This window comes from Paenibacillus intestini (genome assembly GCF_030803945.1).
Taxonomy (GTDB): Bacteria; Bacillota; Bacilli; order Paenibacillales; family Paenibacillaceae; genus Paenibacillus; species Paenibacillus polysaccharolyticus.
Genome location: NZ_JAURUN010000007.1, coordinates 1 through 115,343, shown reverse-complemented (window position 1 = coordinate 115,343; position 115,343 = coordinate 1). Strand labels below are relative to the sequence as shown.

Sequence of the window (115,343 nt, the reverse complement as noted above, 5' to 3'; positions counted from 1 at the left end):
ACTGCCAAGAGTACATTGCCGAACAAGTAATTGCCCACAATCGCGGAGAATGCCCCGATCAGCACCAGTCCTTCCAAACCCACGTTAAACAGACCGACGCGCGAACATAAAGCCCCGCCAAGTGCTGCGAGCAGAATCGGCGTCATAATCCGCAAGGTTGAGCCAAACATGGCTGCATCAAACAGTTGTTGCATTGGACTTTTTCTCCTTTCTCCGCTTCAGGAAGGAATAACCGATCTGTGCCGAGACAAACAGTGTCAAGACAGCCTGAATTACGCTACCAACTTCCAGAGGGACATCTGTATTCCGCTCCATGCCCATCGCCCCTGTCTGTAATGCCGCGAGCAGAACAGCCGCTACAGCTGTTCCCAGTGGATGCGAGCGCGCCAGCAATGTAGCCATGATGCCGCTCCACGCATAACTTGCCGAGGATAACGAGCCATCCAGGAAACGATACTGCGTACCTAGCACTTCGCCAGCACCCGCAAGACCTGCAAGTCCACCACTAATGACCATGGACAGCATCATCATACGAATCCGGCGAACACCGCCATAAGCCGCAAAAGACGGATTGCTACCCAGCATACGAATTTCATAACCCGTCACCGTTTTATGCGTAAACCAGTAGATCACCATCGCCGCTATAATCGCTATAATGAAACCCGCGTGCAGTCCCATACCCTGAAATAGCTTCGGCAGCCAGACACTCTGATCAATCATCGGTGTCTGCGCCATCGCTGCTGATCCTGTCTTATCTTTGAATGGATACGAAACCATATATCCACCAAAATACGTCGCAATATAGTTAAGCAGTAGTGTGGTAATCAAAAGGTTCATGCCAAAGCGTGCATCCAGCCACCCTGCAAAAAGGGACCACACACCGCCGGCGATAATTCCCGCCAAGATGGCAGCAATACATACGAACCAGCCCGGCCCTGGCAGATAAAGCGCCGTGAGCGCCGCACTGAGTCCGCCCAGAATCATCTGGCCTTCCGCACCCATATTGAAAAATCCGGCGCGGAATGCCAGTGCAACACCCAGACCCGCCAAAATAATCGGCGTGGCACGTGCCAATGTATTGGTGAAGAAGTAGAAGTTACCGAAGGCACCCTTCCACATCTCGGCATACGTATCTATGACATTGCCGCCAACGACCAGAATGGCGATCGCACCGGCGAGCAAGCCGATCAATACGGCAAGTAGCGGCTGCACAAGTCCGCGAAGTGTTTCTTTTACCCGATTCATACCCGCTCTTTCCCTCCTGCCATCAGCAAGCTGATCTGTTCTTCTGTCGCTTCCGCTGCCGGAAGTTCTCCGGCAATCTCGCCTTCATACATCACGATAATGCGATCCGATAATTGCAAAATTTCCGACAGTTCGGATGAGATCAGCAGGATACCCGCTCCCTCATTCCGTTTGCGCAACAATTCCGCGTGAATAGTCTCCATTGCACCGATATCTACCCCACGTGTAGGCTCTGCTGCAATCAGGAACGGTGTATCCTGCGCAAATTCACGTGCAGCAATCAGCTTCTGCAAGTTACCGCCCGATAGAAATTGGGCTTTTGTTTCCGCCGAGCCTGTCTTGATGCTAAACTGTTTGATCCAGCTTTCCACCATTGCTTTGGCTGCTCTGGCCTTGATCATGCCCCGCTTCTGCAGACGGTGATGGTGTCCCATCAGTCCGTTCTCCTTCACGCTGGCGTCCTTCGCTGCCCCCCACATATAGCGGTCTTCCGGAATATGGGCGAGACCATGCTCACGAATCCGGCGTACCGGCCAATTGGTCGTGTCCTGTCCGGATAGAAGCACTCGGCCTCCATCGGGCTTCCGCAACCCGGCAATCACCTGAATCAATTCGGATTGACCGTTACCGGAGATGCCCGCAATCCCGACCACTTCACCTTTGCGAACCTTCATATGAATATTATTAAGTGCAGAGCGGTCTTTGGCTCCCGAGAGTTGAACGGCTTCCACCTGAAGCACAGCTTCACCCGGAACAGATGCGGGTTTGTCCATTCGCACCAGTTCACGCCCGACCATCAGACGTGACAACTCCTCTACATCGGTATCCTTCGCTTCTAATGTACCTGTGACTTGCCCGTCTCGAAGTACAGTGATTCGATCCGCAACATCCATGACCTCTTGCAGCTTGTGTGTGATAATGACAAAGGTTTTGCCCAGCTTCGCGAGCGATTTCATATTCGCCAGCAGTTCTTTCACTTCAAGCGGAGTAAGCACCGCCGAAGGTTCATCCAATATAATGATGTCTGCTCCCTGATGCAGCACTTTAAGAATTTCTACACGTTGTTGCATACCCAGGGGACATTCTCCAACTCTTTTCCACGGGTCGACCGGCATGCCGTATTGTCCGCCCAATTCATCGACCTGAGCTGCCGCTTTTTTTCGATCAAATACCCCTGCCGCCGCAGGTTCACGTCCAATGACAATATTCTCCGCTACCGTAAAGGATGGAAACAGCATGAAATGCTGGTGCACCATGCCAATCCCGCTCGCCATAGCCTGAGATGGTGTTGCAAAGCTTACCTCGCGCCCACGGACTTTAATCGTGCCTGTTGTCGGTTGCTCCATCCCGTACAGCATACGCATTAGCGTCGTTTTCCCTGCTCCATTCTCCCCGACGAGAGCATGAATCTCCCCCTCGCGCAGATTAAAATGGATATCCTTGTTCGCCGTGAAGCTACCGTATTTCTTCGTAATTTGCTCCATCTCCAACAGCATATCTTGCGTTCGCTCCTCTCGGTTAATATAAGTTCAACGTGAAATGGTTACACTGGGCACTCCGATGACAGAACAACCTTTCGATCGCTGTTATCCCCGGATTTTTTTGAACTCCCTTTTATAAAGGAGAAAATCCGGGGATAAAGGCGAAGCCTATGCTTCCGATGCAGCTTTCTTGCAGAAAGCTTTTAGCTCCGCTTCTCCAGGTTTCTTCTGTCCTCTCCGTTATTGTGTAAACGTTAAGTTCAACATATATGGTCACTGTAACAGTAGCAAAACCGGCTGCCTGGTTGGGCAGCCGGCTAACTAGATGGATTACACATTCGTCAATTCATTGCTCATTCTTCATATGAAATATTTCAGATCATATATAAGAAGTGATTTATATCTTTACTATTGTTGCAATGGATCTTTAACTACAATCTTACCGGATACGATGTCATCCTTGATCGCTTTAACTTTGTCGATAACCTCTTGACCAACAAATGCATTCAATGGAGACTCACTGTCACGCGTAACGTATGTCAGGCCTACACCGTCTTCTTTCAAGCCGTAGTTCACTGCGCCTGCTTTGAATGTACCTTCTGCAAAATCTTTCACGGTCTCATAAGCCACAGTATCCGTAGATTTCAACTGGGACAGTACGATATGCTCCGGATCTTCTACTGTACGGTCTGTATCTTGTCCAGAAGTGTAGAAGCCTTTTTCTTTTGCCGCTTCGAACACCCCAAGATCACCTACAGCAGATGCACCTGCGATGAAGTCAGCACCTTTGCCGAATTGCACCAGTGCCAATTCTTTCGCTTTAGCCGGGTCATTGAAACCACCAACATAGTTCACCAGGAATTCTGCTTTTGGATTAACCGACTCCAGACCTGCTTTGAAACCTTCTGTATATTTCTTAATCAAAGGAATGTCCATTGCAGCGACCATACCCACTTTATCCGTTTTCGTGGAAAGTCCGGCAGCAGCACCCAGCAGGTACGCTCCTTCATATTCACGGAAACCAACGCTACGAACGTTAGGCAGATCAATCGCTGTGTCTACAATCGCAAACGACTTGTTTGGATTCTCGGCAGCAACCTTTTTGAGTGCATCTTCTGCCTGGAACGTTGCTGTAATAATCAGATCATAATTCTCAGCAACAGCTGCACGCAGGTTTTGCTCGAATGCTGCAGGGTCTGTTGATTCAATCGTTTTGGTATCCACCTTGAACTCTTTACCTGCTTTTTTGAAGCCTTCATCCATTTGTACAAAGAAAGGGTTGACCCCTATTTTTTCAGGAAGTACCAGTGCCATTCGCAGGGATTTTTCAGAATCGCCGCCTTGAGCGGATTGTTCGTCTTTAGTAGCTGATTTCCCACAAGCGGCCAGCAAAATAGACAACATAACAATTGATAAGACGAACGATAAACCTCTTTTCATTTTGAAAATTCCCCTTTTCAATAATCTTTTTTATTATCCTAGCGGATAATGTCGATCCTTGTCAATAAAACTTTCAGCGTATACACTCATATGGAAGATCATCGTAACAACACTGGTTTCCATACTCTGGAAACCGCATTGCAACTGGCTTTTTTCCGTTGACATTTGGCGCGACTCCGTGCTAAAGTCAATCCAATCATTATATTCTGATAGGATTTGTCAGGATTATATTTCATTCACCTATCATTTCCAACCTATTTTAAGGAGGCTTTTCATTTGAAAAAGATCACCCAGATTACGCTGGCAGCCCTGCTCGCCGCTCCGGTAACCCTCGGCAGTCTCAGTCTGCCCGCTTCTGCTTCTGCAGCATCCGCAACGCCAGTTGCACCTAAAACGCTACAAGTGAACACCCCTGCAGCAACAGCACCAGCTGGCTACACAGAGAGTGCAGCAGATTTCGCTCAATTCCTGCAAGCCAAGTACGGTGTCCAATTGCCACAGCAATCATCCAAGGGTGATTTTATCAAAGCCATAGCAGCCATTACGGAAGCAAGTTCCGCCTCCACTACAAGTACGGATGCCACAAAGGCACCTGCCTTCAGCGATCTGAAATCGGGTGACGACGCCTACGAGGCAGCTGTTGCGCTGTTCAACAACGGTGTGTTATCAACAACGGAGGTACGTGCGAAAGATCAACTGAGCATTTACACAGCGGTATTCCTCGCCGTCAAGGCAGCTGGTTTCAAAGAACTCGCTTACACCTATCCTGCGGACAAAACAGCGAAGGCCCTTACCAAAGCAGGCATCAAGCCGAATCGCTTGCAAGGACAAGCTGGACAAGAACTGGCCGCGGCCATTGATACAGGACTTGTTCCGGAGAGTCTGTATCCCGCTCTGGTTAAGGGCGGCGCAGCAAGCAAGGATGCAGCGAACATTTTGCTTGGACGTGTGTTGATCAGCCAAGGTAAATATAAAAATGAAATCGGACGCTCCAATGATGCAGATATCTACTCCAAGCTCTATGCTGCATATCGCACGGCAGATCTGATTGAAGCTCCGGAACTGAGAAAGATTGTAGATCAGGCGCTACGTGAGGATCTCGTTACAGGTTACAACCTGAAAGACAGCCGATTTGACTCCAACTTTATCGATGAACTGACGTTAACTTATGGTCATGATAGCATCAATCATGCAGTACAGCTGATTGGCCTGCTTCGTAGCGAAGGCATCGATGCCGATGTACAATTCCAGCCGAAGACATCTGCTTTTATCTATTTGAAAGAGTGGGGCGAGCCGAAAGAAACACCAGATTACAAAGTTACGCAGATTGAGAATGGCAATTACATCGCTTATGCGAAGGAATATGACATTCAGTTTGAATTTAACAACACGGCGGACAAAGCCCGTTTCAACGACATCGTTCTGAAATTTGCTAAAAAGAACAGCAACAGCCAATCTCCACTGATCATCAACTCCTGGTGGCAGCCGCTGTATTACTCACCAACCGCACTGGCTAATTTCCCAGTGATTACAAACAACAAAATTACGCTTGGTCATTATTATGCCCAATCTTTCTCACTTAAAGAAAATGCCAAGGCTATTCAGGAAGGATTCCGCAAGCTGGCTCCTGAAGCAGACATCACCTCATACAACTTCTGGGTGGATCAGCCTTTCTTTAATTACTTGAATGGTGGTTCCGAGTAAATATCGCCCTAGATAAACACTTGACTGAAATGATCATTTTTTAGCAAAATATAAAGCCGTCTTCACCGATTCGGATTCAGGTTTCGACCTCTATTTTTCGGGAAGACGGCTTTTATATATGCATTTACAAAATTCTTCTTAAAAATCATTTTGACCATGCAGGAATTGCCAATATCAGGTCGAATTTCTTATGTACACAAACACGCAAGTATCGTTGCGCACGTCCGCAAGAACAGGGGTTAATCATGGTATACGACGGTATTCTGATCGGCTTGATTGTTGGTCTATTCAGGGGTGGGGTCCGCTATGGGCTCAACCAGTTTGCAACACTCCAGCTACGCGGCGGCTGGATCTTCCCTCTACTGTTACTCTTCCAGTTTGGCATTTTCTATATGCAGGAGCGGTTGAGCTGGGTAGCATCCATTAATGGTTATCTGTTTGCCGCTGTTTATATCACCGGCCTCATCTTTTTATGGCTCAACAGACATCATCGGGGGTTCACGCTGATCTGGATCGGGGTGTTTCTCAACTTCATCGTGATGGCTTTTAATGGTGGTCGCATGCCCGTCTCCGTTGAAGCTTCTGCTGTGCTTGGGCCTTATTATGTCGATCTGCTTCGGGAAGGCACCGCCGTATCCAAGCATTATATGATGGACGCATCAACCCATCTTGCCTTTCTCGGCGACATCATCCCGCTATCGAGTCCATACCCACGAACACAGGTCATCAGCATTGGTGATGTCGTGATGAATGTTGGCATATTCCTGTTTATCCAGTACATGATGGTGAATCGGGGCAAAGAAGATATATCGTCCGCAGAAACATATCAAGCCCAGTGAGAATTGGGTGAGCATCGGACCAGACTCCAAGGAAGGGAGGTCTTTTCCATGAAGAAATTCGAGGGTATTAAATATTCCCGCATTGTTATCAACGCCATCATCGTAGCGTCTGTCGTTGTAGCACTTACTTCGGGATACAAGCTTGGCGGTTAGGTTCTGCTGCCACACCAGACAAACAGGCTGCGAGCGGCCTGTTTTTTCTTGCTGGATTTTTGGAAGCGAACTTGTTATGTTAAAAAATATATAGTATATACCTATACAACAATAACCAATATAAATGCATCGAGCAGGAGTCTGTTATCTTTATAAGATGTCGTGATACTGCACCTTTCGTTTATACCTAACATCACGAGTTGACTAAATCCAAGCAGGAGATTTTCTATGAACTTTATTCGTAACCTTTTCCGCAAAGCAGATCGAAGCATGATGTATGTTGTTTTGCTTAGCTGCACCGGGGTTGGCGTTTTTATCTATATGAACCAGTGGTCTTATGTACATCTGACTACAACCGATTGGGTCATGGTTTATACCATGCTGGGAGCAGCGCTCATCCTCGACTATTTTACGTTCCAGATTCCCCCGAAGGGTAACCAGCAATCGATGGATTCCTCTGTGTATCTGGCCTGCATATTTATGTTTGGCGGGGCATTCAGCCTCTCGGTGTTGTTGCCGATTTCTATCATTTTATTAATTAAAGACCGCAAGCTTGCCTGGTGGAAACATGTTGTCAATTTCAGTATCTATAGTCTCATGATCACCGGAGCCGCCACTGTGTTCGAATGGACAGGTGGTCAGGTCGGAGCGATTGATAGTTACAACCTGATTCCATATGTTGCAGCGCTGGCTGCCTATTTTATTATTAATACCATTACGCTAGGATTGTTCTTTCATTTTTCAACCAAAGATGCATTACAGCAGATGAAACGGGCATTCGTAACCGAATCCCTCCTGGTCTACCTCTGTACACTTATTTTGGCGCTTGTGCTTACCATTTTGGTTGTACATAACGGTGTCCTTGGTCTATTTTTATATCTCAGCCTCAGCATCTTGTTATCTCATGCGTTCAAGCAACTGTTCATCATGTACCAGTCCATTGAAGAAAAGGCAAACTCGGATCAGCGGACAGGATTGTTCAACCATAGCTATTTCGAGAGCATGCTGGAAACGGAGCTAAACAAAGCTCGTACGCAAGGAACGCCCCTCTGTCTGGGATTGCTTGATATTGATGATTTCAAAAAATATAATGATCAGTTCGGTCACCTTCAAGGTGATAGCCTGCTGGCGTTGCTTGGGGATTTTCTCATTCGCAAGACCGAAGGCACATCCGTTACCGCTTTTCGATATGGTGGAGAAGAATTCACGTTGCTCATGCCAGGCATGGAACTCGATGAGTCTTACAGATTTATGAATAAGTTACGCAAACAACTGAATGATACCCCCTTTGAAGGGGTAGAGGTATTACCGCATGGCTGTCTCTCTTTCTCTGCCGGAATTGCTGCATACCAAGTGGATATGTATAACAAGTCTCAACTGGTGGATCAGGCGGACAAAGCGCTTTACTATGCCAAAAAGCAGGGCAAAAACAACGTACATCGCTATGGAAGCAATGACGGTATGGAGCACGAGATTGATCTGGTTCAAGACGTCCGCGACATCGAGCAGCAGCTGAACCTGTTTCAATACAAGGATATGGATACGTTCAAACATTCCAAACGGGTCTATAAATACGCGCTCGATATTAGCGAAGTGCTCAAACTAGACAATGCAGAAAAGCGGCGTTTCGTGCTTGGGGCGCTGATTCACGATATTGGCAAGCTGGAGATCCCCTGGTCTATATTGAACAAAAGAGAAAAGCTGACATGCGAGGAATGGGATACCATCAAGGGTCATGTGACTTGGGGCAAAAAAATGGTGATGACAAATGATCGCTTCGCCGATCTGATTCCGTATATTGAATTGCATCATGAGCGCTATGACGGCCATGGCTATCCTTACGGCCTGAAGGGTCATGAAATTCCTAAGCTGTGCCGGATGCTGACCGTGATCGATTCCTTTGATGCCATGACCACCGAGCGACCTTATCAGAAAACCAAAAATGTGGATGAGGCCATAGAGGAGTTGCGGGCATGTTCAGGTACGCAATTTGACCCGGAACTCGCGGAGTTGTTCATTCGGTATATCGAGAAACGAGCGGCTCATCAACTATTGCAGTAGTCTGATATATGCATAAACGCCAAAGCGCTATCCCATGAGGGATAGCGCCATTTTCATTTTTCATCGTGATGTGAAGTGTAATTTGATTCATCGAATGCATCAGGGGCCTGTTCAGTCTTGTGAAGACTCTTCGTTACTCATCGTATTCAGTTCATGCGAGGTCTGATGCAACTCTTTGATCATCTGTTGCAAAAACATGTTGTCTTGGCGACTGATCCCGTGCTGATTGTCTTGAACAAGCATCTGGTGAATGTTCTTCTTGAGCAATTCACTGCGACGTTCCAATACTTCTTGACTCATGTTGCTGCGTCACTCCTTAACATGTTTTGTAATGATTTTGCGTTCTATATAAGTATAGAGGACCTTCCCTCATAGCGAAAACGGGCAGAGCCCTCCTGAGCAGAGCACATCAACCCTCACCTAGCGTGACAGTATTTCACCCCTCTGTGTTCTTAGATATCCTTCTAAATACTCCATGATGCTCCCCCATTTCCTGTAAACAGCCCGGACTAGGGTCTTGGACAAGGTTGCGTTATAATGATCCCATTACCCTCATTGTGGAAAAGGTACAACCTGCTACAGTATGATGTATCCAGCCCTTAAAAGGAGTTATGTATATATGTCCTATAAACAGATCAAATGGATGATCCTGCTAATTCCCACCATCACCGTGGGACTGTGGGAATATATTCGCCATCAGTTTCTGATGCCGTATCTATCGATGGATGCCGGAAACTGGTTGACACCTGTAATTGTATATCTTGTCAGCGTGACACTGCTAAGCCGTTTGTTCCTGATGTTAGAAGGGGCCCGAGCTGCCCTCGAACAAGAGCGAGCATCCAAAACGGCGCTTGAGGCGCGTGACCAGCTTGCCCGGGAACTGCATGACGGCATTTCACAATCGCTATTCCTGCTCTCGGTAAAGACCGACAAAGCAGGACGCAGTCTTGCAGGCACCAGCCATGAGCAGGATCTGCGCGAGATTCAAAAAACCGTGCACGAAGTCAATACATATGTAAGGCAAGCTATTGCTCAGTTGCGTTATGTACCTTCACCTGTTGCTGATCCTGAAGCCGTTGCTTTGCAAGCTCAGGTCGAATCCATCGTGAGTGATACCGTTCCAGAAGCAGATGTAGAATGGAATCTGACCGAAGTTTCCTTCTCAGCCAAAGAGCAGGTAGAACTGCTTGCTTGTATTCGGGAAGCACTGCTTAACGTACGCAAACATGCCCATGCCACCAAAGTGGAAGTTTACACTAAAGGCAATGCCTCTAACTGGTCTGTTCATATCCGTGACAACGGTACTGGAATTCAAGGCGACCCGATGCTGTTCAAGGACCGGTACGGTTTACGAATCACAAAAGAACGAGCCGAGCAGATGGGATGGACATTCCAGCTTGATTCGACACCAGGTAATACACAAATGATCATTGGAAAGGGGCAGACTTGATGGAACTGGTACGTGTACTGGTTGTTGACGATCACGCACATGCGCGTGAGGCGATATGCACCATTTTATCCGAAGATAGCCTGTTTGAAGTCATTGGCACAGCCAAAAATGGGCAGGAAGCGATTGAGCTAACCGAACACTGGATGCCTGACCTGATTTTGATGGATGTGCAGATGCCCGATATGGATGGACTCGAAGCAACAAGGCAGATTAAACTGCGTTTCCCATACGTCATGATCGTAATGGTCACCGTATCGGATGATGTCACTTACCTCTTTGAAGCATTGAAACAAGGAGCCCAAGGTTATCTACGCAAAAATTTATCTCCTTCCACTTGGCTGGAATACCTTCGCGCCATTGTTAGTGACGATGCACCGCTGAGCAAGGAGCTAGCATACCGAATATTGCAGGAGTTTCCCGCTCCTCGCAGCGAGGATGTGCAAGAGAATCCGTTAACCGCTCGCGAATTGGAGATACTGCAATGGGTATCTGCCGGGTACACCAATCGTGAAATAGCCGAACAGCTCGGCATCTCGGATCAGACCGTCAAGAATCATCTGAAGAACATTCTGCAGAAGCTACAGCTGGAGAACCGGGTGCAGCTCACTCGCTACGCATTAGAGAGCGGGCTTGCCGGGCGCAAGCCTCGTAAATAGAACATGTTTCAGAGCGAATAGAATAGGGAAGTCTACCACAAAACGATTTACTTCTGATATGCGTTATGTAATAGCACCACTTATAAATGTGCATCATTTCAAGCATTTGTCACAAATATGCAGTAATCCATGATTTTTTATAGCCCTATGTAGTCATACGCCTTCATTTTGGACAAAGTTATAATGGTATAGATTATGTGTGAACGACGAATTATGGATAATTGTAAATCTATAACCCAAGGGTGATGATTTTTTGAGAGTAAGAAGCTTAACCCTGCATTGGAGCAAACGTCACTGGGCGCTGCTCACCAGTCTGTTACTGGTGTTCTGTCTGGTGATGCCGCAATGGGCATCTGCTCATGCTTATATCGTGAAGGCGTCTCCTGAAGAAAATGAACTGCTCGTTACTGCACCGCAGCGGCTGACGTTGGAGTTTAATGAATCATTGCAGACGGCCTTTTATGATATTAAAATTACCGGACCTGACGGAAATCAAGCGGACAATGGTGACGTACAGATTGACTCAGAACGCCCGCACATTCTGGAAACGGGTCTGAAGCCTGGCCTTGCTGACGGGACATATCTCGTCAATTGGAAGGCCGTATCCGCCGATGGTCATCCAATCTCTGGAGCGTATGTGTTCCATATCGGTGAGCCTACCGGAGCACCTGCCGGATTGAAGGATCTGGCATCCGGTTCGGGTGCCACCGGTGGCCCATTAAAATGGATCGTGTCATTCACGGACTGGATTCAATATCTCGGTCTGTCCGTCATTCTGGGTACGCTCGCCTTCCTGCTACTGCGAATTGCCCCAGCTTCCCTGCTACGGGAACCGATGGAGGCACCGGGTAGCTACAAATTGCTCTGGATCAGCTATGCTGCTGCTTCCTTTGCCGCACTAATAAGCCTTCCGCTGAACACACTCTATGAGTCAGGTGTCAATCTCGGCGAATTCAGTTGGGCCTTATTAGGCAGTGCGCTCAAACTGACCTCCTTCGGTCAGATCTGGATGTTACAGATGCTGATTGCCATGTTGCTTGCAGTCACACTACTGTCCGGTTATGATCTGGATCGATCCCTGCGCGTGCGAATCTGGTCCTCATACGGATCATTGGTGCTGGTTCTAGGCTGGCTGCTTACCCATGCTATGACGGGGCATCCTGCTGCCGCAGAGCAACGTGTGCTTGCTGTAGCCATGGACTTTGTACATCTTGCCGCTGCTGCATTCTGGATCGGGGCTCTCACCGCTATGGCAGTGTGTCTGCCTGCACTCACCAATCGATTGCCTGCAAAATTGCGAGGCGAAGTCTACTGGGCAGCGATAAGGAGATTTACCGTTTGGGGTATCGGTGCTGTAGCCGTTTTGATCGCTACGGGTATCTATGGCAGTCTGGTCATCCTGCCCGCACCGCTACTGAACTCTTTATTCACAACAGCATATGGCCTGGTTCTGATCGGTAAAATTCTGCTACTTATCGTGATGATCGGTTTCGCGCTGATACATGCCAATCGAGCAAGAGCCGCTACAGGTAAGCAGTTGTCTGGCAGTCTAAAGGCTGAACTGGTTACAGGTGCCATCATTCTTGCGCTCGCGGCTGTACTGACACATCTGTCTCCAGGTCAGCCAGCACCCGTCGGTCCTTATAAGGGCACACAAACGACAGATGATGGCTCCGTGATAACACTCCAGGTAAGCCCAAACGTAGTGGGAGAAAATCAGTTCGAAGTCAGCATAAAGCGAGCGGATGGCAGTATCGTCAAAGATCTCGAACAGGTGACGTTGTCTCTGATCCATCTGGATATGGATATGGGTATCTATGAGATCACCATTCCGAAGAACGATACGGGCGTATACAAGGCGGAGGACTACATCTCTATGCCGGGCAAGTGGAGTATCCAAGTCCACGCGTTAACTCGGTCACTTGATGCCCTCGATGCCGAGTTCAAGATTGAGGCAGCAAAGTAGTAAACAACGAAACCATTTTTAAAAGAGTGAAGTGTATTTAACAACGATTGCATAAGAAAGAATGAGAGGGGTTATCATTTTGAAAAAGACATCATGGGTATCCAAATTAACATCTGCTATGGCAACAGGTGCAGCAGCATTCCTGCTGTTCTCCGGTTTGGCCAGCGCTCACGTCACGGTAAATCCGTCCGTCGCACAAACGAGTGCATGGCAGACATATACGATTAAAATACCGTCTGAAAAAGAGTTGCCAACAACTAAAATCACACTCAAAATTCCAGAGGGTGTTGCATTTAAGCAATATCAGCCACTGTCTGGATGGAAGATCACAACTGAGAAAAATGATTCTAAAGAAGTAACCTCGATCACTTGGGAGATTGATGGAGATAACCAAGGGATTCTGGCTGGACAGTTCCAACAGTTTAACTTTGTTGCACAGAACCCAAAGACAGAAACAGAAGTGGCATGGGATGCCTTCCAATATTACAGTGATGGCAGCATTGTAGAGTGGACAGGCCAGCCGGGGGCAAACTCTCCTCACAGCATCACAACCATCAGCGAAGATCCGGCAGCTGCCGGTAATGCCGCAACAGGCGGCGACCACCATAGTGCAGGTGGAGCAAGTAATGGGCATGACAGTGCAGGTACTGCTGGCACCGCGACAGGTGACAAAGCTTCTGACACTGCGACTGATGGCAAAAAAGGAAATGATGACACCACTCTCGGCGATGCTCTCTCCGATACGGTAACAGGTCAACCGAACAACACAGATTCCGATGCAGGTACGTTGAAGCTACAACAAGCAACGTTAATCGTATCGATTCTGGCTCTGATCATGTCCTTCCTGGGCATCGCACTGGCTACTCGCCGCAAAAAACGTTAATCTGCAGTTCTCTTACCCGGGGTCACCCGAGGAGATCATTGTAAAAAGATGCAAAAAGGAGTTTGCAGCATATACGGGGTTATCCCGTTTGCTACAAACTCCTTTTTTGGTTAACTCATATCTAGAATCCTGATGACTTGCCGTGCACGCTACATGCGCCATCCGCAATATGGCACACCGTTGCATATTAACGTTGCTGATCCGTTTGAATCATAAATTCAATATACTGGATCAGACTTTTCTTCTGCATCTCGATGGATTGGATACGCTTGGCGAGACCTGCGAAAAATTCTTCAATCTGTTGCCTCGTATGATCCGCAGATTGTCCTTTCCAATCGTTCAGACGGCTGTACAGCGCCCTTGCCTCCTGCTCATCCGCTTGCATGCGAACCAGTAGCTGTGACAGCTCTTTTTCCGCAATCCGCAGGTCATTCAATTCCACCAGCAATTGTCCGCTCATCCGTGGTTCCCTCCCCCTCAGTGCACGTTCTCACCTTGAATACTCAATGCTATCTCTCCAGCCTGTCATTTATAACTAGTTAAAATGTACCGGACTCTCATCCGCTTGCCGGAAAGCCTCCGCCTTTTCCTCAATAAAGTTCAGGAACTGGCTCGTATGCTTCATATGCCATGTGCTCAGCTCCTGGATAGACGCATCCAAGTGAGTCACAATGGGCTCCAGTCTGCGGCTACGGCTTGTATGTAAATACTGAGCCATACGTGTCCGCACCTGATTCAACTCGGCATTGCACTGCTGGGCATTTTGTTTCCAGCGGGAAGCCACACTTTTCAGTTCCTCCGGGGTAACCTGGATTAGACCAGATCCCAGCGCCGCAGCCGCTCCTCTGCCGGCACCGCCTCTCAGCCCCATCGGACCTACCGCTTTGCTCAGCGGTCCCAGATTCTCCATAAGTCGTGGCGAATAACGAACCCGCTCACCCGTGATCGGATCATACAACTCGTTGGAAATGTAACCATTTTTGAAGTTATACTGATCCAGGCTGTGGTAGTTTTCTCCGCCAAATGTATTCTTGATTTTATCAATCAGACTTACACCATTATTGGCATCTGCGTAATTCGAATCAATATAATACGTAGAACCTACATGACGATCATATCCGCCTAACGTTCCGCTAGCGACCAGATCGCCCGGACTCGCATAGTTCGTTACTTGCCCATCCAACTCGCCGGCCTCAACCCGCCGACGCATCTCAGGAGTCAGGTTGCCCATTACTGAAGGTGCACTGAATGTAACCGCAGGAAGACCTGTATAAGCGGAAGCATACTGCGCATCCCCACCTCCGAGAGAATGTCCTGTCAGAGAGAAATTCAGATCGCCATACTTTTCTTTCATATGGTTCGCATAATCTTCCGACTGATACATCTGGTTAGCCCAGCCCGTAGGCGAATAGGTCTTTTCGATATCCTTTACGCGATCGCCCGTCCAGTTTTGTACATCTCTTACCCTGTCGCCAGCCCAGTTCTCCACTTTGGAAATACCTGTGGAATCTTTGATATTCTGAACGCCTCTATCGAGCCAATCCGGTGTCAGGTTGTCTACAAATTGTGCCGTGTCTTGTTGCCCTTTGCGGATCAACTCTCCGCCCCCGATGCGTGCATCCATCACGAAATCAGGCACCGAGCGGTCCAGAGAGGCACTCCCCTCAGTTCCCCGGTAGGCAATGACTGCCTCCTTGGTCTCCGGATTATAAAACGTTACGGCATCGAAGCCGGAAAATTTATTACTCTCTGTGCCCTCCAGTACTTGCCAGCCGGGAAGCTCCGTCAGACGGTCACCTGCCTTTTGATCCTGATAGGCTAACTCCGATAAGGTTTTGTACGTTTCATCATCAATGTTCCTGCCGTTACTCAATCACTGCACCTCCCCTTTTATTTGGCGTATGGATCATGTCCTTTAGCTTTAATGACTTCCTCGAGCTCGGGACTAATCACGAGATTTTTGGTGATTTTTTTCTTGTAATCGTACGATATGCCAAAGGTCTGATCGTCATGATCCTTCACATGCCCTTTCAGTCCGATCTGCGACATCGCCATCTCTGGCAGCAGTTCCTTGCTCGTAACGACCACATCCAGTTCAAACTTTACTTTGAAGTGCTGCACCACAACCTTCTCAGCTTCCTGGTACAACGCCTGTTTTTCACTCTCTGTCATCTTCTGACACCCTCCCAGCAATATAGTGAACACCATCATCAGTGCGAATAAACTTCTCATCCATTTTGTGCGCGGAATAGCAATTCCCCCTTTTGGCTCAAACCTGTGTAAGTAAAGAGCGCCCCCTTCACCTGTTACATGCATCATAGTACAAAATCAACATAAGACACATCCGCTCACAGGAGCGTTTTCCTGAAACTTTTCTCCTAGTTGATTCATGCCTATATTTGGGTGTATATTACCCGCTTCTAAGACTGCTGTACCATTTAGGCCCTAACTTTTTCCATATAAAAATAAAAAAAACTTTCTTCCGAACACCGGCTGGTGTCAAAAAGAAAGCTTGATTATAAATGACACAACTCTTATCCAGGCCCAGCGAAGCAGAGCCACCCTCATAAATAACATGCTCTATCCATATTGTCTGAGCTGGGCCTCATTCAGCTGCTCTCCTACGAGTCTCTGATACGCGTTACACCTTGTAACCAGCTCTTCATGTGTTCCCGCATCGACAAGTTCTCCCTGATCCAGCACATAGATCGTGTCGGCATTTCGAATTGTGCTCAGCCTGTGAGCAATAATAATTTGCGTACATTTCAACATGCTTAAGTTCCCGGCAATCGTAGATTCCGTTAACGTATCCAGTGCACTGGTTGCTTCATCCAAAAGCAGAATTTTGGGCCTGCTCACAAGCGCCCGCGCAAGAGCTACCCGTTGTTTCTGTCCCCCGGACAGATTAGAGCCTGCCTCCGAAATTAACGTGTTATATTTCATCGGCATGCGTTCGATATCTGCATGAATATCGGCAAGTTTTGCAGCAAACATCACCTCTTCTGCAGTTGCTTCTTCCGCATGCAGCTTGATGTTATCGTAAACGGTATTGTTAAACACGAAGTTATCCTGAAGAACGATGCTGACTTGATCACGAATATGTTGAGGATCTAATTCCTCCGCATGAATGCCATCGAAATAAATATTTCCTTGTGTAGGGGTGTACAACCCCACTAGCAATTTAGCGAGAGTACTTTTACCAGAGCCTGATCTGCCAACGAGAGCCACCTTCTGTCCTGCTTTAATGGTCATACTAATGTCATTAAGCACAGGACTACTGTACTCCGTATATTTGAAGCTCACATGGTCAATCGTAATATCACCCTGAAGCTCGGCAACATGCACCATCTCCGTTGGTTTCTTCTGAAAAGACCGACCCTTTTCTGCCAAAATCACATCATAAATCCGATCCAGCAACGCATCCGCCATTACGAACTCATTCAGCATCAAGGCAAGTGAATTAAGCGGCCCCAAAAAAAGTGCAGCCAGAGACTGGAATGAAACAAGCATACCTAACGTCATGTTGCCCTGCATAATCTGGTACAAACCCACAAGCAAAATGAGCATCGGTGTCATAAAATTCAAAGTATTAGTTATCGTGTTAACTCGAGTTTGAAAAATAGCCTTTTCCTTCACCGTGGCAAGCTGGCGTTTGAATAACTCCCGCCATTTTTCTTCCGTGCGCTGCTCGATACCAAGAGATTTAATTGTTGAAATCCCTTCTAACACTTCGGTCATAAAAGATCCTGCCAAGCTCTGAGCTACAATCTGAGTTTGCGTCAGTTTTTTGAACCTGCTGCGCGTGTATACAAAAATAAGGACCTGTGTTATTCCTATACCTAGCAACGTGAACGCAATGATGCGTGATTGAATGACAATGTAGGTAAACGTCACCACAATTAAAAATAAATTGATGAACGTGGAAATCATTTTTTGCGACAAAATTTCCCGGATGGTAACATTGCTGTTGACTCGCATCATCAGATCTCCGCGAGAGCGAATCTCAAAATATTGATACGGGAGCTTCAACATGTGGGACACAAAATTGGTGGTTAACTGCGAATCCAGCACTTCCTGAAGGCGCACGATACACATATCTTTCACATATCCAAAACCGATCTGAAACAAGGTTAATAAAGCCACACTGGTGAGCAACACGGGAAAAATGGAGTATCCCTCATTGCCCGTTACCGCATCAATCGAAACCTGCATCAGGAACGGAAAAAGCACCGATACAAGCTGTAATCCCAGGGCAAGCAATACGGCCCATACAAAATACTTTTTGTTGCTGCGAATCAAATCTTTGAAATACGCTACTTTACTCATCTTTTTTTCTGAAAAAGGGACAAACCCCTCATCCGGGTATACCAGCAGAAAAATACCTGAATATTTCTCTTCGAACTCCTGTTTAGTGATCGTCATTCTCCCCATGGCAGGATCAACAATGGTATATAACTTACCAGCCTTAATCTCCTCAAGCACAATAAAATGTCGTTGCTCCCAGAAACAGATGACCGGCAAGAAATCATTACTGAGTGAAGGCGCAGGTGCCTTTTTGGCTACACCTTTCAGATGGTAGGTTTCGGCTACCTCCTTCATTTTCAACATGGAGCTTCCGTCACGACCGCTCCCCAGCATGGCAAATCGTTCCTTCAGATCGGTAAAATCGGCTTCATAGCCGTAGTACGCAAGCAACATATGCAAACAGCTGGGTCCGCAGTCGTATTGATTCATTTGCAATTTAACAGGAATTTTTCGCTTTGCCTTGCCACGCAGACGGCTAAATACTGAACGTTTAGGCATAATGCTGTCCCGGTTCAGATGACGGCTCTGCCGTATACTCCTGCTGTCTGGTAAAAGCCATCTCCACTCTATCCTGCTGCGTGACCTGCTCTACATCCTTCAGTTCATGGCTTACCGGCCCTTCCATCATAAGTACAGAAGGCAGTGTCCGATTATACAGCCGCAGTAACTGGTATCCGATTCCGGCCAGACCCAGCATAAGTCCTGGTATTTGTTGACGACTCGGAATGCCGCATCTCCAGTGACCGTTATCCTCTCTAACCTTGGTCATGATATAATCAGCCATTTGATAAGCGTATGCTTCTAACGTTTCATCCTGCCAATAGTCGGCTGCGAGCAAGATCAGCTCCAAATTCCCCATATCTCCGTGACATAGTGAATAACTGACTTCTGTGAAACCATCTTCCATAGTCTTGGTCACCGCTCGGCGAATGTCTTTTTCCAGCACATCTATAGGCCCGCGGAAGCTTAACTCCTGTGCTGTTCCTACCCGGGCAATACCCAAACCGGGTGCGCCATTACACCAATACATGACATAATGTTCTTCCGACATATTGCCATCCGTGAACCGGAGATCCTTCCAGTTATTCACTTCGGAACTGTAGATCGATTCCTCATATTTAATTCCTTCCAAACAAGCTTCAAAATAAGGTTCGTGACCTGTAACACGGTACAGACGGGCAAGACTCAGACATATGCCTGCGTTTCCATGTGCAATGCCGCTAAGGGGCACTTTATTGATCGCCGATGTCACCCATGCCAAGCCTTGTTCCATCGGCCCAGCCAGCTTAAGCAGACGATCTGCGCATCTTGTAGCTATGTCCAGTGCCTTAGGCAGGTGGAACATCGTATACAAATCCACGCATGCCATTAATGTGCCTGCACAACCTGAGATGACATCCAGCCGCTCATCTTCCTCGATCATCTCATCCAGTATATCCAGCAGTTCGAGCAGTTCCGGGTGAACATCCTGCTGGGAGTATACCTTCGCTTTATGCACTAACAAATAGAGAAGTGATCCGTAACCTGTAAACAAAGAGATATTTCTGTCCATGTTTTTGCGAATCATCTCCCAGGCCGTCTGGATACAAAAATCGACCATCTCTGTATACTTCCCGTCACCTGTCTCTTGACCTAGATAAAGATAGAAATAAGCGATGCCCGTGACCCCATTGTATAGACCCAGTTCCGAGGATTTATAGATCAGTTTCTCGTCCGCATCCATGCCCATGCTGATCCAGGATACGGTGCTGCCCTCATCTCCCGTGATCGCGATATCCTTAATATAATCACCAATCCTTACCGCTTCACGTAAGTAATCAGCTCGGGTCGTGGAGATTGGATGCCCGTTCAACGCCTCTGGCCGTACACTCGCTGTACTCTTCTCCATAGCGAACGAGCGCTCCAGTACATACTTCGTTTGCAGTGTACGCTCCGTAAATTCCCACTGCATATCCATATCATCTTCATTCATGGCCCGAACCTTTGTCTCCGTCTGGGTCAAGATATCCGAGTCATAAACACCCTCAATGACTTGATTATCCGAATGATGAAACAGCACCTTCTCACCAATTAATGTTTTGAACATGGGCACATCTCCGTGCAACAGATCATGGCATTCATAGCTGACCAGTTTCTCACGGTTACGATCCTGCCGGACGATGGCCCACATCATGTCAAACAGCAGACTTTTGTCCAGCCCATTGCGTAAATATTTAGGATGAGAGCTGGCTTCGATTAATGTAAAATAGGTCACGGTTGGCCGAACAATCGTCCGCACAGCACACCCATGAAAATGGTGGCGTACTGCCATGATGAAACGGTCTTTTTGCTCCATGATGGAACGATAAGTGCGATAGAACCCTTCTTTTAAACGATGGATATGGCGTTCGGGTTGTATCGGCGTTTGATTGTAAGATGGCAGGTGACTGAACCGACTTACAGCAATCTTGCTTCGTTTGATCCTCATCATATCTGTGTTTTTATCGTGAACCTCATAGGTATTGAGAATCTGTTCCACATCTCCGGCAAGCCCGCTCAGATCACTATGATACAAGGCGTTGGAGTCCAGCGTAGGGAGCATGCTTGTTTTTAATACGGAATCATTCAATATCGAAAGGGTCTTCTCCAGTGCCGTATACTGCTCCTTCTCATCCATATACTTGAAGGGTTGATTGTGCAGCAAAGACTCCAGATCTACGAAGAACGGATGCTCTCCTTGGGAAACGATATTTTCCATGTGCATATCCGTTGCATTTAATGCATATAGAATCGCTAAATATTGTCCCTGTCTCTCAAAAAAGCGTTCTGCCTCTTCCTCCCGGGTCACTTCCTCGTAAGAAATATATTGCTGCCAGCCATACTCGGAACGGTCCAGCGTTTTGGTAATCCGGAAAGGCAATCCAATCTCCTGTTCATTAAACCACTGTAGTATACCAGCAAATGCAGTATCAATTGCCATGTCTCTTGGTTTGTACATGACATTAACGTCCCCGGTAAATTTCAATCGCAGCACGCTGGCTCCGCCATTATGGGAATCTCCCAGAAATACGATATCCTCCAGCCTGTCCAGTTTAAAATCAAACAAAGATTCCAGTTCATGACGGTCGGCCGTCAATCGCTCCAGAACCCGAATCATATTCTGATTGATCCGCAACGTCTGCTCGGCAATACTTCGGGCAAGAACCGGATATTCCAGTAACAGGTTGAGGATTTGTTCTCTGGTCTGAATTTTCTCGCTTACAAAATGTAAATATCTCTGCCGGGAATCTTCACCTATCAATTCCTCCTGGAGCCGAGCTTTATTTAGTTCATAGATGAGTGTCTTCGCAGACAAGTGAAACACTTTATCCGAGACGGTCTTCAGTACAAGCCCGATGACACGGCGCCGATCCAGCCACTCATATCCTTCTGAAAGACCCTCTGTCATGATCTGAATAGATCGTTGCAGAAAAGGTTGTGAAAACTCAAAAAAAGGGATTTCCTCTGTATTGCCCTCGATGAAATATGTAATATCCTCATGCTCATTCTCAAGAAACGTCTTCCGAAGCTCCTGATGCCAGCCCATATCTGTAAACGCGTACTGGAAATCTGGAGTTTGAAATAGACTATTCACCTTATTCATGTCCATAGATTCAGCCTGGAATCGATCCGCTAATTGCTCCTGATCCTGAAAGAACTGATCCAGCCACAACTTCATTCTTACATCGTTTGAGGATACTGCATCTCCATGAGCGGAAGGCTCGGCAGCAACTTCAAGTTCATACTGCTTGTATTTCTCTGTCAAATATAAAGCATCACCCCAGTGGGAGTTATTCAACTGTTCCTGTATGCTCATCGTTTTCTCTCCCTTTCTAAATCAATGGTTGTAAACAGGAAAACGCCATATAAATACTTCAAGCACATAACTGAGATCAGCTATGTGCTTGAAGAAAATCGAAGTCAGAATTAACAACAAGTCAACCAGGAAGAAGGTGAAACAGAATTATAATGGCACTCATGACTCACTGTACAAAATACACCGCCGCTTTTCTTATCCTCAATTGCGGCTAACGCCCCTGTAACCACCATCAGTTCATCATCACTGATGTCCTCGATTGCTGCTAATGCTTCGAGATTGAATTGTTTCATTGAAAAAACCTCCATTCAATTTTTTGTATATGTATAGCTTAAATAAGCTAAACACCGGAGTTCATTCAAACAAAACATATATTTACATTAAATATAAAATATGTAATCTATTTCTAGCTTCACTCTATCACACTTTGCTAGATTTTGTAAATCCTTATTTTCCCTTCTCTGGATTATCCAGAAAATCGACTAGATCATACTCCAAATTTTTAATTCTCTATATTACGTTGTTATACGCATGTGCTTGTAAAGAACCTGTCCTGAGACAGGCAACTCTCATACCGTTACAGGCAATTGTAATACTGCTTGAAGCCCTCCTTGATTGTTACGCTGGAGCAGGAGTTTCCCCCGATGGGCATGAGCAATCCGCGATACCATTGGAAGTCCTAGACCATGTCCATGACGTGGAGGTCTTATGCGACCTGCCGTATAAGGAAGAACCAGCACATCATGCAGATCTTCCTCGGGAATTCCCTTCCCATCATCGGAGACTATGAACTGTGCGTAACCACTTCGCACATCACGCTTGATCATCAATTCGATTGCACACCCCTCTGGATTATGTCTAATGCTGTTCTGCACCAGATTGGTTACCGCTCGGTATAACAATCGTTCATCCCCTTGCACATACAGACTTTCGTCTTGAACATTCAACGCTATCGGATAACGCTCGTCCAGCCCATTATTTAAAAAATCAGATGCAACTTGCCTTGCCAGAACAGACAACCGAATGGATCTCATCTGTAGGGGCTGCATTTCATACTCCAGCATGGATACCAGATTCAAATCACTGACGAGCGATCGCAGACGCTCCCCCTGACGCCGAATAATGGATGCCTGTTGCTTTTGCTCGGTTGTTAGATCCACTTGCTCCTCCAGTTCACTGGCATATCCCAAAATCATGGATAATGGCGTCCGTATATCATGCGATATCCCTGATATCCAGTTGGATCGTGCCTCATCCCTTGCCTTTAGCGCATCATTTTTCTCCTGTAACATATGGGAGGTCGAGTTGATGCTTTCAGACAAATCATTGAATATGCCCTTGGTTTCAACCTGCACCGACTCTCCTTTAGCAAGTGCATGAATGCCATCGATCAACGGGCGAATGCTTCGTATGACACGGGTTCCGATTAGCAATGAGATAAGTAGCGCAAGTGCCACATTGCATATCAATAACAGTACAATCCTGACCGGTAGAGACTTGAGCCAATCCGCCAAAAAATCGAACTGGTATTTTCCATACGTATTTTTGGGATACCCCAACACCAAAAGTCCATCTTCCCGTTCCCACACATATACCGGGTACTCTTTAAGATAGTATCGAGAAAATTTAGCAACATCGGTCACACTGTAAGTAAGAGGGATTTCTGCTGGAAGACGCTCACTCCACTGCACCCCACCCTCCTGATTCAAAAGCATCGCCCAGGCTTGATGTTCAGCGAGAATCTCCATCCCTTTACTTTGTAATGTGTACTCCCCCTGCTCGCTCTTGCTCAAACTGCCTGCGACCTGTTTGACAACAGCACTGGGGGAAGGTCCTTCGTGAATTTCCTTGAAGATCAATGAACCCAGCAATACGAGATTAAATAAAAGCAGTACAACAGATACAAGAATGGTAGAGCCGACAAATCTTCTTAGAATACGAACCAAACCATCCATTATCGAGTCTCCTGAGTCATCAGTTTATAACCAAGCCCACGGACGGTTAACAGAAACACTGGTTTAGACGGGTCCTCTTCGATTTTCTCCCGAATCCGCCGAACATGAACCATTAGGGTATTCTCATATCCGTAACTCTCATCTCCCCAAACGGCCTGACATAGTGCATCACTGGTTACAATCCGGTTCTGATTCTCATAAAGTTTGACCAGTATAGCGTGCTCCTTGGCTGTCAGTGGAAGTTCTGTTCCCTTCCCATGAACGACAGCGCTTTCCAAATCAATGGTTAATCCACCTAGACGAAATACAGGCAATCTTTCTATCGTATTGGAAGCGTATACCCTTTTCAAAATGCCCATGAGCCGAAGAATCAGCTCTCTTGGAAGAAAAGGTTTGACCATATAATCATCTGCTCCCAAACCTAAACCGAGTAAACGATCCTCATCCTCCCCTCGCGCTGACAAAAATAGCACAGGCATGTCCGAGAAGGAACGAATAGAAGACAACAAGGAGAATCCGTCTCCATCTGGCAACATGATATCCAGGATAGCTGCATCCGGCTTCTCTATTCTGCACATCGCCAGAGCATGGGCCACATTACCTGCGGTATAGACTCTGAAAAAGCCCTCCTTACGCAAAAAGCGTTCGATCATCTCACGGATTTCCGGTTCATCATCTACAATCAGTATTTTCTTGTTTTTCATTATGTCCATTCGTATCACCCTTTTCATTATACATCAGGACATGAATATAAGCCTATATTTTCCAATTCTATTTAAGGTAAATGTAAGGTTATCTTCAGCCAAGAGCAAGACGTCTGATCTATATTGAACTAACAGAGATCACCGTGAAATGGAGATGAAATCAATGATAAATACTTCCCCCATTGTCGAAACGCATAATCTGTCCAAATCATACGGCGGTATGAATCGTGTGCATCAAGTGAATTTGTCGGTTGAGAAGGGGCAGATTTTTGGATTTCTAGGCCCGAACGGAGCAGGAAAAACGACCACGTTAAAAATGTTGCTGGGGTTGATCAAACCTAGTGAAGGTACGGTCAAGGTCTTTGGGAAAGATTTGACCACACATCGACCCGCCATTCTGAGCCAAACCGGTTCATTGATTGAATCCCCTTCGTATTATGGTCACTTGACCGGTCTTGAAAATATGAAGGTGATGCAGCGGCTACGAAATGTACCAAGCAAAAATATCGATGAAGCCTTAAAAATTGTAAGACTGGAAAATCAGAAACATAAACAGGCCGATCAGTATTCACTCGGTATGAAACAACGGCTGGGCATTGCCATGGCTTTACTTGCTTTTCCCAACTTGCTTGTTCTGGATGAACCTACGAATGGACTTGACCCTGCCGGTATCGGTGAAATCAGAGAATTGATCAAGTCCCTGCCTGGTCAATACGGCATCACCGTGCTGCTCTCCAGCCATTTGTTATCCGAGATCGAACAGATCGCAACCTCCGTGGGCATTATCAGTGATGGCAAATTGTTGTTTCAAGGTACCATGCAAAGTCTGCAGGCTAATAATCAGGCCACGATCCGTTTCCAGACCCCCGAGCCGGCAAAAGCAGAAAAGCTTCTACTAACTCATGGCTACATGCCACAAGTTCATGGAAATCAGCTCATATTGAAGTATCTTCGCGACGAAGAAGTATCGAAGCTGAATAAAGCGCTTGTGGAACAGAGTATTCCGGTCACTCGCATTGAGGAGCACAAAAAGAGTCTGGAAGACATTTTCCTTGATCTGACTGGAAAGGAGAGAAGCCTGTAATGAAAGCTCTATCTCTGGAGTATTACAAAATCCGGCGCAAAAAGATTTGGATCATGATTACCCTGTTCCTTGCTGCAGAGATGATCTGGGCCGCCATGTCCATGAGCATATCGATCTCTCGAAGCGCGAGTAATGCCAGCTGGGAAGCACTCATTTTCAGCATCGCTTCCATGAATGGTCTGTTTCTGCCGATCATATCGGCGATCGTGGTGTCCCGCATCTGCGATATGGAGCATAAGGGGAACACTTGGAAGATGTTAATGACAACCAATACGGGACGGAATCATGTGTACACCGCCAAATATATCTGTGCAAATAGTCTGATCCTGTATGGCATCATAGCGCAGGCCATTTTTATCGTGGGCTTTGGTCTATCCAAAAATATTTCCGGTTCCATTCCACTCTCCCTGCTTGTGCAATTTGTTGTTGGGACGTTATTAACTACACTTGCCATTACAGCACTACAGCAATGGTTGTCGCTGACCGTCCGCAATCAGGCGTTTGCTTTGTGTCTGGGCATGCTGGGAGGATTCATTGGAACCACATCCGGTTTGTTCCCAGCCGCTATTCGTCACTTGTTTATCTGGTCTTATTATTTGGATTTGAACCCGGTCACTTACATTTACAGCGCCTCTTCAGGAACCTATGTATCTGGAATGTTGCCTGTCGGCCTATTGTTAGCGGCCCTGTGCATGACGATCATCTTCTATCTTGCTGGCAATTTTCATGCCTCGAGACAAGAAATCTAAGGAGGGAACTATATGCTGAGGAGTATCTCTGCCGAATGGCTTAAACTTCGGCGTTCCCGGATCGGTCTGGTACTGGCAATCCTGCCTATTATCAGCCTGCTTATCGGATGTTTTAACTTTTATTTTAACCAGGCCGCTTTACAAAATGGTTGGTTCAGCTTGTGGACACAGGTCAGCTTGTTTTACGGGGAATTCTTTCTGCCTATTCTAGTCGCCATCTGTTGTGCCTTTGTATGCCGTCTGGAGCATAGCAACCGCAACTGGAACATGGTTCTGGCTTCGCCGTTAAGTGTCACCAGTCTGTTTGTTGCCAAATTGGTCATTGTTGGCCTATTGATCTTTTTCGCCCAAGCCTTTTTCATGCTGATGTATTGGGCTGCGGGCAAGATGTTCAACATTCCGGGCGAGTTTCCAGCGGAAATTCTGGTCTGGAGCCTACGAGGGTGGTTTGCTTCTCTTTCCATCGCCTCACTTCAACTTGGGTTATCCATTCGGATACGCAGCTTTGCTACACCTATTGGTATCAGCCTGTGCGCAGTCTTTTTTGGATTGGGCATGTATGTATTGAAGATTGGCATGTTATTCCCGTTTTCCCTGCTCACGATCGGTATGGGTGTGCTTAGTCAGAAGGGACTGACTACCTCAGAGAATATGGTATTTCTATTTATGAACAGCTTGTTCATTCTTCTATTTGCCATCTGGTCGATTCGCTACCTGAAATATAAAGATATTGCAGCATCCTGAATTCCAACTGTAAAGGAGTGCACTATGATGAAAAAATCACTCGGTATTCTCGCATTAGTGCTTGTGATTCTGACTTGCCTGTGGCTTATATTCATGGACCCGGCTAAACTGACACCTGATAATCCAGCAGGCAAAACAACCTATTATACGGTTGTGAATCAGACTGAAGTAAACAAGGATGAAAATGGACGATACAGCTACAAACTAGTCGGTTATACGGATGAGGGAAAATCCAAAACATTAAACTTTTCTACAGGAAAATCACTTAAAAGTGGTGCATATTTGAAGCTCTATGTAGCCGCAATACGTGGTGTAACGCACTGGGAAGAAGTGACGGCAGATGAATTGCCCGCTCAAGCCAAGCAACTAACCTCCAAATAATCCACCTCTCATCCCAAGCTAGCAACAAGATAACAAACCACATCATTACGATGACACTAAAAAAGAGCCTGCTCTACACACGAGCGGCTCTTCTTGCTGGCCAGCCAGATCGGCCCGGCCTTCCCTTTTATTCAAGTACCATCCGTAGCGCGGTCAGTAAGACCCCGATAATAAATCCGGTCACCGCACCGTTGATCCGAATCCATTGCAGATCCTGACCTACTTTATCTTCAATCAGCGAGATGAGTGAAGCATTATCCATTTTATCTACGTTCTCGCGCACAAGATTCCCGATTTTGGAGTGATTTTTCTCCAGCAGTGTGGTGACACCTTCTACAATCTTGCCATTCATGCTTGTCATTAAGGCATCATCTGCACGCAGATCAGCCAAAACCTTCTCTATTGCAGGCAGTGCATACGTATCCACATAACGACCATCCTCCATCGCCACCAGTGCTTTATCCCGCATCTCGGTGAGCTTGTTCAGCACGGTTTCCTCAGCATTCCAGCCATCCAGCAGATTATTCTTCCACCCGTTAAGGCCATCCTGCACAGCTTCACTCACCGCAATACGCATGGCCTGTGTACGAAGCATATCCAGCACTTTGTAACGCAGCGCACTGCCTTCCCGTTTCATATCCTCTACCCGGTCAAAGAGATATCCTTGAATAATGCCGCCCAGACGGTCTTCATTCAAATAACCCATGAACGCATTCATCGCAAACTGCATGAGTCCATTCATCTGGATCCCACTAATAGCTTTCATGCCACTTTCACCCAGGAACAGAATCGTTTCCGGTTTGACCAGCCACTCCTCTGCCTGTTTCAACGCATAATCTAGAGCCTGAGCATCATACCCTCGCTCTGTTACCTGTACAGCGGCCCGTTCGAGAATCGGCCCCAAGTCAAACGCTCCGGCCTGTGACTTGATCTCTTTGGCTACCATCGGAGCGATCTGCTCTAGCGGAAGCCCGGCCAAAATACGTTTGCAGAGCGTATCAATCATGGTTTTGATCCCGTCACTATGCAGCTCCCGGCCCAATGTATCCAGCACAATCTCAGCTGCTTTGAAGCCAGCAATTTTCTCCGTAATGCTGTCCTTGTTGAGCAGATTATTCTCCACAGCGGAGACCAAACCTTCCGTCATCTTATCCCGGTTCTTCGGCAGTAACGCCGTATGGGGAATCGGAATACCTAGCGGATGACGGAATAACGCAGTTACTGCGAACCAGTCCGCAAGTCCACCCACGAGTCCTGCTTCAAACGAACCAACCAGCAGTTTACCTACCGGCACCCCCTGGAATGGCAATGATGCTGCGAAACCTGCTCCCATAATGACGAGAGACCAGGCTGCTGCCGTTTTGGTTTTTTTAGGTTTAGCCATGATTAATTTGCTCCTTTATCGTTAATCGCGCAGGCTCGACTTGTCATACGAGATCACTACGCTTGATTGATTGTGATTATGTAAAAGCATACGGACTCTACGTTTGAATCCATTTCTCTAAACGCTATCCTCTCAGGATTATAATGAAGGATCTATAAAATACAATTCGTTCTTTTTTCGTATACTTCATCTTATCACCCACAAGCGTCAAAACCAAACCTCTGCCTGGCGAAAAAGGATAAAACAGGGGCTTTTCGCGCGAAGCTTGCCTACCCATATTTAAAGAGAGGAAAACTTTAGTATAATAAGGAGTGACAACCTGTCAGCAATCGAAAAGAATCAGAGGAGGAATGACAGATCATGAAACACGTTCAGGACACAACCACACTCAATAATGGAGTTAAGATGCCATGGCTTGGCTTTGGCGTATTCAAAGTGAAAGACGGAGATGAGGTTGTAAGTGCCGTCAAAACAGCGATAGAAGCTGGATACCGCAGCATCGATACTGCCAAAGTATATAATAACGAATCCGGTGTCGCTCAAGGCATTCGTGAATCTGGCATTGCTCGTGAAGATTTGTTTATCACAACCAAAGTATGGAACAGTGACCAAGGCTACGAGAGCACACTTGCCGCTTTCGAAGAAAGCATGCAACGTCTGGAGCTTGAATATCTCGATCTCTACTTGATCCACTGGCCTGTCAAAGGCAAGTACAAAGATACATGGAGAGCACTGGAGAAACTCTATAAAGAAGGACGTGTTCGCGCCATCGGCGTGAGTAACTTTCAGACTCACCACTTGGAAGATCTCTTGATGGATGCCACCATCAAACCTGCGGTCAATCAGGTCGAGCTTCATCCGCTCCTGACTCAGAAGGAACTACGCGACTACTGCAGTACACATGAGATTCAGATTGAAGCCTGGTCTCCACTTGGACAAGGTAATCTGATGGAGCATCCTTTGCTCCAGGATATCGCTGCCAAATACGGCAAGTCTCCGGCACAAGTCATATTGCGCTGGGATCTGCAAAACGGAATCGTGACCATCCCGAAATCGGTAACACCTGAGCGCATTCACGCCAATACCGAGCTATATGATTTCGAGTTAACAGCTGAAGAGATTGAACAGATTAACGGTCTGAATGAGCATAAGCGTTTCGGTTCCGATCCGGACAATTTTAATTTCTGACATATTGAATTGAACTACACCCGCCTTCGTTTCTGGAAGAGCGGGTGTTTTGATATGGTTCTGTGTAGGTTATAGTCACAGACTTCGTTGTGAAAAATGAAGGTATGGCCCCTTTGTAATAGAGATTACATATTTTTTTTGCAAGCCTTAAAACTATTTTGCCTCCTTATCAGTCTAACGGGTATCAAACAACTCAAGCACTCTACACCAATCCGGGCCTGGAATACACGAGGACTTGAATATTATTTAGGTTTATCAGGGGGGAACAAGATTGATTAGACTGAACAGCAGAAAAACAAAGGAAGAACAGTTCAGCGAAAAAATAACAACGATCCAAAACAAATTATACAGACTGGCATACTGCTATGTGAAAAATGAACAAGAAGCATTGGACATCGTATCCGAAGCCACATACAAAGGTTATATTGCTTATGGCAAAATGGATTCCATGACCTATTTTGATTCCTGGATGTCACGGATTGTAATCAATACATCGATCGACCATATTCGTCGCAGCCAGCGCGTAACTTATATGGAGGATCATGTGCAAGAGTTCGCAGCTCCAGAGCGAGGAGCCTCCATAGAAGAAAAGATGGATCTGTACGATGCGCTCGATCGGCTCGTGCCTGAAGATAGAGCCTATATCATATTGAAGTTTTTCGATAATATGCGTTTTCGAGAAATCGCTGAAGTGCTCTCCCTATCTGAGAATACCGTCAAGTCAAAATTTTATCGGATCATCAAAAAATTAAAATTGGATTTAGTTGAAGGAGAGGTTGGAGATCTATGACAAGTAAAGAACGTTATGAAAACATTGAAATCCCGGCTCAACTTACAGAGGTTATTCGTCAAGCCCAGCGAAAAGCGGCTGCTCGCAAAAAATCATCTCGTATCATCCGCTATGCTTCTGCTCTGGCAGCATGTGCAGCTTTTCTGTTCATCGTCAACATTCCTACAGTTGCAAATGCTATGGTCAAAATACCTGTGGTCGGAACGATTGTTCAAGTATTACAATTCGGCGATGGCGGTAAGATTACCGATGGAGTAACCGTGGGTTCGGACGCAACGCAAAATACGCTTAAAATTCATTTTAGTACCGATGACCAGAATCAGACGAATGACGCACCTTATTATAATGTAGTACACAAGTCAGCACCCAATCGTATCCTCTTTACATTCAGCGGTGCACGTTACATGGATATGGAGAAAGTAAAAAACGACTTCATGACTCAACCTTTAGTAAAAGATGTCTATGGTTCCATGATTCTAGACGACTCCTCCGTCGGATTCGTTGTTGTTTTAAAAGAAGGCGTACAGTATTCCGTCACGGAATTCAAGAACCCTGGATATTTGGAAGTGAAGCTGACTTCTGACGGCAAACCAGTCACACCTCGAAAGGTGTTCTCACTCCGTACAGAATCAATGCCTTTTGGAGAGTCCATGGGTATATTAAAAGAATCTTATCCGGATGAGGATATCTCCTTCCTTAAAACGTCTACGGATGAGTTCACGGCTGTTATCGGTGAGTATTCTACCGCGGAAGAAGCTGAACTCAAGCTTAAGGAACTCGCTAAGCTACCGGAGTATAATGGAGAGTTTTATGTAGACAGCTGGATGAGTAATGAAAATCCGAAGTGAGCAGTATTCGCCATCGGACATGCAAAGCATTCACAATGAACATCAGGGAGATATGAGAAATGTAAGAGCAAGAAAGAAGAGCACTCAAAAAAAACCGATTCAGATGCTGAAGCATATCTGAATCGGTTTTTTAAATTTAAAGTTTTAAATATAAGCTTATCCTTTGGATACCAGCTTGAAGTCATCAAAGTGAAAACCTGGCGCTACGACGCAAGTGACCAGAACCGGCTCATCGCCCAATGGTCGTGCCGTCTGCCATACACCTGCAGGCACAAGTACCTGCGGAGATTGTCCTGCCTCGATATCCATGCCGAGAATCAGCACTTCCTCATTCTCCGGGTTTTCGCCGTTGCCACCCAATTTCAATTCAATTGGACTGCCGCTGTGCCATAACCACAGCTCATCCGAAAGCACCGTGTGCCACTCGGAGATTTCATGAGCATGAAGCAAGAAATACGTTGAACTTGCCGAGAAGCGCGGACCAGAGTAGGCGTCCGGCAATACGGATTGCGGGATTTGATAAGATGCTTTCCAAACTTCCTTATACCAACCACCTTCGACGTGAGGCTGCATATCCAGCGCAGCTACGAGCGGTGATAATTCATGTGCTGTCATAACTTGTTTCCTTCCTTCCAATTCATTTTCGGGGATACTCCCAAACTGGAGCATGACCTCGCTCTCCTTACTCTAAAACAACATGTCCGTTTTGTCACCTTTATAACGGGCATTCTTCCATTCGTCCACCTTCTCCACAATATCCCCCCGTCCCTGATGAATGATATCTATCTTCACAAAAAGCAATCTCACTCTATATGATAGCGTTTACAAAATTATCTACTTTCCGTTATGATATGAGTATCAACGCCAAGCTGAAGTGGAGAGGAGTTGCCTAATGAGTCTCATTGAGGATCGAATCGGACCCAAGTATCGGATTGGTGATTATGCCTTTACCATAGAATATATGCGAAGACATGACGGGAGTGCGATGCCGCAACCTCATGCTCATCCCTTTTACGAATTATATTACCTGCTCGAAGGTGAACGGGTATACTCCATGAATGGACAGATTTTGCCTGCGCGAAAAGGTGACTTGGTTCTCATCAACCCGCATGATGTACACACCACTTCCAAAGGCAACAAACCTGGCTTCGAACGGATTCTCATTGGTTTTTCGCCTGCTTTTGCCACGGGCATGGAGCTAGGCATCTGTGGCCTGCTGCCATTCAAATGCTCCAGCCTCCTCCGTCTTCCCGAGTCAGATCAACCAGAGATCGAGCGCATCCTGTGGCAGATGCTTCAGGAATGCAAAGAACGACGCCCTCATTATGAGATCGCCGTACGTAGTCTGCTGGCTCAACTTCTGATTCTTGTCCATCGGGCACAGGAGGTTATCCGGGAATCCAATCCAGGCTCGCTACATCCGATGCAGGACAAGATCAGCGAGATCGTAACCTATGTCAATAAACACTACACTGAACCGCTCACTTTGGAAGATGCTGCAGCCCGTTTTTATATCAGCCCTTCTTATCTCAGCCGAATGTTCAGCAGGCTTACCGGATTTCGCTTCAGCGAATATTTGCGTATCGTTCGAGTTCGAGAGGCACAGCGAAGATTACTTTCAACACAAGAGCGGGTTCAATTTATCGCAGAGAAGGTCGGATTTGAGCATACTGCTCATTTTAACAAAACCTTTAAACAGATCACAGGCACAACGCCGCTGCGTTATCGCAAAGAGCATCGATGAATGTGACATGTTGTCCTGACCTATTCTTCCTCTACAAAATCAATTGGGCAGCCGTGTTCCAGCTCCAGCATGTGCTCTTCTCCATCTCAGGAGAAGTTCAGGCGATGACTGGACTGCATACATGGCTGCCCTATTACACTTCTAATAGGCACGAAAAAATCACACCGTTTATCTACGAATGATAACTCCATTTCGGACTTCCGGACTTACCGATATCTGTCGTCCTTCCGTATCTGCATCCGTTTCCCGACATACGATCCCCGCAGATTCAAGTCCAGTGACTTTCAATAGCTTCCCATCCGCACCCACACCTTTAATGTCCTCCAGTGTAGCGCCTTTGCAGTTATGAAGATGAATCAGCGGACCTTCGGTGATCTGTGCCTGAAGCCCTGTAATCTGTAAATGTTTTGCCTGAGCACACTGAATGCCAGTACGAGCTTCCACGCTGTAACGTTCGATACTTACGCTGTCCAGAGGCATCTCCGGTAGACCGCTAACAAATAATGCCGTATCGGCTCCCGCGCAGACCACATCCGAGATGCGAATATCGCGGAACACCGGCGTTTCTTCGCTGACCTCTTTTGCAAGGTCCCCACCGCGGGCAGACCCCTCCATATTGGCATAGAAAAAGGAAAACGAAATAGCTTCCATAATGATATCCTTCATATAAATGCGCTCAATCTGAATATCCTCAACGATCCCCCCGCGTCCGCGTGCGCTCTTGAAACGCAGACCAATATCCGTGCCGATAAACGTACAATCCGTTACCCGGACATGCCTTACACCGCCGGACATTTCACTGCCGATCACAAAGCCGCCATGACCATGATACACCGTGCAATCCCGAATCGTAACGTACTCCGATGGTAGCCCGAGTTCACGCCCCTCGGCATCTTTTCCTGATTTCATACAGATTGCATCGTCACCAACATCAAATATACTCCGCTCTACCAGAACATGACGACATGATTCAATATCCAGCCCGTCTCCATTCTGGGAGAACCACGGGTTTCGCACATTCACTTTACGAATCGTCACATGTTCACAAGCCCAGGGATGCAGATTCCAGGCCGGTGAGTTCTGGAAAGTAGGCCCTTCCAGCAGAACCCGTTTGCATTGACGCAAGCTAACCATGTTCGGCCGCAAGAAATCCCGGATCTCTTGATGCGCGGCGAGATCACGTACTTTTTCCAGGTATAGCTTCTCGGCAATGGCACCGCCATCCATCGCAGATTGGGAAGGCCACCAGATCTGTTCATCCGTCGTTTCTGACGTTTCCACAACACCACCAGAGGCAAGCAGTCGCTTCCACTGGCCAACGGTCATTTTGGAACGTTTCACCGGACGCCAGGCTTCACCGCCGCCATCCCAGATGCCTTCCCCCGTAATCGCAATATCTTCGAGTCCGTCTGCATCAATTGGAGATTGACAACGTACAACCTGCCAACCCTCGAAGCTTGATGCAATAAGAGGATACTTGTTGAAATCCTGACTGAAGGTTACCAGTGCGCCGGCTTGCACATGCAGTTCAATTCGGCTACGCAGCACGATCGGTCCAGTGAGCCACACGCCGGCAGGAATGATGATCCTGCCTCCACCTGCGTCTGCACATGCCGCAATAACCAACCGAAAGACCTCTGTATTATCTGTAATACCGTCTCCAACGGCACCATACTCGGTAATATGAAAATCATTTTTAGGAATCTCGGGCAAATCCACTTCGTATGCTTGAAGTTCAGTTGCACTGCCTGACCCTGCAGATAATGGGGAGCGATATATATTCATGGTATGAAATCATCCTCTCTACTCGATTCTCTCGTTTCATCATATCAACGGCACAGTAGTGACGGGTTAAGCTTTTTTGCCATGTACAGAGTGAACTTGATGTTATTTGTTATTTATATTTGTTAGCCCGTCTATAAAAACAAGACACTATTTTTAGTTTACAGCATACATCAATTCCAGTCATTGTAAATAAACTAGGAGTATTGATTCATTTTTCTGTCAGCATTCGTCACAAGAAAACCAACTATATAACATATATATAACGTAATTTTGGGCTATAGCCCTATAAAACCCATTACTTATGTCACGTTTTATTACAGACCAATTGCTATCAGCAGGATGTCTATGTATGATTAAATAACCACTTTGCAATAATTCCTTTTTATCCCATTTTCACTCTCCATTGCAGAAAGGGTGTGTGTTCTTGATTGAATTCAAACGTGTGCAAAAGCATTTCGGTCATTTCCATGTCCTCAAGGATATTCATCTTCGTATCGAAGAAGGAGAAGTCGTCGTTATTGTCGGACCTTCAGGCTCTGGCAAAAGTACGTTGCTCCGTTGTATTAACCGCCTGGAGACCATCAGTGAAGGTGAGCTCGTTGTCAGCGGCATTCCTCTGCATCAGAAAAAGGTGGACATCAACCTCTTCCGCCGCGACATCGGCATGGTTTTTCAACATTTCAATTTGTATCCCCACAAAAAAGTCATCGACAACATCACTCTTGCACCCGTCAAGGTACGTAAGCAACCCAAAGCCCAAGCCGTAGCAACCGCTATGAAATACCTGGAGCGGGTCGGCATTGCCGATAAAGCAGACAGTTACCCATCCCAATTGTCCGGTGGACAACAACAGCGTGTAGCCATTGCGAGAGGACTCGCCATGGAACCGAAGATTATGCTTTTTGACGAACCTACGTCCGCCCTTGATCCTGAGATGATCGGGGAGGTTCTGGATGTGATGCGCTCCCTTGCCCACAACGGCATGACCATGGTCGTCGTTACCCACGAGATGGGATTTGCCCGTGAGGTGGCAGACCGGGTCATTTTCATGGACGAGGGCCGGATCGTCGAAGAGGCACCCGCAGTAGATTTTTTTGACAATCCCCGAGAAGAAAGAGCACAACAGTTCCTTAGCCGCCTGATCCATCATTAACCTCTTCGTACTTTCACCCAGACGTTAATCCAATCCTTTATGCTCACTCCACATTTTGAAAGGGGTCTTAAATTGATGAACAATAATATGAAGTTCCCGTCTTTAACGTTAATGTTGGTGCTTATGTTATCACTCGTATTATCTGGCTGTAACTCCACTGGTACAAACACACCTTCCACAAGCGGTGGGGGCGATGCGGAAGCGCAAGGTACGATTGAACGGATTAAGGAACGCGGCAAGCTGATTGCTGGCGTGAAATATGACACGAAGTTATTTGGACTCAAAGACCCGGCAAGTGGAGATGTGGAAGGCTTTGATATCGATATTGCCAAGGCACTGGCCAAGCAGATTTTGGGAGATGAAACGAAGGTCGAACTGAAAGAAGTAACGTCCAAAACACGGATACCGATGCTGCAAAACGGAGATATCGACATCATCATTGCGACGATGACCATCACGGATGAGCGGAAAGAGCAAGTGGATTTCAGTGATGTGTACTTCGAGGCAGGCCAATCCCTTCTGGTGAAAAACGACAGTGCCATCGCTGGTCTGGAGAGCCTGGATGGTGTGAAAGTGCTTGCCGTGAAAGGCTCTACGTCTGCACAGAATATCCGCGAGAAGGCACCGAAAGCCGACGTACTGGAGTTTGATAATTATCAAGATGCGTTTACAGCGCTGAAAGCAGGCAAAGGCGAGGCGCTGACGACCGATAACATCATCCTCATCGGCATGCAGCAGACGGACAACAACTACAAGCTGGTTGGCGGCAACTTCACTAGTGAGCCATACGGCATGGCGATTCGCAAGGGCGATACGGCTTTTGTAGAAGAAGTGAACAAGATGCTGAAAGCCCTGAAGGATAGCGGTGAGTATGACACGTTGCATGAAAAGTGGCTAGGTAGCAAGCCTGAATAACGTTTTTACACCTGGAGAACGGGGGCTCTTGTTATGGGCACATTGGATTTCAGCGTACTGTTCAGACACTCCGACCGCTTTATGGAAGGATTTCTGAATACAATTCAAGTGAGCGTGATGGCTCTGATTGGCAGCTTTGTACTCGGGGCCATTCTGGCGATCTTTCGAATCTCACCGGTCAAACCGTTGAACTGGTTTGGTACGGCCTTTGTTGAATTTATCCGCAACATTCCCTTGTTGCTGGTTGTGTTTTTTTTCTATCTCGGACTGCCTTCGCTGGGTATTTCTCTGGATGGATTTGTCGCGGGCACACTGGGACTAACCATATACACGGCCGTTTTCATCGCAGAAGCGATTCGGGCAGGCATCCAAACTGTACCTCGAGGTCAACTGGAGGCCGCACGTTCATCGGGACTGTCTTATGTACAGGCCATGAATCTGGTCATCCTGCCGCAGGCCATCAAAATTGTACTGCCTTCCATTGGCAATCAATTTATTAATCTGGTCAAAAACTCATCCATCCTGGCGGTTGTGGCCGGCATGGACTTGATGTATTTTGCCGACATTGTGAACTCCGATACGTTCCAGCCACTAAGCGTCTACACCATCGTTGCTCTGTTCTATCTGATACTGACCTTACCGCTCAGCTTTCTGGTGCATTATATGGAACGCAGATTTGGACAGAGTGATGCAGAAGCGCGCAAACCTAAAGGTAAACCGAAGAAAAACAAACCTGCCGGGCAGGTTACGATGTAGGGCATTTCTAATCCAGTCACATGTGGTGATTCATTGAACATATATCGCTCACCGAAGGAGGCTTCGAACGTATGGACTTTAGCGGGGCCTATGAGTGGCCTAACCTTCGTTTCCTGTTGCAAGGATTTTGGGTGACCCTTCAAGTTGCAGGCTTATCCATTGTGTTCAGCTTTGTGCTGGGCACACTGCTCGGTACGATACGATTTACACGAATCCCCGTCCTCTCCCAGATTGTGGCGGTTATCGTAGATACCATTCGTAACCTGCCGCTGCTGCTTATCATCTTTTTTATCCATATCGTGCTACCACAGCTTGGTATTAAAATGCCACCCTTCTGGTCCACGGTTGTAGGACTGAGTCTGTTCGAAGGCGCCATGATCGCTGAGATCGTGCGAAGCGGTCTTAAGTCTGTAGAACGCGGTCAGGTGGAAGCTGCCCGCTCCTCTGGCCTAAGTTACATGCAGACGCTCAGCGGTATCATTATGCCACAAGCACTGCGCCGCATGTCTCCTCCCATGGTCAGCCAATTTATTTCTCTATTGAAGGATACGTCACTGGCCATCATCATCTCCCTGCCGGAGCTGATGCGCAATGTGCAGATCCTTGGAGGTCAAAGCTTCGATTACATCATCCCGGCGTTGTTGCTCGCTGCTGTACTCTATTTCATCATCAACTACTCCCTCTCGATCGTTGCCAGAAGACTTGAGGCACGAATGAACTAGGGAGGTGGGCGTTGTTTTGTTCCAGGTGCTTAGGTTCAGTTCCTTTGGTCTCCATTGCTTGTAGCAATGGTTTGAAGCTAAGCTACTCTATTGCTCCATGTTGAACAGTTTGAGGCTACCGCTACGGTTGCTCGCGATTCAACTGTCCAGCTTCAATACTCGAAGTGGAACTGCCAAAATACGAGCTAAACAAAGTAACGGTTCAACGTTCAAAAGCTCCCGTTCCACATTTTTCGTGGAATTGGAGCTTTTGAATTCTAACGATCTCAGATGAGCTTATTTAGCCATTTTTGAGGCATTTTCAATTCTAACGATCCGTAGGAAGCTTATTTTGCTGATTCAGGCCATTTTCCGCCCCATTCCGAGCAATCTTGGCAAAATAGCGTCACTGGGGATCGTTAGAATTTTTTTGTCTACTTTTTTGCCCAAATAAGGCTTCTGGTGATCGTTAGAATTTCACCACTGTGCGGTTACCCTAACTTCGTTCCCTTTTCCACTCAAATTGCTACACCATTTTGGCGCAACTCTGCTTGCAACAGTGATACAGGAAGCTTTGCAGGCGGAAGTTTCAGCTTTACCGCCATAGCCGCAGCTGTTCCCGAAGCTTCTCCCGTTGCCATACAGCTTGGGGTCAGTCTGGTTGTGGCGTGAGCCTCATGTGTCGTGGAGATACAGCGTCCGGCAGCCAGCAAGTTGCTGATATTTTGCGAGAGCAGCGAACGATAGGGAATATCATACGCACCATCTCCTTCAATAAAGGCTGCAGTCACGCCCTGCCCGGAGGGATCATGAATATCGATAGGATAACCGCTTCTAGCGATGACATCGTCGAACTTCCGTCCTGCAACGACATCTTCCTGAGTCAGCACATAATGCCCAATGACACGTCTGGATTCACGAATGCCGATCTGTGGGGCTACAACCGAGATCGAAGCTCGTTCGAAACCAGGCACATCATTCCGCAGAAATTCGGCAATCATCAGCACCTGCTTTCGTCCCTCCTGTTCAGCTTCGGTTAAATCCACAGCATTGGTGGCATCAAGCCCCTGCACCCGGGTACAGTTAATCAACACTTCATCAGCCGCCGGTCCGGTGAAAAATAACACCTGATCGCGTTGAATCGGCACTGCCGCTCTCTTCCAGTGTGAATAGAAGCCGCTCACGCCCGTTAACGGAATCGTGTCCAGTTCGGCAAAAGGTGTTTTCTCATAAAAATCCTCCGGATGCTCCTGCATATACTGCTTCACACGCCCGAGATCCACGCCGCGCATACGGAACTTCATCGTCATGGGCTGAGATTGGCTGTCTTCCTCCCGCCCCTTCGCTATAGTGGCCCCAGCCAGATAAGCCACATCCGCATCACCGCTCGCATCGACAAATACGTTCGCCTGAAGCTCCAGCTGACCGGATTTGTTCGTCACTCGCACCGCCTCTACTCGGTCATCCACCGTAGTAACACCATCTACGAAGCTGTGCAGCAACAGCCGAACACCCGCTTCTTTCAACATTTCTGCCGCGACCACCTGATAGACGGCAGGATCATACGGTGTCACGCTATGCACAAAACCAACCGTATCACGCAGATGCCCGGGGGAACCGCCTCTTGCCTGCAAGCGATCCACAATCTCCTGTGCAATCCCCCGAATGACCTGCTCACCCTGCTCGGTATGAAACGTCATCCACGGGTAAACCATAGCAGCCGTTGACATCCCGCCAACAAATCCGTAGCGTTCCACTAGCACCACGCGAACACCCTGCCTCCCTGCTGCAATCGCCGCCGCTATTCCCGCGGGGCCGCCTCCGACAACGACAACATCCGCCGTTTCCCTTTTGACATTCGCCACTTCATTCAAACCTGCCCTCTCCCTTCCATGTGATACGCTACTCTTTCAATCGCTCGATGCATCGTGCCTCTGTCTGTCTGACTTCCCAAACCCGACTACTCCTTCAATCCTGTCATCGCCACTCCCTCAATGAAACGCCGCTGCGCCAGGAAAAAGACGATCAATAGCGGCACCGTCGCCATCACGGTCGCACTCATCAAATACTGCCAAGCTGTGCCCACCTCATCCGTGAACAGGGACAACCCCAGCGGCAGCGTCATTAGCTCTCTCGAATTGATAAAAATCAACGGATCGAAGAACTCATTCCAGCTCGTCACAAATGTAAAAATCGTCAGCGTCGCCATACCCGGCTTGGCAAGCGGAAGCATAATCTGCCAATAAATCCGAAATCGGCTACAGCCATCAATCATGGCCGCTTCCTCCAGCTCGGTGGGCACCGTAATAAAGAACTGCCGCATCACAAAGATGCCAAACACACCACCCGCGCCAAAAATCGGCAGTAAAATCAGCGGAAGATGCGTATCAATCCACCCCAGCTGCCGCATAAACAGAAACATCGGAATCGCTGTGACTTCATGCGGAATCATCATCGCGCTCAGCAAAATGAGAAAGACCACATTCCGTCCCTTAAACGGAATCTTGGCAAAGGCATACCCCGCAAGCGAGGCAAAAAACACCGTGCCAAGCACCACCAACGCAGAGATATACACACTATTCCCGTAAAAACGGTGAAACGGAATCAATCGAAACACATCGATATAATTCTGAAATTGCAAGCTATCCGGTATCCACTGCGGTGGATAGGTGAATATGCTCTGCGGTTCCTTGAGGGATGTCGAGACCATCCAGATCAGCGGAACAATCATGATCAGCGAAATTGCCGTCAGTATCAAATAGGTGCCAACCGCAGCCCCGAACCTTCGGCCTGACAAACTAGGCATCGCCTTCACCAAACACCCACCTCTTTCGAAGCTGCCATTGCAGCAGCGTCAGAATCAGCACAATCAGGAACAGCACATACGCAAGGGACGAAGCATAGCCGAACTGAAACAGCTTGAACGCTTTTTCCCAGATGTAATAGACCAGAACTTTCGTGCTGTTGCTCGGCCCGCCTTGGGTCATGACATAGATCTGTCCAAATACTTTGAGCGACCCAATGACGGTCATCACGACGGTCAGAAATACGGTCGGCGTGATCATAGGCAGGGTGACGTTGAAAAAAGAAGCCCTTCTGCCCGCGCCATCCAGTGTCGCCGCTTCATACAAGGAACGCGGGACCTGCTGAAGTGCTGCAATGAACAGCACCATGTTCAGCCCGACATTTTTCAGCACACTCGTCACAATGACCGCAGGCATGGCCAGGTTCGGATCATATAGCCAGGCAGGGCCTTTAATGCCCATCATCAGCAATAGCTGATTGATCAGTCCCGACTCTGTTGCATACATCAGCTTCCACACGATGGCCCAGACAATTAATGACGTCATCACCGGGACGAAAATGGCCGTTCTGAACAGGCCGATCCCTCGAATGCTTTTGGATAAGAGCAGGGCGAGCAGCAAAGCGAGTACGATATTCAGCGGCACCAGACCTGCCGTAAAGTAAACCGTATTGCCAAGCACCTCCCAGAACATGGCGTCCGTCATAATATTCCGATAATTTTCTAGTCCGATAAAATGATGATCCCCAAGCAGCGGCCAATCCGTCAGGCTCATATACAACGCAAGCCCCATCGGGAACAGAAGCAGCAAAGTAAAGCCCAGCACCATCGGTGAAATAAACAACCAGCCAGCAATCTGCGCTTCCCTGGCGAGCGGCCCTCCACGTCTCCGCTTGTTGGATCGGCTCACGAGCCATCCCTCCCAGTCAGACGATCTATTGCATTGCGGAAGCTACTCACGGCTCTACGCAGCTCATCCTCCGTTTTGCCTGTAACCATTGCCCCGAGCATAATAGCCTTGATGCCGCTATGGTGAAGCACGGGAACATCCTCCGGTACCAATTTACGCTGGGAAGGGACAAGTACCGGTACTCCGGCCTGCAAGACCAGTTGCCGATAATGAAGCACGTCCGCAAAGCTGAGCGGGGTGCCGTATTCTTTGCCGGGTACAATCGAAGCCTCCAGTGCAGTAAAACCGAAATGTGCAGCAGACGCCACCAGAGACACATCATACTCGTTGTTAATCGCAAACGTAGATTCCAGCCCAAGATTTTGCAACATAAAAGAAGGCAGATGATGCGCATAGATGGAGTAGAAGTCAAAGCCCATACCCGCCAGGCGCTCCACATCTTCTCTCCGTGTCCCTTCGATACTCCCGGATGGCACAACGCCGAACGGACCAGCGAACTCCGAGCGGATCGCCCGAAATACCTCGGTGTATTCATCCAGCGGACCAAAATGGTTGCCGCTTGCGCGATGGCCCACATTAAAGTGCACCTTCAGAGCATCCGCACCTTCCTCCCATGCCGCCCGAGCCAGTGCGAGATCGTTCCCGGGCAGACTGACGATGAGCGACAGCGGTTTTTGCTCCAGCATGGCTTGCAGTTGACCTGTCTTTTGCACATGCTGCTTAGCCCAAAGTTGACCGACTTGATGTGAATGTTGCGGGTTCTGGGAGTTCTGCGGGTTCTGCCAACTCTGAGAAGGCTGCATCTGTTGTGACTCCTTGGTCTGTTCCGTCCTCTGCGAACGCTGCTGCATCTGCTCCGTCTGCTGACCCTTCTTCATGTCTTCCACTGGTTCATCCCCTCACTTCTCTCACTCTTCATACGCCCCATTCACTTTTTTTCCGTCATTTTTCTTTCCATCATTTTCCCGTCTTCCCTACGCTCTATCTTATTTACGCTTCATCTCCCGCACTCCTTCACTCTCCAACTCTTCAGGGCTGCAATATGCGCTGCACTTCCGTCTGCATTTGTTTCAAATTATCCTCTGGCGAGGCTGTACGGGCGAATAATCGGTCAAAACCTTGCAGTACCGCGTTATCAATATCCTGCCAGCGGATATGTCCCGGAATCAGACGGGCTTTCGGCATTTCATCAATGACCGCCTGCACGATATGCTCTTTGCTCGGGTTGTTCGGCTGCTGGATGAAAGCATCGGAGTTCAGCACCGAAGTACGCGCAGGCACAAAGTACGTCGCGGTTGCTTGCGTTCCCTGTTCACTGGCGAAATACTTCAGCAATTTCTTCGTCTCCTCCGGGTGCTTGCTATCCTTGAACATGGCATAGCCCGCTTGCCCCAGCATCGGTACGCTGCCCTGTGAGCCGGACGGCATAGGTGCAATACTCCACTCAAAATCCTTGATCTCCCTTGCTTTGGACACATAGCTGTAGTTATCGAAGCACATGCCCACATTGCCTGCATCAAAGCTCACCTGCTCGCCCGCTTTCGGGTGAGATTCGTCGGTAAACATCATGCGCTCCAGCATGGCAAAGGTCTGTACACCGTACTCATCATTCCAGGTAAACGCTGTCATATCTTCGTTGAACGGCCCGCTTCCGTTAGACCAGGAGTATGAAGAAAGCACGGCCCAGGTCTTCCAGTCCCGAAAAAAGTTAGCCCCATAGATGCGATTCGCCGCATCCTTGCTGGTTATCGCTTTGGCAGACGCCTCGAACTGCTCCCACGTCCACTCGCCTTTGGCAGCCAGCGTATTGGGATCAGTCAGCCGGGCCTTGTCGAAGAGCGTTTGATTATAAAACATCACCACCGGCGGTGTGGAAAACGGCAAGCCTAACAGTTGATCTCCCTCACGGAAGAGATCTAGCGTGCTGGGAATGTAATCGTCCAGCTTAAATTGTGCGTCATCCTTGAACGCCGACACGTCGGCCAGGATGTGATTGGACTTGAACTGTGGTATCATGCGTTCCGATACCCAGGCCAGATCAGGAAGCGAGCCGCCAGCGGCAAGCACCGATATTTTCTGCTGATAATCGGCAAAGGGTACCGATTCCATCGTTACCTTGATGCCCGGGTTTTCTTTTGTAAAGCCATCGATCAGCTTGTTGTACACATCAATGTGTGCCTGGTTGCCCCACATCATGAATTTCAGTTCTACCTTGTCTTTCTCTCCGCCAGAGGCGTTCGAACCCCCGCCCGTATTGGTGCTTGTGCATCCAATTAAAGCTGTGATCATAAGCGCGAGAATCAGCATCAGTCCTGCCTTTTTCATCGAAATCCCCCTTATGGACGTTATGGTATTCCTGTGCCACCTCAGTATATCGAAAGCGCTGCTTGCTCCTAAATCACGTCAGTTGCAGAAATGGTACGGAATTTTAAGAGATTTTCTCCTGACACCTAGCTCTGCCCTCATACAGCACTCGCCTAAATGCTCTCTATGCTTTGCTCTTTCAAACGCTCTAAACCAAGAGGCATTTTGCTAGTGCTACTCTCTTCCTGTACTTTCTGTTTCTCACTACTCCCCACGCTACACATCATATCCGTCACGATACTCCCCTGCCGTACATCCCATCTGCTGTTTAAACACCAGCATGAAATGTTTCGGACTCTGATACCCGGATAACCGGGCAACGTCATAGATTTTGAGTCCGGTGTTGGCCAGAAGCCATTTCGCCCGCTCCATTCGTGCCTCCGCGATATATTCGGAATAGTTGATGCCCGTCTCGGTTTTGAACAACTGGCTCAGATACGTCGGGTTCAGATTGACCAGCGAAGCAACCGTCTGGAGCCGCAGATCACCATCAGGATGCTGGTGGATGTGTTCTTTCACGCTGCGAATAATTTTGCGAGGTTCCCCGTGTTCCGGGTTGGCTGCGCCAGAGGTTTCGGGGATAGGAAGTGTGGAGCGGCCGGTTCTACGGTCCAGTAGCGATTGCATTTTTTGCAAACATTTCACCAGTTCATGACGTTCGATGGGCTTCAAAAGATAACTTAATACCCCGTGTTCCATCGCCCTGCGTGCATATTCAAACTCCCCGTACCCGCTGATAATAAGCATCAGCAGATCAGGGTACATCTCTCTCGCTAATGAAACCAGCGTCAATCCATCCATCTCGCGCATACGGATATCCGTGATTAATACATCCGGCACTTCACAGCGCAGTACCTCCAGTGCCTCGGCTCCGCTTGCCGCTTCCCCCACCACCTGAAACTGAGGGGATGCCTGTACAATCAACTCTCGTAATCCCTGGCGAATCACCGTTTCATCCTCGACAAGCAGCACTTTATACATGCGTATCAATCCCCTTTCCGTTGAAGGTGAATGGATAAGGTAACAACCAGCCCTTGCCCAGGACTGCCATCCACACTTAGTCCGCTGTCTTTTCCATACACCAGGTGCAGCCTTTGAGCGATATTGTGCAGCCCCAGACTCTCCCCGGCATGACGATGCAGAATGGGATTAGCGGGTGGATGCACGTTTTTTCCAGAAACGGTCTGTCCAGAGATAGAAGCATTTAACCGATCCAGCTCCTCCTGTTCCATTCCTTTGCCGTTGTCCCGGACACTGATGAGCAGTTCCTGATCGAATACAACAGCAGATACCCAGATCATACCTCCCGTGTCGCTGCCTGCTAGCCGTCCTTCGATCCCATGGCAGATCGCATTTTCCACCAGTGGTTGCAGGATCAGCTTGGGAACAAGACAGTCGTTAACCTCTTCCTCCATGTCATAGATAATCTCCAATTCACCGTTGTAACGCACTTGCTGGATTCGTACATAAGAATCGACAAACGCCAGCTCTTCCCGCAACGTCACCATGCGATCTGCCTTATCAATGGTGTATCGCAGTAGTCTGCCAAGCGCTGTCACCATAGCAGACACCTCTGCATGTCTCTGGCGGACAGCCATCATGTTGATCGACTCCAGCGTGTTGTATATAAAATGAGGGTTCATCTGACTCTGCAGTGCCGACAGTTCTGCTTCCCGTTCCTGAATTTCGAGCATATACACCTCATGGAACAGGCGATGGATCTCCTCCATCATGCGGTTAAATCCTCTGCTAATCTGCCCCAGTTCATCACTGCTGTATTGGGTAACCCGCTGGCTGAAATCCCCCTGCTCCACACGAATCATATGATGTTTCAGACGAATAAGCGGACGGGTGACCCTATACGATACCAGTACGGCGAGGATTGCTACAGCCGCCATACAGAGAAGGGCTAGTCCCATCGTAAAGGTCAGCATCTCCCCTGATTCTTTTTGAATGACCGTAATTGGCGTCAGGCCGATCACGGACAACCCCGAATATCCTGAATGATGCCTTACATGGAGGTAGGAACGTCCATCCAGTGCTATCTTCTGATGGTCTGCATAATCCTGAAGCTTTCCATGGGATAACAAAGGAGCATAAGCGGATAACCCGTCTGTTGACGTTTTTTCAAAAATAAGACGTTGCTGGCTGTCTACGATCATCAGGCTTGCTTTTTGCTCAAAATTCAGGTTGGATAATAGCTGCCCAAAGGCCTCCAGCCGGATATCGATCAAAATGTACCCCAGCCGCTGTAGCGTCCCCGGATCACGCAGCTCTCTGCCCACGGTGATGTATTCCGCTTCCTGACCACTTACGTAGTAGCCGGGAATATGCGGAGGAAGCACGTGCCATATGCCTTCTGTGCCTTTCAGTTCAGTAAACCACTGTTCCTGGTTGCCGTCCCAGACGGGTTTGACTGCAAGGGAGTCCAGATTGGAGAACAGAATGCCGCTATTGCTGATCAGATGAATGCCTCGAATCTCTGGCCGATCATAGGCTTGAGCTGACGTATACAGCTTCATTTTCTGATAATCATCCGACTTGGCCCACGTCCCTGAACCCATCGAACCATCGTACTTCCGCAGGATGCCAAGAACGGTCTCGTCATACAGCGGCAAGAGCGACAACCTTTCAAAATCCTTGAGCATCCGGTTCAGATTGGTGTTGATCTGCCGCACCATATCAATCGTGAACTGCTCCGTCTTGCGATCCAGCGTCTGCGAGAAATGAGCGTAGCTCATCACCCCCTGCAAGCTAAGCGGCAAGAGCGTCAATGCCAGAAAAAGCACTAGCAGCTTGGAGCGCAGGTTTATGCTTTTTCGAATCGAGCTGAAACCTATGAAATCCCGAATAGAAAGAAAACCTTTCAGTGTCCTTTCTGTCATTCACTTGTCCCCCTCCTTCGTTTCATTGTATGAACCCTAGCTGTTGTTCGATGAAAAGGTTCATCCCGTTGGAGCAAACAGATGCATCCATTCCGGGTGAATTGAGGTCATCATATCCAGTTTAGAGATGTCGTGACGATCCTGTAAGCTATGGATTTAGTACGGAATTTAAAGAGGAATTGGATGGGATGGAGGGATGTTCTGGGAGTACGTTAGGGGAGGGTGAGTTATCTTTCGGAAAACATTAAAAAGCCGAATGCAATTTAGCAGTCGGCTTCTTTTGGGTCACATTAAAAAACCGACTGCATTAAGCAATCGGTTGTCTCTTCATCATATGTTTATATTGGAATCGATAATATTCATTGATTAGCTCATCCAAAACCATGGACTGTTCGAGGACTTTGTTATCCTGCATGCCATGATTCTCCGCCAACCGACGTAACTTTTGCCTATCCCGTTCAATTCGATCTTTAATCTGCATCGGTTCACCCATAGCATGCACCCCCTCGTTTTACATCATTTTAGGATACATTGCCAAAAAATTCATATTTTTTTCCTTTGCAAAATCAAATGATTGTTTACAAAGGTTTAGTTTCATAAGTTTAGTATTTTTTAAATGCACATTAATCAAAAACACATACAACATATGGATACGCAATCTTATGTTTTGTCCACATATCGTGATCCATCCACATTTCACAGAAACGCCAAGTCAGGATTCACCCCATCACCCATTTTAATAAATGTCTCATATGATCCCTTGATGAATAAAACCCATTGATGTCGAATGCAATTCCTGTCATATCAATCAGATATTTTCTAATTGCCGCAAAGGTGATGCCTGTGGTGATTCGGTGTTAATTGCCTTAAATAATCAAAACAAAAAGAAATAGACCGCCCCAGCTAAGGTATGGTCTATCTCAGCTACCTATGCACAGCCACCACCCTTAGAAGCGGCTGTTGTAAAGAGTAGGGATGTTAGCGCATCCTTGCTCTTTTTTATTATCTTCAATTTAGCACAGTTTGTTGCACAATTTAACTCTTTACTGGTAATTATTGTTGTACAATTTTGAGTAAAAGGCAAGTGGCAAAGCTGGTAGATGATCTCCTTCTCATCAGGAATACCTTGTATTTCTGACGGACGTTTAACCACATTTGCGATCAGATCAAATAATGTCGTTTTGCCAGAACCATTTTTGCCAATGATCATATTCACGGTCTGTTCGGGAAACTCAGCATGTAAATGATCCAGGTTTTTGCGAGAGGCTTTGGGATAAGAAAAACTCAAATCTTCAATTTTAATCATAGATCCTCCTGCTATGTCCGATGTGTTCTGGATATAACTTTCACAAACTTGAGTGCGATAAGTCCGTAGGTAACATAACAAAGTGTAATGAAGCTTATGTTGATCAGACTCAAATGTGGGAAGGGGCTATCCATAACCAAATATGTTAATTCAGCTACATAGAAATACATAGTAGGTGGCGTTAGGGATGCATACGGTTATGAGATATCACAATATATAATCAAGTAACCAACGGGGCTTTTTTACTCAAGAAAGGCACACTTTATCCTGTTTTAAAACGCTGTAAGCTAACACTTACATTGAAAGGTACTGGAGTGAACGAGAAGGTGGGCCTAGACGAAAATATTAGAGGATAGCAGATGATGGCCAACTTCGACTTAAGCGGTCAAAACCTCATGGGAACAAAATACACATATCATTAATATTTTCTCAGGAGGAACGGAGAATGTACATTCAATCCTATTTAGACCAAGCTTTTAAGAAATCATTTTATTAAGACGCGAGCGTAGCGATTTAGCCAAATTGATTCCTTCAATTTAATACTTAATGTAGAAATAATTACATGTTATAAATTCCACATAAATATATAAAAAGTAAAATAATGTTGAATATTCATATATATTTGTATATATTTGTTTTAGATATCAAAAAAAGGAGGGTAGATTGCTTTAATTTTTTTCACACACTTCATATCAGAAAAGGAGAAATCTTTAATATGTTACTTAAACGAAACTTCTTAAGGTTCATTGCGACATTTCTTGTATTTGTTCTGGTTAGTGTAAGTTTAATCAGCCCATCCTATGCTAAATCTGAGAAAGAATTTGAAATAACCGCGGTAAATGGTGTCGAAGTTTTGGCAAATAACGATCAAGAGATAAGGCTAAAAACTGAAATTGAAGGTTTAGTCGGGATATTGGTTCAAGATAAAGAGACCTTAAAAACTACCTTCTCTACATACGAAAAAGCAGAGACCGCCCCCGTCTCACTGATGTCTATTGAATCAACGGATAGTAAACAAGTAGAGCACTATGAAGTAACAATTGATGACTATTCAACAGAAAATGGCGTAACTGTAACATATGAAGATCAAAAAACAGGACAGACAGCGACTATTAGTAAAGATGATACCATTATCCGACCAATGGTGGTAATATTAGCGCCACTAGTTCAGATCGTGGGTGCTAAACTGATAGAAGCACTCCTTCTTATTGCAGCTGTAGTTATGATCAACAATATTGAATTTGCAAAAACAGATGAAATTGCAATGAATTTGAGAAATAAACGAGAGTACGACCACTACTATGCTAAAATAATGCAAGGCGATGTATGGATTGGGCCTGCAATATCCCTTAGCACAGCGGTTAATAGATTGAAGTCTTTCAATGGTGATAGTGACGTTACTGGAAGAGATGTATGGTCTACGACCTTATCTGGAGCAGCTAAAGTTGCTCAGCGAGCAGGCGGTGGAAAAGAGCCAGTAGGACCTGAAATTAGTAAACCTGGTCTCGGTTTCGGTTACTATTATCATTACCATATTTGGGATAGATCTGGTGGCCATTCTTTCTTTTAATAGTTATGTAAACGTAGAAGCAGTCTTAAGACTGCTTCTACGTTTACATTCACGAATCTTATTTCATGAGGTGATCTTTAATGAAAAATGCAAAAGAGCTATATTTCATTCTAACTAGTTATCTTGACGATTTCGCTCTATCATGCAGTGAGAAAGAACTAACTCATTTAAAGACTGATCTTAGTAAATGTAGAGAAAAAGAAGACCAAATCACCTGTAACAGCATCCAAGGTAGGGTAGACAAAATACGTAAATCATATAAAAACATTGCTACTTTTTTTACTTCCTCCAACAATCAGTACATGGACAACTTGATGCCTGAGCTACTAGATGTTGGTGATATTAGATATTGTATTTCCATTGAAAAAAAGTATATTAACACTCTAGATAAACTCTATCAAACCGTAATGAGCTTTTTTTCAAACGGTTCCACATCAGAAATAAATAAAGCCGAAAAAATGTCACTGGTTGTTTTCAAACAAATTTTGAACTCCGTTTTAATTATTATAGACAATATTATAAGTAGTTCAGGATCAACTCCAACAAAAGGCGAAGTAGAAAGATTTATTAATAGTATCTTGGATGCAGAAAAGGAATATCCATCATATCATTTAGAAGACTATAAAAAGGAAGTTCTATTAGATAAGTATCTTAATCTGCTGAATGAATTGGATAATCAAACAACTTGAGTCAACCGATAGTTGTATATGATGTAAAATTCGAGATTTACTTTTATCTCATGCATTAAATGTCAAGTGAAGCCCGCAGGAAGGCGCCAACCTAATAAAGGGGGAAGTTGTAATCATTAAAACGATATAATTTCAATGCATTTTCTGCATAATTACACATGAGGTTGAATAAAAAATAAGCCACTTGTAATTATAAGAGCTGGCTTTTTTTCCATTCATATATCTATTTTCACTTTTTTTGGAATTATTATATCTATCCACAATGTAAGCTTAATTTGAGATTTCACTCTCAGATGTACCTCAATATGTACTATTACTGTACAAACCCTTTCCACTGTCTTATGTCCACTAATCGAATAACTTATGATTTAATCAAATATACAATAAATATATTTATTTTTAGTTTTACATCGGTCACTCATTATAACAATCCAAATAGGCGCGCTATACCCTATTAAATATAGTACGCCCAATAGTTATAATAAATTATCTACCATTTTCTAATATCCGCCTGCACCATGATTGAGAAGCAAGTTGATAATTTGGTCTATACTATCTGTAATACTCGATAACATAATGAACGAACTAAACAGCGTCAATGCCAACGTTACTTTTCTTCTCATATCGACTATAAACCTCCTTAATAATACTTTTATATTGTGACTTAATTGATTTAGGGGCCTGGATTCTGTGTTCTTCGAACAAACTTACACAATAAATTATAGTAGAGTCATCATTAATTTTGAGAGCATAGCTTAGGCAGGTTAGTAAATCTCTGAATCCTTCATGATATCTTTCTTTGGACAACTGATAAAATGCTAATTCAGCCCAAAATTTAGTATATCTATCATCTTTTATCTGAATAGTGTAGCTACTCTGGTAATCATGATCATTAGCTAACATATGAATGAATAATTCAAACCTTTTTAGAACCTTGTCTACATTTAGCTGATATATATTAGCCGCTTCCATAACTTTGACAAGTCCAAGAAGGGTCTCATTTTCGTTTTCTTCTATAAAATCAATATAAGAGTAAAGTGAATCGTAATCGCCCGTCATTAATTTATATAAATAGGTATTCACTTCTGCCCATTCATTAAATCGTTTAATAAAAAGCTGATCTTCTGAAGTAGAATTTTCGATAACTATGTTAGCATAGAGGGAAGTATACTCTAGTGCCTTTTTGTACTCTTTACGTTCGCCCCATACTGTTGCAATTAATAAGTAAGCATAAAATTTATAAGTAAACAATGGGTGCTTAGAGATTCGATTAATCTCTGCTTCTCTTTTTTTACTTTTGAATTGTTCTAGACATTTGACCCGTTCCAACAGCTCATCAGCTAACTGGTATACTTTGTCCCAGTGACATAACCCATTGTAAGTATTAGCTAGCTCCCTTATCGCATCCAGTTGCCTCTCCTCATCTAGCCGATTAATATAAGGCTCAAAGTGCACGGCGGCACGGAGGTTATCGTGTTGATTCTGGCCTAGCGAGAGGGTGAAGATACGATACTGGCAGAGGGCCAAGCGCTCGGAATGCTGGTATTTCTCGCACTCGGCTACACATTCATATAACATACGGGCAGCTTGTTGCTGACCGCGCTCCAGCATACCTTCGGCCATCTCGAACAGTTCCGAGATATAGGAACGATCATCCGTTACTTGTTGAATCACCCGCTGGATGCAGTCCAGCTTGTCCAATTCCGCACAGCGTTGCAGGAAGGGCTCAAGCCTTCGCCAGTGTGGAGCCGACTCTACGAAGCACTCCCCACCATACGTCTCGTAGAAATAGCCTTCCTCCAGATTCATGCCCTGGGTAATCAGATCAAGCTGCGCCATGGCGATGGGGCGTGTTCCCTTAATAATGGCGCTAAGCGTTCCAGCGTTCACTCCCGATATATCTGCAAAATATTGAAGGGTATATCCCTGTTTCCTGATGTAATCCTCAATCGTTGAGCGTATCGTAGTTGCAGGTTCCATGTATCCCACCTCCACAATTAAAATCCAGAAATTTGAATTTATATGATTAGACCAATTTTAATCCTAAATTTTACAGTGGTCAATAACAATCGTGGCAATAAATTTACATTTTTATGCAAGCACAAGAACTTCTACATCTCCAGCTTGCCTTCGCCTCGAATTGCTTATAGAAAAAATCCATTAGAAGAATGGACAGGAACATGATACAGTTATTCCAACTTCAATATCCTACTATTTCCATAGGATTATACAACACGGACAGACACGAACTGCCAAGTTCAGTGTGGAATGATCCCCCAATATTAAACAAGCACGAAACTCCCTTCGTCCCCAAACCAACGGACACATGGCCCTCTGCCATCTCCCCGATCTTCCAGGTATAGACTTCGTTTGGCTACGCAGTAACCGTATCCCCGGGTAATTCGGTCTTTCTCCGAATTGCCCTTTCCCTTTTCCTTTTCTTCTCTTCTTCTCTTCCTTCACTATCACATGCTGCTATCACTTATTGCTATGCCTCAGACCCGATGCCTTTGAATACCGTGCCTAGCAGCAACTCCACAAACGTATCATCCATCGGCTCGCCCGTGACCAGCATCCGGTAAAATACAGGCCCGTAGATCATGTCGATATACAGCCCAATGTCCAGTCCCTGCTTCAATTCGCCACGTTCCACGCCTTTCTCCAGAATGCCCCATGCTTCACGGCGGCGCGGCTGAATATATCTGCTACGGTATTCTTCCGCAAGGGCGGGATCAGACTGCCCTTCTCCGATGATCTGTGTAATGACTTTCCCTTCGGCACTTGTCAAAAATTGAACCAGGTTCCCTGCATGAGCACGCACATCCTCATATACAGACCCCGTATCCGGCACAGGCAACCTGGCCGTTAACGCCGACATGTACCCGTCCAGCATAACAGCACCTTTACTTGGCCACCATTTGTAGATGGTGGCTTTGCTGACCTGTGCACGTTCGGCAATCTTTTCAATCGTCACCGCTGCAAACCCATCCTCCAGTAGCAGTTCATACGCCGCGGCAAGAATGGCATTCTGGGTCTCCATGTTGCGGGGACGTCCTCTTTTTGCAGTCATTGCTGACCCCTCCATTGCAATCATCTATATAAGCTCAACCAAAGTATTTACACAACCAATTCAATAACAGAATAACCGTTGAATCGCTGTTATCCTCAATAAAAAATACGATACGTTCATTATACTAAAATACAGCGTCGATATACATTTTTAAGCTCCCAGCAATGTTATTGTGTTTCCGTCATCTTTATGTAAAATCACTTTGTTCTGTAACTGCCTATTTACAATACTAAACGTATCGTATATTATTTAGATGTAATTAGTAAACGAAACGTTCATTAATTAAAATCACACATCGTTTTAAGTGAAAATGGCAATTGAATGACCATCATACACTTTTATTGGAGGTTGATCTTATGGATACCAAATATCCTCATTCCAAACAGAAACAAAGTACCAACCAGAATCAGACTACCGTGCCTGCCTGGATTATTTTCCTGCTCGCTGCTTCCTGCGGTCTGATCGTAGCTAACCTGTATTATGCTCAGACCGTTCTTGGGCCAATCAGCAGCACTACAGGTCTCTCGTCTGCCGCAGCCGGATTAATCGTAACACTGACACAAATTGGTTATGTCATTGGACTGCTGTTCATCGTGCCGCTCAGCGACATTATCGAGAATCGCCGTTTAATGGTTCTGTTTCTTATTGTACTTGTACTAGCGCTGATTACAGCCACCTTCTCCACCAGTGCTTTCCTCTTCCTGACGGCTTCACTGCTCATTGGCATCGGTTCTGTCGTTGCACAAATTCTGGTGCCGTATGCGACTTATCTGACTTCGGAAGAGCAGCGCGGGCAGGTGGTCGGCAATGTGATGAGCGGTCTGCTACTCGGCATAATGCTCGCACGCCCTGTCGCCAGCTTTATCACCAGCGTGTTCGGCTGGCAGGCGGTCTTTGCATTCTCGGCCGTGGTGATCGCGTTGCTCATGCTGTTACTGTCACGGGCACTTCCGGCCCGTCGGCCTGATCCAAACCTGACTTATGGACAATTGATTCTCTCCCTCGGCACATTGCTTCGCACCCTGCCGATGTTGCGGCGGCGCGCGTTCTATCAGGCCAGCTTGTTCGGCGCATTCAGCCTATTCTGGACGACGGTGCCTCTTCGACTGGCAACCGATTTTGGCTTGTCGCAGCAAGGCATCGCCTGGTTTGCTCTCGCCGGGGTAGGCGGCGCCATTGCCGCTCCGATCGCCGGAAGATGGGCAGACCGCGGTTTTACAAGGGTGCTCACCGGAGCCGCTATGGTTATTGCCGCAGCCTCCTTTGGTCTGGCCTATCTGTTCCAGAGTCATTCTACACCAGCCTTGATCCTGCTGGTCGTGGTTGCCATTACGCTGGATATGGCTGTTTCCGGTAACCTGGTGCTGGGTCAACGCATCATCTACTCCCTTGGCAACGAGGCAAGAGGACGTGTGAACGGCCTGTTTATGTCGATCTTTTTCATCGGTGGTGCCATCGGTTCTTCACTTGGAAGTTGGTCATATGCCCATGGCGGCTGGAGCCTCACGACACTCATTGGTCTGATCATGCCCCTGCTCGCGCTGCTATACTATTTAACAGAGAAAAAGGTTACAGCCGTGAGCGGCACATAACCTGTATCTTATCTGTACTTGCACCTGCATCTTCATCACCATATACAGAGCATTCATCTAAAAATTTCTCTTGTACAAAATAAGGGCAGAGGCCATCCATAGGATCGCTTCTGCCCTTATTTTTATGTTCGTAGCCCTTATGTTTCATACCCCGCATCGACAAGCTTTTCTGTCGTCCGCTAGTCTCCGGTACTCTGCTCCGTTCTGTTCCGTTCCAGCTAGGCGCGACAGCCTGCTTGTTGCAACTGCACCCCAGTTGTACTCCATTTAAAGCGTATCCCCAAACCCGCCTTATTCATTACACTATTTCATCACACTGAACTTCTTGGTCGCCGTCCGAACGGACTCGTCTTCTCCCCATACAATGACACCTACGACTTTGGTCGCCTCCAATGTCATCGATGCAATTTCACTTGCATATTGTTCAAAAGCGTTATTCAAGGACTGTCCTGTCTGTGTAAAAACAAGATGCTTCAATCCGTCCTGATTCTTGGCACAGGTCTTAGCCAGATTGATCAGTTGATTCTCCCCCGCCTTCAGAATAACGGTGCTATAGCGGATTCCTGCATGCTGAATGCCGCTCTGATCCCGTACAGGCTGATCGGCATATAACTCCGGTTCGTTCAGGGCAGCTTGTCCCATAAGCAGCGCTGCCACATTGGCTGCGGCTCCTTGCTCCAGATTTTTATCCAGTATAATTGCGATTCTCTTCATACGAGTGCATTCACCCTCTGTGGTTTTTTCGTAAAACATACCCATGGCATTTGAATGCCTTCACGCAGCACTTTATACGTTACCAGTCCGTAATGATCCGCACAGAGCTGGTTCGTGAGCGCAATGGAGGTCTCTGTATTTAGCATAACCTGCCTGCAGGCCTCCGGGTTGGAAGATACTGTGCTGTTCTCTCTATAGGCAATATTCAGTTCAGATAACAAGTATGTAGTTGCCGGATGATGAAAAATCGTATCAATCTGCTCCGGGCAAGCGGCGTGGAAGCCGGACAGCACCAGTGCAGGGATCTTCTCTACAAAACTTTCGGACACGACCAGATCTGAATCCATAATGAAACTGTTCAGCTTGGGATACGCTCCAGGCACCAGCAAGCAGGAAATCGCGCCGGATTTCAGATCTTCTGCAGCCGCTTCGAATTCGGGGTATGGCTTAATCATATCAGAATTATCCATTTTTTTCGCAATATGCATGCTGCAAGTCAAGAATCCTTCATCGTCACCCAATGTGCCCAGTATGGCATATTTCTCTTTATTTATATCCATTTATCTCCATTACCTCCCATTTATTTTCCAATTCGGTACGATACTATACCAAAAAATTCCTGCTGTCAATTAACACTTCAACGCAACAAAAATATGTACAATCGTGCATAAAATTTTACAAAAAATGTATTGAAAACTGAAAATAATGAGCTATAATGTTGTGAAAACCATTCATTATTTCAAATTTTATCCAGGAGGACATATGAAAACGATCGTATACATATCTGATTTCAGGCTTCCCTTTGGTTTAAACTTCGTGAAACCCTTGACCAAATATACAGACTGCCGAAAAATTCTGATTATTGAACGCCATCAATTACATCACCCTGAACGGCTTGAAGCTTATTTTGATGAAATTAGATACGTTGATCATCTCGAATCTGTGGACGCCATCCGGGCACATATGCAACAAATCCTGCAATCTCACTCCATCGGTGCTCTGTTAACTCCGGGTGAGAATGCCATCGAGATCGGCGGACAACTCCGTTCCGAGTTCGGCATTCCAGGCATGCAGCGCAATCAGGCCGAAGCGGTTCGGAACAAATGGATTATGAAACAAATGTTGCATCAGCGCGGAATCCGCACGTCCAGAACGGCCATTGCGCTCCAGCAACAGGACTATCTTCATTTCTCTGCTACGTATGGTTTCCCCATCATTGTGAAGCCGCTCAGCGGTTACGGCAGTATCAACACGTTCAAATTGTCCAGTATGGAAGAACTGTTGCATTACCTTCAATACACAAGACAAGAACAGCAACGGGATTTGCTGGAAGAATTCATTCATGGCACAGAGTTCCACTGTGACTCCATTGTGTGCAAGGGAGAAGTGGTGTTTGCTTCCGTTTCCCAATATCTCTACAACTGTCTGGATATCGCAACGCAGCAGAAACCCCCGGCTAGCATTACTTTCTCCAAAGGCACAGAAGCAGATTTTATACAGCGAATCGAAGACATCAACAGACAAGTTATTGCCGCGCTTGGCATCAATCAATCGGTGACCCATGCCGAACTGTTCCTCACGCCGGAAGGCGAAGTGGTTTTCGGAGAGATTGGAGCCAGAATCGGGGGTTCACATGTGATGCCGCCTTGCATCAAGAACACGCATGGTGTGGACTTTTTCGAAGCAGTGGCGGATCTGGAACTCGGTACATATACCTTTACGCAGCAGGAGACCAGCAACAAATTCACGGGTATGATCTGCTTCCCCTCCCGCGCAGGAGTGATCCAGCACATCTCCGGCAGAGACGATTATGCGGACGTTCCAGGCATCATTGAATTTAACGTCTCCTATGAAGTGGGGCAACACGCCGGGGCTGTAAACGACACGATGACCCGCTCAGGGTTCGCTATTGTGGAAGGTGATTCGTTCGAGGAATTACGTCAGACGTTACTGGAGATGTACGATCGATTCGTCATTGAGGTGGCGGTTCCCGAAAACGTATAAGATCGTGAATACGCAGTAGAGAACGACCTTAACGTAGTAGTTTTTTTACTGGGATTGTGTTTTTTTGGGGGAGGTTTGAAACGATTGTCTTTATTCAAAACATACGCGGGACTCAGCCGCGACATCTATTATCTCTGCTTGGCGAGAACCATTAACAGCACGGGGGATTTTATTTTCTCCCTGATCACCTTGGTGCTTACGCTGCAGATGGGCATGAGTGTGGTCAGCGCGGGTATTTTTGTATCCATGGCGGCTCTGATTAGCGGCCCCGGTGTACTGCTTGGCGGTTATTTAAGTGATCTGATTGGCAAAAAAACGATCATTATCTCCGGGCAGATTTTGTCTGCCCTTATGATCATGAGCTGCTCCTTCTGGTCAGGCACGATGACCATCGGTTATCTTCTGATTGCGGTCATGTTCTTCATCAGTATTACACGCCCGGCGTATAACGCCTTAATTATTCAGCTGTGTCCAGAGGAAAAGGAGCGGAAATCGGCCTTTTCCCTGATGTATCTCGGAGCCAATCTCGGTATCGCGCTTGGGCCATTGATTGCCGGCTTTTTTATTAAAGATTACGTGCATATCGTCTTTCTGAGTATCGGCACCGTATTTTTGATCTCTACCTTCATCATTTGGAAAAAGGTTTTTGTTGGTACAAGCGGCCAAGCAAAGCAAACCATTGCTGGGGAATCTGCACAGCATACAGAGCAATCACAGGGGGAACAACGGCCACATGGGAAGCAACAACACCAAGAAGAACACCCTCAGCCGGGACAACAACAACAACAACAACAACAACAACATAAACAAGGTCGCTCTCCATCCAGGCAGCAACAAGGATCAGATTCTTTGCCTTCGCCATTGTTCCCTATGCTGCTGAAGAATCCACTCGTTGTTTTTTTCATCGTGGTATCTTTTCTTAACTATTTTATTTACATGCAATACTCGTTCAGCCTGCCCTTGCAGATGAATCAGACGTTCGGTGAACATGGAGCAGCTTACTACGGCTCTGTCATGACCATTAATGCGATCAGTGTCATTCTTCTGACCACGCTGGTGCTATCGGCGACCCGTAAATTCACGGCTCTAAACTCCATCGCGGCAGGCGCTCTCTTTTATGGCATCGGATTTGGTGCGCTATATCTGCTCGGGGATTGGCCTCAATTTGCTATCGTTGTGGTATCCACGGTGCTCTGGACGATTGGAGAGATTCTGGTGCAGACCAATATCAATCTATATATAGCATCCCGCGTGCCTGACAGCCATCAGGGGAGATTTAACGGCTTGCTGTTGTTCGTCGGTTGTCTGGGGTATACCCTTAGCCCTTATCTGACGGGTCTGTTCATTCGAAGTGTGGATATGAAGAGTGTATGGATCATTATTCTGGGGATCAGTCTGTTCTATGCGATTTGTATGGTTCTTCTCTGGTATATTGAAAAAAACGCCACAAATAACCGTGGAATCGAATCACCCGATTACTCGAAAAGTGTCTAAATCCAAGCCTCGGTTTATAAGAGCTGCCGCTTAAACTTATGCTAAAACGAAAACAAGCAATCACACCAAAAAGGGACAACACTGAATGGGGTCTGCACGAAAAACCTCCGAAAATGCGTTTTTTTTCGGAGGTTACTACGTTCGTTTGACCAAACCTTCAGGATTGTCCCTTAGCTCTTCTGCTCGTCTTACCTATCGTCTTACACGTTGTCTTACATGAATTCAGCTTTCAGATGCGCGGCTGGTAGCGTTTATTTCCGCAGTCTGCGTGCACTTAATGCGTGATGACCATTTTGTAAAAAGGTGCTACGCGTATTTTTCATCATCTCGATCCGTTGCTCGGCAAGACGGTCTGCCGCGACATAAGAAGCGATGCCTTCGGTGCGGGAGCTTTCGAATATTTTCTCCAGCGTGGTGTAAATCTCTCCGATCTTCGCCCATGCTCGATCTTCATGATATCCGTTCAGCTCATCCGCAATGTTGATCACACCGCCTGCATTAATGACATAATCCGGTGCGTACACGATGCCACGCTGATACAGTTCATCCCCATGGCGTGGCTCCAGCAGCTGATTGTTCGCACAACCCGCAATCACTTTGGCTTTCAGTGTCTTAAGTGTATCGTCATTAATCGTGCCGCCGAGCGCACATGGCGCATAAATATCACATTCGACGCTTGTTATATCTGCCGGATCAACCGCCTTGGCGCCAAAACGTTCCACCGCCAGCTTCACGGAATCCTTATGGATATCGGTTACGATTAGATGCGCACCTTCCTCGTACAGATACTTGCACAGATGCATCGCTACGTTGCCCACGCCTTGAACGGCAATTGTTTTACCTTCTAGCAGATCGGTTCCGAATGCTTCCTTCGCAGCAGCCTTGATGCCGCGGTATACCCCCCAAGCGGTTGCAGGGGAAGGGTTGCCGGATGAGCCATAGCTAGCTGAGATCCCCGTGACATAATCGGTCTCCTGATAGATCAGGTTCATGTCTTCTTCCGTCGTGCCCACATCCTCGGCAGTGATGTAACGGCCATTCAAACCCTGAATGTAGCGGCCGAAGGCGCGGAACATCGCTTCATTTTTGTCACGACGCGGATCTCCGATAATTACCGTTTTGCCTCCGCCCAGATTAAGACCGGATACTGCATTTTTATATGTCATGCCCCGAGCGAGACGCAGTGCATCTTCAATGGCAGCTTCCTCTGAAGCGTATGTCCACATCCGTGTACCGCCTAGCGCAGGCCCAAGTGTTGTATCGTGTATGGCAATAATGGCCTTCAAACCTGAATTTCGATCCTGGCACAGGACCAGTTCCTCGTAATCATGTTGCTCCATTGCTTCAAACCAACTCATGTGCTAACGTCTCCTCTAACCATTTTTGCGATAAATCGCAGTGTTGAATTCTGGCGCTCCTATTCAAGCTCCACCCTCTATTGTACCCATATTCACCCAGTTTGTGCAAAAGGATCACCACTATGCTCGCTTTGAGGCAGCACCGTTCGTATCTAAGCCATAGTTAAGCCTGATGAGATATCTTTGAATGTGAAACTCACCATAGCAAAAAGAGGCCTCGCCTGTCATCCTGTGACTGGTGGGTTAGCCTCTTCAATAACTCGTATCTCAAATGGAAGCATGGGCAGGTCAATATGCTCATGTGCTCTCGATTATGTACCTATGTACCTGTACTCACCTCGCACAAATCTTACTCTCTACGCTCTACGCTCTAGGTCAGCGTTTCAACCACATTAATCGGATGCAGCGCCCCGTCCACCGCAAAAGAAGCCTGTCCCGTCTCTTCCGAGACTACCAGCACCACCGCATCGGTCAGCTCGCTTAATCCAAGTGCCGCCCGGTGGCGTGTGCCCAACTTACGTTCGTGGGCTTCGGCTTGGGATAACGGCAACACATTGCCAGCAGATACAATCTGGTTGCCACGAATCAGCACAGCTCCATCATGCAATGGCGCACCAGGGATGAAGAGCGATTCAAGCAACGCGTGAGTTACTTTGGCATCCACCGCTACACCGGAATGAATCATCGTCTCCAGCGGAACCTCCCGTTCAATCACAATCAGCGCTCCGTACCTGCGGTCGGATAGATGCTGCACACTGGACGTCAGTTCTGCAAACTTCTCCGTAAACGGGGACAAATAACAGTCGAGATAAAAAGAAGAAGCAAGCACCTCAATGTGTTTGATTTCGGCACGAATCTCCGCAAACTGCCCCAGCAAACAGACACTGTCATGGTCAAAACGTGATAATGTCAGATTCATTCGTTCTGCTACGCGGTGCAGGTCCGCCTTTAACTTCTGCCGCATCAGGGAACTGTCACAGTCTGCTTGTCCGATGTGCTGATTCATCTTGTGCCGCCTCCCTCTTTGGATTACTAGCCCGAGTACCCATACCTTACCCGGAGAAAAGAAGCTTTATGCATTACCAATTGGATAAATGTTACAATGAGTGTATGACGACAAAATTAAGGAGATTTATGATGCAGAAACGTAATTATTACATCCTGGCATGTATGATCATCCTTTTAGCAATCGCACTATGGTTCTTTACAATGAATTCAACAAAGTCCCTAAAGGAATTTGCATGGAACGAGGTTGACTTCAACACGATAACCTTGAAGTGAAGAAAGATTCGAGTATTTCCAAAGATTTCAATGAGGTTTATAGGTTGCTGGTTGAAGTAAATGGAGGCGCAAGACTTGGAATATTTTTATATGACGACAAGTATATCGATGTCTATGATTACGAGGCGTCTCCTAAAAAGAACTCATCCATGAAGTATAAAATCTCAAATAGCTTTGATAAGAAGATCATTCATGATTATTTAAAATAAGAAACGCAAAGAAGAAGCTGAGTGACATCACCAGCTCCTTCTTTGCGTTTGTTTAACGTTGCTTCGTATTTTGAATGATTGTCATTCTAAATCCTTTTCTAATTCTAATTCGGCCCTAACCTACCCATTATTGAGCCTTGCCGTACGAACCTGCTTTAAATGTCGTTGGATCATACCATTTGTACCCTGCCGCAGGCGCAGCCCACGGCTCAAGCTGTGGCTCGGTGGAGCTTGCTGGTGTCTCCATTGGCAACAAGCTTGTTGCTGTATCAAGGGTCAGACCTGGCACTTGGGACAGGCTGGTGTAACTTTCTTTGACCGCCAGCCATTTTACCGTATTCACGAGGAACGTGGCATCATCCACCTCTTTGAAACCATCGTAGGTTTTCTTGGTTGCTCCGTTTTCTTCACGCAAATACTTTGGCGACGCATCTTCAACCGGAGAGGAATCACCGATGAACGCCGCTTTTCCTGCGCCTACTTTGGCAACCGCAGCGTACGCCCCTTCTGCTCTTCCGCCACCGTTATATACGCCCTGATCGACGGCGTTATTCCATTTGGACACGCCCGCCGGAACATACACCAAACCTTTAGCTTTGTTCGGGTCCATAATGGCAATCGTTGATCCGGCATGCATCGCTACAGCTTGTACACCAGTCGTGATGCCAAAAGCTTGTGATGGTGCAACGATATCTGTGGCGTTCACATCACCCAGCGCGTTATAACGGAAACGCACGCCGAAGTTCGTTCCGAGCCAGTCGGAACTGGTCACGCCTTGCATCGCCGGGGATTCCGCTTCGGCAGAGGACATGCCCTTAGCTGGATTCAGGAAAGCACCGCGGCGGTAGCCGTTGAACACTTCGGAAGAATCCCAGCGGTTTTTGTTTCGGTCTGCATTATAGTGATCGGAGATGAAGAAGACACTTCCGCCATTCTGTACATATTGCAGGAGCGCAGCCTGCTCTGTGGCCTTGAATGGCACGTTGGCTTCGCCGATGACAAACACGTCGTAGTCTTTCAATTTGTTATAGGTGTACGCTTGCTCACCAAATGTATACGGGATGCTGCGTTCCAGCTGATCCACGGTAAAGCCTGCGTTTCGCAAACCATTCGCAAAGTCTGAAAAAGCTCCATCGATAATCCAGTCAGCCGCACCTGCGGTCTGAGCATGCGTGTTATCAAACAACACTTTTTTGCCGTTTCCGCCCGGAAGAGGTGTGCCCGGATTCGGATTTGGCTCGGGGTCAGGGTTCGTGGTACCTGAAGAGAGGGTAATCGACGTAGGATTTTTGACACCAGCATAGCTGTTATAGGCGCCAAGCGTTCCCGTTACGATAATTTTTTTACCTACCAGACTTGGGTTTGAAGCCAGTCCATATTGAGCACGGAAAGAAGAAGAAACTTGCACATCCAGCAGTTTGGCGTTCGAGCGCTCGGATGCAGAATCTGCAATCAGCACATTGAAATCATTGGCATACGGTGAGGTAAACTTGGCCGTCAGTGACCCGGTCGCATGTCCCACAACATAACCTTCGACGGTTGCCGTGCCTCCGTTGCTCTGGGCAGCAATCGCTTGTGATACGGTAAGTGGTGCTGCGGCTTGAACCGGAGCCTGAACCCCCGGAGCGAATAACGTTGTTGCCATCATAACAAAGACCAGGAATGCCCCGATCCAGTGCTGTCTTAACGCCTTTTTCATATACCCTTTCTCCTCCTCCATAACGTATGATGCTTGTCCCTATCTAATTTAAAGCTTCACATGATGAATTCCTCTCGATTTATGTAAAATTTTTGAAAAATTTTATAGTCGGCAACGGTCATCATGAGCCTATTTCCTGAAAAAAGTTGAGTTATCGCGTCGTTAGGCATTGCAATTTACCTACGTTCGATGCATAATGACATTATATATGTGATAATGATTATCATTATTGAGCTTGTTTATTTTCAATTCCGATGATGATGCCAACCATGCTTACGACTTTATAGATAAAGGGGAACGAACATCGAATGAACACAACTCTGCAAAAGGCTGTCCTGCAGCTTGACGATTATTTGGATCTTCTGAACCTGGCAATTAACCTGGGTGACACAAGATGGCAAAAGGAGATCATCCGCAAGCTGGCCTACACATATCCTGCAACGACTTGCAACCAACCATAAAAACATACCGTCACATAAACGATTTTGGTAATCTTCTAATAGCCTGCGAGGAATTCAGTTGTATGAATTCGGTCGTGGGCTTTTTTGCGTGCATATGGTGCGTTACAATAGGATGCAATACGATGCGGAATCCATTCAGCAGTGGGATATGACCCACTCCAAGTAGAAAGAAGAAACCTGAGTTGGAGCAAAGGAGTGTACATTATGAAGCTTGAAACAGAAAGATTAATTCTTCGTGAAATTGTAGAACATGACTGGCCGCACATCCATACGTATACTTCGATGCCCGAAGTCACGGAACACACCGCATGGGGCCCGAACACGGAGGAGGATACCCGGGCTTATGTACAGGATGTCATTCGTATGCAGCTGGCCGAGCCGAGAGAAGGATATGAACTTGCCATTGTTTTGAAAAAGGAAGGGCTTCTCATCGGCGGCGCAGGGCTCCACCTTGTCGACCAGACCAATGCTGAGATCGGCTATGTGCTTCACCCTGCTTATCAGGGGAATGGATATGTGACCGAAGCCTGCCGCGCATTACTTCATTTTGGCTTCAAGGAACTTGGCGTTCACCGGATTTATGCCAAATGCCGTCCAGAAAACCCGGCGTCTGAGCGCGTCATGCTGCGGATCGGTATGCAACGTGAGGGCCTTCTCCGGGAGCATTGGTTCTATAAAGGGGCATATCATGACTCGTCTCTCTACTCCATGCTGGATCGGGAGTTAGAATAAATATCAGATGTGCTTACCTGCGGGTGAAGCGAGGTACACAGTGGCAGCCAAAATTCTAACGATCACCAGGAACCCTATTTAGACGTTTTGCAGCTGTTTGGGATTCTAACGACCTCCAGTGACGCTATTTCACTAAAAAACCGCAAAAAAGCTACATTTTCGTGTGAATTTTAAGAAATAACGTCTCTCCTGATCGTTAGATTTCCAAATGGGCTAAAACACATAAAATAGGCTCATCTGTGATCGTTAGCCGCGGGAGAGCGAGACCCGATAGTTTGGAAAAGCTACATAACAAAAAGTAGGAAAAAGGATGAAGCAGCCCGCGCCGCCTCATCCTTTTTCCGTTTTATTCTATTCGTTCGTTCCATTTCGCTACTTTAGTTCCGTTTTACTCTATTTCGTACCGTTAGTTCTGTTTTGTAAATTTCATTCAGTTCCGTATCCGTTCCGTTTTTGTTATGTTCTATCCGTTCCGATCTCGTGTCTCCCCACCCGTGTGTTCTCTCTAACTAACTGATTTGTTACCTGAATCTACTGAATATGGCCTACAGACGACACAGTTCTTTCGGACAGCTTGGGAACGAAGGGCATCCACACATGCAACGTAAAGCAGCCATGTCCCGAATCATTAATTTGCCGTCCAGCATATCGAGGGTACCCTGCTCCTTCCATGCTCCGAGCATACGAGTAACACTTTCCCGAGTTGCCCCGATCATCTCAGCGAGTTCTGTGTGGTTCAGCTTCATCTCCAGCACGATGCCATCTGGAACAATCTTGCCATACGTATTGCTGGCACGAATCAATGTCGAAGCAAGTGCACCTGCTTTGCCGTAGAGCAACAGGTCACGGAATCTCGACTGTGTAATCCGCTGTGCAAGTGCCATCCATTGCAGGAATTTCAGCGCAAGATCCCCATTTTTGCTAAGCACACTTTCGAGATCCGTCAGCGAGATGATGGCCAGTTCCCCTTTTTCAGCCATCTCTGCACTGTAACTGTGGTTCAATCCGCCAATACCGCCGAATTCACCGATCAGATCGCCTCTTTGCTGGATCGACAGAATAATCTCTTTGCCATCCTCCGTCGATTTGGTCAACTTCACTCGTCCCGAACGAATGTAGTACAGATATCCAGCTTCATCACCTTCCAAAAAGAGACTGTATCCCGACTTTACTTTTTTAGGCTGCATTTTCTCTTCGATCAGACTCCATTGCTCCGGTGTAACAAAAGACAGAATCCCGCCTGTTCGCTGTGTCATTTTGCCCGCCTCCGTCTGTGTCTGCGTCTGCTCTACTTTTCGGGTGATTCTTTCCACGAATACTGTACCCATAACTTTCGTCCCCCTCGGTGATTCCTTATGTGTACATCATATCGTGAATCAGTTCGAAAGGTTATCGGGGGATTACCTGATCTTTGGCGGGAAACTCCCCCAATTCGCTGTGAGAAAAGTCACATATCCCCAATAATGCCCCATTTGCGAGTGATCTTATCTTGCATTGTCAAACTTTTACGATAGTGCTAGCATACAGTTAAATGCTTGTGAGTGTTCAATCTTGCGAATTTACAATCTTATGCATCTCCGGAACAGGAGGAATACATATGTTATCGTTAGATCATGATCTTTGGGCAAAACTGTCTGGCCCCTATGGGTCAGCAGAAGATGCACCCCGCCTATTGCAACAACTGGAGCAGGAGTTCAGCCAGGAGGTTTTTAACGATTTGTTTCAGGAGTATCTGTTTCATCAAAATTCAATCTATACGGCTACCTACGCCGCCATGCCATTCCTAGCTCGTCTGGCATGTACGACTTCCGATACAGCAGTGCGCAAGGAACTGTATATCAACTGCGGTATTATTGAAGCAAGCCGTGATGAGCAGCACCAAATGCCATATCCGCCATCCTGGACTGAGCTGGCTGATGAGGTGGGAAGTACGGTCTGCACGCAGGTGTACACTGATTATGTAGAAGCTATCGACCAGCTCAGATCACTGACAGAACAAGTGCTGACCGATGTTGCTGAGCTATCCACAGATGATATGGAGAAACGTTACGTCCTCATTGCCGATGCCGCATTCCGCGAATCCTATATCGTCGCGAATATGCTGATGACATTTTCGGAAGGGGATGAGTATGTAGCTGAGTGCCCCGCTTGCGCAAATGAAGTGTACATATGGCCTGATGAACATCATGCTGTGCCTCTGAAAGCCTATGAACAAGATCCTGTTTTTCAACCTGATCAGGAAGCTCAAGCCATCATTCCGGCTTCTTCATGGGCAGATGAGGAGACACAAGTTTTAGCAGAACGGACCGCTCAGATCGGAGAACAGACACTGTCCACACATCTGCCCTATCTGGCAGGCAAAACAACATGTCCCTCTTGCCGTGAGAAGATCGCAGTATGGCCGGCATTACTGAGCACATTTACAATGTAGAAGAAAGATACGTGTACATTTCTAATCTACAGGAGAGTCTTCCTAGATATAACTCATTCCAAAATACACATTCAAACGAGACAGTTGGCTGATGGGCCAGCTGTTTTTTTCATTCTTATGCTTCTCGGAGTGATCCACTGCCCACGTTCAGCAGTTTCCAGAAGTGAAATAGGGGTATTCCCTGAATTACAAGGCTGACAAAACAGTCTACAATAGAACTAACATCGGAATATCCCGATTGTAGACTGATTCTCCCATCCAACGAGCCTTGAGTTCAAGGTTACCCATATGTTGTGACAACGATGAACGACCACAATAATGAAAGAAACGTAACGAGTGAAGAACAGATCATCATATGATTCGAAAAAAGGAAGTGTCCCTCATGCATGATGAAGTCTCATCTGCCGTTCAGGAGATGATGAGCGGCCTGTGTCAGAACACCACCGGCGATTTTTGCGGAATGGCTTGTGTGTCTGGATCAATGTTGCGCTGGAAGTATACCTTCGGGGCAACCAATGAACGTGTCAAACGCATGGCTATGCGCCCTGGACAAGATCTGGTAGGCACGGCGCTACGAACCGGACGCACGGTTATGCTGGATGAGCAGTCCCGTGGAGAATATACCCCGGACCGTTGCCCGCTTATGCTTGCTGAACGACTCGTTTGTGCCATAGCTGTGCCCATGTTCAGAGAAGGGAGTCTGCCCAACGGTGTATTGCTGGTGGGAAGCAGAACCCCTTGCACGTTTTCCCCCGAGATGATTGTACAAACTGAGCAAGCTGCCAGACAATTGGAACAATATGCATGAGCAGAATATGGAAGCAGAACACACTGATTAAGAGACTTTTCGGAGATTCCCCTCTGAAAAGCCTCTTTTTTTGGTATGATAGATATAGATGACGGAATCGGACAGGGGGAAATGAATGTGATTCGACTGTTAGTTGTGGACGACCATGTAGTTGTACGCTCGGGGCTAATCGCCCTGCTGGAAGGTAAGAACGATATACATATTGTTGGCGATGCAGCCGATGGCGACGAGGCCATTGCCAAAGCACAGGAGCTGAAACCCGATGTGGTTCTGATGGATTTCAGCATGCCTCCGGGCAAGGATGGACTAACCGCTACGGCGGAGTTAAAAAAGCTAATGCCGGATGTATCCATTTTAATTCTTACGATGCACGATGACGAGGAGTACCTATTCCGCGCGATCCACGCGGGAGCTTCCGGGTATATCCTCAAAAGTGCACCCCACGAGGAATTGCTGGCCGCCATTCGTTCTGTAGCAGATGGGAGCGCCTATCTCTATCCAAGTGCAACCAAACGATTAATGAGTGAGTATCTGGACAAAGCCAAACAGGAAAATGCCGGGCCATACGATACGCTCTCGGATCGGGAGAAAGAGATCTTGTCCTGGATTGCCAAAGGATACGCGAATAAGGAAATTGCCGAGCATCTGGTCATCAGTGTCAAAACGGTGGAATCCCACAAAAGCAATCTGATGGAAAAGCTTGGCCTGCGCACCAGACCGGAACTGGTGAAGTTTGCGATGAAAAAGGGGTTGTTGAACTTTGAGTAAGCCACGCAAAAACAGACTCAGCGGATTAGCCGACCAACCTGTTCAGCACCTACTCAGCGAAATTGACAATCACATTTCGGACAATGAATTCCGAAGCAAACTGAAAGGTTCACTACACCAGCTCGGCGACCTGAAGTTTGCACTGGATGAATCCTCGATCGTAGCGCTGACGAATCGTTTAGGTAAAATCCAATACGTGAACGATAAATTTTGCGAAATTTCACAATATAGCCGCGAAGAGCTCATTGGTCAGGATCACCGGATTATTAACTCGGGGTACCACGGTAAAACCTTTATGAAGACGTTATGGGATACCATCTCTGCTGGCAAGGTGTGGAATGGCGAGATTCGGAATCGTGCGAAAGACGGCAGTTATTACTGGGTAAATACCACAATTGTTCCTTTCCTCGATAACGACGGTGAGCCATATCAGTATTTAGCTGTGCGCAGTGAGGTAACCAAGCTGAAACAAGTCGAGGCTGAGCTGCAACAGATGATGTCGCAAGTCATGAACATTCAGGAAGAAGAACGACGGCGCATCTCTCGTGACCTTCATGACGGGATTGGACAAAGCCTGTTCTCTCTCGTAATTCAGATGGACCGTCTGCTGGCCGATCAAGCTAACCCGGGCGTTGAAGCGCTACGAAAACAGGTTACGGGTATTATGGAAGATGTTCGCGGTATGGCTTGGGAACTTCGGCCGTCTGTGCTGGATGATCTGGGTGTCGTTCCTGCCATTCGAACCTATATTGAGAACTATAACCGCCATTACGGCATCGAGGTTACTCTCGAATGTAATTTGCGCAAGCGGCTCCCGATGAACCGAGAGATCGCCATCTATCGCATCATCCAGGAAGCCTTAACCAATGTAGCCAAATACGCTGACGTTGCCGAGGCACAAGTCACCGTAGAAGATACGGAAGAGCTCACGCTTGTCGTTATTGAAGACCAAGGTACCGGATTTAACGACGCTACTGCGGGGAATGGTGTTGGGTTATTCAGCATGGAGGAACGTGCACGGGGAGCAGGCGGTACGTTACGCGTATCATCAGAACCCGGCGAAGGAACTACGGTTACGCTACTACTGCCTAAGACAGTGAACTCATAATGGGTGATTCATCACCATCCATTTAAACATCTTAAAACTAGCAACAACTCTTAATCTCCTGAGAGAAGCATCCTTGCTGATACAAACTCATGAAGTAACTTGTCCTAACAAGGATGTGCTGACTGCCCGCATAAAGCGAGCAGTCTTTTTTCTTTCATAGATACGACAAAATGAAGGTGCTTCCTTAAATATTTTTAACAATCCCCCTAAAATCAGTTGACGTTAGTTACGTTTCGTCATTAAACTATGAATGCTGCATGTATTAAGCGTACATTCAATTACTCTTTAAATTCGGATACACATCATGCAATATATGAAAACGAAAAGGGTGATTCAAACATGTCTCACAAACGTTCCTCCAAAGGTGGAGAAATTCCGCAAATGTACAATCTGGACGAGATGGATCGCAAAATCATCGCCGCGCTCCATGAGAACAGCCGGATTTCCTATACAGACCTGGGTACACAGATTGGATTATCCCGCGTAGCCGTTCAAGCTCGCATCAATGCATTATCGGAAAAAGGAATCATTGAACGTTTCACCGTTGTCATTAACCCAGGCAAGGTGGGGCTACAGGTCTCTGCCTTTTTTAATGTCGATGTGGAACCGCGCTTCCTGGATGAAGTTGCAGAGATGCTGGATGATGAGCCAGCAGTGACCAGTCTCTATCATATGACAGGCCCAAGTACCCTGCATATGCACGGTATTTTTGCAGATATGGAAGAGATGGAGCAGTTCATACTGGAGAAACTCTACAAGATGCCTGGCATCGTCAAAGTGGAATCACAACTGCTCTTAAAACGATATAAAAGCCGCATGGGCATGAGACTCTAGGAGGATATCAGCATGAGTTGGAAAGATTACAACGGTCTCGTGGTCGGCATGGTACGAACCGGAATTTTGGGATATGGCGGTGGCCCCTCGGTTATCCCGCTAATCCGTTATGAAGCCGTCACCCGGTACAAGTGGGTCAGCGACGATGAATTCGGCGAGATTCTGGCGATTGCCAACGCCTTGCCGGGACCTATCGCAACCAAAATGGCTGCTTATCTAGGCTATAAAACAAAGGGTGTTCTAGGCGCTATTGTGTCCGTACTCGCTCATATTTTGCCGACAAGTATCGCGATTATTGCTCTACTCGGTTCGATGTACGCACTGCGTGAATCCAAGATTGTAGCGGGTATGGTAGCAGCCGTGCGCCCTGTCATTTTTGTGATGCTTGGTATGATGGCCTATGAATTTGCGATGAAAGCCTGGAAAGGCTTGGGTAAGTGGTTTGCTATTTTATTCGGTGTGATTGCCTTTGCAGCATTACAGTTACTCAATATTCATCCGGGACTGGTGATTACGGTGTTCCTGGTCTATGGTTTCTTCCATTTCGGGCTGGTACAGCGTATAAAATCCAAAGGTAACTCCGACAAGGAGGTATCGTAGGATGCTTCAGACATGGTGGGAATTATTTTGGGGATTTTTTGTAGCGAACATCCTCGGATATGGAGGCGGCCCCGCTTCCATTCCATTGATGCAGGAAGAGATTGTGAATCATTACCACTGGATGACAACCGAGCAGTTCGGTGATGTACTGGCAATCGGTAATGCGCTCCCAGGCCCGATTGCCACGAAAATTGCTGCATTTGTCGGATATCACGTCGCAGGCTGGTTTGGTGCATTAATTGCCAGCTTCGCTACCATTGTACCGTCAGCAGTTGCACTTATTCTATTACTTCGTTTGTTGAACAAACACCGGACTTCACCGAAGGTCAAAGGCATGACTCTGCTTGTTCAGCCGGTGATCGCTGTGCTCATGATTCTACTCACTTGGGAATTCGGCCAAGTATCCACGGACTCCATCGGCATCTGGCAGACGCTGATTATTGCAGGCATCTCCCTCTGGGTCATGACCAAAACCAAGCTGCACCCGGCAATTCTTATTCTTATTGCTTTTGCCTATGGTGCTTTGGTACTGTCACATACGATGTGACCAGATTAGATCGCTATTAGATCGCTAATCTAAATTATGAATTCGGGAAAAGGTATGTTTTCAACTCTATATGGTACTCAAAAAGGTGATATCAGCTTGAATGCTGATATCACCTTTTTGACATTTACTATTTCTGATCCGTATTCCGACCTTACTTTTCCTCAACCACAACGTTGACCTTTGTTTTTACACCTGCATAGGAGATGGTAATAGTCGCTTTACCTTTACCATTCGCTTGAATGATCCCATCTTTTACGGAAGCCGTCGCAATGCGGGAGGAAGTCCAAAGTGCTGGTTTGGACACATTGGCTTCACTTCCATCCAAATATGTTGCGGTGGCGACTACGGTTGCTTTATCGCCAACTTTCATCGTTAACGTGACTTTATCCGTCTGTAAATATTTCAATGTATCTACATCCAGCGCAATCGTAATCGTTTTGCTACCGTACTTCGCAGTTATTCTTGCTTTACCTGAGCTCAGTGCCTTCACTTTGCCTTTGGTCACTTGAGCCACTTTGTAACTGTTTGATTTCCACTCTGCTTTGTCTGTAACATCCCGCTCACTGCCATCACTCAAGGTAGCAGTCAACTTCAAATCCACGGTTTCACCGGATTTCAGGGAAAGAGCTGGTTCAGAAGCTTCAATCCGAGAAATGACATCGACTTCAACCTGAATTGTGATTTTCTGTGAGCCGTATTCAGCTGTGATGTTCGCTTTACCACTGCTATTACCTGTGATTACACCTTTTTTCACATCAGCAACACGCGCATTGCTTGATTTCCAAGTTGCATCGGCTGTGACGTCTTTCGTATTACCGTCCCCATCCGTGCCTGTAAGGATAATAGCTTGAGTTTCTTTTGCAGACAGCACGACAAAGTTCATATCCGCTTCCAGCCCGCTCGCCATTCCTACTTCTACAGGCAGTGTCAACGTTTTTCCTTCGATTTTAGCAGTAATCGTCGCTTTGCCTGTCGCTACACCCGTAATAACCCCTTTGCTGTCTACCTCAGCGATTTTCTCGCTGCTACTGCTCCACGTTGCATCGTCAGATACATCCTTGGAAGTTTCACCGTATACGGCAAGCACTTTGGCAGCAGTGGTTCCGCCAACAGCAACGGTTGCTTTCTTTTTATCCATCTCATACTTGTCAGGCACGTCTACGTTTACTGTGAATTTCACCGTTTTGCCGCCATATGCTGCGGTAATGGTAGCTGTACCCGATTTGTATGCAATCAGTTCACCACCCGATACATATACAATATCTGCATTGCTGGACGTCCACGTCGCTTTGGACGTTACATCTTCCTTGCTTGCATCGATGTACTCAGCGTTCGCTGTCAGGTTTTTCTTTTTGTTATCACCAGTCACGCTCATGGCAAGTTTGTCGGTAACATCTTTGATATCCAGATATCTCGCCGTATCTACATCGACAGCGATCTCTACCGTTTTGCCACTGTATGCAGCCTTAATCGTTGTTGATCCCGCACTTATTGCTGTAATCTGGCCTTTGAACACCGTAGCCACCTTCTCATTGCTGGATGTCCACGTTGCCTGATCCGTTACATTCACATCACTACTGTTTGGATATGAAGCTGTAACTGCGACATTGGCCGTTTTATTCGTATCACTCAAGCGGAAGAAGATACTCTGTTTCGCTACGCTCAGCTTGCTCGTCGGATCTACATCCACATCTACGGATACCGACTTGGTACCATATTTACCTGTAATTGTGGCAGAACCTGCCGAATAACCTGTAATGTTGCCTTTCAGTACATCTGCAACCTTTTCGTTGCTTGACGTCCACTCTGCCAGATCGGTTACATCTTTGGAAGTTCCATCTGGATAGGTCGCTGTTAATGTGACACTTTCCTTCTGTTTCAGAAGTAGACTGATCTGGCTTTTGTCCACATCCACACGTTTAACCACTTCCACGTTAACATCTATTGTTACGCTCTGACTGCCCAGCTTCGCTGTAATCAAAGCTGTACCTGCACTCTGACCCGTCACTTTACCGTTGACCACTGTTGCCACTTTCTCATTACTTGTTGACCATTCGGCACTGCTCGCCGCCTGCTCATTCGTTGTATTATCACTATAAGTTGCAGTCAGCAAAATATCCTTGGTAACCCCTGTACGGAGATCAAGATCTTGCACATTTTTGGAAAGGGCTTTGACTTTCTTGGTCACTTTGATTTGAATAGATTGACTTTGCCCTTGATACGCCACTGTAACTGTGGCTGTACCTTCTTTTTTAGCTGTTATTGAACCATTATATGCAGAGGCTACCGAAGCATCACTGCTCGTCCAGGATGAACTGATCGTAACGTTTGCCGAGGTATTATCCGAATATACCCCCGTTACGGTAACCGACCCGGAATCGCCGACTTCGAGCGACATTTCATTTTTGGAAACCACAATTTTGGACAGTTCTTTCTCTGCCGCAGCGGCCAAGCCTACGTTGGAAATACTCAGTATCAACACCAGCATCATCACCATGTACTTGGTCAATCTTGGCTTAAACATCATTTCCCTCCGATTAATCGTCAATTTTTTCCTACTCTAATTAATGTCGGCAAGAACTTTCCAGATGTTTAGACTTTCAGGAAATTTTCAGGTAATTATATGGAAAATCATACTATAGTCTCATCTACTCCCGCTGCGCATAACCTGAATATAAGGCTTGCGATCTTACGCAACATCATTTTTCAGTATCGGGGGAAATCGGTGTGAATCCGTCATTTGATTACATCCATTATTGGGAGCAGACTTATTCTTCGGGTAAAACGTCGGGCAGGGGTTCATATGGCGTGTTGGCGGAATTCAAAGCCGAGGTGGTCAATGCGTTAATCCGGCGCGAAGGTATTCATCGGGTCATCGAATTCGGCTGCGGAGATGGAAACCAGTTGAAATATATGAACTATGGTGAATACCTGGGCATGGATGTGGCTGCCTCGTCTATAAAACAATGCGCTTCGCTATATGCCAGCGATCCTTCCAAAAGCTTCATGGTGTATACACCGAGCCTGTGGGTTAATCGCGGTTTTCTCCAAGCTGATCTGACCGTGTGCCTGGATGTGCTGTATCATATTACAGATGAAACGGACTTTCGGGCGACCTTACGCGATGTTCTCCACACTTCAACTCAATGGGTGGTGCTCTATACAAGGCTGAAGGAGCAAGGAGAATCCGGCGTGAAAACCATCCAGGATCGCAATCTGTTCCACTATCTATTCGATTATCCCGAATTCAAAGTGCATGAGATCATACGCCAGCGATATCCTGAGCAATCCTCTGCCGACTTTGTCATTCTGAGACGTTCGCCAGCGAAGTAAGTTCACTTCCTGAAGATACAGCAGAGAAACAACATAAATAACCGCCCTATGCAGGGCGGTTGGCTAGGCGTATCTTGAAACCTACTGAATTGCATCTTTCCCCCTTTTTCGCCCCCTGCTATGTCACTTCCCCTTGACGTGCCCCGGCACGCCTGCGGGAAACTTCCTTGCTTGGAACGAATTTTCGGAAAATCGGCTTTCTTCAGCGTTTCTCGTTAAAATAACCCCTCGTTTCCACGCAACTTCGACAGCGCTTCCATATAGAAGTAATCGCCGTAAATAATCGGCACATTGATTCCCCGGCCTTCCGGGTAATGTACCGTTCCCTGCATAATCAGCCCTTCTTCCGCTACAGATTCAGCAGGGCTGTAGCGCTCGTACAAGCCGCGGACGATGCGCTCTCCCGCGGCGGCGTAGATTTGCCCGCGTGGCGACAGCTTCGCGAGCTCGAACAGACCGCTCGCGGCAATCGCCGCAGCGGACGAGTCCCACGCCGCCTGATGCTCGGCAGGCGCGCGGAAATCCCACACCGGCACGATGTCTTCGCCAAGCATGGCGAGGAAGAAATCGGCCGCCCGCTCCGCTGTCTCCAGATATCGGGCTTCGCCCGTATACCGGAAAGACAGCGCAAACCCGTGCAACGCCCAGGCGGTTCCCCGCGCCCAGGCGGACCCGGGAGCATGGCCTTGGCCGCCATGCTCCCGCAGCTTCTGCCCCGTGTGTGGATCAAACTCCACCACGTGGCAGATGGACCCGTCTGCGCGGACGAATTCGCGCGCCACGGTGTCCGCATGCGCTTCCGCCAGCCATCGGAAGCGAGGATCGCCGCTCTGCTCGGATGCCCAGTAGAGCAGCGGCAGGTTCATCATGCTGTCGATGATGGCAACGCCGCGCGTGTCCATCATCGACGAGCCGAAGTTCCATGCGCGGATGAACTCACCGCGCACGTGAAAGCGGGCAGCGAGCAGATTCGCGGCAAGCATGCCGCGGCGGCGCCCATCCTCGCTGCCCATCTGGCGATAGCTGGCTACGCCACTAAGCAGCCAGATGAAACCCAGATCGTGATCCACCAGGTCTGGATCACGCAGACAATCTTCGAGCTGTCGCTCACAGCTAGCGGCGATCCGCCGCAGATCCGCGGCTGCTTCATGCTGCGGATCATCCCGGTACACCAGCCACAACAGTCCGGGCCAGAAACCGGCTGTCCACCATTCCGGAGCATTTTTGTCGTACACACCCTGCGGTGAAATATGAGGAAAGGTATCCTGGATTCGTTTCGCATTTCGAATCGTCTTGTGAACCCCTTGCTGCCATGCTTCCTCCAGCCATGTTGCGGATGTTGAGGTATTCATGATCATGTCCTCCTGTTCCTATGTGAGATCGCGTCCCAATCGAATAGTGAATGTCAGTTGCTGTGCATCGTAAACTTCCATCCGCGCCTGCTTAAGCAGTCCGTTGCGTGAAGCCACTTCCTGTGGATTCAGCTGAATTACCGCTTTGGCATCTTGAACTGTCGATTCAACGTATGCTCCCAGGTACGCTGTGCGTACACTCTGCTCCGTATAAGTAATCACAGCCTGCTCCCGACCATCGCTAAACATCAGTGGAATCACAGCTCCCACCGCCTCCATCTCACCCTCAAATATATACGTCACCACCAGTTCATCTGCTCGTTGCACATAACGGGTAATGATAGAGCGCATCCCAGGTAAAGGCCCCGTCCAGGTAATTTCAAAATCATTCTCCGTTGTATTCAACATGGCTTTTTCGGCAGTTTCCCTCTTAGTTTGCTCAGAAGCTTTTCTCGTATCATGCTCAGCTATACTCTCAACAATATCCGTACCAACTGCTGACACGGTTTTATGCAGCTTATTTTCTGCCGTAATCTCACCCGTCCGGGTCGCCATCTTAAATATGATTGAACCGCCACCGTTCGCCGGATCAATTCCCGCATCACGGTCATACTCACTACCTGATGGTATGCCCTCAGCCAGACTATGCCACACCCCATCCGTTGTCTTCCAAGCGGGGCAATAACTCAGAGGCTGTACAACACCTTCAGCAAATTCCGTAAATCCTGCCTGTACGTGACTGGCTGCGGACGGGCCTATTAATCCCGGCAGACCTGCCTGTTGCACTCGTACCAGCCCCGGAATCGTATACGGGTCATTCAGCGCAGTGTGCAAAACCAACTGCTGGCCTGGCACAGAGGCCAGCACGGTTTCGAACCAGCCATCCGTCTGTAGTACCCTGTTTCCAATCTCGGAAGGGAGATAGGCTAGCACAATCCCCTCATCTGAAGCACGAAGACAGGCATGTGCCAGCGCGGCTGCCGTCCACAGATTGTAACAGGTGTGATTGGTGTATACTTCATAACCGTGACGTTTCTCAGGCGCATATTCGTTGCGTACAATCTTCAAACGTCCATCCGGCATCAACCAGCGCTCTACGGCTTCAAAACAACGATTTGCCGCTCGTGCGAACGCCCCGGCCATCACCGAATCCCCAGCCTGCATCGCCAGCTTGGCGTGTACCGAGCAAACATATGCCGCCGCCGCTTCATTCCATTGGTGCTGGGAGCTGCGACCACGCGGCGGTATTTCTCCCAGCGGAGACAACATCAGCAGTGAGCTGAACGCACCATGATTCAGCTTCTCTCGTAATGCATCTGCGACTGCCCCTTCATAACCTCCATCAAGCATCACTTCAAGATGATAGCGGGTAGCGATATCATAGGAAAACGGACAATTCGGCCGATCCAGCGGGCCGTCCTGATACAGACCGAGCGGAGTAAAACGCGGCAGATGGTATGCTTCGAGATAACGATCCATCCACGTTGTATCCTCACTCGCAAGATGTTCGCTCCATCGCAGATATTCACCAGAGATCATAATGGCATTCCAGTTAATCATGCGATTGGCATTATTCATCTTACTCATCGTAAATACATAATCGTTCTCGGGATCAATCGTCCGAAGTGCCTCGGCCCAGATGGAGGCCTGATCAGGTCGATGAGATCTAAGCAACATGTATGCCCGCATCATCAGTACAGGAAAAAAATCCGGATGATTGTCCGGCGCACTGCCGCTTACCACCGCATCAATGCTATGTGACAGAGCTGCCGATGCGGAATCCAGCAGCTCCATGTGCCCTGCATCCACCAGTACTGCAGCTGCCATAGCGTAGGCTGGGGTGGAGTAGTACCGTTCTATGCCTGAATACGGATCGATAATTGCACCGTTATTATCCTGATATTTCGTGTAAGCGCACACAATTTGTTTCACGAGTGCCAGCTTACGCTCCCTGCTCCAGCCATCTGCCGGTGCAGAGCCAGCTTCAGCTGCTAGTGTGCGATACCTTTCAAGTTCATTTTTCCATGGATATGTCGCTGTGGCTGTATAACGACTCACGTGGACTCACCTCGGCTTCTCCTTGATGGGGTTCAACCATAAAATCAACCTGACATACAATCTCTAGCGGAGCATCGTTGGCGGTTTCGGCATCTTCAACTCGTTCATCCTCGCTCTTTGTCGCTGTAACTTCGTTCCCTTTCCAAACAAGTGATGTACGATAAAATGTAACAGGGACCTGATCATGATCCACGGTATGCACAGCTTCTGTCTGCACCCGCCACTGGACAGCATCATAGTTCATGTACAGATTAGCCTGCGAAGCCTGCCACCGAAGTCTGCCTTCCTTTTCCATTGTCGGACCTACCCGGCTTATCCAGCGCTCAACGACTTGTGCTTCAACATATGGCTCGTTCAACGAAGACTTCGTGGTATCCGCTTCTGTGTCCATCTTCCATTGGAATCTGTCTATAATCCGCAAGGTCGCCATATCTACATGCACACCCGGATCAGAAGGATTCCCCGTACTACAACAACTGCCGCCTCTTTCCTTAACTTCCATAGTCCCATTCATTCCAACACAATCTTGTCCGGCCTTCCAGCTCAGATGACGTGTATATCGGTGTAGTGTTGTTGCTTCGGAATATGCACGCGTCAGGTCGAACAAGGCCTGCATTTCACTTCCATCCGGCTCAAGCCTGAATTCCAGCAACTCGGCTTCAGCCTTTCTACCCGAACGTTGCTCGCAACCTCCGATCAGGGGCACGTTATGCCCGGCAGATGAGATATGAAATAACTGCTCGCGCCCTGGAGCAAAATACGCCTGAGTGTACAACCCTGCTCCAGGGTCACAAAGTATATTTTCGCCACCGCAGTGGATAATCACTTGTCCCAGATCATTATGATTGTGGGGTTCATCATTATGACCGCCTTTAAACGAACACGCCACCTGAACCCACTCCCGGTCTGAACAAGGTTTGCTTGTCTCTCCTTGTACATTCGGCGGCATATGAAGGGCATGTTTAGCAACCATCCATTCCAGCTGTTGAAAAATAAACCCTCCACTCGCCTGCTCAGCCGCTTCTCGATGTATACGTTTATATACCACCGGATCGCTCCACATCACGTTCCGTAGCAGATGGGCCCAACGACGACAAGGATCTTCTGTCAGCCGGGGAATACGCAAGGGCAAATCCACTTCCATTCCGAAACGTACAGCTAACAGAGACAGGAGCCCCGAAGGTATCTCTTCATGCTCCGAGCTATCCGAATAATTGATAAATGTACCGCCCGACAGATGGATTCGTAGCGGAAATGCCGCTATCGCCGCTATCTTGGAACCTTGTAACAAGTCCAACGCTCCCTCGGTGTAGTCCAGTAACATCTCGGCATAATAGACGAAATAACCGAAGCCATACACCCAGTACCCAATCCCTTCAGCACAGCCGCCGTCCTCGCCATACCCGCTCAAGAACGCCTTCATACAATTGATTGTCTGTCTGTTGGCCTCCAGCAGCATCGCCTGATCCTCCAGCAATAACAGAGCAGCCATGCCGCAACATCCCCCACAGACAGCAGACCAGTTGTGATCGGCTATCTGCCAGTGATATGCCCTCTTTTCCCTGTATAACGGCGTAAAGATACGTCGCTCCGCCTCTTTACGTATCCGTTCAACAACCAGAGCATCGAGATGATGACGATGAAGTATCACAATCTCCGCAAGCATATGTACCGTCTCTGCCGCGAAGAGGTCGATATTGCCTGCTACCTGCTCCGCCTCTCCCGTTCCCAGATGTGCCGGAAGGCACCACGTATATTCATCACATACCGCCCACAACATCTCTTCGAGAGCATGAACCATATGAGGGGTGCCAGCATCGAGAGCAAGCATGGCAACGGCTGCTAATCTACCGCGCCTTTCGAAGTAAACCTGCTCGTATGCTTTGCGGTCTCCCTCCCTGCCAAACTGTCGAAACAGTTGGAATGTCAGAAGAGGTAGCGGTTCTCTTAATGCTTGCTCTCCATACCTTCGTAAATCGGTGAGCATCTCAGCCAACTCGGGCCGGAACAATTTTTCCCGAAGTTCATCAGCCTTGAATCCTGCACCCTCTTGAACATGATTCCGATTGTTAATGTTAAGAAACACCTGCTGGATCTGCTCTTCGTCTGTCCAGTCGAGTACCTCAGATTCATCTAGAGCGTATCTTACACGCATTTCATGATGTTCGTTTCCGATTTCGTGATTAGAGCCTTGCAAAGGATTCACCACGCTTCACTAATGGAATTTAAGATAAGCTACACAATAGCAAGTGGAGATTGCTGCACCACAGACAACCACTGACGAGCAATTAGCTCATGACCTGCCGCAGTAGGATGAACGCCATCCCATAACCAGTATGAAGCATCGGCTTGCTCCAATGCCGCATCGAACGTTTGCTGTAGCGGGACCCACACCGCCCCAAAGTGCTCGGCCATTTCTCGAACCTGTTGCTGGTATTCAGCCATAAGCGTTTCCCAGCCCTCCCATTTCTCCAATGTCGCCCCTGTCTTCAGAATAAAAGGCTCCATCAGTACAAGTCCGGTATCCGGTATAACTTCCCGTGTTTCCTCCAGCAAGTGACGATACGCCCGGGCAAAACGATCTGTATATCCTCTTGGTTCATCATTCATGAAACGCCAAGCATCGTTAACCCCAATCAGGATACTGATCAGATCGGGTTTCAGACTATATGTGTCTTCATTCCAGCGTGCGTACAGATCGGATGCCCGATTTCCGCTAATGCCTCGGTTATAGAACGTTTTTTGCTTGCTGGCCAGCTCCATGCCCAGTCTGCTTGAGATCAAATACGCGTACCCGTGACCGAGAACATGATTCAGATCCTCATTCCGTGATCTTCCTCCGTCGGTAATGGAATCCCCTTGAAACAAAATCGTCGATGGACTTGGTTTCATCTTAGACATCGTTCCTTTCGCTCAAAATAGTTGATGAAATCCTTCTACTATATCCATGGCACAACAGACTATTTCATGCTGCTTTCTCCATCTTATCCCTTTTAGGTTCATTAGAAAATAGCGTTTTCATCATGATCCCGTCATTCTATCCCATGAGGTAACGTAGTATCATCATGGATACAATACCAACCAGCACCGTACCAAGCAGACTGCGTGTCCAGATGGCTACAGCCACTGTCGGCAATGCTGCCCACAAGGCGGCATTTTCTGTAATCGGCACCAGTCGATTGCCTGACATAAACAACTCCTGACCAATAAGTGAGGCCATGACGGCAACAGGCACATATTCGAGCCAGCGCATCAGCCACACCGGAATCTGTATTTTACTGAAGAGCATAAGCGGCAATACCCGTGGAATAAATGTAAGCAGTGCCGAGCCCATAATAATCCAGAATACATCCCATCTTACTTCCATCGTTCCATAAACACTCCCATCGTTGCTGCAACCACTGCCGCTATGATAATGCTCAGACTGCCTAGTGAAGCCATGCTTGCTAAGATAACACACACGACCGCTATGATTGCTACATTGATATGTATTTTTTTGCTTTTGCGATGTACCAACTGAAGCACAATTAGACCGATAAACATCGCTGGCAACGCATAGTCCAGTCCAAACCGATCCGGATTTGTAATCCAGCGCCCAAAGTACGCTCCCGCCATGTTCGCGACAAACCAGTTCAAGTACGCCGTAATATTTAGACCGTGCATCCAGCGCTCACTGAGCGTTTTTCTACCGATTGCACGGGTCATCGCCACACCGAATGACTCATCCGTAAGCAGTGAGCCAATCCACATATTTTTAAGCGGTGTCAGATGTCTGAAATACGGAGATACGGCTGCGCTAAGCAGCAGATGACGCAGATTCACAAAAAATATAGTGAAGATGATCGCTAACGCCGATCCATTGGAAGCCAGCATCCCTGCTGCGATGAACTGGGCAGAACCTGCATACAAAATCAGGCTCAACAATGCCGTTTCGGCAAAACTGAGACCTGCAGTCATCTCGATGACCCCCGCTGCAAAGCCAATACTTAAGTATCCAAGCAGGGTAGGCACACAATCTCGAACCCCCTGCATAAATGTTGCCTCATCCTGGATTTCCACACTTTTTTCATGTGCAGATAATCTTGGTGCACTTTCATTCAACTCTCGTACAACTCCTCTCTAATTTTAATCACTGTCAGCCGATATATATCGATACATACCATTCTGAATCAGAGATTTGGAATAATGAATGCAGAATTGGTTTGCATTAACTTAGAAATATACCATATTTTATGTCAGTTCGGGAGAGTTGACAGGGGGAGAATGTACTATGAAGAAAGTGAAGCAGCCAAAGGGGAAACGAACGTTACAGATGAGAGAGAAACTGATACTTTCATTTGCTATCGTGCTGCTGATCCCGACGATCAGTTTAGGCATCATTTCATTCCAGACAGCGGCTACCAAGGTCGAAGAAAAAATGTTTGAGAATGCCAACAGTAGCGTGAGTGTACTGAATCAGACCATTGACCAGATTATCGGGGCTACACGCAAAAATGTAGACTTCCTAGCAAGTCAGCTGGATGCTGGTAATGTGGGTCCGGTTCAAGGGGACGAAACGAAAACGATCCGTACCTTACTTGATGCTTACAAAGATACCCACGATGACGTGGAACTTGCTTCCGTCGGAACGGATAAAGGTGTCTATATCAACTCCCCAGTCACCGCTGTAAACAAACCGGGATACGATCCCCGTGAACGTCCTTGGTTTAAAGCTGCTTCGGAGAACAAAGACGTGCCTACTGTAATCACACCTTACATCTCAAGCAATACAGGTAACGTAGTTGCTTCGGTCGCTCAGACGACCGGTGACGGTCATGGTGTTGTTTCGGTCAGTCTGTCCCTTAAAGCTCTTTCCGAGACGGTAAATTCCACGAAAATCGGGCAAAGAGGATATATCTATATTATCGATAATGCAAATAAAATCATCGTACATCCAACCGAAAAACCTGGTACTGAAGGTACGATGGAACCCTATAAACAAATTTTTGATCAAAAGAATGGTGATCTGCAATATACGTTGAACGGAAAAAACGAGCATGCCTTCTTCGTAACCAATGAAACGACAGGCTGGACAGTCGTCGGTGTTATCGATAACGACGAAGTTACGGAAACCGTTCGTCCAATCCTGTACACTACCCTGGTTGTTATTGCGATTGCTGTAGTTATCAGCTCCATCATTATTTTCTGGATTGTACAAGCCATTACGAAACCCCTCAATCGACTTGTCAAAGCCTCCAACGAAATCAGCGATGGAAATCTGACCATTGAGGTTGCTGTGAAAGGTCAGGATGAGTTCGGCAAGCTCAGTAACAGCTTTAATAAAATGAGTGCATCTCTACGAACCGTCATTCAGGATGTGCGTAATACAGCTGACGAGCTTACAACATCTTCTGCACAGCTTGCGATCAATTCATCGGAGACAACCAAAGCTACAGAGCAAGTGGCCCTCATTACAGAACAGTCCGCAGCTGGCATTGAAAAGCAGGCAAACAGCCTGAAACATACCGCACAACAGATGAATGAACTTGCCGGAGGGGTTGGACAAGTAACCAACAGTACACAGCAAGTATCCGAAGCTGCAATGCAAGCAAGCGAACTCGCGCAACAAGGGAACTCGACGATCAAAACGGCTGTATCGGAGATGGGCTCCATCCAGCATTTTGTGCAAGGTATCGCAGAAACTGCGACACGGCTGGATCAGCATTCCAGCTCCATCGGTGAGATGGTATCTGTCATTACGGATATCGCAGCCCAAACCAACCTGCTTGCGCTGAATGCTTCCATTGAAGCAGCCCGTGCAGGCGAGCATGGACGCGGATTCTCCGTTGTAGCGAGTGAAGTCCGAAAACTGGCGGAGCAGTCCAGCGAATCCGGCCAGAAGATCGTGGAGATGGTTGCATCCATTCAGCAAGAAATATCCAGGGCTAATGAGAATGTTCGTCTGGGACAAAAAGATGTAGACAGCGGCATCCGAGCTGTACAATTTGCCGATGATGCATTTGTGCAGATTAGCGAGGCCGTTGGGGTGGTCAATCAGCAGCTTGAAAATATCGCAGCGGCATCAGAAGAGATGTCTGCCAGCACTGCAGAAGTGGTGCAGTCTATTGACCACATTCATACCATCTCGGAAACCAATGCCGATGGCACAGAGAATATCTCCGCTGCGACGGAAGAGCAAGTGGCGTCCATGCAGGAAATCTCCTCCTCTGCCGATTCCCTTGCGCATCTGGCTAATAAGCTGCAGAAGCTGGTAGAGCAATTCAAGCTGTAATGGGCAACCAACGCAAATCTTTCGCCATTTGGCGAGCATATTAGAGCACATCAACTTAAAAAGTCCCTTTGCCGACTCTACAGCAAAGGGATTTTTTTTCGTTTAGGATAGTCATACATATAGGATAGTCATACATACTCACTACTTACTTGCCACTTGCTTGCTTACTAACTTATTAAAAAGGCTAAATCACAATATTCCGCCCAGAAGTGACTGCCCTGCATCGCCTGATCTAGCTGGATAATTTTCTAACGATCCCCAGGAACGCTATTTGGATAATATCATACCGTTTTATTTTCTAACGATCTCAGGGAAGCTTATTTAGTAAAAATAAAGAGAAAATGAACGGATATCGTGTGTTTTAGTGAAATAAGGTTTCTGGTGATCGTTACATTTCCAGAAAACCAGTATCGCCAAATTAAGCTCCTCTGGGATCGTTAGAGTCACTGCCCGTTATACTATGCTTCATGCTGAGGATGAACTAGCTGTTCAAAATTAAAATGTTAAGTTCGTAGTGTTCAATACTGAAATTGAACTCTATTCACCTACTAATTCGATGGTTTTGTCTCCCCGTGGTATCCACGATCCCCGTAAGGCTCCAGCTTCTCAAACCAGCTTTCCAGACATTTGGCCAGCGCATCCTTCGGATCGGCGTAGGGATTGTCATCCTTTTTCATGACTTCTAATACCTCAATCGTAAATGCACTCTCACCGTATTCATTCCACTCTGCCTGCAAACGTCGATTCAGATGGCTTCCCATCTGCAGCATAAATTGCTGCCCATTAATGGTCTTCAGATTAGGCGTGCTGTCGATGTACACTTTGCCGTTTCGCTCATTCCGAATTTGATAAACGCCTGCTTCTGTTTTGACTTCTTTGGCTTGCTCTTGTAACTCTTTGCGTCGATTCATGCTTTTCTCTCCTTTACCTGCTTTTACTGCTGGAAATTGCTGTTCCATGGCTGGGGATGCAGATGAATTATCTGATAATATTGTTGATGATCCTTTCTTCTGTTTCCCATCCCCTCTACCGTTACCTTGTTCCTCTGCTGCACTACCCAGCCAGTACTGGCTTCCATCCTCTTTTCGCTCCAACAAGCCGTAATCCACCAGATATCTCCGAATCTCAACATAGTCAGCATGTACCTTCTCCAAGAGTGTGTTCACTTGTTTTTCGGTGTACTGACGCCGGGATTCAAAACGTTTGGCAATCTCTGTGAGTACGATAAACTTATGCTTTTGCTGCATATGGAACGTAGTCATTGGGCCGCTTGTGCCTTCGGGAAAGTAGCTGCGTAGCACTTGTTCCCGTTCCTCTTCGGATATATCAAAGGAATGCTGATGAATCGTATGACCTTGTTTCATAATCGGCGACACCCATGTTGCCGGAGCATGCAGGTCTTTATTTTTCAACAGTTCCATTAACGCCAGAAATATTTTGGCCTGCCTCTCTTTTTCCTTCAAAACGAATCGATGGTTTCGAATGGTAGACGCACTGCCGATGCCCAGAGCCTGTTGCACTTCTGCATCCTTTTTCCCTTCATAGAACTGGGCCAGCAGACCTCGCTGTACATCCGACAATCCGGTCACACTTTTATCCAGCTCCAGCAAATATTCAAATACCGAACCGTGGACCTTCTCAATATGAACACCCATGTAACGAACCGCATCATAGAGCACACCTTCGTCAGGGTAAACAATTCCCGGTTCTGTTGTAAAACCGCAACAAATACAGGAATAGGCCATTCCTTCCTCCACATATCCGCGTTTGATCTCTTCGAGAGATGCTGTCTGCAATCTTGAATCCGAGGCTTTCATCCTTCGCCGTCCTTTCTATCAATCATCTAATGTATTTTGATTTGTGAGTTATTTGGAGTTCCAAGTTAATCTGTATTGATTCATACGGGAAATTCATTTAAAAAAACTCTATTTAATTAATTTGTTTGTTTATTTATAGACATAATATAATTATATTTGTTTATTGTCAAACTAACGAGGTAGATTAGATACCTCAATCATAATCCAATCTCCTGCAAAAAAAGAAAAAAGACTGCCGGTTCATTACCCCGACAGCCTTCATACCCGCGTTCATACTCCCTCAGTTACAATTTGAATCGTTCAATCATGCTCTGCAGATCCTCTGCCATGCGAGACAAAGCCGCTGAAGATGCTGCAACCTCCTCCATTGTAGCAAGCTGCTCCTGAGCAGCCGCCGATCCATCCTCGGTTCCCGCAGCAATCCGGTTAGAGAGAACCATCGTTTCGTTTACAGCTTTGTTCACATGTCCCATTCCTTGATCGATCTGACGGGAAGCTGTAGCTGCCTCTTCGGCCTGGGACGCAACGGTTCGAACCGCATCACGAATCGTCTCGAAGGCTTCTCCGGCCTCTGCAATCATCTGCGAGCTTTTCACCATACCTTCACCTGTACGTGCAAAGGTAGACTGAACAGCATGAGTCTTCTCATGCATCTCCCGCATAAGCTCATTGATTCGCTCTGCCGAAGCACCTGAGCTGTTCGCAAGCAATTTCACTTCGTTCGCAACCACAGCGAATCCCCGGCCATGCTCGCCTGCTCTCGAAGCCTCAATGGAAGCATTCAGTGCCAGAATGTTCGTCTGCTTGGCGATGGCTGTAATCTCCGCTACAATCTCCAGAATTTCATCGTTTTTCGCTCGCAGATCTTCGATGACAGCCTCCATATCCTTGCTCTCATCATTCACCTGCTGAATATGGGACACGGCCTGCTGCATCGTGACCATACCCGCTTCCGATTTGGAGGATGCTTCAATGGCAATACGTTCTGCATCTCCGGCTCTTGCAGAAATCTCCTTCACACCAAGTGACATTTCACCGACAAGTTGCTCTGTCGCTGCAAGACTTTCATTCTGCATCGTTGTTCCTGCAGCTGCATCTTGCATCAACTCCGCTACTTGCTCCGTTGCTTTCGAGGTCTGCTCAGAGCTTGCCATCAACTCTTCCGATGATGCCGCCAGCTGACTCGATGTATCATGTACTTCGCCCAGGACATGACGCAGTGAATTCGTCATGGTATCAAAGCTTTCTCCAAGCTGACCGAACTCATCCTTGCGCCGCAGGCCTACACGAACCGTCAGGTCCCCTGCACTTACTTGAGAAGCCGCTTGGGTTAACTGTTGCAATGGACGGTGAATGCTACGGATAATAAAGATCAGCAGCACAATCCCCACCATAACCGCTACGCCGACAAGAGTGATTGCTCGGATCATAATAGGCTGCACGGACTCTGCCGCTTCGGAGGGAATCATCTCGCCGACAATTTTCCAACCCGTTGCCGTATTTGTGTAAAATACAGCCTCCATCGGTTGACCATCATATGTATACTTCACGGTTCCCTGATCTTTCGTATACATCTCGTTGATGTAACTTTGATTAGACTGAGTACCGGATTCAATCTTGTAATGGAATAAAAATTTCCCGCCATTATCCAGCATATACAGTTTCCCTGCTTTACCGATATGGATCTGATCCACTGTCTCCTTCAAATGATTCAAGCTTACATTGGCTCCAAAAACACCTTGTCCGTCTGCTAGCTTGGCCGCTGCTGTCACCACCCATTCCCCAGTCGTTGCGGACTGGAAAGTATCCGAGATGACTGGCTCAGATTGTGATAGAGCCATCTTATACCATGTGCGTTCACGAGGATCATAGATCTGGTTACCGGGATCAGGGGATTTCATCCAACTTCCATCCTTCGCTCCAGCCGTAAGCACCCCGAGTTCTTTATGGTTTTTGGACATCCGATCCATCTGAGCTTGAAGCGCAGGTGACTTGTTAATAATGTCTTCGGATGTAATACCCGATGCCATCTGTGCAGCGTTGTCCTTCTCCATATTGAGCATCTGATCAATCTGCAGACTAAGCATTTCCGTTTTGGCCTGTGCAGAACGAGTAATCTCCATTTTAACCTGATCTGCTGCCTTAAGATAAGCAAGCCACCCTACACTAAGGCTGGGTACAATCAGGAACAAAAGGAATGCGGCAATCAGCCGTTTTTTTACCGTCAACGTAAACCATGATTGAAACCTCCCCTTCACTTTATGCCCTGTTTGAGGCTTTTTTTGAAGTCTTTTTTGAAGCCCTTTTCTCATTATCTATCTATCTCCCATCATTAAGTTCAACTCTTTTTATCGGAAAGTTCGCCGCGAAACATTATGTATCCATACTAAATAATCGCAATTTTAATGATTTGATCCTATTACTTAGATATACTCTCTTTTTGACCCCCTTGTTGGGATCGTTTACAATATTTATATAATGGATTATTAAGAAACACTTGGAAGGAGAGGGTTCAAATCTTACGCAAGTTTCACACGCAACAACCTGTATTTAGCAGTGGTTATTCATCCATGCTTCGTATTCTATTCGCAATCATTCTATGCGCAGGCCCGGTATTCGGGCTGTTTAACAACCCTACGGTTTCTGCAGCGCAGACTACACAAGCCGTGCATATTGAAGTCAACGGAGAGCCACAATTCTGGAACAACGCTCCGCTTATTCTAAAAGGTACAACGTTCGTTCCCTTACGAGATGTAGTCCAATCTGTTAAAGGGGATCTGAAGTGGGATGCTCGTACCAACACAGCTACCATCACCGTTGGAAGGGACACACTGGTGCATCAAGCCGGAAGTAGATCCATTAAAGTAAACCAGGTATCTCTGGCTTCTCCAGTGAATTCACGCACCATTAACGGCACATTAATGATTCCTGTCCGGACCCTGGCGAATGCTTTGAAGGCTGATATTCAAGTCCAGCGAACGCTTTCAGGCCAGATGAATGTTGGTATAACGACTGACCAGGTCAGCGTGTTAAATCCTGAAGTGGCTAGCGTAGACACATATCTGCGCGAGATCAACTATCCGGGGATGGCTCTGATTGCACGAGACGGCGAAGTCTTGCTCAAACAGGGTTATGGTCTTGCTGACGAACAGACCATGAATCGTCCGGACCAGAAGACCCGTATCGCCTCCTTGAGCAAGTCATTCACTGCGGCTTCCATTTTGAGTCTCGCAGAAGCAGGCAAGTTGGATGTTCAAGATCCAATCTCCACCTATATTTCTGGCATCCCGAAAGGAGATCAGATTACCCTGCATATGTTACTGTCCCAAACGTCGGGTCTGCCGTCGGCCTTCGGTCGCGGGGAAGGCGATACACTTGAAAAAACGGTAGAAGAGATTCGCCACAAAACGTTGAAGTTCGAACCCGGCAGTGCCTACCTGTACAGCAATAGCGGCTATGTATTGCTTGCGTACGTTGTGGAGCAGGTATCTGGCATGAGCTATGCAGACTATGTGCAACAAACCATTCTGGGGCCGCTCGGTATGAAAGACTCCGGAGAAGCATCCCGCAAAGTGCATACGAACAGCGGCTTTGTTCAGCAAGGAAAAGGATGGGTGCCTGCACCTTACTATGTTTCACAATCTGGGTCAGGTACGATCTATTCGACCGTGGATGATCTGCTGAAATGGGATCGGGCACTATATACTGACCAGATTTTAAATCAGGAAACGATTGAAACGATGTATGAGCCCTATTCCAATAAAAATTACGGCTATGCCTGGATACTCAAGGAAAACGGAACAAAACGCACCGTCTTCCACAATGGAAGCGGCGGTGGGTTTTCCACAGCATTTTCACGCAATCTATCCGATGATATTACCATTATCCTGCTCGGTAATCATGCAGGCATGGATATGACCACACTGCTAAGTGATATAGAGACAAGAACGGCCAAAGCCTTGCAATTGTGATGGTCGCTTGAAGCATCATAACGTAGCCGCACGAAGCCACCAATTCAGCGGGGTTGGAAGTTTGAGGTTGGTGTTTTGCATTTTGGTTAGTGGTTGTTCTCTGATTGGTGTTGGCGGTTCGGGGCTAGAGTAGGTTGAGGTCAAGGAGTAGCTGAGATTGGGTTGCGGGTTGATTGGGGTTAGAGTTAGGTAGAGTTGAAGATTACGGTTGGGGGTGAGGTCTGCGTTGGCTACACAGTCTTCACCCACCCCCCTGTTTATTCTAACGATCTCAGATGAGCTTATTTGAGCGATAATCACCCTTCAGAAATTGTAAAGATCACCAGTAACCTTATTTCTCTAAAAACACATGCTCAACGCCCAATTTCGTATCTATTTCTCTAAATAAGCTTTCCTGTGATCGTTAGAATATAAAACCTGCTAATATCACCCAAATAACGTTTCTGGAGATCGTTAGATTTTAGAATCCACGAAAATGAACCAAATATCATCAGGCGTGGTCACTAGAACCGGTTACGGTTTGGGTTATCCCATTAATAATGCTTTCTGCATGTACAATAATAAGAGTATGCAACACGCAAAGGGACGAAGCATGAACAGCCTCGTCCCTTTTGTTATTCTCATACATCGTTTGTTATTCCGGCTATGTGACGAGACACCAGCTCATCCCTCATATCCTTAAAGGTTCAGTTTCAGCTACGTCAAGTCCCGTCAGATTGCGTCATATATAGAATTGCATCTATTTAATCAATCGTGACAGGAAGCTCGCCCTTGAACGGGATCTGTCCCATCATCGCTTTCGCTGCACTACTCATCGCGAGAGGCCGGCTCTCATATGCCGCGATATAAGTCTGCACATCCGGCAACTTCTGTAGGTCGTACGGGCTGCGAAGTGCGGTTACAGCCAGTGGTTTGCCAAGTTGCTGAAGCCAGCCGATCAACCGGCATTGCGGGTCACCGGAAGGGCTGCCTGCATTATGAGTGCCGATCACGATCTGCCCAACATCCACCGCTTCTGCGGCTTGAAGCAAACGAGCCGAGGATAGCGCAATTTCATCCGCTGCTACCCTCATATCCACTACTTCCAAACCTTGAGCTGACAAAGCCGCTCCGAGTGTTGCCCCACCATCCAACTGTTCATCCGCAATGCTTGTCACTTCTGCGGCAACCGTAATGACAAGTGTTCGCTCTTGTTTTAGCGGCAACATATGCTGTGCATCCCGAATTAATGTAATGCTCTTCTCACTGATTCGCTGAGCTACCTCCTGATGCGGTGGACTATTACGTTGAAACGGAACTGCAACTGGCTGATTTACATTCATGGAATTTATGGAATTGTGAACAACCGCCGGGGTCGCATAGATATCATCCACACCAGATATCCCGCTCATACTGACAGACATCTCCACTGCCGTGTCGCTCTCCAGCCCCATCTCCACATTCATCAGCCCACGCTTCATTTTATATGTCAACAGACGTTTAACAGATTCATCAATCCGCCGCTCACTGATACGTCCACTTTTCACCGCATTCATCAATGCTTCAAAAGCTTCCACCTGTAACTGTGCCGTATGACTGATCAGTACCATATCTGCTCCAGCTTCAACCGCCATCACCGCCGCATCGACGGTGCCGTAGTGAGTAGCGATCGCCTTCATCTCCATACAGTCAGTCAAGATCATACCCTCATATCCAAGCTCCTTACGCAGCAGTCCGGTCAAAACAGAATGAGATAATGTCACCGGCAGACGTTCTGGCTCCAGTGCCGGAAAATAAATGTGAGCAGACATCATTGCGTCTACACCCTCTGCAATGGCTGCACGAAATGGCAAAAGCTCTACCTGATCCACCCTTGTTCTGTCATGTGTAATCACAGGAAGATCCAGATGGGAATCCGTATCCGTGTCTCCATGGCCGGGAAAATGTTTGGCGGTTGCAGCTATACCCGCTTGCTGAAATCCAGCAATGGAGGCCGCACCGAAGTCAGCTACCTTTTCCGCGGATTCCCCGAAGGAACGCACGCCAATGACCGGGTTGCTCGCATTGTTGTTCACGTCGAGTACGGGTGCAAAATTCATGTTGATGCCCATCGATTGTAGCTCCGCTCCACTGATCCGTGCCGCTGCATAAGCATCTTGCACCGATCCGGCCGCAGCAATGGCCATCTGTCCAGGCATAAGTGCAATCCCCTCTGTAATTCGAGCCACCATGCCGCCTTCCTGGTCAATAGCAATCCAGAGAGGTACATTGCCACTTGCTTGCGCAATGTTCTGCAAACCGCCGGATAGCCGCTCTACCTGCTCAGGCGAAACCACATTCCTTGCAAAATAAACGATACCGCCAATCGGGTAATCTCCAAGCAGCTTCTCTATCCCGCCTTCCGGCTCTGTTCCATGAAATCCGCATAACAGCATCTGCCCGATCTTATCCCTTAAGCTCATCTGTCCGATTCTTTGCTTCACCCTGTCCTTCAAGCTACGCATTAGCATTACGTCTCCTCCTCCCATGAACCTCACGACCCTCGTGCCAAAGAGCAGCATCCCTGTCTGTCACGCTACTCTTCATTCATCCCTATCTGCCCATTAAGCCCGTCATTCATCGTATAGCAAATAGGGTCTGCGGCGTTCCTGCCACATCTTCTCCTGTTCACGCCAAGCTGCCATTAAACGAAATAAACTACTACCGTCTCCAATGATCTCGCGAACCTCTCTCCCTCCAGTAAGTAAGTCAATAAAATATCGGGAGCCCTTACGCGGAGGTTCAAGCCACTCGAACTGTTCGGGGTATCGAACGGCTATCTCATGCAAAAGCAACAAACCTGTCTCCACGGAACGGAATTCCTTTTCTTCTGTGACAAAGAGCCTTACACCCCCACATCGTTCTCCTGCATGTTTGGAAAAGGCCGGTGTCATATACACCGGGTGGAAATACACCCCGTCCAATCCATGAGACCGCATCGCATCTGCTAGCTGTTGGCCATCGATCCACGGGGCACCCAGCCATTCAAATGGCCTTGTCGTGCCTCGACCTTCCGATACATTCGTACCTTCCAATAGGCACGTTCCCGCATAAGAACGCACGGTATCTACCGTTGGCATATTAGGCGAAGGCATCATCCAAGGCAGCCCCGTCTCCGTAAAAGTCATGCTTCGCCGCCAGCCCTCCATCGCTATGACGTCTAACTCACAGGGCACATGATGCTCGGCGTTGACAAGCAAAGCCAGTTCCCCCATCGTCATCCCGGTACGAATGGATGTAGCCCAGGCTCCTACGAAGGATTCAAACCCGGCCTTGAGTAAACCACCCTCCACCTCCATACCGCCAAGCGGATTGGGTCGATCCAGCACTAATAGACGTTTTCCCGACTCGCCACAGGCCTCCATCATCTCAATTAACGTCGAAGCATACGTATAATACCTCACACCCACATCCTGAATATCAAAAAGAACCGTATCCACATCAGCCAGCATGTAAGGCTGCGGCTTTTTATGTATACCGTACAAGCTGTATACCGGAATGCCATAACGGGAGTGTTCCGAGTCTGGAAAAGGAATACCTGCCTGCAGCTCTCCGGACAGCCCATGCTCACATGCAAACAAAGCCGTCAACTTGGCATCCACCAAGCCTGCACATACATCCACCGTGGAGACAAAGTCTGCTGTGATGCCCGTCGGATTCGTCACCAAACCGATTCGTGCGCCACCAGTTAACCAGGGATGTGAAGCTCCTTCAGCCAGCACATCCGCTCCTGTTTTCACCCTCATGATACATGACCTTCGCTTACCCAACCGGCTTGCTGATGATCATTACCACGAGACAATTCAGGCTCCTCTTCAGGTTCAATCAGATTACTTGTGGCCTTATGCTGATAGATGGCAAACATACCTGCAAACAACGCTCCGAATCCCACAACCGTCAGCATAAGCAGCGCGCTAAGGCACACCACTTGGAAGCAGGCCGCAATCGTATACCCCGGATAACGGAAGAACAACTTCACGCTCTCTCCCATCGCCTGCAGGAAGCCCATTCCTTTTTGCAACATAAGCTGCCAAGTGTAAAACTGTGAGATGAACGCCAATATGACAAAAAACGTCTGAAACATGCCTACTGCCATGCCCGTCATGTTGCCTTTCCCTCCGTAATACCACCAGGTTGACCAGAGGATGAAACCGAGCAGTGCAACCAACAGCCCCGTCACACCGCCCGGAAGCAACCCCCTCAACGTACCTTCCCATATATCACGCAGCGCGTTTCGGCGCTCTTTCCGCTCCAGCCGATGATGCACTGCGTAACAGACACCGAACAAGAGCGGCATATAGATGATGGCAAGTAGCAGCACGGCCACCGGTATCGGCGCAAACATGAGAATCGGAATGAGCAGCACGGAGCTGCCCGCACTGAACAGCGCCACCGGAATAATATCCCGGTAGATCTCTACCCCTGACTTGACCACCACTTCGCTCAGTTTACGCATAAAAGCTCTCCTCCCTGTAATTTGTGAAAGCCGTTATTCGTTAAGAGTTTGATTACGCTCTCCATCATGACGGATATTCTATTCCCGTCCGATCGCCATCTCCGTCTCCGGGTCAAAAAAATGCGCTTTGCGCATATCTAGCACAAAGGTCTTATCCATACCCACATATGCATGGGTCTCAGGATGAACCTTGGCTGTCACCGTCCGGCTTCCGAGACGGAAGTAGAGCAAATTTTCCGAACCCAGATGCTCCACCACCTGAACACGTGCTTGAAGCATGTGATCTTGCGGAACATTGGGTGCCACATCATCACCAAAAATATGCTCTGGACGCAGTCCAAGGATGACTCGTTTGCCCTGATAGCTGTTTAAGCGCTCTAGCACATCCGCTGGTAACGTGAACGATGTACCCTCCACCTTCACTTGCGTACCTTCGATGTGAGCATCAATGAAGTTCATTGCAGGCGAGCCGATAAAACCGGCGACAAACATATTGCGCGGACTTGCATAGAGCTCTTTCGGTGATGCGACCTGTTGAATATCCCCATGATTCATCACTACAATGCGCTCGCCAAGCGTCATAGCCTCGACCTGATCATGTGTAACATAAACGATTGTAGCGCCCAGCCTTTTATGCAGCTCGCCAAGCTCTACACGCATCTGCACACGCAGCTTGGCATCGAGGTTTGAGAGCGGCTCATCGAACAGAAAAACCTGTGGATCACGCACAATCGCTCGTCCCACGGCGACACGCTGGCGCTGTCCTCCGGACAATTCGCGAGGCTTACGTTCCAGCATAGCTTCCAGGCCAAGGATTGAAGCAGCATTCTGTACTTGCTCATCAATATAGGCTTTGGGTTTCTTCAGATTTTTCAGACCGAAGGACAGATTCTCCCGAATGGTCATATGAGGATACAAGGCATAATCCTGAAAGACCATCGCGATATCCCGATCCTTGGGATGCAGATCATTCACAATGCGATTCCCGATGACGATGTCCCCACTGGTCTGTTTCTCAAGCCCTGCGATCATTCGCAGTGAGGTTGTTTTACCGCATCCCGAAGGCCCAACAAACACGACAAATTCCTTATCTTCTATTACAAAGTCCGAACCGGCGACCGCCGTGAACGTTCCTTTATGGTCGTCTTTGAACTCTTTGCGCACTTGGCGAAACTCCACGCGTGCCATAGGTTAATCCCCCTTTTACATTGTCACCTGTTGTAACTGCATAGGTTGCAGTGGTTATCCCTTCACGGCTCCAATCGTGATGCCTTGCAAGAAATAACGTTGCAATGAGAAGAACAGAATGATCATCGGCAATGCACCAATTGTAGCTCCAGCCATCATGGCACCGAAGTCGGTGGATTCAGCAAAAACAAAGGATGCGAGTCCAACCTGTACCGTCCGCATTTCATTCGAATTGGTGATCAGGAAAGGCCAGAAAAATTCATTCCATGAGGCGACAAAAGTGAAAATCGCCAGCACCGCGATGCCTGGCTTTGCCATAGGCAGAATCACTTTCCAGAAGATGCCGAACTCACTGCACGCATCGATTCGAGCCGCGTGAATGAGTGACGTCGGCAAGGTGGACATAAATTGTTTCATCAGAAAGATATTGCCCACACTGACTGCTGCGGGAAGGATAATCGCTGTGTACGTGTCTCCCAGATCAAATACGTTGACCATCAAAATGTAGAGTGGAATCAGCGTCACCTGTGCAGGAATCATCATGGTTCCAAGCAGCACCCAGAACACGGCCTGGCTGCCCGGAAATTTTAATTTAGCAAATGCATATCCTGCCAGCGAAGCAAAGAACACATTGGTGACTGTCAATATAATGGAGATCAGCAGCGAGTTATAGAGCCAGCGCCATGCATCCGTTTTGGCAAAAAAACGTTCATACGGCGACATGGACAACTGCTCGGGTATCATCTGTGGCTTAAACGAAGCTGACATCGTTGTGTCTTGCACCGATCCGACGAGCATCCAGTACATCGGAATAATCGTAATCAGTGCCCAGCCAGCGAGCAAAACAGACGCTATAACAAGCAACATCTTTTTTCGTGTTGAATTCATACGTGTATTCACCCCCGGATGCCTAATGAAAGCCCTAATTAATACTCGATATCACTGGAGAAATATTTGAATTGAATCACGGAGATGACAATAATGATGACTGCCAGTACAAAGGATTGTGCCGAGGCTAATCCAAACTCGTAAAACTTAAAGGCCGTCTCATAGATTAAATAAGCAATCGTAGTGGTCGCAAAGTTAGGCCCGCCTTGGGTCATCAGGTATACGGAAATAAACACTTGAAAGGACGTAATGACGCCAGTCACAAGCAAGTAGAGCGTCGTTGGTTTCAAAAGGGGCCATGTGATCTTGCTGAATTGTGTCCATCCGCTCGCATGATCGATATCGGCAGCCTCGTACAGCGATTTAGGGATACCTCCCATAGCTGCAAGATACAGAATGATGCCTGCACCGTGGGAACCAAGCCAATTCATCAAGATTAGAGAAAAGAGGGCTGTCCCTGACTGGCCAAGCCAGATGACCGGGTCAAGGCCGAAAAAGCCCAGGAAGCGATTGAGTAGTCCCGAATCCGTCGGGTCAAAAATGGCGAGCCACACGATCGAGATCGTCACTCCCGATGCTACCGCAGGCAGATAAAGTGTGGCCTTGAAGAACGTCTGCCATTTGCTTTTCATCTGGAAGATAAAATACGAGAGCACAAATGTAATCAGGATGTTGACGGGTACTGTTCCAAGTGTAAAAATGACGGTATTTTTAATCGATTTCCAGAAGGTTTCGTCCTTCACCAGACGTTCGTAATTGTCCAATCCCACCCACGTGGAGTTCATGATGTTGTATTTCTGAAAGCTCATAACAAGAGCTGTTAATACGGGGTACATTGTAAAAACGAGAAACAGCAGGACAGGCGCCAAAATAAACAAATACGCCCACCCGTAATCTCGCCAGAACCGGACAACCCGGGAATGCCGGGGTGCAGGCTCCGGCGCAAGGGCGGTCTGCATGGCGAATCCTCCTCTCCGAATCAAAGTATCACTGCGAAGTTATTTATTGCCCGAACATCTGCTGACCTTTGCCTTTGAAGTCTTCCGCAATCTGCTCCGGGGTTTTCTCACCCGAGAACAGCGCCTGAATGTTTGGTTTCACAACCTGTTCCTTGAATTGCTTTTGCTGTGATGCTTTGTCAATGTCCAGCTTGAGCACGACCGGCATCGCGATGTGTTTGGCCATTTCTCTGGCTGCATCCAGATTTACCTGCTGTCCCAGCTCCTTGCCTTTGAATAAGTCAGCTTGCGATTGTCTAACAAAAGGAAGAGCCAGCTCATTAGCCGAGTTCCCTGCTTTAGCACCGCTAAGCGCCTCCATTACAAGAAAAGTATTTTTGGCATGCTGCTCGCCCTTGTCTTTCTTCTGTTTGAAGGCCACATAACCCTCGCCACCCATCGTTGTTGCCGCAGGCTGATTATCATTGTGCGGTACGGGCAGCAATACAAAATCAATCTTTTCACCCTGCACCTTGCCATCGTCAATATCTTTGTTGCGGTTCTGAATCATGACATCATAATAAGGAATCGCCTTCGAGATGATTGCCGTTTCACCGGCATAGAACATGTCCGTCCGCTTCGCCGGAGCAAGTGCTGCCGTTTCCTTCGGCATATAACCCTGATCCATCAAATTTTTGATAAAAGAGAGCGTGTCCAGAATCCGTCCATCATTCCACTGGAACTTTCCGGTTTCGTCCAGCACATCAATCATGCCGTTGTTACGGGACAGCATTTCGATAAAATCAAGCGAAGTACCATCTGTCACCAAGGCATATTGTTTACTTCCGTTATCCAGTGTTTTCGTCAACTTGGCCGCGGCTTCGTTAAACTCTGACCAGGTCCAGCCATTCTTCTGGATGCTCTTCCAATCAATGCCCGCTTCATCGAGAATACGTTTGTTACCGCCCCAGGCCCACTGGAACTGATAAAGAGGCAGACCGTATTGTTTCCCTTGAATCTGCCCCAGTTCCAAAGTGCCCGGCAGATAGTCATCTTTGATCTCAGGGGTCAGATAACTGTCCAGTTCCAGTGCCAGTCCGGTATTCACATATGTACCGTCCACACTATGGAAGTACAGATCAGGCGGATTTCCCGCGTTTAAAGCGACATCAAATTTCTTGGGCCCCTCAGCCCAGGAGAGCATTTCCGTTTTCACCGTAATATTCGGGTGTTCCTTATTAAAATCAGCAATTAAGTCCTTCAATTCATCCTCGTATGTGCCATGAACCGGGTATGTCCATACCGTCACCGTATCATTCGCACCTGGATCATTCGAATCTGCTCCACCTCTGTTGCCACAGGCTGTGATCCAGACCATCAATAACACCATTGCCAAAACAAGACCCTTCCTTTTCATACCCTTCATCTCCTTTTGTATGTCGTCTTCTCTTGTCCTACGCCCATTATGAATGTCTATTGCTGGTGCCCTTCTGTTACCTTTCCCTTTCGTAACCCTCTGTTCACAGCTTGGCACAGAGCCGAAATCTACACCTCCTTGGAGATCGACCTGTTCGGCAAGGTCTAGTTTTACTAATGAAACTTTAACGTTAATTAATGTAACATCAATCGTATCGATTCCTTCCAAAATTGTGGATTGAATTCATTATATGAGGTGTAAAATAAAAATTCAACAATAAATTTATTCATAAAATTTAATTTTACTTTTTCGTTTTAAGCCTCTATACTATGAAAAAAAGAAAATAAGCCCTAACGAGGTGAGCACGCTTGCGAGTATACGTAGGAATTGATGGAGGCGGTACCAAAACTGATGCAGCAGTCATTTCTGAATCTGGGGACATTCTGGCAACAGCGCGCGGCGGTGCAACGAATCCACATAGTGTGCCGCCTCACGAAGCTATAAAGGAGTTAATACATCTCTTAGATGTTCTATTTTCATCCGATGTAGATTTTTTGTCTAATTGTGAGAGTATATGTCTTGGTATGTCAGGTATAGCTGAAGATCAGGAGCGACAGTGGATCACCGCTCACGTTAATGACTATATGAAAAGCAAGAAAAACACGGCTGATTCCATTCATGTAAACTGTACGATCCATGTTGTCACGGAGGGAGAAATCGCGCTAATGGCCTCGCTTGGGCAACCGCACGGTTTGCTTGCCATTTCAGGAACCGGCTCAATCATCTATGGAATCACACCGGCACGTAAAGTGAACCGGGCAGGCGGGTGGGGACATCTACTCGGAGATGAGGGGAGCGGTTATCGAATTGGACAGCGCGCACTGCAAAGCGTTATGAAGAGTCATGATGGCGTTTTGCCTACAACCATTTTGACATCACTCGTATTGCAGGAGTTGCAAGTCAAGCATCCACCGGAATTAAAGTACGTGGTATACCAAGCGGACTGGAACAAATCAAGTATGGCTTCCATAGCTCGCCTGACAATAGAAGCCGCTGCTGGAGGGGATGAGGTAGCACGTTTCCTTCTCATGGATGAGGCACAGCAACTGGCCGATACCGCTAAAGCGCTCATACGCCAACATGTTTCTTTCGCCACGGCTCCTATGGCACTTTCCGGTTCCATATTTCGCTACTCTTCCCTGTTTCGAAATACATTCCTTCAACATCTTACCGAAGTGCACGATCAACAACAGGTTGTCTGCTCGGAAAATGCTCCTGTCCCGGCAGTCGGTGCGGCACAATTAGCAAGACTACAATGCCACATCGATAAATCATTCTAAACAAAAAGGAGGGCTTACGGATGAATCATACCCTTAACTCATTAGTAACGGAACAGCCTAACCCACAGACAGATGATATGGATCAACTGCCTTCAGGCGAAATTATGGAACTCATCAATCGGGAAGATCGCCGCATAGCTGAGCTTATTCAGCCACTAATTCCAGTCATTGCTCAAGCCGCAGACCACATCGTAACCAGCTTTCAATCGGGAGGAAGACTGTTTTATGTAGGTGCAGGTACAAGCGGCAGGCTGGGTATTCTCGATGCATCGGAATGTCCCCCTACGTATGGTACTCCACCTTCTATGGTGCAGGGCATTATTGCAGGCGGGTTTCGGGCAGTTAAAGATCCGGTAGAAGGCGCAGAAGATAGTGAGGAAGCCGGGGGAATGGATTTGAAGCAGCACGGACTACGCGCCAACGATGTTGTCGTTGGTATTGCAGCAAGTGGACGCACCCCTTATGTGCTTGGAGCCATGAATTATGCCAGGCAGCTTGGTGCTGTAGTCATCGGGTTGAGCAATAATGCAGGTACACCTATGAGAGCAATCTCGGATGTGAGTATTGAAGCGGTTATGGGACCAGAGGTTGTGATGGGGTCGACTCGCATGAAAGCCGGCACCGCCCAGAAAATGATTCTGAACATGCTGACGACAACAGCGATGATCCGTTTAGGTAAGGTATATCGAAATTTCATGGTGGATCTGAATCCGTCCAACGAAAAGCTTGTACACCGGGCAAAACGCATGATACAGCTTGCGACCGGAGCGCAGGAAACCGAAATTGAACAAGCCTTTACCGCAGCAAATGGACATGTCAAAACAGCTATTGTGATGTTGATGGCGGATGTCGATGCAGACGAAGCCGGGCGTCGGCTAGAGAATGCAGATGGTTTTGTACGTCATGCTATTGCCGGATCAGGCTGATCGGGACGGCACCTTGTTTGTATTAAAGAAGTTGTGATAAAGAAGCTCGGGCAGCAAGTCATTTGGTACGTAGAGGCGAGCTTTCCCGGTGCTGAGAGATGGTTATTTACACGAGAGAAGCCCTGCCTGCCCGGTTGGCTTCTCTATTTCTATTTTTCCTAGCGTACAATTGTATTTCCTCATCAAAAAAATCCCTGGTACATGTGACTGTACGGGATTCTCCACGTTTCTATGTTCTAACCACATCATAATCTCGTTGCTCATTTATGCTCCTGAATCGCTTGTCTGCTCTTCTCCAGGTACTGCACCGACTGATTATAATCCCGGCTGGCAATAGCCAAATAAAGAATATCAATGACGTTAAGCTGTGCAATGCGTGAAGAGGTAGCTCCACTGCGAATATCGCTCTCCATCGACGTAATCATAAGAGGAACATCCGCAAGACTGCTCAGCGTGTTACTGCCCCACTTGGTAATGCTGATTGTTCCTGCACCACCTTCACGGGCATGCTTCAAACAGGAAATCACATTGGAGGTCTCGCCTGAATAAGAGATACAGACCACAACATCGTCCTCACGCAACGTCGTCGCAGACGAAATCTGCATATGTGGATCGGCGAACGAAAAGCTGGTTCGGTTAATTCGCATAAACTTGTAATGTGCATCCAATGCGATCAAATTAGACGCCCCCACGCCGTAGAAAAAAATGCGATTGGCTCCATTCAACATGTTAACCGCTTGATCTACAAGCCTTGGTTCCAAAATATGAACCGTGTCCTTGATCGATTGAATATTGTTTGTAGACACATGTTGAATAATACTCTCGATGGAGTCTTTAGGACGAATCTCTGTATATTGAAATTGCTCATTGGTCTGTAAATCCCCCGCTATCTTGAGCTTCAGCTCCTGAAAACCGGTTACACCCAGGGATTTGCACAACCGGATAATAGCGGCCGGACTGCCTCCGCTTCGTTCAGACAGTTGCGCAACGGACGACTGCACTGTCTCTTGCGGGTGTTCCAGAATGTAAGCTCCGATCTTTCGTTCTGACGGAGTCAGATCATCCAGTAATGCGCGTAAACGTACAAGTCCACCTTTCATACCTTCCATCCGCTCCTCCTCTCCGTACTGTTATCTGTACAAGCATTTTATCTTATATTTATGGCCACGTCTAACGGGAGATACAGCTTACCTTGACAACTCAATGGCCACTACAGAGTCAGATGTCCCGAAATAACAGCGTGTGCCGCACCTGTTACACGAGGAAGTGTATTGGTTCTGCCCATCAAAGCCTCATGTCCAAGCAGCGCAAACCCCATCGCTTCCCTGGCATCATCCGGAACACCATAATCTGCTGTACGCTCCAGACGTATGGATTCTGGAAGTCTTAGCCGAATCATCTTCATTAATGTGTCATTGGACGTTCCCCCGCCGCAGGTAAGCATTGCCGAGATTGACGTCTTGGGCAGCACAAAATCCTCAACGGCCCGTACAATTGTTTCTGCTGTAAACCAAGTTGCGGAAGCTAACAGATCTTCCAGTGACAGATCATGCAATGCCGCAAATTCCATAAGTCGTTTGGCATAATCTGCACCATAAACTTCACGTCCGGTACTCTTGGGCGGTTGTCGACGAAAGTACTCATCATTCAAGCAGTATGCGGCCAGCTCGGGGTGCACGGTTCCCTTCGCTGCTATACTTCCATTAGGATCGTAATGCTGCTTCCCTTCGGTAGCATGACGAACCAGTGCATCTATCACCATATTCCCTGGTCCTGTGTCGAAAGCCGAAACCTCCGTCTCGGATGATCCTGACGGAAGCACAGTCACATTGCCGATCCCGCCAATGTTCTGCACCAGACGTCCTTCCGTAACACTACGGAACATTAATGCATCCGCATAGGGCGTGAGCGGAGCACCTTCCCCGCCTGCAGCCATATCACGTGCACGCAGATTACCAATAACGGGCAGCCCGGTGCGCTCTCTTACTACGGCACACTCGCCGATTTGCAGTGTAGAGCTTACTTTCATACTGCCGGTACCCAATGGGTTTGGAAACGCAGAAGGCACCGGTGCATGCCAGATTGTCTGCCCATGCATGCTGATTACATCGACTTGGCTGCTTGAGACACCAGCGGATTGCAGCAGCTCCTGTACACTCTGTGCGTACCATTCGGATACACCGAAATGGGCTGTTGTCAGCTCATCAACACGAGCTGTTTCGGGAGAACATAAGCGAATCAACTTCTCTCTGAGCTCATTCGTATATGGTGTACAGACAAAATCAATAAGATCAAGCCGTTGCATTGCTCCGCTCTCATCGGTTTGAATATGTACCAGTGCCGCATCCGTTCCATCCAGCGACGTTCCAGACATCAATCCAATCACCAGGTGCTCCCGTTTAGAACGGTACTTTGCCCACATCGGGTAACTGCTGATATCTCCTCGTGTGTCCATACGTATGCCAACCTCCCTAGACCGGATGCTCCACCTGCCCCGTCCTGTCCATATTTCAATCAGTATATGATACAAAATTTCACAAGTCAATTATAATGTGAAATTTAATTACACACCCATACACTTCTTTTATTTAGAAAATGAATAAGGAATATGACAAAAAAGGCACACGAGGTGCCTTTTTTATCTAATTAAGCTATTCTTCAAAAGATTAACTCATCCCCAGGAGATAACAGATCAATATCCGTACCAGAGCGAAATTGTCCAGCGAGCAATTCTTGTCTCAGCCGCTCTGTCTCTGCAAGGTCGGTATGAACCAGCACGTTGTGCCGGGCGGAGACCCGGTTCAACATCCGCTCCACATCATGCCATCCTTGATGAACCTTGTATCGGACCTTTTCCACCCTGCATGTGCCGTATTGCTCAGGACTTTCGAGCAATTGATGTGCGAATGTGCCGGCAGAAGTATGTCCCGTAAGCAAAATCAGATTTTGCACTTCAGGTGCCCACATCCCGTAATACCAGCGTGCGAGTGAAGACTGCATCATGCCATCCGGAATGAACCAGAGCGAAGCTTCATATTTTTCAAGCAACGTTGTCCGTTCTTCGGGTGTACTCACGCTTTCCCAGCCCTCTCCGCTCAGAAATGTTGCAATCCTATGAGCAGGCGCACTTTCGGTGACTTCACCTTCCAGCTCTCTAAGCCAAAAAGATGCACGATGCAACTGCTTCATGCCATCTACAAGCCTCTGCTCCACAATCAAAGGTACATCTGCAAAACGATGTTGTGCCCACAGAATCAGTTCCTGTCCTCGGCCAACCGCAGGCATAGGCAAGAGCACCTTTCCGCCTTGATGAAGAGCATTCTGAATAACACTTTCCAGCTGTTGCAACTTGTCTGCCTGTGTATCACGATCTGTTCCATAGGCCGCATCGATAATAGCCAAATCCAGCCTGATGATAGGTTCCATTTGTACTTCCAAAGGAGCATACTCCACGGCTTGCCTGCTACTCGTAACGGATGCGTTGCTGGACAAAGACAAATGTTGAGCTCCACCTGCCACAGAAGCAACGGGCATGACTTCTTTCAGTCTCTGCCTCTTCAGATCAGCCTGCCTGAATCCGTCAGCCACATCATCTGCCTGTAGTAGCATAGACTCCAACGTGTAATCACCAGAGTACAGTATTCGCTTGTCTTCCATTTCCAGCCCGAACCAGACTGATCCGGCCAAATGTCCAGTACGTCCCCACATGACCGATATACCAGGTAACAATTCAAACCAGTACTCACGCTCAGCCTCATCCTCTAAAAATCGATAGCGAATCCGTTTTTCATCTACTTCATCATAGGGCAAAGATTGACCTGCACGTTCCATATTGTTACGCCATGATCGAAAGTAAGTTGTTAACTGCTCTTTCGTCTCGCGTGTTGTCCACACTTCACCCGTATACCCCAGCTTGTTAAGTAGTGGGATGGCAACGGAGTGATCCTCATGGGCATGGGATAACAGCACCGCATCCAGTTGTGGCACAATCTCCGGGTCGATGAGCGGATATTCGCCGTTGCCTTCTTTTTTCACACCACAGTCCAGCAACAGCCGGTAACGGCTCCCGCTAAGCAGATAGGCGGAACGTCCGTGCTCGCCCGCACCGCCCCATACATTCAGTTTGATCATGAAGCATTCCACTTTCTCTTTGAATTCAGCATTTCAATTCCGAGTAACATTAGCACCGTCATTCCGACGGTTACCACAGCCATCGCCATACCAAGTGACACCTGACCCTGTTCAAACTGGGCAAAAATATACGTCGCCGACGTCTGCATCGACGGCGGAAGAATCAGAAGCGAGCCGACCAATTCTCGGGTCGCAATCGTAAAGGTCATCATCCAGCCCGCCAGCATACCGGGCAGGATCAGCGGAACAAGGATACGCCGCAGAATGTACAGCGGCTTACCGCCAAACACCTGACCCGCCTGAAACAACGTGCCATCGATCTGGGTAAAGCTTGATTTTACATATTGCACGGTATATGGCAGGAACAGCACAACATACGTAAGCACCACCATCCCATACGTGTTATACAGCGTAACGGGCATCCAAGGCGAGTTCCAGAACAGAATCAGACCAACTACCATAACAATACCCGGCACCGTGTTTGGCAGCAGACTGAACAAGTCGATGACCCGCTGCATGAACGAAGATGACTTGCCAATGGTCAGCGCAAACCCCGTACCAATGATTACTGCCACCGTAGAAGCTGCCAGAGATAATCCGAGACTGTTTCCGATCGCCTTCATGCTTACTGAACCCCAGGATAACAATTCCCGGTAGTGCTCCAATGTCAGATTGTCCAGCGCAAGTCCTACTCCCCGTAGCTTCATCGTAGATGCCGCTATGATCGAGAAATACGGGATGCCGATGGATAGAATGAGCAAGATGGCAAGATATGCACCACATAACCATCCTGCCCAACCCCGCAAAGAATAGCGCTTCGAGCGTTGTCCTTTACCGCCTACCAACCGATATGTGAACTTCCGGCTGATTGCTGACTGCATGTACCACATCACCAGACAGACGGACAGCAACACCGATGCCAGTGAAGTCGCCTTACCGAAGTCGATCGGCCAGCTGGAGATGTATTTGTGAATCTCTGAAGTCATCACATAGTAGCCGATTTTGCGCCCGAAGGTCGCGGGTGTACCAAACTCCGCAATCGTTTTGACAAAAACAAGCATAATTCCCATCCCGTAAGATGACAACAATAAGGGTAAAATAATCCGTCTGAATCGGTATCCGGCACGCCCACCGTGCACGGCTCCCGCTTCTTCCAAATTACCGCCGATGCGGATTAACGCATCACGTAGCAGCAAGTAGAGGAAGGGGAACAAGTGCAGACTCATGATCATCACCATGCCCCAGAAGCTGAAGAACAGCTCCGTCCAGTTCGCAGAGGAGGGTATCCATTGCTGGAGGTATCCCCCTTTTTGCATAAATAGAATCCATCCCATGGAGCCGATATACGGCGGGGTCATGAACGGAATCATCAGGATGACATCCACCCAGCGATGCTCTCCCATCCGGGTTTTGGACATCATCCAAGCGAGCGGTAAAGCCAATAGCGTTGTCATCGCCACCACGCAGATGCCCAGCCACACGGAATTCAGCAACACACCGGATAGATGATGCCCCGTAATCGTACGCAGAGGCGCCATCCAATCCCATTGCCCGTTCGGGTACACACTTTGCCAGAAGATGAGTAACAGCGGCACACCAATGCTAATTGTCAGCAGAAAGAGGGCCAACACCACGCCCACTCTCCGAAAAATACGGTTGTTATCCATTACAACAGGTTTCACTACGCTCACCTCACATGACTTTCCACGTCAAGACAGCAGAATCACCTGTTGCCTACCGTTTCTGTATTTGCGTTCACTTATTTAAAGGTTTCGGAGAAACGTGCTGCGGTTTCATCACCATGCTCGCTCATCCAGTTCCAATCCACTTTCAGTTGCGGAATATCCTTCACATTGGCACGGTTGGTTGCTTCGATATCTTCACGTCCTGGAATCAGGTATGCATCTGTAACCAGCTTCTGTGCTTCATCCGACAACAGATAGTCGATAAATGCTTTGGCATTCTCTACGTTAGGGCTGGATTTCAGAATGGCCGCCGGTCTTGGGCTGATCACTGTACCCTCTTCAGGGTATACGATATCCAGCGGTTCCCCTTTGGCTTTGGCGGAATAAGCCATATAGTCTACACCTGCTGCCACAATGCTTTTCGCACCCGTAATCACCGGGTCAAGGGCTTCCTGATTCGCTCCTGCCATCGCTACACCGTTCGCTTTGTAGGCGTTCAGCAGATCCCATCCTTTTTCACCGTTAGCACTCAGGTAACCTGTAATGAAATCAAGTGCGGAGCCAGATAGGGTCGGATCAGGAATATTCACTTTATCTTTCCATGCGGATGTTGCGAGTTCAGCCCAGCTTGTAGGCGGGGTTGTCACCAGTTTGCTGTTATACACAATACCCAGTGCAGATGCACTACTGCTAAAATAGTTTCCGTCTGCATCCGACCATTCCTTATTCAGCTTGTCCGCATTCGCGGCTTCCGGATATGGCAATGTGAGTCCATCCGCTTTCAGAGCTTGTGCCGAAGGCAAGGAAGCCAGAATAACGACATCTGCTACCGGATTGGCTTTTTCCGCCTCCATACGAGCCAAAATTTTACCCGTCGTTCCCTGGAACATCTCGACCTCAATGCCTGTCTTCGCTGTAAATCCATTCACGATATTGTCTGCCAGCTTCTGTGGACCTGCACTGTACAATACCAGTTTGCCGCCTGCTGCTTTATTCGGCGCTTCCGCTGCCGCTGCAGCATTTCCTTCCCCTGCGGGCTGTGCTGCGTTTCCAGTCGTTGTATTCCCCGTGCTACATCCGAATAGACTCAGACTCATCACTGCTGTTAATAAAAGTGTTGCACTCTTTTTACTTGATTTCATACCGAACATGTCCATTCCAGCTCCCTTAGTTTCGAATTAGAGTAAAACTGCAAGTGTTTGCTTCCATTTCTTCGATCATATCTTCTTTATTTTTTTCTGTTATTGTCTTCATTTCATTGTGCTTTACGTTTTGAAAAGCTTTGTCGCTGTAGTTCACTGTAAGTCGCTATCTATCGAGCTACGGCGATCACTTCTCGCTGTTTAACACTAGCATTCGGCTTCATATCATGTTTCATATCCAGCTTTGGACTGCCCTCCTGGCTCTGCGCATCATGCATTCGGCAGATTCGTTCCGGCGAGACATAGAGCTGAACTTTCTCTCCAACGCTTAATCTATGATTCGCATATGCTGTCCACACGCCCAGTCCTTCCATCTGCACACGTACCTCGTAGCGTTCTCCCACATAGCTGACGCTGAGAATAATTCCGGGGTAGCCCAGATCATCGTGGCTTGTTTTGTTCCAGGTGACATATTCCGGCCGAACCATGGATTCGTTTGGCGTAAGCCAATTGGACTTTCCGATAAACGATGCGACATAAGAGTCACTTGGCGCAGAGTAGATCGTTTCCGGGGTACCTTTTTGCAAAATCCGCCCCTTCTGCATCACCACGATCTCATCTGACATCGACATGGCCTCAATCTGATCATGTGTCACATACAGGGCAGTGAGCCCCATATCGCGTACCAGTGACATCATCTCAATCCGCATCTCTTCTCGCAGCACAGCATCCAGTGCACTCAGCGGCTCATCAAACAAGATAACACCCGGCTTCACCGCTACCGCCCTGGCAAAAGCAACCCGCTGCTGCTGTCCACCCGACAGCTGATGAGGATACCGTTCTTCCATGCCTTGCAGTCGAACCATGCCAAGTGCTTCATTAACCTTTTGCCGCAGATCAGCCTTCTGTTTGCCTGCTTTCAAGCCAAAAGCTACATTTTCATATACCGTCATATGCGGCCATAATGCAAAATCCTGAAACACCATGCCCAGATTACGCTTGTGTGTCGGTGTATCAATCCGCTTTACTGTAGAGTAGAAGTACTCCCCATCTGCACGAATCTCCCCCGCATCCGGCTGTTCCAGCCCGGCAATCATGCGGAGCAACGTCGTTTTGCCGCAACCCGAAGGGCCAAGCAAAGTGGTGAATTGTCCGTGTTCAAGCGTCAGATCCGTGGGCAATAGTGCAGGCGTTTGATGAAATGATTTTTGAATTCCTGTTAACTCCAGTTTCATAAGCACCCCTGCCTGTCCTCTTTACTAAACTTTTTTGCATATCCCTTGGACTACTCTCTTGTTTTACTCTGTTATTGTGTTTCTCTGTTATTTCGATTTCTTCTGTTGCTTTTGGCTTTAGCTTATCTCGTTTATATTGCTCTGCTTGAGCTTATCCCCTTTAAACTGCTCTTGTACTGTTTTCAGTCTAACGCTCGCTTTCGAGAGTTGTTTGTTATGTTTGTAAAATGGGAATTAACTTTTTAGATGAATTCTGATGATGTTCATAGATTAAATCTATAGATAGACACGGTATGATCTTTGATTGAATTTTCTATGGGCTTTCTATGGAGGAATCGGATTATTATACATACCGCGAAGTTGTAGAACAGAGGAGTGTGGGAGAAACATGAACCTGATCAAATTACAAATTGTTGAACTGATCGACAAATATCATCATATGACAAGTGTGGCCGAGATTCTGGGCATCAAGCAACCAACGGTTACGTTTCATATGAAGTCACTGGAGGAGGAGATGGGGGTTCGTTTATTCGAATCTCGCAGTGGAAAAACATTTCTGACCGAAGCTGGACAAGCCTTGCTTCATTATAGTGTCAAAATCAATGCCCTAACCCAGGAGGCCCGCCGCGTCGTCAAGGAATACGACAGCCTGTACCGGGGTACGCTCCATATTGGAGCAAGTTATGTTCCAGCTACCTATCTGCTACCCGCGATGCTTCATACGTTTTCTCAAGAGTTTCCGGGTATTCGGATGTTGTTGTCTGTCAAACCAGCCCCGGTTATCCGCGAGATGGTCATCCGGCATCAGCTTGATCTCGGCATTATCTCATCCGAGCCATTTGTTGGCCCGGTTTTACACGCCGAAACGCTGTGTGAGGACGATCTTGTGCTCATCTGCTCTCCCCATCATGTGCTGGTCCAGAAAGAATCCTTGCTACCTGAAGATATTGCCCAAGTGCCTTTTGCTCTACACGGTGATGAGTCCAGTACGCGAAGGCTGACCAACCACTGGCTTGTACAGCATGATATCCGGCTACGGAGCACCGTGGAGATGGATTCCCTGGAAGCGATCAAACAGCTTGTGTTACTTGGCGGTCACATCTCCTTCATGTCGCGGATGGCCGTGCAGTGGGAGGAACAGCAGGGTCTTATTCAGGTGCTTCCCATTCCGGGGGAGCAGGCACCACGCCATATTTATACCGTTCATAACAAGGATCGCCACCCTTCTGTTCAGGTCAATCGGTTCATCGAAGTTCTAAACGAAGTTATGAACACACAGCCTTTACTCCATCAGCCTATCGGTTGAACCTATATAAACTATCGCGGGTCATTCATGAAATCTATGCAAGGTTAACGTAATGTGCGCTTCCCGTTAATCGTATTCAGAAACTTGCACGGTAAAGTGGGGTCTGTACGTTAATCCAGATTAGGAGAGTGATTGGTTTTGAAAAAGTGGAAAAAAGTAACCGCCTCGTTGATGCTCAGCATCGTCACCCTGGGAAGTGGACTAACATTTCTGGACACGCCGCAGGCTTCAGCCGCTGCCAACGCCGTTCCCGCTTATGAAGTGAAGTTCCTCGCCAAGCCGGAGCTTGTGTTAAACGCCAATGGAACACCGCGCAGTGAGGTCATCCAGACCCTAGGGCTGAACGCTACACCACGAAATATCAATGTGGAGTACTTTGACACCAATGCTCTCGGATTGGATGCCCAAGGTTGGAATGTCCGTTTTCGCAAAAAGGATGATAAAAACAACTTCGAGTTAACCTACAAGAAGCGTTATCCTGTCATTAACGGGGATATCAATGCAGCACTGACACTTGCAAATCAGGAAGGCTTCGATTCATCAGATGATAACTACGAGGCTGAAATTGACTGGGGATATGGTAAACAAACACTTAGCTTCTCCAACACGAAAAAAGTAGACACCAAAACAACTGGCACACAGTTGCCTTCTGAAAAGGATGCCTTGAACCTGCTACTGGACAAGCTTCCCGGTAAATTAAAAAACTGGTCTGCCTCCAACTGGGGCAAACAACAACTTACACAGGCCCGTGCCTATGGCCCAATCACCTTCCAACGGTATGAAGGTACATGGAACGGTCAGGAGCTTACCCTGGAAGTATGGCCGATCCGCAACGCAGCAGGTACGGATATTGAAAATATCGTCGAGGTTTCATTCAAAACAGATGACGCAGCAACCGTATCTGGTCTACGTAACCAATTACTACAATTGCTTCAAAACAAAAACTGGTTGATCCCTGCCGATGGTCTGAAAACACAGACCATCCTGGAACGGTATTAATGTAAAGCGATATGCAGTAGAAACAAAAGCTCCTCCTGCTTCTTTAGATAGAAGCAGGAGGAGCTTTTAATTTTCATCATATTTATCCGATAATTTAAAAATTAGCTTTCACAAGACAAATGTTCTTTTTCCGGGGCATATATATAAACTATGTATATTCTACACCACTAAAACTAAGCGATCATGAATTACAATCGAATTACCCCATTACTTGAGTTATTAGTGAACAACTGTCTCTCGATCTCCCATAAAAATGTTTTAGCTACTGCAGACTTAAAAAAAGCTAATTTTATTTTTCGATGTCTGCCGTTCATATGATAACCAATAATCAGAAAACTTTGGAATTTCATTACTTCTCGTTGGTTAGGGTGATGTACGCCACTCACTTTACTTAGTGAAAGCTCGAATATTTGTTGATCTGCTTGTATGTATAAGTTTCCGTTACCTAGTAGTACATCCACTTTCTTACCCTCCGGCACCTGAGGTAGACCTGAATAATGAATTCCGACTGAATGTAATGCTGCACCATATTTTTTCTTTAATCTGTTCGATTTTCTCGTTTGGGTAATTCCATAAATAATTATGGCAATCATCACAAAGACAAGGAATATAATAGGACCCATTTAACAACCTCCTGTAACTTTTCTACTTTTGATTAAGAATAGATTACCACAAAACCCCATCATACGGTTCACTTGATCCGTATAAGCCAACTTATACACACTAAAAATAAAAAAAGAGTTCTTGCATTATGCAAGAACTCTTTGAATCGTAAGCGGGTGATGGGAATCGAACCCACGCTATTAGCTTGGAAGGCTAAAGTTCTACCATTGAACTACACCCGCATAAACGAAAAATCGGGATGACACGATTTGAACATGCGACCCCCTGGTCCCAAACCAGGTGCTCTACCAAGCTGAGCTACATCCCGATATAAAGGAAATAATGGCGCGCCCTGAGAGATTCGAACTCCCGGCCTTTTGATTCGTAGTCAAACGCTCTATCCAGCTGAGCTAAGGGCGCAAATATTGGAGCGGAAGACGGGAATCGAACCCGCGACCCTCGCCTTGGCAAGGCGATGCTCTACCGCTGAGCCACTTCCGCAAAATATATGGTGCGGTCGAGAGGACTCGAACCTCCACGGGGGGTTAGCCCACACGGACCTGAACCGTGCGCGTCTGCCAATTCCGCCACGACCGCATAATATGAAAGTGAGTCATGAAGGATTCGAACCTTCGACACCCTGATTAAAAGTCAGGTGCTCTACCAACTGAGCTAATGACTCATAGTAAATGGCTGGGGATATAGGATTTGAACCTATGCATGACGGAGTCAAAGTCCGTTGCCTTACCGCTTGGCTAATCCCCAATAAAGAAAACTATGGGGCGATCGAGGGGAATTGAACCCCCGAGTGCCGGATCCACAAACCGGTGCGTTAACCACTTCGCCACGATCGCCATAAAATCAAACATTAAAGCATGAGTTTTTAGTATTACCATCAGAGCTTATATTATACAACTTATAAACCTCTAATTGCAAAATACTAAAATGGTGCCGGCGAGAGGACTTGAACCCCCAACCTACTGATTACAAGTCAGTTGCTCTACCAGTTGAGCTACACCGGCGCGGTGTAAAGTATTAAAATGGCGGAACCGACGGGATTCGAACCCGCGATCTCCTGCGTGACAGGCAGGCATGTTAGGCCAACTACACCACGGTTCCAGATCACTTTCGGT

Annotated in this window: 98 protein-coding genes and 10 tRNA genes (1 of these 108 running past the window's edge); 41 read left to right on the top strand and 67 right to left on the bottom strand. The window is 47.4% G+C overall.

The features are described 5' to 3' along the window. The 5 genes from J2T16_RS18770 to J2T16_RS18750 form a co-directional block, all read right to left on the bottom strand. Positions 1 to 194 carry the start of an ABC transporter permease gene (locus J2T16_RS18770; protein WP_154891447.1) on the bottom strand. The gene continues 730 nt to the left of window position 1, outside the view, so the window shows 194 of its 924 coding nt (coding positions 1-194); its start codon is at positions 192 to 194; its stop codon lies beyond the left edge, outside the window. Further along, a complete protein-coding gene (locus J2T16_RS18765) occupies positions 178 to 1,245 on the bottom strand; it encodes an ABC transporter permease subunit (RefSeq protein ID WP_154984938.1) in 1,068 nt (355 codons plus the stop codon). Before J2T16_RS18765 ends, J2T16_RS18770 begins: the two co-directional genes overlap by 17 nt. Beyond that, positions 1,242 to 2,741: an ABC transporter ATP-binding protein gene (locus J2T16_RS18760; protein WP_336121277.1), complete on the bottom strand. Its 1,500-nt coding sequence runs from the start codon at positions 2,739 to 2,741 to the stop codon at positions 1,242 to 1,244. Before J2T16_RS18760 ends, J2T16_RS18765 begins: the two co-directional genes overlap by 4 nt. Positions 2,742 to 3,134: 393 nt before the next feature. Next, positions 3,135 to 4,166 carry a BMP family lipoprotein gene (locus J2T16_RS18755; protein ID WP_090918818.1) on the bottom strand — a complete coding sequence of 344 codons (1,032 nt, stop codon included), beginning with the start codon at positions 4,164 to 4,166 and terminating at the stop codon, positions 3,135 to 3,137. Positions 4,167 to 4,199: 33 nt separating this feature from the next. Next, positions 4,200 to 4,331, bottom strand: a complete 132-nt coding sequence (locus J2T16_RS18750; protein WP_336121279.1) for a hypothetical protein — start codon at positions 4,329 to 4,331, stop codon at positions 4,200 to 4,202. A 111-nt stretch (positions 4,332 to 4,442) separates the two neighbouring features. On the opposite strand from J2T16_RS18750, the gene J2T16_RS18745 reads away from it, so the two are divergent. The 3 genes from J2T16_RS18745 to J2T16_RS18735 all read left to right on the top strand — a co-directional run bounded on the left by J2T16_RS18745 (position 4,443) and on the right by J2T16_RS18735 (position 8,923). Beyond that, positions 4,443 to 5,870 (top strand): hypothetical protein, encoded by a 1,428-nt coding sequence (locus J2T16_RS18745; protein WP_499019018.1) that lies wholly within the window; start codon positions 4,443 to 4,445, stop codon positions 5,868 to 5,870. 245 nt (positions 5,871 to 6,115) lie between these two features. Next, positions 6,116 to 6,709 (top strand): DUF5317 domain-containing protein, encoded by a 594-nt coding sequence (locus tag J2T16_RS18740; protein WP_499019017.1) that lies wholly within the window; start codon positions 6,116 to 6,118, stop codon positions 6,707 to 6,709. A 381-nt stretch (positions 6,710 to 7,090) separates the two neighbouring features. Continuing rightward, positions 7,091 to 8,923: a bifunctional diguanylate cyclase/phosphohydrolase gene (locus J2T16_RS18735; RefSeq protein ID WP_221790918.1), complete on the top strand. Its 1,833-nt coding sequence runs from the start codon at positions 7,091 to 7,093 to the stop codon at positions 8,921 to 8,923. 111 nt (positions 8,924 to 9,034) lie between these two features. Here the strand turns inward: J2T16_RS18735 and J2T16_RS18730 are convergent, their stop codons facing one another. Beyond that, the gene (locus tag J2T16_RS18730) at positions 9,035 to 9,223 is read right to left on the bottom strand and encodes a hypothetical protein (protein ID WP_090918827.1); all 189 of its coding nucleotides are present in this window, start codon (positions 9,221 to 9,223) and stop codon (positions 9,035 to 9,037) included. 319 nt (positions 9,224 to 9,542) lie between these two features. Between J2T16_RS18730 and J2T16_RS18725 the strand changes: the two genes are divergently transcribed. The 4 genes from J2T16_RS18725 (at position 9,543) to J2T16_RS18710 (ending at position 13,878) form a co-directional block, all read left to right on the top strand. Further along, complete coding sequence (locus tag J2T16_RS18725; RefSeq protein ID WP_154984942.1) at positions 9,543 to 10,373, top strand: histidine kinase; 831 nt, start codon at positions 9,543 to 9,545, stop codon at positions 10,371 to 10,373. Further along, positions 10,373 to 11,029 (top strand): response regulator, encoded by a 657-nt coding sequence (locus J2T16_RS18720; protein WP_090918831.1) that lies wholly within the window; start codon positions 10,373 to 10,375, stop codon positions 11,027 to 11,029. Before J2T16_RS18725 ends, J2T16_RS18720 begins: the two co-directional genes overlap by 1 nt. A gap of 253 nt (positions 11,030 to 11,282) precedes the next feature. Then, complete coding sequence (locus J2T16_RS18715; RefSeq protein ID WP_221790915.1) at positions 11,283 to 12,995, top strand: copper resistance protein CopC; 1,713 nt, start codon at positions 11,283 to 11,285, stop codon at positions 12,993 to 12,995. A gap of 79 nt (positions 12,996 to 13,074) precedes the next feature. Next, positions 13,075 to 13,878, top strand: coding sequence for a YcnI family copper-binding membrane protein (locus tag J2T16_RS18710; RefSeq protein WP_253498318.1), 804 nt, complete (start codon positions 13,075 to 13,077; stop codon positions 13,876 to 13,878). A gap of 187 nt (positions 13,879 to 14,065) precedes the next feature. Here J2T16_RS18710 and J2T16_RS18705 read toward each other — a convergent pair whose 3' ends face one another. The 8 genes from J2T16_RS18705 to J2T16_RS18670 form a co-directional block, all read right to left on the bottom strand. Beyond that, a complete protein-coding gene (locus J2T16_RS18705) occupies positions 14,066 to 14,338 on the bottom strand; it encodes a hypothetical protein (RefSeq protein WP_090918837.1) in 273 nt (90 codons plus the stop codon). Positions 14,339 to 14,413: 75 nt separating this feature from the next. Further along, on the bottom strand, positions 14,414 to 15,751 hold the full coding sequence (locus tag J2T16_RS18700; RefSeq protein ID WP_186809805.1) for a Tle-like phospholipase domain-containing protein: 1,338 nt from the start codon (positions 15,749 to 15,751) through the stop codon (positions 14,414 to 14,416). 17 nt (positions 15,752 to 15,768) lie between these two features. Continuing rightward, positions 15,769 to 16,050, bottom strand: coding sequence for a hypothetical protein (locus tag J2T16_RS18695; RefSeq protein WP_494390522.1), 282 nt, complete (start codon positions 16,048 to 16,050; stop codon positions 15,769 to 15,771). A 408-nt stretch (positions 16,051 to 16,458) separates the two neighbouring features. Then, positions 16,459 to 18,681, bottom strand: a complete 2,223-nt coding sequence (locus tag J2T16_RS18690) for a peptidase domain-containing ABC transporter (protein ID WP_499019016.1) — start codon at positions 18,679 to 18,681, stop codon at positions 16,459 to 16,461. Then, positions 18,674 to 22,018, bottom strand: coding sequence for a type 2 lanthipeptide synthetase LanM family protein (locus J2T16_RS18685; protein ID WP_499019015.1), 3,345 nt, complete (start codon positions 22,016 to 22,018; stop codon positions 18,674 to 18,676). The genes J2T16_RS18690 and J2T16_RS18685 overlap by 8 nt, the downstream gene beginning before the upstream one ends. A gap of 110 nt (positions 22,019 to 22,128) precedes the next feature. Beyond that, positions 22,129 to 22,311: a type A2 lanthipeptide gene (locus tag J2T16_RS18680; RefSeq protein ID WP_161556976.1), complete on the bottom strand. Its 183-nt coding sequence runs from the start codon at positions 22,309 to 22,311 to the stop codon at positions 22,129 to 22,131. 276 nt (positions 22,312 to 22,587) lie between these two features. Next, on the bottom strand, positions 22,588 to 23,973 hold the full coding sequence (locus J2T16_RS18675; RefSeq protein WP_336121284.1) for a sensor histidine kinase: 1,386 nt from the start codon (positions 23,971 to 23,973) through the stop codon (positions 22,588 to 22,590). Then, on the bottom strand, positions 23,973 to 24,686 hold the full coding sequence (locus tag J2T16_RS18670; RefSeq protein ID WP_154891459.1) for a response regulator transcription factor: 714 nt from the start codon (positions 24,684 to 24,686) through the stop codon (positions 23,973 to 23,975). Before J2T16_RS18670 ends, J2T16_RS18675 begins: the two co-directional genes overlap by 1 nt. Positions 24,687 to 24,843: 157 nt before the next feature. Between J2T16_RS18670 and J2T16_RS18665 the strand changes: the two genes are divergently transcribed. From J2T16_RS18665 to J2T16_RS18650, 4 genes are read left to right on the top strand one after another with little or no spacing between them, the layout of a single operon-like run. Then, entirely contained in the window at positions 24,844 to 25,761 is a 918-nt protein-coding gene (locus J2T16_RS18665; RefSeq protein ID WP_154960047.1) for an ATP-binding cassette domain-containing protein, read from the top strand. Continuing rightward, positions 25,761 to 26,510: an ABC transporter permease gene (locus J2T16_RS18660; protein WP_090918850.1), complete on the top strand. Its 750-nt coding sequence runs from the start codon at positions 25,761 to 25,763 to the stop codon at positions 26,508 to 26,510. The genes J2T16_RS18665 and J2T16_RS18660 overlap by 1 nt, the downstream gene beginning before the upstream one ends. Before the next feature lie 12 nt (positions 26,511 to 26,522). Then, entirely contained in the window at positions 26,523 to 27,254 is a 732-nt protein-coding gene (locus J2T16_RS18655; protein ID WP_499019014.1) for an ABC transporter permease, read from the top strand. A 27-nt stretch (positions 27,255 to 27,281) separates the two neighbouring features. Beyond that, the gene (locus J2T16_RS18650; protein ID WP_154891481.1) at positions 27,282 to 27,635 is read left to right on the top strand and encodes a YxeA family protein; all 354 of its coding nucleotides are present in this window, start codon (positions 27,282 to 27,284) and stop codon (positions 27,633 to 27,635) included. Between the two features lie 127 nt (positions 27,636 to 27,762). Here the strand turns inward: J2T16_RS18650 and J2T16_RS18645 are convergent, their stop codons facing one another. After that, complete coding sequence (locus tag J2T16_RS18645) at positions 27,763 to 29,019, bottom strand: DUF445 domain-containing protein (protein WP_336121286.1); 1,257 nt, start codon at positions 29,017 to 29,019, stop codon at positions 27,763 to 27,765. Positions 29,020 to 29,379: 360 nt separating this feature from the next. Between J2T16_RS18645 and J2T16_RS18640 the strand changes: the two genes are divergently transcribed. The 3 genes from J2T16_RS18640 (at position 29,380) to J2T16_RS18630 (ending at position 31,845) form a co-directional block, all read left to right on the top strand. After that, positions 29,380 to 30,207 carry an aldo/keto reductase gene (locus tag J2T16_RS18640; protein ID WP_260511122.1) on the top strand — a complete coding sequence of 276 codons (828 nt, stop codon included), beginning with the start codon at positions 29,380 to 29,382 and terminating at the stop codon, positions 30,205 to 30,207. Between the two features lie 271 nt (positions 30,208 to 30,478). Beyond that, positions 30,479 to 30,997, top strand: coding sequence for a sigma-70 family RNA polymerase sigma factor (locus tag J2T16_RS18635; protein WP_499019013.1), 519 nt, complete (start codon positions 30,479 to 30,481; stop codon positions 30,995 to 30,997). Continuing rightward, positions 30,994 to 31,845, top strand: coding sequence for a hypothetical protein (locus J2T16_RS18630; protein ID WP_499019012.1), 852 nt, complete (start codon positions 30,994 to 30,996; stop codon positions 31,843 to 31,845). The genes J2T16_RS18635 and J2T16_RS18630 overlap by 4 nt, the downstream gene beginning before the upstream one ends. A gap of 156 nt (positions 31,846 to 32,001) precedes the next feature. On the opposite strand, the gene J2T16_RS18625 is transcribed toward J2T16_RS18630, so the two are convergent. Next, positions 32,002 to 32,460: a cupin domain-containing protein gene (locus J2T16_RS18625; protein WP_090919039.1), complete on the bottom strand. Its 459-nt coding sequence runs from the start codon at positions 32,458 to 32,460 to the stop codon at positions 32,002 to 32,004. A 277-nt stretch (positions 32,461 to 32,737) separates the two neighbouring features. Here J2T16_RS18625 and J2T16_RS18620 point away from each other — a divergent pair, with 277 nt between their 5' ends. After that, a complete protein-coding gene (locus J2T16_RS18620) occupies positions 32,738 to 33,589 on the top strand; it encodes a helix-turn-helix transcriptional regulator (RefSeq protein ID WP_090918863.1) in 852 nt (283 codons plus the stop codon). A 168-nt stretch (positions 33,590 to 33,757) separates the two neighbouring features. Here J2T16_RS18620 and J2T16_RS18615 read toward each other — a convergent pair whose 3' ends face one another. Continuing rightward, positions 33,758 to 35,374, bottom strand: a complete 1,617-nt coding sequence (locus J2T16_RS18615) for a glycoside hydrolase family 28 protein (protein ID WP_499019011.1) — start codon at positions 35,372 to 35,374, stop codon at positions 33,758 to 33,760. Positions 35,375 to 35,798: 424 nt separating this feature from the next. On the opposite strand from J2T16_RS18615, the gene J2T16_RS18610 reads away from it, so the two are divergent. From J2T16_RS18610 to J2T16_RS18595, 4 genes are all read left to right on the top strand, one after another. After that, a complete protein-coding gene (locus J2T16_RS18610) occupies positions 35,799 to 36,527 on the top strand; it encodes an amino acid ABC transporter ATP-binding protein (protein WP_090918867.1) in 729 nt (242 codons plus the stop codon). 75 nt (positions 36,528 to 36,602) lie between these two features. Continuing rightward, the gene (locus J2T16_RS18605) at positions 36,603 to 37,442 is read left to right on the top strand and encodes an ABC transporter substrate-binding protein (protein ID WP_154891470.1); all 840 of its coding nucleotides are present in this window, start codon (positions 36,603 to 36,605) and stop codon (positions 37,440 to 37,442) included. 33 nt (positions 37,443 to 37,475) lie between these two features. After that, positions 37,476 to 38,198 carry an amino acid ABC transporter permease gene (locus tag J2T16_RS18600; protein ID WP_090918871.1) on the top strand — a complete coding sequence of 241 codons (723 nt, stop codon included), beginning with the start codon at positions 37,476 to 37,478 and terminating at the stop codon, positions 38,196 to 38,198. 71 nt (positions 38,199 to 38,269) lie between these two features. Next, positions 38,270 to 38,920, top strand: coding sequence for an amino acid ABC transporter permease (locus J2T16_RS18595; RefSeq protein WP_090918873.1), 651 nt, complete (start codon positions 38,270 to 38,272; stop codon positions 38,918 to 38,920). Positions 38,921 to 39,417: 497 nt separating this feature from the next. On the opposite strand, the gene J2T16_RS18590 is transcribed toward J2T16_RS18595, so the two are convergent. The 9 genes from J2T16_RS18590 to J2T16_RS18550 form a co-directional block, all read right to left on the bottom strand. Beyond that, positions 39,418 to 40,773, bottom strand: a complete 1,356-nt coding sequence (locus tag J2T16_RS18590; protein WP_499019009.1) for an FAD-dependent oxidoreductase — start codon at positions 40,771 to 40,773, stop codon at positions 39,418 to 39,420. A gap of 86 nt (positions 40,774 to 40,859) precedes the next feature. After that, on the bottom strand, positions 40,860 to 41,705 hold the full coding sequence (locus J2T16_RS18585; RefSeq protein WP_499019080.1) for a carbohydrate ABC transporter permease: 846 nt from the start codon (positions 41,703 to 41,705) through the stop codon (positions 40,860 to 40,862). Further along, positions 41,698 to 42,531, bottom strand: a complete 834-nt coding sequence (locus tag J2T16_RS18580) for a carbohydrate ABC transporter permease (protein WP_276539947.1) — start codon at positions 42,529 to 42,531, stop codon at positions 41,698 to 41,700. The genes J2T16_RS18585 and J2T16_RS18580 overlap by 8 nt, the downstream gene beginning before the upstream one ends. Before the next feature lie 77 nt (positions 42,532 to 42,608). Further along, positions 42,609 to 43,490, bottom strand: a complete 882-nt coding sequence (locus tag J2T16_RS18575) for a hypothetical protein (protein WP_499019008.1) — start codon at positions 43,488 to 43,490, stop codon at positions 42,609 to 42,611. A 151-nt stretch (positions 43,491 to 43,641) separates the two neighbouring features. Next, positions 43,642 to 44,937, bottom strand: coding sequence for an ABC transporter substrate-binding protein (locus J2T16_RS18570; RefSeq protein WP_499019007.1), 1,296 nt, complete (start codon positions 44,935 to 44,937; stop codon positions 43,642 to 43,644). A gap of 255 nt (positions 44,938 to 45,192) precedes the next feature. After that, complete coding sequence (locus tag J2T16_RS18565; RefSeq protein WP_499019006.1) at positions 45,193 to 45,957, bottom strand: response regulator transcription factor; 765 nt, start codon at positions 45,955 to 45,957, stop codon at positions 45,193 to 45,195. Between the two features lie 5 nt (positions 45,958 to 45,962). Next, a complete protein-coding gene (locus tag J2T16_RS18560) occupies positions 45,963 to 47,861 on the bottom strand; it encodes a sensor histidine kinase (protein WP_339834902.1) in 1,899 nt (632 codons plus the stop codon). A gap of 307 nt (positions 47,862 to 48,168) precedes the next feature. Next, positions 48,169 to 48,354: an aspartyl-phosphate phosphatase Spo0E family protein gene (locus J2T16_RS18555; protein ID WP_221790891.1), complete on the bottom strand. Its 186-nt coding sequence runs from the start codon at positions 48,352 to 48,354 to the stop codon at positions 48,169 to 48,171. 435 nt (positions 48,355 to 48,789) lie between these two features. Then, complete coding sequence (locus J2T16_RS18550; protein WP_221790889.1) at positions 48,790 to 49,167, bottom strand: ATP-binding cassette domain-containing protein; 378 nt, start codon at positions 49,165 to 49,167, stop codon at positions 48,790 to 48,792. A gap of 715 nt (positions 49,168 to 49,882) precedes the next feature. On the opposite strand from J2T16_RS18550, the gene J2T16_RS18545 reads away from it, so the two are divergent. Both J2T16_RS18545 and J2T16_RS18540 read left to right on the top strand, forming a co-directional pair. After that, a complete protein-coding gene (locus J2T16_RS18545; protein ID WP_221790887.1) occupies positions 49,883 to 50,737 on the top strand; it encodes a hypothetical protein in 855 nt (284 codons plus the stop codon). 80 nt (positions 50,738 to 50,817) lie between these two features. After that, entirely contained in the window at positions 50,818 to 51,426 is a 609-nt protein-coding gene (locus J2T16_RS18540) for a hypothetical protein (protein ID WP_221790885.1), read from the top strand. 585 nt (positions 51,427 to 52,011) lie between these two features. Here the strand turns inward: J2T16_RS18540 and J2T16_RS18535 are convergent. Both J2T16_RS18535 and J2T16_RS18530 read right to left on the bottom strand, forming a co-directional pair. Then, positions 52,012 to 53,406: a helix-turn-helix domain-containing protein gene (locus J2T16_RS18535; RefSeq protein ID WP_221790883.1), complete on the bottom strand. Its 1,395-nt coding sequence runs from the start codon at positions 53,404 to 53,406 to the stop codon at positions 52,012 to 52,014. A 508-nt stretch (positions 53,407 to 53,914) separates the two neighbouring features. Then, the gene (locus tag J2T16_RS18530) at positions 53,915 to 54,496 is read right to left on the bottom strand and encodes a TetR/AcrR family transcriptional regulator (RefSeq protein WP_221790880.1); all 582 of its coding nucleotides are present in this window, start codon (positions 54,494 to 54,496) and stop codon (positions 53,915 to 53,917) included. A gap of 356 nt (positions 54,497 to 54,852) precedes the next feature. Between J2T16_RS18530 and J2T16_RS18525 the strand changes: the two genes are divergently transcribed. Next, positions 54,853 to 56,088, top strand: a complete 1,236-nt coding sequence (locus J2T16_RS18525; protein WP_221790878.1) for an MFS transporter — start codon at positions 54,853 to 54,855, stop codon at positions 56,086 to 56,088. A gap of 303 nt (positions 56,089 to 56,391) precedes the next feature. Here the strand turns inward: J2T16_RS18525 and J2T16_RS18520 are convergent, their stop codons facing one another. Both J2T16_RS18520 and J2T16_RS18515 read right to left on the bottom strand, forming a co-directional pair. Then, the gene (locus J2T16_RS18520) at positions 56,392 to 56,802 is read right to left on the bottom strand and encodes a DUF2000 family protein (RefSeq protein WP_221790875.1); all 411 of its coding nucleotides are present in this window, start codon (positions 56,800 to 56,802) and stop codon (positions 56,392 to 56,394) included. After that, a complete protein-coding gene (locus J2T16_RS18515; RefSeq protein ID WP_090918912.1) occupies positions 56,799 to 57,362 on the bottom strand; it encodes a hypothetical protein in 564 nt (187 codons plus the stop codon). Before J2T16_RS18515 ends, J2T16_RS18520 begins: the two co-directional genes overlap by 4 nt. A 202-nt stretch (positions 57,363 to 57,564) precedes the next feature. Between J2T16_RS18515 and J2T16_RS18510 the strand changes: the two genes are divergently transcribed. Next, complete coding sequence (locus J2T16_RS18510) at positions 57,565 to 58,806, top strand: ATP-grasp domain-containing protein (RefSeq protein WP_221790873.1); 1,242 nt, start codon at positions 57,565 to 57,567, stop codon at positions 58,804 to 58,806. Between the two features lie 84 nt (positions 58,807 to 58,890). Beyond that, complete coding sequence (locus J2T16_RS18505) at positions 58,891 to 60,300, top strand: MFS transporter (protein ID WP_221790871.1); 1,410 nt, start codon at positions 58,891 to 58,893, stop codon at positions 60,298 to 60,300. Positions 60,301 to 60,551: 251 nt separating this feature from the next. Here J2T16_RS18505 and J2T16_RS18500 read toward each other — a convergent pair whose 3' ends face one another. After that, positions 60,552 to 61,658, bottom strand: a complete 1,107-nt coding sequence (locus J2T16_RS18500) for a Glu/Leu/Phe/Val family dehydrogenase (protein WP_154959959.1) — start codon at positions 61,656 to 61,658, stop codon at positions 60,552 to 60,554. A 370-nt stretch (positions 61,659 to 62,028) separates the two neighbouring features. Then, a complete protein-coding gene (cdaS, locus tag J2T16_RS18495) occupies positions 62,029 to 62,664 on the bottom strand; it encodes a sporulation-specific diadenylate cyclase CdaS (protein ID WP_090918921.1) in 636 nt (211 codons plus the stop codon). Between the two features lie 271 nt (positions 62,665 to 62,935). Between cdaS and J2T16_RS18490 the strand changes: the two genes are divergently transcribed. After that, positions 62,936 to 63,148 (top strand): hypothetical protein, encoded by a 213-nt coding sequence (locus tag J2T16_RS18490; RefSeq protein ID WP_253498399.1) that lies wholly within the window; start codon positions 62,936 to 62,938, stop codon positions 63,146 to 63,148. Between the two features lie 127 nt (positions 63,149 to 63,275). Here J2T16_RS18490 and J2T16_RS18485 read toward each other — a convergent pair whose 3' ends face one another. Continuing rightward, complete coding sequence (locus J2T16_RS18485) at positions 63,276 to 64,796, bottom strand: DUF6359 domain-containing protein (protein WP_499019079.1); 1,521 nt, start codon at positions 64,794 to 64,796, stop codon at positions 63,276 to 63,278. Positions 64,797 to 65,155: 359 nt separating this feature from the next. Here J2T16_RS18485 and J2T16_RS18480 point away from each other — a divergent pair, with 359 nt between their 5' ends. Beyond that, a complete protein-coding gene (locus J2T16_RS18480) occupies positions 65,156 to 65,308 on the top strand; it encodes a hypothetical protein (protein WP_167375706.1) in 153 nt (50 codons plus the stop codon). Positions 65,309 to 65,512: 204 nt separating this feature from the next. After that, positions 65,513 to 66,040, top strand: a complete 528-nt coding sequence (locus J2T16_RS18475; RefSeq protein ID WP_499019005.1) for a GNAT family N-acetyltransferase — start codon at positions 65,513 to 65,515, stop codon at positions 66,038 to 66,040. Positions 66,041 to 66,585: 545 nt separating this feature from the next. Here J2T16_RS18475 and J2T16_RS18470 read toward each other — a convergent pair. Continuing rightward, positions 66,586 to 67,368, bottom strand: a complete 783-nt coding sequence (locus J2T16_RS18470; RefSeq protein ID WP_090918931.1) for a Crp/Fnr family transcriptional regulator — start codon at positions 67,366 to 67,368, stop codon at positions 66,586 to 66,588. Between the two features lie 269 nt (positions 67,369 to 67,637). Here J2T16_RS18470 and J2T16_RS18465 point away from each other — a divergent pair, with 269 nt between their 5' ends. The 7 genes from J2T16_RS18465 (at position 67,638) to chrA (ending at position 73,136) form a co-directional block, all read left to right on the top strand. Further along, positions 67,638 to 68,471, top strand: coding sequence for a hypothetical protein (locus J2T16_RS18465; protein ID WP_499019004.1), 834 nt, complete (start codon positions 67,638 to 67,640; stop codon positions 68,469 to 68,471). Between the two features lie 355 nt (positions 68,472 to 68,826). Beyond that, entirely contained in the window at positions 68,827 to 69,279 is a 453-nt protein-coding gene (locus J2T16_RS18460; protein WP_434349120.1) for a GAF domain-containing protein, read from the top strand. 117 nt (positions 69,280 to 69,396) lie between these two features. Further along, positions 69,397 to 70,047, top strand: coding sequence for a response regulator (locus J2T16_RS18455; RefSeq protein WP_090919046.1), 651 nt, complete (start codon positions 69,397 to 69,399; stop codon positions 70,045 to 70,047). Then, positions 70,040 to 71,155 (top strand): sensor histidine kinase, encoded by a 1,116-nt coding sequence (locus J2T16_RS18450; RefSeq protein ID WP_090918938.1) that lies wholly within the window; start codon positions 70,040 to 70,042, stop codon positions 71,153 to 71,155. Before J2T16_RS18455 ends, J2T16_RS18450 begins: the two co-directional genes overlap by 8 nt. Positions 71,156 to 71,494: 339 nt before the next feature. Further along, complete coding sequence (gene chrS, locus J2T16_RS18445) at positions 71,495 to 71,989, top strand: chromate efflux transcriptional regulator ChrS (protein ID WP_090918940.1); 495 nt, start codon at positions 71,495 to 71,497, stop codon at positions 71,987 to 71,989. A 12-nt stretch (positions 71,990 to 72,001) separates the two neighbouring features. Next, on the top strand, positions 72,002 to 72,589 hold the full coding sequence (gene chrB, locus J2T16_RS18440) for a chromate efflux transporter ChrB (protein ID WP_090918942.1): 588 nt from the start codon (positions 72,002 to 72,004) through the stop codon (positions 72,587 to 72,589). 1 nt (position 72,590) lies between these two features. After that, on the top strand, positions 72,591 to 73,136 hold the full coding sequence (chrA, locus tag J2T16_RS18435) for a chromate efflux transporter ChrA (protein WP_090918944.1): 546 nt from the start codon (positions 72,591 to 72,593) through the stop codon (positions 73,134 to 73,136). A gap of 151 nt (positions 73,137 to 73,287) precedes the next feature. Here chrA and J2T16_RS18430 read toward each other — a convergent pair whose 3' ends face one another. Further along, on the bottom strand, positions 73,288 to 75,660 hold the full coding sequence (locus J2T16_RS18430; protein WP_499019003.1) for an Ig-like domain-containing protein: 2,373 nt from the start codon (positions 75,658 to 75,660) through the stop codon (positions 73,288 to 73,290). 203 nt (positions 75,661 to 75,863) lie between these two features. On the opposite strand from J2T16_RS18430, the gene J2T16_RS18425 reads away from it, so the two are divergent. Then, entirely contained in the window at positions 75,864 to 76,469 is a 606-nt protein-coding gene (locus J2T16_RS18425; protein ID WP_499019001.1) for a methyltransferase domain-containing protein, read from the top strand. A 215-nt stretch (positions 76,470 to 76,684) separates the two neighbouring features. On the opposite strand, the gene J2T16_RS18420 is transcribed toward J2T16_RS18425, so the two are convergent. From J2T16_RS18420 to J2T16_RS18395, 6 genes are all read right to left on the bottom strand, one after another. After that, positions 76,685 to 77,821: a glycoside hydrolase family 88 protein gene (locus J2T16_RS18420; protein WP_499019000.1), complete on the bottom strand. Its 1,137-nt coding sequence runs from the start codon at positions 77,819 to 77,821 to the stop codon at positions 76,685 to 76,687. Between the two features lie 18 nt (positions 77,822 to 77,839). Beyond that, positions 77,840 to 79,879 carry a glycosyl hydrolase gene (locus J2T16_RS18415; protein ID WP_499018999.1) on the bottom strand — a complete coding sequence of 680 codons (2,040 nt, stop codon included), beginning with the start codon at positions 79,877 to 79,879 and terminating at the stop codon, positions 77,840 to 77,842. Beyond that, a complete protein-coding gene (locus tag J2T16_RS18410; RefSeq protein ID WP_186809866.1) occupies positions 79,836 to 82,034 on the bottom strand; it encodes a heparinase II/III family protein in 2,199 nt (732 codons plus the stop codon). The genes J2T16_RS18415 and J2T16_RS18410 overlap by 44 nt, the downstream gene beginning before the upstream one ends. An 80-nt stretch (positions 82,035 to 82,114) precedes the next feature. Then, on the bottom strand, positions 82,115 to 82,771 hold the full coding sequence (locus tag J2T16_RS18405) for an SGNH/GDSL hydrolase family protein (RefSeq protein ID WP_145334288.1): 657 nt from the start codon (positions 82,769 to 82,771) through the stop codon (positions 82,115 to 82,117). Between the two features lie 145 nt (positions 82,772 to 82,916). Further along, the gene (locus J2T16_RS18400; protein ID WP_145334208.1) at positions 82,917 to 83,246 is read right to left on the bottom strand and encodes an AzlD domain-containing protein; all 330 of its coding nucleotides are present in this window, start codon (positions 83,244 to 83,246) and stop codon (positions 82,917 to 82,919) included. Beyond that, a complete protein-coding gene (locus J2T16_RS18395) occupies positions 83,237 to 83,911 on the bottom strand; it encodes an AzlC family ABC transporter permease (protein ID WP_145334290.1) in 675 nt (224 codons plus the stop codon). The genes J2T16_RS18400 and J2T16_RS18395 overlap by 10 nt, the downstream gene beginning before the upstream one ends. A 238-nt stretch (positions 83,912 to 84,149) precedes the next feature. On the opposite strand from J2T16_RS18395, the gene J2T16_RS18390 reads away from it, so the two are divergent. Then, on the top strand, positions 84,150 to 86,150 hold the full coding sequence (locus J2T16_RS18390) for a methyl-accepting chemotaxis protein (RefSeq protein ID WP_336121316.1): 2,001 nt from the start codon (positions 84,150 to 84,152) through the stop codon (positions 86,148 to 86,150). A gap of 548 nt (positions 86,151 to 86,698) precedes the next feature. Here J2T16_RS18390 and J2T16_RS18385 read toward each other — a convergent pair. Next, positions 86,699 to 87,967, bottom strand: coding sequence for a DUF2087 domain-containing protein (locus J2T16_RS18385; RefSeq protein ID WP_154892052.1), 1,269 nt, complete (start codon positions 87,965 to 87,967; stop codon positions 86,699 to 86,701). 284 nt (positions 87,968 to 88,251) lie between these two features. Further along, positions 88,252 to 90,195, bottom strand: a complete 1,944-nt coding sequence (locus J2T16_RS18380; RefSeq protein ID WP_336121317.1) for a methyl-accepting chemotaxis protein — start codon at positions 90,193 to 90,195, stop codon at positions 88,252 to 88,254. 342 nt (positions 90,196 to 90,537) lie between these two features. Between J2T16_RS18380 and J2T16_RS18375 the strand changes: the two genes are divergently transcribed. Then, entirely contained in the window at positions 90,538 to 91,938 is a 1,401-nt protein-coding gene (locus tag J2T16_RS18375) for a serine hydrolase (RefSeq protein WP_154892054.1), read from the top strand. A 743-nt stretch (positions 91,939 to 92,681) separates the two neighbouring features. Here the strand turns inward: J2T16_RS18375 and nagZ are convergent. The 7 genes from nagZ to J2T16_RS18340 form a co-directional block, all read right to left on the bottom strand. Then, positions 92,682 to 94,427: a beta-N-acetylhexosaminidase gene (gene nagZ, locus J2T16_RS18370; RefSeq protein WP_260510724.1), complete on the bottom strand. Its 1,746-nt coding sequence runs from the start codon at positions 94,425 to 94,427 to the stop codon at positions 92,682 to 92,684. Between the two features lie 102 nt (positions 94,428 to 94,529). Continuing rightward, positions 94,530 to 95,702, bottom strand: a complete 1,173-nt coding sequence (locus J2T16_RS18365; protein WP_154892055.1) for an exo-beta-N-acetylmuramidase NamZ family protein — start codon at positions 95,700 to 95,702, stop codon at positions 94,530 to 94,532. After that, a complete protein-coding gene (locus J2T16_RS18360) occupies positions 95,699 to 96,412 on the bottom strand; it encodes a hypothetical protein (protein ID WP_154892056.1) in 714 nt (237 codons plus the stop codon). The genes J2T16_RS18365 and J2T16_RS18360 overlap by 4 nt, the downstream gene beginning before the upstream one ends. 78 nt (positions 96,413 to 96,490) lie before the next feature. Next, positions 96,491 to 97,600, bottom strand: coding sequence for an ABC transporter ATP-binding protein (locus J2T16_RS18355; protein WP_154892057.1), 1,110 nt, complete (start codon positions 97,598 to 97,600; stop codon positions 96,491 to 96,493). A 54-nt stretch (positions 97,601 to 97,654) separates the two neighbouring features. Continuing rightward, positions 97,655 to 98,488, bottom strand: coding sequence for a carbohydrate ABC transporter permease (locus J2T16_RS18350; protein ID WP_154892058.1), 834 nt, complete (start codon positions 98,486 to 98,488; stop codon positions 97,655 to 97,657). Positions 98,489 to 98,526: 38 nt separating this feature from the next. Next, entirely contained in the window at positions 98,527 to 99,447 is a 921-nt protein-coding gene (locus J2T16_RS18345; protein ID WP_154959941.1) for a carbohydrate ABC transporter permease, read from the bottom strand. A 43-nt stretch (positions 99,448 to 99,490) separates the two neighbouring features. Further along, complete coding sequence (locus J2T16_RS18340; RefSeq protein WP_090919052.1) at positions 99,491 to 100,843, bottom strand: ABC transporter substrate-binding protein; 1,353 nt, start codon at positions 100,841 to 100,843, stop codon at positions 99,491 to 99,493. A gap of 368 nt (positions 100,844 to 101,211) precedes the next feature. Between J2T16_RS18340 and J2T16_RS18335 the strand changes: the two genes are divergently transcribed. Both J2T16_RS18335 and murQ read left to right on the top strand, forming a co-directional pair. Beyond that, entirely contained in the window at positions 101,212 to 102,183 is a 972-nt protein-coding gene (locus tag J2T16_RS18335) for an N-acetylglucosamine kinase (RefSeq protein ID WP_499018998.1), read from the top strand. 20 nt (positions 102,184 to 102,203) lie between these two features. Further along, a complete protein-coding gene (gene murQ, locus J2T16_RS18330; RefSeq protein WP_499018996.1) occupies positions 102,204 to 103,109 on the top strand; it encodes an N-acetylmuramic acid 6-phosphate etherase in 906 nt (301 codons plus the stop codon). Between the two features lie 260 nt (positions 103,110 to 103,369). Here the strand turns inward: murQ and J2T16_RS18325 are convergent, their stop codons facing one another. The 6 genes from J2T16_RS18325 to J2T16_RS18300 all read right to left on the bottom strand — a co-directional run bounded on the left by J2T16_RS18325 (position 103,370) and on the right by J2T16_RS18300 (position 111,302). Next, positions 103,370 to 104,209 carry a MurR/RpiR family transcriptional regulator gene (locus J2T16_RS18325; RefSeq protein WP_154960041.1) on the bottom strand — a complete coding sequence of 280 codons (840 nt, stop codon included), beginning with the start codon at positions 104,207 to 104,209 and terminating at the stop codon, positions 103,370 to 103,372. Positions 104,210 to 104,319: 110 nt separating this feature from the next. Continuing rightward, the gene (locus tag J2T16_RS18320) at positions 104,320 to 105,564 is read right to left on the bottom strand and encodes an anhydro-N-acetylmuramic acid kinase (protein WP_499018995.1); all 1,245 of its coding nucleotides are present in this window, start codon (positions 105,562 to 105,564) and stop codon (positions 104,320 to 104,322) included. Positions 105,565 to 105,767: 203 nt separating this feature from the next. Further along, positions 105,768 to 107,240 (bottom strand): MBL fold metallo-hydrolase, encoded by a 1,473-nt coding sequence (locus J2T16_RS18315; RefSeq protein ID WP_499018993.1) that lies wholly within the window; start codon positions 107,238 to 107,240, stop codon positions 105,768 to 105,770. Beyond that, the gene (locus J2T16_RS18310) at positions 107,237 to 108,907 is read right to left on the bottom strand and encodes an ABC transporter permease (RefSeq protein ID WP_499019078.1); all 1,671 of its coding nucleotides are present in this window, start codon (positions 108,905 to 108,907) and stop codon (positions 107,237 to 107,239) included. The genes J2T16_RS18315 and J2T16_RS18310 overlap by 4 nt, the downstream gene beginning before the upstream one ends. 92 nt (positions 108,908 to 108,999) lie before the next feature. Then, a complete protein-coding gene (locus J2T16_RS18305; RefSeq protein ID WP_341181932.1) occupies positions 109,000 to 110,076 on the bottom strand; it encodes an ABC transporter substrate-binding protein in 1,077 nt (358 codons plus the stop codon). 161 nt (positions 110,077 to 110,237) lie between these two features. Further along, positions 110,238 to 111,302, bottom strand: a complete 1,065-nt coding sequence (locus tag J2T16_RS18300; RefSeq protein WP_499018991.1) for an ABC transporter ATP-binding protein — start codon at positions 111,300 to 111,302, stop codon at positions 110,238 to 110,240. Between the two features lie 388 nt (positions 111,303 to 111,690). Here J2T16_RS18300 and J2T16_RS18295 point away from each other — a divergent pair, with 388 nt between their 5' ends. Both J2T16_RS18295 and J2T16_RS18290 read left to right on the top strand, forming a co-directional pair. Beyond that, entirely contained in the window at positions 111,691 to 112,608 is a 918-nt protein-coding gene (locus J2T16_RS18295; protein ID WP_336121325.1) for a LysR substrate-binding domain-containing protein, read from the top strand. 138 nt (positions 112,609 to 112,746) lie between these two features. Next, positions 112,747 to 113,607, top strand: coding sequence for a hypothetical protein (locus J2T16_RS18290; RefSeq protein WP_154892067.1), 861 nt, complete (start codon positions 112,747 to 112,749; stop codon positions 113,605 to 113,607). Between the two features lie 188 nt (positions 113,608 to 113,795). On the opposite strand, the gene J2T16_RS18285 is transcribed toward J2T16_RS18290, so the two are convergent. The 11 genes from J2T16_RS18285 to J2T16_RS18235 all read right to left on the bottom strand — a co-directional run bounded on the left by J2T16_RS18285 (position 113,796) and on the right by J2T16_RS18235 (position 115,329). Beyond that, positions 113,796 to 114,230, bottom strand: coding sequence for a hypothetical protein (locus tag J2T16_RS18285; protein ID WP_090919005.1), 435 nt, complete (start codon positions 114,228 to 114,230; stop codon positions 113,796 to 113,798). Positions 114,231 to 114,381: 151 nt separating this feature from the next. Then, positions 114,382 to 114,452 (bottom strand) — tRNA-Gly (locus J2T16_RS18280). A gap of 12 nt (positions 114,453 to 114,464) precedes the next feature. Beyond that, positions 114,465 to 114,538: transfer RNA gene (locus J2T16_RS18275), tRNA-Pro, on the bottom strand. A 15-nt stretch (positions 114,539 to 114,553) separates the two neighbouring features. Then, positions 114,554 to 114,630, bottom strand: a tRNA-Arg gene (locus J2T16_RS18270). A gap of 6 nt (positions 114,631 to 114,636) precedes the next feature. After that, positions 114,637 to 114,711, bottom strand: a tRNA-Gly gene (locus J2T16_RS18265). Between the two features lie 8 nt (positions 114,712 to 114,719). Further along, positions 114,720 to 114,807, bottom strand: a tRNA-Leu gene (locus J2T16_RS18260). Between the two features lie 12 nt (positions 114,808 to 114,819). Further along, positions 114,820 to 114,892, bottom strand: a tRNA-Lys gene (locus J2T16_RS18255). An 8-nt stretch (positions 114,893 to 114,900) separates the two neighbouring features. Beyond that, positions 114,901 to 114,975, bottom strand: a tRNA-Gln gene (locus tag J2T16_RS18250). Between the two features lie 13 nt (positions 114,976 to 114,988). Further along, a tRNA-His gene (locus tag J2T16_RS18245) sits at positions 114,989 to 115,064 on the bottom strand. Positions 115,065 to 115,156: 92 nt separating this feature from the next. Beyond that, positions 115,157 to 115,232, bottom strand: a tRNA-Thr gene (locus J2T16_RS18240). A 19-nt stretch (positions 115,233 to 115,251) separates the two neighbouring features. After that, positions 115,252 to 115,329: transfer RNA gene (locus tag J2T16_RS18235), tRNA-Asp, on the bottom strand. Between the last annotated feature and the right edge of the window lie 14 nt (positions 115,330 to 115,343).

Coding starts and splice junctions, on each gene's coding strand:
- J2T16_RS18765 (WP_154984938.1), bottom strand. CDS start 1,245: ATGAATCGGGTAAAAGAAACACTTCGCGGACTTGTGCAGCCGCTACTT.
- J2T16_RS18760 (WP_336121277.1), bottom strand. CDS start 2,741: ATGCTGTTGGAGATGGAGCAAATTACGAAGAAATACGGTAGCTTCACG.
- J2T16_RS18755 (WP_090918818.1), bottom strand. CDS start 4,166: ATGAAAAGAGGTTTATCGTTCGTCTTATCAATTGTTATGTTGTCTATT.
- J2T16_RS18750 (WP_336121279.1), bottom strand. CDS start 4,331: ATGTCAACGGAAAAAAGCCAGTTGCAATGCGGTTTCCAGAGTATGGAA.
- J2T16_RS18740 (WP_499019017.1), top strand. CDS start 6,116: ATGGTATACGACGGTATTCTGATCGGCTTGATTGTTGGTCTATTCAGG.
- J2T16_RS18735 (WP_221790918.1), top strand. CDS start 7,091: ATGAACTTTATTCGTAACCTTTTCCGCAAAGCAGATCGAAGCATGATG.
- J2T16_RS18730 (WP_090918827.1), bottom strand. CDS start 9,223: ATGAGTCAAGAAGTATTGGAACGTCGCAGTGAATTGCTCAAGAAGAAC.
- J2T16_RS18725 (WP_154984942.1), top strand. CDS start 9,543: ATGTCCTATAAACAGATCAAATGGATGATCCTGCTAATTCCCACCATC.
- J2T16_RS18720 (WP_090918831.1), top strand. CDS start 10,373: ATGGAACTGGTACGTGTACTGGTTGTTGACGATCACGCACATGCGCGT.
- J2T16_RS18705 (WP_090918837.1), bottom strand. CDS start 14,338: ATGAGCGGACAATTGCTGGTGGAATTGAATGACCTGCGGATTGCGGAA.
- J2T16_RS18695 (WP_494390522.1), bottom strand. CDS start 16,050: ATGACAGAGAGTGAAAAACAGGCGTTGTACCAGGAAGCTGAGAAGGTT.
- J2T16_RS18690 (WP_499019016.1), bottom strand. CDS start 18,681: ATGCCTAAACGTTCAGTATTTAGCCGTCTGCGTGGCAAGGCAAAGCGA.
- J2T16_RS18685 (WP_499019015.1), bottom strand. CDS start 22,018: ATGAGCATACAGGAACAGTTGAATAACTCCCACTGGGGTGATGCTTTA.
- J2T16_RS18680 (WP_161556976.1), bottom strand. CDS start 22,311: ATGAAACAATTCAATCTCGAAGCATTAGCAGCAATCGAGGACATCAGT.
- J2T16_RS18675 (WP_336121284.1), bottom strand. CDS start 23,973: ATGGATGGTTTGGTTCGTATTCTAAGAAGATTTGTCGGCTCTACCATT.
- J2T16_RS18670 (WP_154891459.1), bottom strand. CDS start 24,686: ATGGACATAATGAAAAACAAGAAAATACTGATTGTAGATGATGAACCG.
- J2T16_RS18660 (WP_090918850.1), top strand. CDS start 25,761: ATGAAAGCTCTATCTCTGGAGTATTACAAAATCCGGCGCAAAAAGATT.
- J2T16_RS18655 (WP_499019014.1), top strand. CDS start 26,523: ATGCTGAGGAGTATCTCTGCCGAATGGCTTAAACTTCGGCGTTCCCGG.
- J2T16_RS18650 (WP_154891481.1), top strand. CDS start 27,282: ATGAAAAAATCACTCGGTATTCTCGCATTAGTGCTTGTGATTCTGACT.
- J2T16_RS18645 (WP_336121286.1), bottom strand. CDS start 29,019: ATGGCTAAACCTAAAAAAACCAAAACGGCAGCAGCCTGGTCTCTCGTC.
- J2T16_RS18640 (WP_260511122.1), top strand. CDS start 29,380: ATGAAACACGTTCAGGACACAACCACACTCAATAATGGAGTTAAGATG.
- J2T16_RS18630 (WP_499019012.1), top strand. CDS start 30,994: ATGACAAGTAAAGAACGTTATGAAAACATTGAAATCCCGGCTCAACTT.
- J2T16_RS18625 (WP_090919039.1), bottom strand. CDS start 32,460: ATGACAGCACATGAATTATCACCGCTCGTAGCTGCGCTGGATATGCAG.
- J2T16_RS18620 (WP_090918863.1), top strand. CDS start 32,738: ATGAGTCTCATTGAGGATCGAATCGGACCCAAGTATCGGATTGGTGAT.
- J2T16_RS18615 (WP_499019011.1), bottom strand. CDS start 35,374: ATGAATATATATCGCTCCCCATTATCTGCAGGGTCAGGCAGTGCAACT.
- J2T16_RS18605 (WP_154891470.1), top strand. CDS start 36,603: ATGAACAATAATATGAAGTTCCCGTCTTTAACGTTAATGTTGGTGCTT.
- J2T16_RS18600 (WP_090918871.1), top strand. CDS start 37,476: ATGGGCACATTGGATTTCAGCGTACTGTTCAGACACTCCGACCGCTTT.
- J2T16_RS18595 (WP_090918873.1), top strand. CDS start 38,270: ATGGACTTTAGCGGGGCCTATGAGTGGCCTAACCTTCGTTTCCTGTTG.
- J2T16_RS18585 (WP_499019080.1), bottom strand. CDS start 41,705: ATGCCTAGTTTGTCAGGCCGAAGGTTCGGGGCTGCGGTTGGCACCTAT.
- J2T16_RS18580 (WP_276539947.1), bottom strand. CDS start 42,531: ATGGTGCTGGGCTTTACTTTGCTGCTTCTGTTCCCGATGGGGCTTGCG.
- J2T16_RS18575 (WP_499019008.1), bottom strand. CDS start 43,490: ATGAAGAAGGGTCAGCAGACGGAGCAGATGCAGCAGCGTTCGCAGAGG.
- J2T16_RS18570 (WP_499019007.1), bottom strand. CDS start 44,937: ATGAAAAAGGCAGGACTGATGCTGATTCTCGCGCTTATGATCACAGCT.
- J2T16_RS18565 (WP_499019006.1), bottom strand. CDS start 45,957: ATGTATAAAGTGCTGCTTGTCGAGGATGAAACGGTGATTCGCCAGGGA.
- J2T16_RS18560 (WP_339834902.1), bottom strand. CDS start 47,861: ATGACAGAAAGGACACTGAAAGGTTTTCTTTCTATTCGGGATTTCATA.
- J2T16_RS18555 (WP_221790891.1), bottom strand. CDS start 48,354: ATGGGTGAACCGATGCAGATTAAAGATCGAATTGAACGGGATAGGCAA.
- J2T16_RS18550 (WP_221790889.1), bottom strand. CDS start 49,167: ATGATTAAAATTGAAGATTTGAGTTTTTCTTATCCCAAAGCCTCTCGC.
- J2T16_RS18545 (WP_221790887.1), top strand. CDS start 49,883: ATGTTACTTAAACGAAACTTCTTAAGGTTCATTGCGACATTTCTTGTA.
- J2T16_RS18540 (WP_221790885.1), top strand. CDS start 50,818: ATGAAAAATGCAAAAGAGCTATATTTCATTCTAACTAGTTATCTTGAC.
- J2T16_RS18535 (WP_221790883.1), bottom strand. CDS start 53,406: ATGGAACCTGCAACTACGATACGCTCAACGATTGAGGATTACATCAGG.
- J2T16_RS18530 (WP_221790880.1), bottom strand. CDS start 54,496: ATGACTGCAAAAAGAGGACGTCCCCGCAACATGGAGACCCAGAATGCC.
- J2T16_RS18525 (WP_221790878.1), top strand. CDS start 54,853: ATGGATACCAAATATCCTCATTCCAAACAGAAACAAAGTACCAACCAG.
- J2T16_RS18520 (WP_221790875.1), bottom strand. CDS start 56,802: ATGAAGAGAATCGCAATTATACTGGATAAAAATCTGGAGCAAGGAGCC.
- J2T16_RS18515 (WP_090918912.1), bottom strand. CDS start 57,362: ATGGATATAAATAAAGAGAAATATGCCATACTGGGCACATTGGGTGAC.
- J2T16_RS18510 (WP_221790873.1), top strand. CDS start 57,565: ATGAAAACGATCGTATACATATCTGATTTCAGGCTTCCCTTTGGTTTA.
- J2T16_RS18500 (WP_154959959.1), bottom strand. CDS start 61,658: ATGAGTTGGTTTGAAGCAATGGAGCAACATGATTACGAGGAACTGGTC.
- cdaS (WP_090918921.1), bottom strand. CDS start 62,664: ATGAATCAGCACATCGGACAAGCAGACTGTGACAGTTCCCTGATGCGG.
- J2T16_RS18485 (WP_499019079.1), bottom strand. CDS start 64,796: ATGATGGCAACAACGTTATTCGCTCCGGGGGTTCAGGCTCCGGTTCAA.
- J2T16_RS18480 (WP_167375706.1), top strand. CDS start 65,156: ATGAACACAACTCTGCAAAAGGCTGTCCTGCAGCTTGACGATTATTTG.
- J2T16_RS18475 (WP_499019005.1), top strand. CDS start 65,513: ATGAAGCTTGAAACAGAAAGATTAATTCTTCGTGAAATTGTAGAACAT.
- J2T16_RS18470 (WP_090918931.1), bottom strand. CDS start 67,368: ATGGGTACAGTATTCGTGGAAAGAATCACCCGAAAAGTAGAGCAGACG.
- J2T16_RS18465 (WP_499019004.1), top strand. CDS start 67,638: ATGTTATCGTTAGATCATGATCTTTGGGCAAAACTGTCTGGCCCCTAT.
- J2T16_RS18460 (WP_434349120.1), top strand. CDS start 68,827: ATGATTCGAAAAAAGGAAGTGTCCCTCATGCATGATGAAGTCTCATCT.
- chrS (WP_090918940.1), top strand. CDS start 71,495: ATGTCTCACAAACGTTCCTCCAAAGGTGGAGAAATTCCGCAAATGTAC.
- chrB (WP_090918942.1), top strand. CDS start 72,002: ATGAGTTGGAAAGATTACAACGGTCTCGTGGTCGGCATGGTACGAACC.
- chrA (WP_090918944.1), top strand. CDS start 72,591: ATGCTTCAGACATGGTGGGAATTATTTTGGGGATTTTTTGTAGCGAAC.
- J2T16_RS18430 (WP_499019003.1), bottom strand. CDS start 75,660: ATGTTTAAGCCAAGATTGACCAAGTACATGGTGATGATGCTGGTGTTG.
- J2T16_RS18420 (WP_499019000.1), bottom strand. CDS start 77,821: ATGAATACCTCAACATCCGCAACATGGCTGGAGGAAGCATGGCAGCAA.
- J2T16_RS18410 (WP_186809866.1), bottom strand. CDS start 82,034: ATGCGTGTAAGATACGCTCTAGATGAATCTGAGGTACTCGACTGGACA.
- J2T16_RS18405 (WP_145334288.1), bottom strand. CDS start 82,771: ATGAAACCAAGTCCATCGACGATTTTGTTTCAAGGGGATTCCATTACC.
- J2T16_RS18400 (WP_145334208.1), bottom strand. CDS start 83,246: ATGGAAGTAAGATGGGATGTATTCTGGATTATTATGGGCTCGGCACTG.
- J2T16_RS18395 (WP_145334290.1), bottom strand. CDS start 83,911: ATGCAGGGGGTTCGAGATTGTGTGCCTACCCTGCTTGGATACTTAAGT.
- J2T16_RS18390 (WP_336121316.1), top strand. CDS start 84,150: ATGAAGAAAGTGAAGCAGCCAAAGGGGAAACGAACGTTACAGATGAGA.
- J2T16_RS18385 (WP_154892052.1), bottom strand. CDS start 87,967: ATGAAAGCCTCGGATTCAAGATTGCAGACAGCATCTCTCGAAGAGATC.
- J2T16_RS18375 (WP_154892054.1), top strand. CDS start 90,538: ATGCTTCGTATTCTATTCGCAATCATTCTATGCGCAGGCCCGGTATTC.
- nagZ (WP_260510724.1), bottom strand. CDS start 94,427: ATGCTAATGCGTAGCTTGAAGGACAGGGTGAAGCAAAGAATCGGACAG.
- J2T16_RS18365 (WP_154892055.1), bottom strand. CDS start 95,702: ATGAGGGTGAAAACAGGAGCGGATGTGCTGGCTGAAGGAGCTTCACAT.
- J2T16_RS18360 (WP_154892056.1), bottom strand. CDS start 96,412: ATGCGTAAACTGAGCGAAGTGGTGGTCAAGTCAGGGGTAGAGATCTAC.
- J2T16_RS18355 (WP_154892057.1), bottom strand. CDS start 97,600: ATGGCACGCGTGGAGTTTCGCCAAGTGCGCAAAGAGTTCAAAGACGAC.
- J2T16_RS18350 (WP_154892058.1), bottom strand. CDS start 98,488: ATGAATTCAACACGAAAAAAGATGTTGCTTGTTATAGCGTCTGTTTTG.
- J2T16_RS18345 (WP_154959941.1), bottom strand. CDS start 99,447: ATGCAGACCGCCCTTGCGCCGGAGCCTGCACCCCGGCATTCCCGGGTT.
- J2T16_RS18340 (WP_090919052.1), bottom strand. CDS start 100,843: ATGAAAAGGAAGGGTCTTGTTTTGGCAATGGTGTTATTGATGGTCTGG.
- murQ (WP_499018996.1), top strand. CDS start 102,204: ATGAATCATACCCTTAACTCATTAGTAACGGAACAGCCTAACCCACAG.
- J2T16_RS18325 (WP_154960041.1), bottom strand. CDS start 104,209: ATGAAAGGTGGACTTGTACGTTTACGCGCATTACTGGATGATCTGACT.
- J2T16_RS18320 (WP_499018995.1), bottom strand. CDS start 105,564: ATGGACACACGAGGAGATATCAGCAGTTACCCGATGTGGGCAAAGTAC.
- J2T16_RS18315 (WP_499018993.1), bottom strand. CDS start 107,240: ATGATCAAACTGAATGTATGGGGCGGTGCGGGCGAGCACGGACGTTCC.
- J2T16_RS18310 (WP_499019078.1), bottom strand. CDS start 108,907: ATGGATAACAACCGTATTTTTCGGAGAGTGGGCGTGGTGTTGGCCCTC.
- J2T16_RS18305 (WP_341181932.1), bottom strand. CDS start 110,076: ATGTTCGGTATGAAATCAAGTAAAAAGAGTGCAACACTTTTATTAACA.
- J2T16_RS18300 (WP_499018991.1), bottom strand. CDS start 111,302: ATGAAACTGGAGTTAACAGGAATTCAAAAATCATTTCATCAAACGCCT.
- J2T16_RS18295 (WP_336121325.1), top strand. CDS start 111,691: ATGAACCTGATCAAATTACAAATTGTTGAACTGATCGACAAATATCAT.
- J2T16_RS18285 (WP_090919005.1), bottom strand. CDS start 114,230: ATGGGTCCTATTATATTCCTTGTCTTTGTGATGATTGCCATAATTATT.